At 52.6% G+C, this 115,343-nt stretch carries 96 protein-coding genes, 3 tRNA genes, 2 pseudogenes and 1 riboswitch (1 of these 102 running past the window's edge); of the genes and pseudogenes, 56 read left to right on the top strand and 45 right to left on the bottom strand.

The window, feature by feature from the left end:
• From ahpF to ABRZ28_RS03265, 3 genes are all read right to left on the bottom strand, one after another.
• Positions 1-1,402, bottom strand: partial view of an alkyl hydroperoxide reductase subunit F gene (gene ahpF / locus ABRZ28_RS03275; RefSeq protein WP_330519492.1) — the 5' portion only. 167 nt of this gene lie to the left of the window's left edge; only the first 1,402 of its 1,569 coding nucleotides appear in the window; it begins with the start codon at positions 1,400-1,402; its stop codon lies off the left edge, out of view.
• Between the two features lie 69 nt (positions 1,403-1,471).
• On the bottom strand, positions 1,472-2,035 hold the full coding sequence (gene ahpC, locus ABRZ28_RS03270; RefSeq protein WP_319604749.1) for an alkyl hydroperoxide reductase subunit C: 564 nt from the start codon (positions 2,033-2,035) through the stop codon (positions 1,472-1,474).
• A 375-nt stretch (positions 2,036-2,410) separates the two neighbouring features.
• Entirely contained in the window at positions 2,411-3,556 is a 1,146-nt protein-coding gene (locus tag ABRZ28_RS03265; RefSeq protein ID WP_330519491.1) for an MFS transporter, read from the bottom strand.
• A 342-nt stretch (positions 3,557-3,898) separates the two neighbouring features.
• Between ABRZ28_RS03265 and ABRZ28_RS03260 the strand changes: the two genes are divergently transcribed.
• Complete coding sequence (locus tag ABRZ28_RS03260) at positions 3,899-4,276, top strand: MerR family transcriptional regulator (RefSeq protein ID WP_319604751.1); 378 nt, start codon at positions 3,899-3,901, stop codon at positions 4,274-4,276.
• Between the two features lie 87 nt (positions 4,277-4,363).
• Here the strand turns inward: ABRZ28_RS03260 and ABRZ28_RS03255 are convergent, their stop codons facing one another.
• The 6 genes from ABRZ28_RS03255 to ABRZ28_RS03230 form a co-directional block, all read right to left on the bottom strand.
• Positions 4,364-4,966 (bottom strand): peroxidase-related enzyme, encoded by a 603-nt coding sequence (locus ABRZ28_RS03255; RefSeq protein WP_330519490.1) that lies wholly within the window; start codon positions 4,964-4,966, stop codon positions 4,364-4,366.
• A gap of 56 nt (positions 4,967-5,022) precedes the next feature.
• Positions 5,023-6,210 (bottom strand): mandelate racemase/muconate lactonizing enzyme family protein, encoded by a 1,188-nt coding sequence (locus ABRZ28_RS03250; protein WP_319604753.1) that lies wholly within the window; start codon positions 6,208-6,210, stop codon positions 5,023-5,025.
• Between the two features lie 81 nt (positions 6,211-6,291).
• Positions 6,292-7,368, bottom strand: coding sequence for an ABC transporter substrate-binding protein (locus ABRZ28_RS03245; RefSeq protein WP_330519489.1), 1,077 nt, complete (start codon positions 7,366-7,368; stop codon positions 6,292-6,294).
• A 20-nt stretch (positions 7,369-7,388) separates the two neighbouring features.
• Entirely contained in the window at positions 7,389-8,177 is a 789-nt protein-coding gene (locus tag ABRZ28_RS03240) for an ABC transporter permease (RefSeq protein ID WP_319604755.1), read from the bottom strand.
• A 2-nt stretch (positions 8,178-8,179) separates the two neighbouring features.
• On the bottom strand, positions 8,180-8,998 hold the full coding sequence (locus tag ABRZ28_RS03235; protein WP_330519488.1) for an ABC transporter ATP-binding protein: 819 nt from the start codon (positions 8,996-8,998) through the stop codon (positions 8,180-8,182).
• 449 nt (positions 8,999-9,447) lie between these two features.
• Positions 9,448-10,326 carry a LysR substrate-binding domain-containing protein gene (locus ABRZ28_RS03230; protein ID WP_319604757.1) on the bottom strand — a complete coding sequence of 293 codons (879 nt, stop codon included), beginning with the start codon at positions 10,324-10,326 and terminating at the stop codon, positions 9,448-9,450.
• 273 nt (positions 10,327-10,599) lie between these two features.
• On the opposite strand from ABRZ28_RS03230, the gene ABRZ28_RS03225 reads away from it, so the two are divergent.
• Entirely contained in the window at positions 10,600-11,217 is a 618-nt protein-coding gene (locus tag ABRZ28_RS03225; protein WP_330519487.1) for a LysE family translocator, read from the top strand.
• 59 nt (positions 11,218-11,276) lie between these two features.
• On the opposite strand, the gene ABRZ28_RS03220 is transcribed toward ABRZ28_RS03225, so the two are convergent.
• On the bottom strand, positions 11,277-12,692 hold the full coding sequence (locus tag ABRZ28_RS03220) for an MFS transporter (RefSeq protein ID WP_330519486.1): 1,416 nt from the start codon (positions 12,690-12,692) through the stop codon (positions 11,277-11,279).
• Positions 12,693-12,814: 122 nt separating this feature from the next.
• Between ABRZ28_RS03220 and ABRZ28_RS03215 the strand changes: the two genes are divergently transcribed.
• The gene (locus tag ABRZ28_RS03215) at positions 12,815-13,666 is read left to right on the top strand and encodes a helix-turn-helix domain-containing protein (protein ID WP_330519485.1); all 852 of its coding nucleotides are present in this window, start codon (positions 12,815-12,817) and stop codon (positions 13,664-13,666) included.
• Here ABRZ28_RS03215 and ABRZ28_RS03210 read toward each other — a convergent pair.
• Positions 13,663-14,046, bottom strand: a complete 384-nt coding sequence (locus ABRZ28_RS03210) for an MFS transporter (protein ID WP_330519483.1) — start codon at positions 14,044-14,046, stop codon at positions 13,663-13,665. The genes ABRZ28_RS03215 and ABRZ28_RS03210 overlap by 4 nt on opposite strands.
• A 179-nt stretch (positions 14,047-14,225) precedes the next feature.
• Between ABRZ28_RS03210 and ABRZ28_RS03205 the strand changes: the two genes are divergently transcribed.
• The gene (locus tag ABRZ28_RS03205; protein ID WP_319604762.1) at positions 14,226-14,765 is read left to right on the top strand and encodes a DUF2058 domain-containing protein; all 540 of its coding nucleotides are present in this window, start codon (positions 14,226-14,228) and stop codon (positions 14,763-14,765) included.
• Positions 14,766-15,194: 429 nt separating this feature from the next.
• Here ABRZ28_RS03205 and ABRZ28_RS03200 read toward each other — a convergent pair whose 3' ends face one another.
• The 3 genes and pseudogenes from ABRZ28_RS03200 to ABRZ28_RS03190 all read right to left on the bottom strand — a co-directional run bounded on the left by ABRZ28_RS03200 (position 15,195) and on the right by ABRZ28_RS03190 (position 17,046).
• Complete coding sequence (locus ABRZ28_RS03200; RefSeq protein ID WP_319604763.1) at positions 15,195-15,767, bottom strand: hypothetical protein; 573 nt, start codon at positions 15,765-15,767, stop codon at positions 15,195-15,197.
• 218 nt (positions 15,768-15,985) lie between these two features.
• On the bottom strand, positions 15,986-16,501 hold the full coding sequence (locus ABRZ28_RS03195) for a rhomboid family intramembrane serine protease (protein ID WP_330519482.1): 516 nt from the start codon (positions 16,499-16,501) through the stop codon (positions 15,986-15,988).
• A 281-nt stretch (positions 16,502-16,782) separates the two neighbouring features.
• Positions 16,783-17,046, bottom strand: a pseudogene (locus ABRZ28_RS03190) (helix-turn-helix domain-containing protein).
• A gap of 104 nt (positions 17,047-17,150) precedes the next feature.
• On the opposite strand from ABRZ28_RS03190, the gene ABRZ28_RS03185 reads away from it, so the two are divergent.
• The 5 genes from ABRZ28_RS03185 (at position 17,151) to ABRZ28_RS03165 (ending at position 20,813) form a co-directional block, all read left to right on the top strand.
• Entirely contained in the window at positions 17,151-17,405 is a 255-nt protein-coding gene (locus ABRZ28_RS03185) for a helix-turn-helix domain-containing protein (protein ID WP_319604765.1), read from the top strand.
• Between the two features lie 514 nt (positions 17,406-17,919).
• Positions 17,920-18,174 (top strand): ribbon-helix-helix domain-containing protein, encoded by a 255-nt coding sequence (locus ABRZ28_RS03180; protein WP_048637314.1) that lies wholly within the window; start codon positions 17,920-17,922, stop codon positions 18,172-18,174.
• Positions 18,175-18,178: 4 nt separating this feature from the next.
• On the top strand, positions 18,179-18,493 hold the full coding sequence (locus ABRZ28_RS03175) for a type II toxin-antitoxin system RelE/ParE family toxin (RefSeq protein WP_330519481.1): 315 nt from the start codon (positions 18,179-18,181) through the stop codon (positions 18,491-18,493).
• 614 nt (positions 18,494-19,107) lie between these two features.
• On the top strand, positions 19,108-20,169 hold the full coding sequence (locus tag ABRZ28_RS03170; protein ID WP_330519479.1) for a DUF262 domain-containing protein: 1,062 nt from the start codon (positions 19,108-19,110) through the stop codon (positions 20,167-20,169).
• Positions 20,170-20,177: 8 nt separating this feature from the next.
• Positions 20,178-20,813, top strand: coding sequence for an MAE_28990/MAE_18760 family HEPN-like nuclease (locus ABRZ28_RS03165; RefSeq protein ID WP_330519478.1), 636 nt, complete (start codon positions 20,178-20,180; stop codon positions 20,811-20,813).
• Positions 20,814-21,343: 530 nt separating this feature from the next.
• On the opposite strand, the gene ABRZ28_RS03160 is transcribed toward ABRZ28_RS03165, so the two are convergent.
• Positions 21,344-23,722 carry a DUF4238 domain-containing protein gene (locus tag ABRZ28_RS03160; RefSeq protein ID WP_330519477.1) on the bottom strand — a complete coding sequence of 793 codons (2,379 nt, stop codon included), beginning with the start codon at positions 23,720-23,722 and terminating at the stop codon, positions 21,344-21,346.
• An 812-nt stretch (positions 23,723-24,534) separates the two neighbouring features.
• Here ABRZ28_RS03160 and ABRZ28_RS03155 point away from each other — a divergent pair.
• On the top strand, positions 24,535-25,398 hold the full coding sequence (locus ABRZ28_RS03155; protein ID WP_330519476.1) for a phage integrase N-terminal domain-containing protein: 864 nt from the start codon (positions 24,535-24,537) through the stop codon (positions 25,396-25,398).
• A gap of 168 nt (positions 25,399-25,566) precedes the next feature.
• Here the strand turns inward: ABRZ28_RS03155 and ABRZ28_RS03150 are convergent, their stop codons facing one another.
• On the bottom strand, positions 25,567-25,812 hold the full coding sequence (locus ABRZ28_RS03150; protein ID WP_239782396.1) for a helix-turn-helix domain-containing protein: 246 nt from the start codon (positions 25,810-25,812) through the stop codon (positions 25,567-25,569).
• 106 nt (positions 25,813-25,918) lie between these two features.
• Between ABRZ28_RS03150 and ABRZ28_RS03145 the strand changes: the two genes are divergently transcribed.
• Both ABRZ28_RS03145 and ABRZ28_RS03140 read left to right on the top strand, forming a co-directional pair.
• Positions 25,919-26,182 carry a helix-turn-helix domain-containing protein gene (locus ABRZ28_RS03145; protein ID WP_121589836.1) on the top strand — a complete coding sequence of 88 codons (264 nt, stop codon included), beginning with the start codon at positions 25,919-25,921 and terminating at the stop codon, positions 26,180-26,182.
• 101 nt (positions 26,183-26,283) lie between these two features.
• Positions 26,284-26,553: a helix-turn-helix domain-containing protein gene (locus ABRZ28_RS03140; protein WP_048639778.1), complete on the top strand. Its 270-nt coding sequence runs from the start codon at positions 26,284-26,286 to the stop codon at positions 26,551-26,553.
• Positions 26,554-26,558: 5 nt separating this feature from the next.
• On the opposite strand, the gene ABRZ28_RS03135 is transcribed toward ABRZ28_RS03140, so the two are convergent.
• The 4 genes from ABRZ28_RS03135 to ABRZ28_RS03120 all read right to left on the bottom strand — a co-directional run bounded on the left by ABRZ28_RS03135 (position 26,559) and on the right by ABRZ28_RS03120 (position 31,299).
• Positions 26,559-27,923 carry a tyrosine-type recombinase/integrase gene (locus ABRZ28_RS03135; protein WP_442878665.1) on the bottom strand — a complete coding sequence of 455 codons (1,365 nt, stop codon included), beginning with the start codon at positions 27,921-27,923 and terminating at the stop codon, positions 26,559-26,561.
• 228 nt (positions 27,924-28,151) lie between these two features.
• Positions 28,152-28,227 (bottom strand) — tRNA-Gly (locus tag ABRZ28_RS03130).
• A gap of 223 nt (positions 28,228-28,450) precedes the next feature.
• On the bottom strand, positions 28,451-29,377 hold the full coding sequence (locus ABRZ28_RS03125; protein ID WP_319605913.1) for a D-2-hydroxyacid dehydrogenase: 927 nt from the start codon (positions 29,375-29,377) through the stop codon (positions 28,451-28,453).
• 182 nt (positions 29,378-29,559) lie between these two features.
• Entirely contained in the window at positions 29,560-31,299 is a 1,740-nt protein-coding gene (locus ABRZ28_RS03120; RefSeq protein ID WP_330519475.1) for a glycoside hydrolase family 13 protein, read from the bottom strand.
• An 817-nt stretch (positions 31,300-32,116) separates the two neighbouring features.
• Between ABRZ28_RS03120 and ABRZ28_RS03115 the strand changes: the two genes are divergently transcribed.
• From ABRZ28_RS03115 to ABRZ28_RS03070, 10 genes are all read left to right on the top strand, one after another.
• Positions 32,117-33,340, top strand: a complete 1,224-nt coding sequence (locus ABRZ28_RS03115) for a hypothetical protein (protein ID WP_319605915.1) — start codon at positions 32,117-32,119, stop codon at positions 33,338-33,340.
• 24 nt (positions 33,341-33,364) lie between these two features.
• Positions 33,365-36,760, top strand: coding sequence for a TIM-barrel domain-containing protein (locus ABRZ28_RS03110; protein ID WP_330519474.1), 3,396 nt, complete (start codon positions 33,365-33,367; stop codon positions 36,758-36,760).
• 481 nt (positions 36,761-37,241) lie between these two features.
• Positions 37,242-38,222, top strand: a complete 981-nt coding sequence (locus ABRZ28_RS03105; protein ID WP_319605917.1) for a 6-phosphofructokinase — start codon at positions 37,242-37,244, stop codon at positions 38,220-38,222.
• Positions 38,223-38,231: 9 nt separating this feature from the next.
• Positions 38,232-38,522, top strand: a complete 291-nt coding sequence (locus tag ABRZ28_RS03100; protein ID WP_319605918.1) for a PTS sugar transporter subunit IIB — start codon at positions 38,232-38,234, stop codon at positions 38,520-38,522.
• A 16-nt stretch (positions 38,523-38,538) separates the two neighbouring features.
• Complete coding sequence (locus ABRZ28_RS03095) at positions 38,539-39,876, top strand: PTS sugar transporter subunit IIC (RefSeq protein ID WP_319605919.1); 1,338 nt, start codon at positions 38,539-38,541, stop codon at positions 39,874-39,876.
• 64 nt (positions 39,877-39,940) lie between these two features.
• Positions 39,941-40,213, top strand: coding sequence for a hypothetical protein (locus ABRZ28_RS03090; RefSeq protein ID WP_319605920.1), 273 nt, complete (start codon positions 39,941-39,943; stop codon positions 40,211-40,213).
• Positions 40,214-40,219: 6 nt separating this feature from the next.
• Positions 40,220-40,657 carry a PTS sugar transporter subunit IIA gene (locus ABRZ28_RS03085; RefSeq protein WP_319605921.1) on the top strand — a complete coding sequence of 146 codons (438 nt, stop codon included), beginning with the start codon at positions 40,220-40,222 and terminating at the stop codon, positions 40,655-40,657.
• Complete coding sequence (locus ABRZ28_RS03080; RefSeq protein WP_319605922.1) at positions 40,654-41,187, top strand: P-loop nucleotide/nucleoside kinase family protein; 534 nt, start codon at positions 40,654-40,656, stop codon at positions 41,185-41,187. The genes ABRZ28_RS03085 and ABRZ28_RS03080 overlap by 4 nt, the downstream gene beginning before the upstream one ends.
• A gap of 41 nt (positions 41,188-41,228) precedes the next feature.
• A complete protein-coding gene (locus ABRZ28_RS03075) occupies positions 41,229-42,125 on the top strand; it encodes a tagatose-bisphosphate aldolase (protein WP_330519473.1) in 897 nt (298 codons plus the stop codon).
• A gap of 83 nt (positions 42,126-42,208) precedes the next feature.
• Entirely contained in the window at positions 42,209-42,895 is a 687-nt protein-coding gene (locus ABRZ28_RS03070) for an HAD family hydrolase (RefSeq protein WP_330519472.1), read from the top strand.
• 114 nt (positions 42,896-43,009) lie between these two features.
• On the opposite strand, the gene ABRZ28_RS03065 is transcribed toward ABRZ28_RS03070, so the two are convergent.
• The gene (locus ABRZ28_RS03065; protein WP_330519471.1) at positions 43,010-44,941 is read right to left on the bottom strand and encodes an oxidoreductase; all 1,932 of its coding nucleotides are present in this window, start codon (positions 44,939-44,941) and stop codon (positions 43,010-43,012) included.
• 880 nt (positions 44,942-45,821) lie between these two features.
• Here ABRZ28_RS03065 and ABRZ28_RS03060 point away from each other — a divergent pair.
• The 6 genes from ABRZ28_RS03060 (at position 45,822) to ABRZ28_RS03035 (ending at position 52,892) form a co-directional block, all read left to right on the top strand.
• A complete protein-coding gene (locus tag ABRZ28_RS03060; RefSeq protein ID WP_330519470.1) occupies positions 45,822-47,153 on the top strand; it encodes an extracellular solute-binding protein in 1,332 nt (443 codons plus the stop codon).
• A gap of 11 nt (positions 47,154-47,164) precedes the next feature.
• Positions 47,165-48,082: a carbohydrate ABC transporter permease gene (locus tag ABRZ28_RS03055; protein WP_319605927.1), complete on the top strand. Its 918-nt coding sequence runs from the start codon at positions 47,165-47,167 to the stop codon at positions 48,080-48,082.
• Positions 48,082-48,927, top strand: coding sequence for a carbohydrate ABC transporter permease (locus tag ABRZ28_RS03050; RefSeq protein WP_319605928.1), 846 nt, complete (start codon positions 48,082-48,084; stop codon positions 48,925-48,927). Before ABRZ28_RS03055 ends, ABRZ28_RS03050 begins: the two co-directional genes overlap by 1 nt.
• A 23-nt stretch (positions 48,928-48,950) precedes the next feature.
• Positions 48,951-50,030 carry an ABC transporter ATP-binding protein gene (locus ABRZ28_RS03045; protein ID WP_330519469.1) on the top strand — a complete coding sequence of 360 codons (1,080 nt, stop codon included), beginning with the start codon at positions 48,951-48,953 and terminating at the stop codon, positions 50,028-50,030.
• Positions 50,030-51,571: a sulfatase gene (locus tag ABRZ28_RS03040; protein ID WP_319605930.1), complete on the top strand. Its 1,542-nt coding sequence runs from the start codon at positions 50,030-50,032 to the stop codon at positions 51,569-51,571. The genes ABRZ28_RS03045 and ABRZ28_RS03040 overlap by 1 nt, the downstream gene beginning before the upstream one ends.
• Before the next feature lie 79 nt (positions 51,572-51,650).
• A complete protein-coding gene (locus tag ABRZ28_RS03035) occupies positions 51,651-52,892 on the top strand; it encodes an anaerobic sulfatase maturase (protein ID WP_330519468.1) in 1,242 nt (413 codons plus the stop codon).
• Between the two features lie 116 nt (positions 52,893-53,008).
• Here ABRZ28_RS03035 and ABRZ28_RS03030 read toward each other — a convergent pair whose 3' ends face one another.
• The gene (locus tag ABRZ28_RS03030) at positions 53,009-54,433 is read right to left on the bottom strand and encodes a 6-phospho-beta-glucosidase (RefSeq protein ID WP_330519467.1); all 1,425 of its coding nucleotides are present in this window, start codon (positions 54,431-54,433) and stop codon (positions 53,009-53,011) included.
• A 23-nt stretch (positions 54,434-54,456) separates the two neighbouring features.
• A complete protein-coding gene (ascF, locus tag ABRZ28_RS03025) occupies positions 54,457-55,899 on the bottom strand; it encodes a PTS cellobiose/arbutin/salicin transporter subunit IIBC (protein WP_319605933.1) in 1,443 nt (480 codons plus the stop codon).
• A gap of 264 nt (positions 55,900-56,163) precedes the next feature.
• Between ascF and ABRZ28_RS03020 the strand changes: the two genes are divergently transcribed.
• From ABRZ28_RS03020 to ABRZ28_RS02990, 7 genes are all read left to right on the top strand, one after another.
• Positions 56,164-57,177, top strand: a complete 1,014-nt coding sequence (locus ABRZ28_RS03020) for a LacI family DNA-binding transcriptional regulator (protein ID WP_330519466.1) — start codon at positions 56,164-56,166, stop codon at positions 57,175-57,177.
• 311 nt (positions 57,178-57,488) lie between these two features.
• Positions 57,489-58,469 carry a TIM barrel protein gene (locus tag ABRZ28_RS03015; RefSeq protein ID WP_330519465.1) on the top strand — a complete coding sequence of 327 codons (981 nt, stop codon included), beginning with the start codon at positions 57,489-57,491 and terminating at the stop codon, positions 58,467-58,469.
• A 70-nt stretch (positions 58,470-58,539) separates the two neighbouring features.
• Positions 58,540-59,580, top strand: a complete 1,041-nt coding sequence (locus ABRZ28_RS03010) for a sugar ABC transporter substrate-binding protein (RefSeq protein WP_319605936.1) — start codon at positions 58,540-58,542, stop codon at positions 59,578-59,580.
• A 19-nt stretch (positions 59,581-59,599) separates the two neighbouring features.
• Positions 59,600-61,093 carry a sugar ABC transporter ATP-binding protein gene (locus tag ABRZ28_RS03005; protein WP_319605937.1) on the top strand — a complete coding sequence of 498 codons (1,494 nt, stop codon included), beginning with the start codon at positions 59,600-59,602 and terminating at the stop codon, positions 61,091-61,093.
• A gap of 42 nt (positions 61,094-61,135) precedes the next feature.
• A complete protein-coding gene (locus ABRZ28_RS03000; RefSeq protein ID WP_330519464.1) occupies positions 61,136-62,107 on the top strand; it encodes an ABC transporter permease in 972 nt (323 codons plus the stop codon).
• Positions 62,107-62,964, top strand: coding sequence for a MurR/RpiR family transcriptional regulator (locus ABRZ28_RS02995; protein WP_319605939.1), 858 nt, complete (start codon positions 62,107-62,109; stop codon positions 62,962-62,964). Before ABRZ28_RS03000 ends, ABRZ28_RS02995 begins: the two co-directional genes overlap by 1 nt.
• 1 nt (position 62,965) lies before the next feature.
• Positions 62,966-63,829: a ribokinase gene (locus ABRZ28_RS02990; protein ID WP_330519463.1), complete on the top strand. Its 864-nt coding sequence runs from the start codon at positions 62,966-62,968 to the stop codon at positions 63,827-63,829.
• Between the two features lie 416 nt (positions 63,830-64,245).
• Here the strand turns inward: ABRZ28_RS02990 and ABRZ28_RS02985 are convergent, their stop codons facing one another.
• Positions 64,246-64,617 (bottom strand): hypothetical protein, encoded by a 372-nt coding sequence (locus ABRZ28_RS02985; protein WP_330519462.1) that lies wholly within the window; start codon positions 64,615-64,617, stop codon positions 64,246-64,248.
• Positions 64,618-64,752: 135 nt separating this feature from the next.
• Positions 64,753-65,529: an alpha/beta fold hydrolase gene (locus tag ABRZ28_RS02980; protein ID WP_330519461.1), complete on the bottom strand. Its 777-nt coding sequence runs from the start codon at positions 65,527-65,529 to the stop codon at positions 64,753-64,755.
• 555 nt (positions 65,530-66,084) lie between these two features.
• Between ABRZ28_RS02980 and ABRZ28_RS02975 the strand changes: the two genes are divergently transcribed.
• From ABRZ28_RS02975 to ABRZ28_RS02955, 5 genes are all read left to right on the top strand, one after another.
• Complete coding sequence (locus tag ABRZ28_RS02975) at positions 66,085-66,528, top strand: CesT family type III secretion system chaperone (RefSeq protein WP_319605943.1); 444 nt, start codon at positions 66,085-66,087, stop codon at positions 66,526-66,528.
• Positions 66,529-66,544: 16 nt separating this feature from the next.
• Complete coding sequence (locus ABRZ28_RS02970; protein WP_330519460.1) at positions 66,545-68,650, top strand: hypothetical protein; 2,106 nt, start codon at positions 66,545-66,547, stop codon at positions 68,648-68,650.
• A gap of 699 nt (positions 68,651-69,349) precedes the next feature.
• Positions 69,350-69,604, top strand: coding sequence for a ribbon-helix-helix domain-containing protein (locus ABRZ28_RS02965; protein ID WP_330519459.1), 255 nt, complete (start codon positions 69,350-69,352; stop codon positions 69,602-69,604).
• A gap of 4 nt (positions 69,605-69,608) precedes the next feature.
• The gene (locus ABRZ28_RS02960; protein ID WP_330519458.1) at positions 69,609-69,923 is read left to right on the top strand and encodes a type II toxin-antitoxin system RelE/ParE family toxin; all 315 of its coding nucleotides are present in this window, start codon (positions 69,609-69,611) and stop codon (positions 69,921-69,923) included.
• Positions 69,924-70,227: 304 nt separating this feature from the next.
• Positions 70,228-70,713 (top strand): GNAT family N-acetyltransferase, encoded by a 486-nt coding sequence (locus ABRZ28_RS02955; protein ID WP_330519457.1) that lies wholly within the window; start codon positions 70,228-70,230, stop codon positions 70,711-70,713.
• A gap of 348 nt (positions 70,714-71,061) precedes the next feature.
• Here ABRZ28_RS02955 and ABRZ28_RS02950 read toward each other — a convergent pair.
• The 7 genes from ABRZ28_RS02950 to orn form a co-directional block, all read right to left on the bottom strand.
• Positions 71,062-71,137: transfer RNA gene (locus ABRZ28_RS02950), tRNA-Gly, on the bottom strand.
• Between the two features lie 316 nt (positions 71,138-71,453).
• Positions 71,454-73,958: a PEP/pyruvate-binding domain-containing protein gene (locus tag ABRZ28_RS02945; RefSeq protein WP_330519456.1), complete on the bottom strand. Its 2,505-nt coding sequence runs from the start codon at positions 73,956-73,958 to the stop codon at positions 71,454-71,456.
• Positions 73,959-73,961: 3 nt separating this feature from the next.
• Positions 73,962-74,852 (bottom strand): phosphatase PAP2 family protein, encoded by an 891-nt coding sequence (locus ABRZ28_RS02940; protein ID WP_330519455.1) that lies wholly within the window; start codon positions 74,850-74,852, stop codon positions 73,962-73,964.
• Positions 74,836-75,972 (bottom strand): lysophospholipid acyltransferase family protein, encoded by a 1,137-nt coding sequence (locus ABRZ28_RS02935; protein WP_330519454.1) that lies wholly within the window; start codon positions 75,970-75,972, stop codon positions 74,836-74,838. Before ABRZ28_RS02935 ends, ABRZ28_RS02940 begins: the two co-directional genes overlap by 17 nt.
• A gap of 350 nt (positions 75,973-76,322) precedes the next feature.
• Positions 76,323-76,925, bottom strand: a complete 603-nt coding sequence (locus ABRZ28_RS02930) for an ATP-dependent Clp protease proteolytic subunit (protein ID WP_319605948.1) — start codon at positions 76,923-76,925, stop codon at positions 76,323-76,325.
• A 321-nt stretch (positions 76,926-77,246) separates the two neighbouring features.
• A tRNA-Gly gene (locus tag ABRZ28_RS02925) sits at positions 77,247-77,322 on the bottom strand.
• Between the two features lie 211 nt (positions 77,323-77,533).
• Positions 77,534-78,076: an oligoribonuclease gene (orn, locus tag ABRZ28_RS02920; protein WP_319605949.1), complete on the bottom strand. Its 543-nt coding sequence runs from the start codon at positions 78,074-78,076 to the stop codon at positions 77,534-77,536.
• 164 nt (positions 78,077-78,240) lie between these two features.
• On the opposite strand from orn, the gene rsgA reads away from it, so the two are divergent.
• The 3 genes from rsgA (at position 78,241) to mscM (ending at position 83,943) form a co-directional block, all read left to right on the top strand.
• Positions 78,241-79,287 (top strand): small ribosomal subunit biogenesis GTPase RsgA, encoded by a 1,047-nt coding sequence (gene rsgA / locus ABRZ28_RS02915; RefSeq protein ID WP_319605950.1) that lies wholly within the window; start codon positions 78,241-78,243, stop codon positions 79,285-79,287.
• Between the two features lie 289 nt (positions 79,288-79,576).
• The gene (gene asd, locus ABRZ28_RS02910; RefSeq protein WP_330519453.1) at positions 79,577-80,536 is read left to right on the top strand and encodes an archaetidylserine decarboxylase; all 960 of its coding nucleotides are present in this window, start codon (positions 79,577-79,579) and stop codon (positions 80,534-80,536) included.
• A gap of 80 nt (positions 80,537-80,616) precedes the next feature.
• Entirely contained in the window at positions 80,617-83,943 is a 3,327-nt protein-coding gene (gene mscM / locus ABRZ28_RS02905) for a miniconductance mechanosensitive channel MscM (protein ID WP_330519452.1), read from the top strand.
• Between the two features lie 76 nt (positions 83,944-84,019).
• Here mscM and epmA read toward each other — a convergent pair whose 3' ends face one another.
• Positions 84,020-84,997, bottom strand: coding sequence for an elongation factor P--(R)-beta-lysine ligase (gene epmA, locus ABRZ28_RS02900; protein ID WP_330519451.1), 978 nt, complete (start codon positions 84,995-84,997; stop codon positions 84,020-84,022).
• Between the two features lie 1,155 nt (positions 84,998-86,152).
• Between epmA and frdA the strand changes: the two genes are divergently transcribed.
• Genes frdA through frdD form a run of 4 tightly spaced genes read left to right on the top strand, consistent with a single transcriptional unit; the run spans position 86,153 to position 89,458 of the window.
• Positions 86,153-87,949 (top strand): fumarate reductase (quinol) flavoprotein subunit, encoded by a 1,797-nt coding sequence (gene frdA, locus ABRZ28_RS02895; RefSeq protein ID WP_319605954.1) that lies wholly within the window; start codon positions 86,153-86,155, stop codon positions 87,947-87,949.
• On the top strand, positions 87,942-88,679 hold the full coding sequence (locus ABRZ28_RS02890) for a succinate dehydrogenase/fumarate reductase iron-sulfur subunit (protein ID WP_319605955.1): 738 nt from the start codon (positions 87,942-87,944) through the stop codon (positions 88,677-88,679). The genes frdA and ABRZ28_RS02890 overlap by 8 nt, the downstream gene beginning before the upstream one ends.
• A 13-nt stretch (positions 88,680-88,692) precedes the next feature.
• Positions 88,693-89,088, top strand: a complete 396-nt coding sequence (gene frdC / locus ABRZ28_RS02885; RefSeq protein ID WP_330519450.1) for a fumarate reductase subunit FrdC — start codon at positions 88,693-88,695, stop codon at positions 89,086-89,088.
• A gap of 13 nt (positions 89,089-89,101) precedes the next feature.
• Positions 89,102-89,458, top strand: a complete 357-nt coding sequence (gene frdD, locus ABRZ28_RS02880) for a fumarate reductase subunit FrdD (RefSeq protein WP_319605957.1) — start codon at positions 89,102-89,104, stop codon at positions 89,456-89,458.
• A 247-nt stretch (positions 89,459-89,705) separates the two neighbouring features.
• On the opposite strand, the gene ABRZ28_RS02875 is transcribed toward frdD, so the two are convergent.
• The 3 genes from ABRZ28_RS02875 to efp all read right to left on the bottom strand — a co-directional run bounded on the left by ABRZ28_RS02875 (position 89,706) and on the right by efp (position 91,019).
• Positions 89,706-90,059 (bottom strand): DMT family protein, encoded by a 354-nt coding sequence (locus tag ABRZ28_RS02875; protein ID WP_330519449.1) that lies wholly within the window; start codon positions 90,057-90,059, stop codon positions 89,706-89,708.
• Between the two features lie 93 nt (positions 90,060-90,152).
• Positions 90,153-90,284 carry an entericidin A/B family lipoprotein gene (locus ABRZ28_RS02870; protein ID WP_009111250.1) on the bottom strand — a complete coding sequence of 44 codons (132 nt, stop codon included), beginning with the start codon at positions 90,282-90,284 and terminating at the stop codon, positions 90,153-90,155.
• A gap of 168 nt (positions 90,285-90,452) precedes the next feature.
• Entirely contained in the window at positions 90,453-91,019 is a 567-nt protein-coding gene (gene efp / locus ABRZ28_RS02865; RefSeq protein WP_136168237.1) for an elongation factor P, read from the bottom strand.
• Positions 91,020-91,059: 40 nt separating this feature from the next.
• On the opposite strand from efp, the gene epmB reads away from it, so the two are divergent.
• Complete coding sequence (gene epmB, locus ABRZ28_RS02860; protein ID WP_319605959.1) at positions 91,060-92,091, top strand: EF-P beta-lysylation protein EpmB; 1,032 nt, start codon at positions 91,060-91,062, stop codon at positions 92,089-92,091.
• Between the two features lie 54 nt (positions 92,092-92,145).
• Here epmB and ABRZ28_RS02855 read toward each other — a convergent pair whose 3' ends face one another.
• Positions 92,146-92,496 (bottom strand): DUF4156 domain-containing protein, encoded by a 351-nt coding sequence (locus ABRZ28_RS02855; protein WP_319605960.1) that lies wholly within the window; start codon positions 92,494-92,496, stop codon positions 92,146-92,148.
• A gap of 400 nt (positions 92,497-92,896) precedes the next feature.
• On the opposite strand from ABRZ28_RS02855, the gene ABRZ28_RS02850 reads away from it, so the two are divergent.
• Positions 92,897-94,327 carry a capsule assembly Wzi family protein gene (locus ABRZ28_RS02850; protein WP_330519448.1) on the top strand — a complete coding sequence of 477 codons (1,431 nt, stop codon included), beginning with the start codon at positions 92,897-92,899 and terminating at the stop codon, positions 94,325-94,327.
• A 51-nt stretch (positions 94,328-94,378) separates the two neighbouring features.
• On the opposite strand, the gene pgi is transcribed toward ABRZ28_RS02850, so the two are convergent.
• Positions 94,379-96,028: a glucose-6-phosphate isomerase gene (pgi, locus tag ABRZ28_RS02845; RefSeq protein WP_330519447.1), complete on the bottom strand. Its 1,650-nt coding sequence runs from the start codon at positions 96,026-96,028 to the stop codon at positions 94,379-94,381.
• 170 nt (positions 96,029-96,198) lie between these two features.
• A riboswitch (Lysine riboswitch) is annotated at positions 96,199-96,391 on the top strand.
• Positions 96,392-96,510: 119 nt separating this feature from the next.
• Between pgi and lysC the strand changes: the two genes are divergently transcribed.
• A complete protein-coding gene (gene lysC, locus ABRZ28_RS02840; protein ID WP_330519446.1) occupies positions 96,511-97,869 on the top strand; it encodes a lysine-sensitive aspartokinase 3 in 1,359 nt (452 codons plus the stop codon).
• 55 nt (positions 97,870-97,924) lie between these two features.
• Here the strand turns inward: lysC and rhaR are convergent, their stop codons facing one another.
• Positions 97,925-98,782 carry an HTH-type transcriptional activator RhaR gene (gene rhaR / locus ABRZ28_RS02835; RefSeq protein WP_330519648.1) on the bottom strand — a complete coding sequence of 286 codons (858 nt, stop codon included), beginning with the start codon at positions 98,780-98,782 and terminating at the stop codon, positions 97,925-97,927.
• A gap of 103 nt (positions 98,783-98,885) precedes the next feature.
• The gene (rhaS, locus tag ABRZ28_RS02830) at positions 98,886-99,725 is read right to left on the bottom strand and encodes an HTH-type transcriptional activator RhaS (protein ID WP_319605964.1); all 840 of its coding nucleotides are present in this window, start codon (positions 99,723-99,725) and stop codon (positions 98,886-98,888) included.
• A gap of 322 nt (positions 99,726-100,047) precedes the next feature.
• On the opposite strand from rhaS, the gene rhaB reads away from it, so the two are divergent.
• The 6 genes and pseudogenes from rhaB to ABRZ28_RS02800 all read left to right on the top strand — a co-directional run bounded on the left by rhaB (position 100,048) and on the right by ABRZ28_RS02800 (position 106,204).
• A complete protein-coding gene (gene rhaB, locus ABRZ28_RS02825; protein ID WP_330519647.1) occupies positions 100,048-101,520 on the top strand; it encodes a rhamnulokinase in 1,473 nt (490 codons plus the stop codon).
• Positions 101,517-102,776 (top strand): L-rhamnose isomerase, encoded by a 1,260-nt coding sequence (gene rhaA / locus ABRZ28_RS02820; protein WP_319605965.1) that lies wholly within the window; start codon positions 101,517-101,519, stop codon positions 102,774-102,776. Before rhaB ends, rhaA begins: the two co-directional genes overlap by 4 nt.
• 21 nt (positions 102,777-102,797) lie before the next feature.
• On the top strand, positions 102,798-103,622 hold the full coding sequence (gene rhaD, locus ABRZ28_RS02815) for a rhamnulose-1-phosphate aldolase (protein ID WP_319605966.1): 825 nt from the start codon (positions 102,798-102,800) through the stop codon (positions 103,620-103,622).
• 207 nt (positions 103,623-103,829) lie between these two features.
• Positions 103,830-103,931, top strand: a pseudogene (locus ABRZ28_RS02810) (hypothetical protein); the annotation flags it as partial.
• 74 nt (positions 103,932-104,005) lie between these two features.
• The gene (gene rhaM / locus ABRZ28_RS02805) at positions 104,006-104,320 is read left to right on the top strand and encodes an L-rhamnose mutarotase (RefSeq protein WP_330519445.1); all 315 of its coding nucleotides are present in this window, start codon (positions 104,006-104,008) and stop codon (positions 104,318-104,320) included.
• A 429-nt stretch (positions 104,321-104,749) separates the two neighbouring features.
• Positions 104,750-106,204: a DASS family sodium-coupled anion symporter gene (locus ABRZ28_RS02800; protein WP_319605968.1), complete on the top strand. Its 1,455-nt coding sequence runs from the start codon at positions 104,750-104,752 to the stop codon at positions 106,202-106,204.
• Positions 106,205-106,269: 65 nt separating this feature from the next.
• Here the strand turns inward: ABRZ28_RS02800 and foxA are convergent, their stop codons facing one another.
• From foxA to ABRZ28_RS02775, 5 genes are all read right to left on the bottom strand, one after another.
• Positions 106,270-108,375: a ferrioxamine B receptor FoxA gene (gene foxA, locus ABRZ28_RS02795; protein ID WP_319605969.1), complete on the bottom strand. Its 2,106-nt coding sequence runs from the start codon at positions 108,373-108,375 to the stop codon at positions 106,270-106,272.
• Between the two features lie 175 nt (positions 108,376-108,550).
• Positions 108,551-109,507: an AraC family transcriptional regulator gene (locus tag ABRZ28_RS02790; protein ID WP_319605970.1), complete on the bottom strand. Its 957-nt coding sequence runs from the start codon at positions 109,505-109,507 to the stop codon at positions 108,551-108,553.
• Positions 109,508-109,783: 276 nt separating this feature from the next.
• Positions 109,784-113,467, bottom strand: a complete 3,684-nt coding sequence (metH, locus tag ABRZ28_RS02785; protein WP_319605971.1) for a methionine synthase — start codon at positions 113,465-113,467, stop codon at positions 109,784-109,786.
• A gap of 228 nt (positions 113,468-113,695) precedes the next feature.
• On the bottom strand, positions 113,696-114,625 hold the full coding sequence (metA, locus tag ABRZ28_RS02780; protein WP_319605972.1) for a homoserine O-acetyltransferase MetA: 930 nt from the start codon (positions 114,623-114,625) through the stop codon (positions 113,696-113,698).
• 139 nt (positions 114,626-114,764) lie between these two features.
• Positions 114,765-115,136 (bottom strand): YjaA family stress response protein, encoded by a 372-nt coding sequence (locus tag ABRZ28_RS02775; protein ID WP_319605973.1) that lies wholly within the window; start codon positions 115,134-115,136, stop codon positions 114,765-114,767.
• Positions 115,137-115,343 lie beyond the last annotated feature (207 nt).

The raw sequence follows: 115,343 nt of genomic DNA, 5'->3' as shown, positions 1-115,343 counted from the left end.
CGATCCGGTTACGGGCGACCGTACCTTCCAGCCAGTTGGTATTAGGCAGCAGACCGATCTGCACGAAGATCCCTTCCAACGGCAGCTCATGCAACGTATCGCTGGCGCGGTCCTTATAGCTCAGACCCGTGACTTTCTGACCGTCGCCTTTCACTTCCGTGGTTTGCGCGTTCAGGATGATGTCGACGTTCGGCAAGCTGCGCAGCTTATCCTGCAATACGGAGTCGGCTTTCAGTTCCGGCGCGAATTCCAGCAGAGTAACGTGCTTCACTACCCCGGCCAGATCGATCGCCGCTTCCACGCCGGAGTTGCCGCCGCCAATCACCGCCACATGCTTGCCTTTAAACAGCGGGCCGTCGCAGTGCGGGCAGTAAGTCACGCCGCGAGTGCGGTATTGATCCTCGCCAGGCACATTCATGTTTCTCCAGCGGGCGCCGGTGGCGATGATCACGCTGCGGGATTTCAGCACCGCGCCGGAAACGGTCACGACCTGATGCGGCGCGCCCGGTTTGCTGCCTGGAATTAACGCTTCAGCGCTCTGCGCGTCGATCACATCGACATCGTAGTCATCAACATGGCTCTTCAGCGCGGTCGCCAGCTTCGCCCCTTCCGTTTTCGGCACGGAAATGTAGTTTTCAATATCCACGGTATCCAGGATCTGGCCGCCGAAACGTTCGCCCAGCAGACCGGTGCGAATACCTTTACGCGCGGAATAAACCGCCGCAGCCGCCCCTGCCGGGCCGCTGCCGATAATCAGCACATCGTAGACATCACGTTGATTCAGTTTTTCAACCTGCTTTGCGCCCGCGCCGGTATCGATTTTGGTCACGATTTCGCTTAGGCTCATACGGCCCTGGCTAAAGTGTTCGCCGTTCAGGAACACCGTCGGCACGCCCATGACGTTACGACTTTGGATCTCATCCTGAAACACGCCGCCGTCAATCGCGGTATGGGTAATGTTTGGATTCAGGACGGCCATTAAATTCAGCGCCTGCACCACGTCCGGACAGTTGTGGCAAGACAGCGAGTAATAGGTTTCGAACTGGAACTTACCGTCAAGATTGCGGATTTGGTCGAGTAATTCTTTCGCTTCTTTTGACGGATGTCCGCCGACCTGCAACAAAGCCAGGATCAGCGAGGTAAATTCATGCCCCATCGGCGCGCCGGCGAAACGCGGGCCGCTCTGCGATCCTGGATTGGTCACCAGAAAAGAGGGTTTGCGTACGGGAAGACTGTTGTCCTCAGTAAAGCTGACCTGATCAGATAAGCCAGCGATTTCAGTCAGTAATTCTCTTACTTCAGAAGATTTTGCCGAGTCATCCAGAGTCGCAATTAACTCAACAGGTTTAGTTAATTTTTCCAGATAGGCTTTCAACTGGACTTTCATTGTATTGTCGAGCATTGGTTATCCTCCGTGCAAAAAATCGGGTGCCAGGCACCCGATAAAAAACAGATCTCAGCGGGGTCTGACTTAGATCTTGCCGACCAGATCCAGCGACGGAGCCAGCGTCGCTTCGCCTTCTTTCCATTTAGCCGGGCAAACTTCGCCTGGGTGAGAGGCGACATACTGAGCGGCTTTCACTTTGCGCAGCAGGTCTGACGCATCGCGACCGATACCTTCAGCCGTGATTTCCACCGCCTGGATAATGCCTTGCGGGTCAACGATGAAGGTACCGCGGTTAGCCAGACCTTCATCTTCACGCAGGATTTCAAAGTTGCGGGACAGTTGGCCGGTCGGGTCGCCGATCATGGTATATTTGATTTTGGCAATGGTTTCAGAGCTGCTGTGCCACGCTTTGTGCGTAAAATGGGTGTCGGTGGAAACAGAGTAGATTTCCACGCCGCGCTGCTGGAATTCATCGTAATAATCGGCAACGTCGCCCAGTTCGGTCGGGCAGACGAAAGTAAAGTCGGCCGGATAGAAGAAGAACACGCTCCATTTGCCTTCGATATCTTTCTCAGTGACTTCGATGAACTTGCCATCTTTGAATGCTTGGTTTTTAAACGGTTTAACCTGGGTATTAATTACTGACATCACGGTATCCTCATGTGTGTTGGTATGGCACTAAAGTACAGAAACGTGATGAACATCACCAATCCGTTGTTATTATCGAATCGATAAGTAATACCTTACTTAGCGATAGACGCGGCATTGACTTTACCAACGCCGTGAGATCGCATCAGAGACAGCGTCACAGGCGATCGTCAGGACAACGACCGGCAACAATGGCGTGTTCATCAACCTTTTACCGCCTTAAATTTAGCAAAGATCCCATCACTATCCGTGCCGCGCCAATAAAAATCCGGAAATCTATTGTGTTGCGACAAAGACAATAGGATCAAATCTAAGCCATCAAGGCGCCTTAAAGAAAACGGTTTTTCCAGGCGTCTGACGATTTCATCATCCGCATTACAATTTCATTCGATGGCAAAGATACCCGCCCAGAATACCCGCCACGGCGCTGAGAAGAGGGACGAAAATAAAGCCGACACTGGAAAAAACCGCGCCGCCTACCGCCGCGCCTATGGATATGCCCAAGTACATAACGCTGCTATTCCAGGCCATGATAGCCCCGCTTTCATCGGGAAACTGTCCTATCAGATAACCTTGATAAGCGGGAAGGCAGGGATAGGCGACAATGGCGAACACCCCCAATAGGACAATCGTCATCATCTGTAATTCAGGGGCGAAATTCAACAATGAAGAGAGCGTAATTTCGACGAAAGAAAGAGCAACCAGGCTTAATGCGGCAACCTTTTTGGTACCGAATCTATCAGCCAGTTTCCCCCCGCTCAGGCTGCCGATAACGGCCCCGCCCCCATAAATGATCAATGCGAATGCAATCAGCGCGTTACTGAATCCCGCCGCCGATTGCAACCCTACCGAGAGATAAGTATAGGTAGCATAGACGCATCCTCCCCAGACGCCAGTAATAGAAACGGCTTTGAGTTTTTGCGCCAGGCGGGTTTTCTGTTCTTTTTTTATCGCAGATTTACTCGCCTTTTCCCAGATATTCCAATTTAACAGCGCAAGAAAGAGAGATAACACGGCAATAATGACAAACACCCTATTCCAGTTGCTCATTTCTGAAATATAAACTCCGGTCGGCGCGCCAGTCGTCAATGAAATAAGAAATCCGGCCACAGCGACCGACATCCAGCTCCCTTTATTTCCAACCGGGGCATTACTTCCGATAAGCGCATAGATAGATGGGCTGATCGCCGCGGCGGCCGCGCCCGCCAGTGCGCGTGCAATAATAAACAGGCTATAGGACGGCGATACGGCCGTGAGAAAATTGGCGATGGCAAATCCTAATAGCCCGGCGACAAGGATAATTTTTTTATCAAATTTATCCCCTAGGCTGCCAAATATCGGCGCGCCGATAACATAGGCAAGGGAGAAGATGGTGACGGACAGGCCGGTTTTTCCTATTGATATATCAAATGATTCGGCAATAGGGGCAAGCAAAGGCGATACGACAAAAAGATCGGTACCGACCACAAGCATCGTGATAAAAGCCACGAACATGGGCGCACTCGTTTTAAGCTGGGACATTATTTTTAACTTCCTGCCTTGAATAAATAATTAATGCACAAAAATAATCACGACAATGAATTAACAAAATCAGAATATAAATCTATATACGAACCATAAAAAATCGTTCCCACCAGTAATAACCGGTATTTATGGAATAATGATCACCCCCCAATTTTAATAAAAACGACATCAGAAAAACCGTCGGGACAAATAACGCCCTACCCAAGATAAATAGGCTATTGCTTACTTACAGAGCACGAAATAATCGTCACACTCGCTTTATTTTGCAGTGAAAAGCGTTAACTTAATTTTGTCTCAATGCAACAATAATTGTCGTAAAACTACAACTGGCATCATGACATGTCAATCATTGATCTAAAACTATACTCACTGTATAAAACCATCGGGTTTCTAAATACGGTGACCGCTGATATGCAAAAACTTTCAGACTCTTATCACGATTTTCTGGCTAAAGTGATTGTCGGTATCAGAGAAGTCTCTGATATTACAGGCGTTCCCGTTAGAAAACTCCGCTATTGGGAAGAGAAGGGAATCATCAAGTCGGTTGATCCGGATGCCAGCTCGCGCCAGTTCAATCTGGCGGACATCAAGAAAATCATCCTCATCAATGAGTTGCTGGAGGATGGCTACACGCTGGACGGCGCGGCGGCCAAAGTCGAAAAGCGGCTGTCGAAGATCAAATCATTAATGGATTTAATAAACCTGGGGTCATCCTGACCCCGCACGCGGGGACTGGCACCTTTACCTATCTTTCCGGCGGCCAAAACACGCATATCCGCTCATGGCCGCCAGTTAGCGCGCAGATCAGGCGGGCGCGTTCCCCCGGTGCGATGCGTGAGCCTCGCGGTTTGCCTGAATGCCGAGAGCGCTGTTGAGGCGGTTGGTCAGGTTGAAGAAGGCGGCGACGGCGACCGCCTCCAGCAGCCCCTCTTCCGGTACGCCGGCCGCGCGCACCGCATCAAGATCGTCTGGCACTACCTCGTTGGCGGCGCGCGTCACCTTCAGCGCATAGTCGGCGAGCGCCCGCTCCCTCGGCGTCAGTTCGGCGCGGCGATAATTGATCGCGATCTGCTCCGCCCACAGTTCATCGGCGCCGAGCGCGCGCAATGCCGCGGTATGCGCAATCACGCAGGCGTCGCAGCGATTTTCCGCGCTGACCACCAGCGCGATCAGTTCCCGTTCCCGCAGCGAGAGCGCGCCCTCGGGATCGCGCAGCACCGCCTCGGCGAGGGCCGCGGTGGCCGTCAGCAGCGCGGGACGATGGGCGACGACATTCTGCTGATGACGGATATAGCCTATCGACGCCACGGTCGCGCTCAGAGCCTGCCGAACGGCGGGGGTTAAGTGGGCCGCCGGCAAGCGCAGCCAGGAGATGTCGGATGCCGCAGCGATTTGAACGTCTGTCATACGGGGAAACCTCATTGATGTGGATGGCGTGTGTAATGAATGATGGCGTTCGGTCGTCATTCGGTAATATGAGAGCAGGCGCTCTCGCGCATGGCCTTTTCACTCATCTCCTGCCCGATGCCGGGCAGATTGGGAACCTCGTAGAACCCGTCCCTGGCCTGATAATCGTATTTGCACAGCTCAATGTTGTGATCGAGCAGGTTGTAGCGATGGTTCTCGTGGATGATGAAATTCGGCAATACCGCTTCCATATGCAGCGAAGCGGCGGTGATAATCGGGCTGCCGCAGGCATGGCATTGCACCTGGACGTCGTAGATGTGCGCCATATCACACACCTTCTTGCACTCGGTGATGCCGCCGACCAGACCGAGATCCGGCTGGATGACGCCCAGCGCCTGTTTCTCGAAGAATGGACGATAGCCCCAGCGACTATAAATTCGTTCGCCGGAGGCGATTGGAATGGAGGTGCTGCGGGCCACCAGCGCCATGGCGTCGACATTAAGCGGATGGATCGGCTCTTCGTAAAAGAAGATGTCGTATTCCTCGACCGCCCGGGCAAACTGGATGGCCGAATTCACGCCCAGGAAGGAATGCTGTTCAAGAATAATGTCGACATCCGGGCCGACGGCTTCGCGGATCGCCTTCACGCGATTGACGAATAGCCGGAGCTGGGCGTTGGTGAGAATGCCTTCAAGCGACTCCGCCGCATATTGCCCGGCGGAATTGAGGCAGACCACATCAACCTTGACGGCATCGTAGCCGTCGGCGACCGCGCGCAGCGCCGCTTCGGCGTATTCTGCCGGTTCGATCAGATTCCTGTTGTTGTCTTTGCCCCAGTCGAACTGGATCTGACTGGCATATGTCCGCAGTTTGTCGCGCATCTTCCCGCCGAGCAGAACGTACAGCGGCAGGCCCAGCGCCTTGCCGCGGATATCCCAGCATGCGATGTCGATGGCGCTTATACCGCCGAAAATCACGCCGCCGCCGCCCATGCCCCAGAACGTCTTGCGAAACAACTTCTCCCAGATCTGCTCGACGTTCATCGGATCCATGCCGATAACGTAGCGCGCCAGTTCTTTCACCATGCCGGCCCCGGCGGCGCTGCCTGCGCCGTAAGCCAGGCCGACTTCGCCGAAGCCGCTGATCCCCTCGTCGGTGTTCACCTTGATGATCACCGGTTTCCACCGGGTCTTCGCCATCTGCGGGCCAAGCACCTCGTAGATGTCGATACTGGTAATCTTCATCACCTTATCTCCGCTCGTTGCGTTAGTGTGCGGCCCGTTCCGGAACGCCGCCCGTCGAATTCGAAAAACAGCGCGCCGCCATCAGTCGCCGGTCGGCGCGTTGGCGGCGAGCGCGGCGATTTCCGCGTGATCGAAATCGTTAATCTCGGGCAGCAGGCTGTTGTCGATCACGTCCGTTTCGCTGATCTTGCCGCGTACCAGCCCCCAGTCGATCAACCTGGCGATATAAGCGCCATAAACCTCCGGCCGCGAGTAGCCCCAGCTCGGCAAGTTGCCGTTCAGCGGCGAAGGCGCGCCGGCATGATATTCCGTCAGCGTGATATTCGAGCGGTGAACCCCTGCGGCGACCGACGCATCCGGCACCGCTTTCGGGAACACCTCATAGAAAACTTTCTCGGCGGCGCGCGGCGCGGCAAAGGTAAAAGCGAGCCCCTTGGCATAGGCCCGGGCCAGTTTCACGGCCTCCTGGCGATGTTCCTTCAGATAATCGCCCCGGGTCACCAGCGCGATCGACGGCGCATCTTTGATCGAGGCGGCCTCCACTTCTCGCAGCGGCGTGCCGAGCGCTTCGATCTGAAGATGAGCCAGGGTGAAAATGCTGACCGCATCGATTTCTTTCTGTTGCAGGAAATAAGCGGCGCGTTGCGCATCGCCGACCGCGACCAGCGATATATCCTTGTCAGGATCCAGTCCCGCCTCTTTTGCTAACCCCTTGACGATCGTCGCGCCGAGGGCGGACAGCGAGATGACGCCGACTTTCTTGCCTTTAAGATCCTTTACGGTGCGGATGCTGCCGGCGGCGGGCGCCTGAATGCTCCAGGATGACACCTGCTGGATGGTGAAAAAGATCTTCAAATCCGCGCCGACGGCGGCCATTGCCGCGGTCGCCTCGATTGCGGGCGCGGCAAAATCCACTTCGCCGGTTGCGACATATTTCGCGCAATCGGTGCCGGATCCAACATGGATGATGTCGAGCGCGATCCCTTCCTGCTCCAGCCAGCCGAACTTCTTCGCCGCGGCGATCGGCGCCATCGAAATACCGGTCGAGGATGTACACCACGCAAAGCGCACAGGTTTCGCGTCCGCCGCCAGCGCGCCGCTTGTGGGGATCAGGAACAGCGCCGCCAGGGCGGCATGGGCAAGACTTTTGAGCGACATAGCGAACTCCAGCGTCAACGTTAATGCCGGTTTCCGAACCGGCGTGATTTACGGCCTGCATCCCAGGCCAGAAGCCGGTCGCCGAGCAGGGTGACGATCCGGTTGAGCAGAAATCCAATGGAGGCGAGGATCACCAACACCGCGAATTGCCCCGCGACGTCGAGATTGCTGCCCATGGTTTGCAACAGCACGCCGAGGCCGGCCTGCGCGCCGACGAACTCAGCGACAATGGCGCCAATCAGGGCGAAGATCATCGAGACCTCGGCGCCGGCCACGATGAACGGCAACGCGCTCGGCAGACGCAGCAGCGTGAAGATCTGGAACTGGTTGGCGCCGAGCGAGCGTAATAGATCGATCCGATCCTTCTGCGCGGACTGGAGGCCGGCGATCGCATTCACCATCAGCGGGAAGAAGCACATCAGCGCCACCGTGACGATCTTCGAGTTAATGCCCAGTCCGAACCAGATCACGATGACCGGCGCCAATGCCACCTTGGGCACCGACTGAAAGAAAACGATATAGGGATAAAGATAAAAAGACGCCCGGCGGCTAAGCGAAATCAGCGTCGCCAGAGCCAGCGCGGCGACGAAAGCGGCGGCGAACCCGGTCAGCGTTTCGGTGAGCGTAACGTAGATATGCTCAAGGTAAAGTCCGTTGCCGATACCGTTCCAGAGGGCTTGCGCCACGGCGATCGGCCCCGGCAGCACATAGCTGCGCACGCCGAAATAGACCACGCTGAAATGCCACAGGCAAAGCAGGCCGACGAACAACAGGAGACTGGATACGATTTTGAGAACGATATTTTTCATGATCAATCCAGCCGGCCGTTGGCATTGAGGTGGCCGCGTATTTCCTCGGCATAGGCGCCGAAGATCGCCGTCGCGGTGTCGGCCAGCGTGCGTGGTCGGGGAAGATCGATAGCGATATCGGCCCGGATCTGCCCGGGACGACCGCTCATCACCAGCACCCGATCCGAAAGAAAAATGGCTTCCGGCACCGAGTGGGTGACGAAGACCACGGTCTGGCGCTGCGCCATCCATAATTGCTGAATTTGATCGTTGAGGGTTTCGCGGGTCAGAGCGTCCAGCGCGCCGAAGGGTTCATCCATCAGTAGCATGCCGGGGTCGGATGCAAGCGCGCGGGCAATGCCGACGCGTTGTTGCATACCGCCGGAAAGCTCGGCGGGGTAACTCTTCTCAAATCCGGAGAGCTGTACAGCCTCAAGCAGCGCATGGGCCTTTGCCGTGGCCTGTTTGCGGTTCTGCCGTCTCACCACCGCCGGTAGAAGAACGTTTTCGAGCGCGGTACGCCAGGGAAACAGCACCGGCGTCTGGAATACCGTGCCGATTTCCCTGCGTGGTCCCCGCACTCTGACGTCATCGATCAGAATTTCGCCCGCCGATGGCAGATCCAGTCCGCCGATAAGCCGCAGCAACGTGCTTTTCCCACAGCCTGACGGCCCGACGATAGAAAGGAATTGCCCGGCCGGAATCTCGATATCCACCCCGGTCAACGCCGTAACGGAATTATTCCTGGTTGTAAATCGCTGCTGGACGCCGCGAACGCTGATGGTGCTGGATTTGGCCGGCGATTGACCTTCCCTCCCGGACCTGGCGGACAGAATTGGCATTTATTTCCCTCAAAACAATATGCGCCGATATTTTTATAGTTTTCGAATTAAATAATAAAAATGAGAATATATAACAGGCTATCATTACTGCTGAGAATTAAAAACCAATAAGCACAGCGCGCTTTTGCACTATATCGAATTAGTAATGCCGTTTTTCGCATAAAGATTCAAGGTTTGCTGTGAGTAACCGATCCGATGCCGGGCGCGCATTTTATATATGCGATTTATTATTTTTATCCATTAATTGCCGGCATGACTTAGCTTTATTCAGACGAAAATAAAAGTCGATAATAATAAAACCCTCTATTCCGCCGTATACCGGTTAGCATATTAAGCGTCATATTTAATATACCAATCTTGAAACCAGGGAAATCATCATCTATTCGCCGCTAACCGACGGCGGCTATTACTCGAAATACCGCTCGACAGGGGCAAGCGGACTGGCCGGATTATTTCCCAACGGCGGAAAGGCTGGTTGCCGCTTCCGCCATCAGCCAGCTCTTGAAACGCGCGCGCTTTTCGTCCTGCTCCAACGCTTCCGGCGACAGCAGGTAATAACCGGAGCCATCGCGGATGAAGCCATAGGGCGCATGCAGTTGCCCGCTCTCCAGTTCATCCTGCACCATCAGGAACGAAACCATCGCCATCCCCAGACCGGACGCCGCCGCCTGAACGCACAGATAAAAGTGTTCGTAGTCGACCCTGATGCTGCCTTTCGTGGAAACACCGGCTAATCGCTGCCAGGTCGACCACGCTTTAGGGCGCGTTCCGGCGTGCAACAAACGCACGCCGTCCAGTTGCTCCTGCCGCGCCCTCTGCGCGCGGCTTACCGGCCCCACCCACTCATCGCAGATTTTCTCGGCGTGAATCCCCTGTTCCCAGAGAAAATCGTCGCGACGCAGCGCCAGATCGACCCCGGTTCGTGCGAAATCGATCGGCCCCCCTGCCGCGACCAGATGCAGATTGATGTCGGGATTTTCCTGATGAAACGAGGGTAGCCGGGGGATCAGCCATTTCATGGCGATGGTCGGCTCACAGGACAACACCAGCACCTCTTCCCGCGCCGCCTGCTGCAACCGGTAAACCGCAGTTTCAAGCTGTTCGAACACCGCGAACGTGGCCGCATGCAATGAGCGCCCGGCCGCATTGAGGAAGACGGCCCGGTTGCGTCGCTCGAACAGCTCGACGCCCAACGCCTCTTCCAGCAGCCGCACCTGCCGGCTGACGGCTCCGTGCGTCACATGCAGTTGTTCGGCCGCTTTCACGAAGCTGCCGGTTTGCGCCGCCGCTTCGAAAAAGCGGAATGAAGCCAGTGATGGAAGTTTCATATTCACGATGAAATCTAACAGATTTGCCTCAAGATAAATCGCTTTTTTCCCCCGCGCAAGCACTCAATAATTAAAGCAACACCACGCAAGCACTAATGGACAACCAGAGGTTAAATATGGGGAAACCAGCACCTGATACTGCCGTAGCACAGCCGCGATTGAAGCAGATTGCAAGCCGCGACCGCATCAACAATCTGTGCAAAACCATCGCACAAAAGATGACATCATTCCGCCGTCCGATCGTCGCGCGCTTTCCAATGGAGTATTGAACTTATGAACGAACTGATAGCAGTGGCCACCATCACCATTCTGGCGGTCATCAGTCCTGGTCCCGATTTCGCGATGGTCACCCGAAACAGCTACGCCTTCGGCTCGCGCACCGGCTTGATTTCGGCGTTCGGCATCGCCTGCGGCGTGCAGGTCCATGTGATGTATACGGTGCTGGGCATCGCCGTGGTTATCGTCGACTCGCCTTTGCTGTTCCTGGCGATGAAGGTGCTTGGCGCCGCCTATCTGATCTATCTTGGATACCAATCGCTGACCAACCAGACGGTACTGAAACTGGAAGAGGCGCCCGGCGCCGCGCCGTCATCATTGGCGGCCTTTCGCATGGGCTTCCTGACTAATGCGCTTAACCCGAAAACCATGCTCTTCGTGGTGGCGACTTATACGCAGGTGGTACACGCAGGCAGCCCGATGAGCCACAACGTCGCCTATGGCCTGTTCATGTCGGTTTCACACTGGATCTGGTTCAGCATTGTCGCGCTCTTCTTTGCGGCTCCTGCTATGCGCCGTCGCTTGCTGAACCACCAGCTCACGGTCGACAAACTCATCGGTATAGCCCTGATCGCGCTGGGCGCGTCCCTGGCTTTTACCAATGTCGCTATTTAAGCGGCATTGCAGGGATAAAAAAGTGGGGCATGCCAATATCCCCCACTTATTTTATTGGCTTATGATGCGTTCAAGTTTGCTTTTAGCGCGCCGGCGGTTTTGATATAAACCGGGATGCCGACAAATAGCGCCAACAAAGACACGACGCCGATTGATATTGTTATTGCCGTTAAATATCCCTGAACTAACGCAAATGAATAGATTGCGCCGGTAAATGCCGTGCCTAACGCAGCACAGCCCTGCTGTACGGTGACTAATGCGCTACTTGCTTCACTGGCAAGGTGTTTCCCGACTTGCGATAATGCAATCCTGTAAGCCGAGGTTAGCCTGATGGCGTCACCGATCCCTACCGCGCCCGTGGCTATCCACAAGTGATAAAACCTCAGGTCAGCATTGAAGTGATAAATTAGCGAGACAGTTCCTAAAAACCCTATAACGGAAAGAATCGATCCGAGAGCAAAAGATTTGGCATCGCCAATCCGTTTGCTTAATGGTTTACTTATCAATGAGCCGATAAAAAACATGACGCCGAGCGCAATAAATGAATTTCCTGATTCAAACGACGTGAATCCTATGGCGCTTTGTAAACATAACGCCGTGACAAACAGATATCCGGGATAAGTAAATGTCACCGTCATTTCACTGACGAACCCATTTATCACCATCGGTGTTTTGAACAGCGACGGCGGCAAAATTGGCTTACGGCCTGCAATTTCATATGCCTTTTCCGCTTTCCACAATAGCATTGCGCAAGGCGGCGCGCCTAACAATAACCACCATAGTTCAGGCCAGTGTTTTCCTAAAGAGACGGGCATCATGATCAATGACAGGCACAAAATAAATAATACGATCCCCCTGACATCCATATGTTGTTGAGCTTTATCTGATTGAGTTTCAGGGATAACAAAATAACCCAATATAAATATAACCATGCAAATAGGCACGTTAATAAAAAAAGCGATTCGCCAGCCTAAATGCCATAAATTTGCAGACACCAACCAACCGCCGACCACTTGGCCAATAACGACGGAAAGGCCGGCAATAGAAGTGTAAATACCGACGGCGTTGCGGTGGCGATCGCCTTCTAATATGGTATGGATTGTCGCGAGTATTTGCGGCATTAGCAGTGCGGCAAAAAGGCCCTGAAGTACACGCCCCACCAGCATAGCGATAATATCAGCGGCAAACCCGCAAATCGCCGAGGCAATACAAAACCCGATAATACCAATCATAAACAGACGCTTTCTTCCGTACTTATCGCCGAGTCGCCCCCCGGTGGTAATTAGCGCGGCGAAACTTAATCCATATAACGCAACGATCAATACAAGTCCGGTCTCATCCGTTTTTAATGTGTTACCTATTACATCGAGTGCGACATTCACTATTGAGAAATCTAATTGAGGCAAGACCTGCCCCATCACCAGAAGCAGTACTCCAAACGCGGAAAGCGCTTTATTTCTATTCTTACTTAACATTTTTCTCATTCCATGCCGGTCATTTTTATCGCTTATTTTTAATTAAGCATGGACATTATGACCTTTGTTTTATACCGTACAAGGAACAGGTTAGACACGTATAAATTGTATAGGGTTAGTTAATGAACCAGGATAACCTAAAGTTAGTGGGCGATTTCTTACGCGCAAAACGAGAAAGTATTTCTCCTGAGATCATGGGATTATCCAAGCCCGTTCGAACCAGAACCAAAGGATTGAGAAGAGAGGATGTAGCCTATTTTTCCGGCATTAGCACAATCTGGTACAGTAAAATTGAGCGCGGCCAAGCGGCGGGTATTTCACCGCAGGTGCTTATATCAATATCAAAAGCCTTGCGGCTGACTACGTTTGAATATGAATACCTCTGCCATTTAATTTCGCCGCAAACAATAACGCACAAGGATCCTTGCCGCACCATTTCCGAACACACCTCTCAATTACTATTACAACTCAACCCGCTCCCTTCACTATTGCAAAATGATTATTTAGATATTATTACATGTAATCATGCATTCAGTCTTATGATTGGTTTTAACATTGATTCCATTCCTGTCAGCGAAAAAAACTATCTTAGCCTGACTATCAGAAACGCCGCCTGGCAAAAATTCTTATGTATTGATAATGACAAAAAAATGACGATACAAATAACCAGAATGGCGGGGTTTCTCAGGGACACATTGGCCAGATATCCTGATGATGAAATGCTGAAGCAAAAAATTGATGATTTTAAAGCGCTATCGCCTATTTTTGACAAGGCCTGGGCAGATAATACCGTATTACAACCAGAGGAACTGTCATATACCTATAGGCACGCAGAACTGGGTAAAATAGCGCTCGATAAACAATTGTGGTGGAACTTTAGCGGCGACGCCAGCAGCAGATTAAATATTTATCATCCTCAAACCGAAACGGATCGCCAACGTTTATCGGAAATAATGCCATCGCGACAGAATTAAAAAGGCTTTATTCCAGCCGCGCGCCACAACCAGTAAAGAACCAGCACAGCGGGGAATACGGCGCCAATAAGGCAAACGCCTGTCGACCCCAGCCGGGCATACCCCAGGCTGGCGAGCGCCGTTCCCAGCGACATGCCGACGAATCCCGACGTGACAAAGACCGCAGTAATGCGTGAACGCGCTTCGGGCGCAAGGCGATACAGCACCGACTGATGTGTCACCTGTAGACCCTGAGCAGCCACATCCGCCAAGAAAATGCCGATGAGCAAAACGCCAAGAGCATAGCCCAACTGGATCAGGGTCGGCCGAGTCGCCGGGCATCCGAAACTGCGGCCAATCTCCGCCAGTCGCGACTGCGCGTAATAAAGATCGGCGACCATGACCCCTATCCTATGACCATGGCGAACAGAATCATTCGACCCGGTGTCAGCACTGGTTTTATTTCATGCGTAGATCCCTATAAACTCAAGCCACGCGGTGCTCAGATCCTGCAACCTGGTACAGCCTTAAAAATTACAGGTATAATCCCCAAAATTATTCAACGGGTTTAGAAACGAAGATGGCAAAACTCACCTTACAAGAGCAGATGCTCAAAGCTGGATTAGTAACCAGCAAAAAAATGGCCAAAGTCCAGAGAACGGCTAAAAAATCACGCGTTCAGGCGCGTGAGGCAAGAGCGGCTGTGGAAGAAAATAAGAAAGCGCAACTTGAGCGTGATAAACAGCTAAGCGAACAACAAAAACAAGCGGCTTTATCCAAAGAGTATAAAGCTCAGGTGAAGCAGCTCATTGAAATGAACCGAATCGTCATTTCAAAAGGCGATATTGACTTTAACTTCACAGATAACAATTTAATTAAAAAAATAGTGGTGGATAAACTTACTCAAGCTCAGTTGATCAGTGGTCGTCTCGCCATTGCCCGTTTGGTTGTTGATAACAGCGGCAAGAGTGAATACGCGATTATCCCCGCGAGCGTAGCCGATAAAATTGCGCAGCGAGATGAGAACAGTATTGTATTAAATAGTGCGCTTAGTCAGGAAGAGCAAGATGAAGAAGATCCGTATGCGGATTTTAAAGTACCCGATGATTTGATGTGGTAATTGATGTGTTGCCGATCTTAAGAATGAAAAGTCCCACCGGGCTTTTCATTAACACTTATATTCAGCCTGCTTATGGAAAAACGCACTGTTGTTCCGGATAGTTGCCAACCTTTGCGACCAGCCCGGCTGGCATGACGCCTTTTGGCCTCCCGGCTTTTTATCATCTTGATCGGCTCCCCATTACCTGGTTCACCATGGCGCTAAGTCTGCAATTCGCTCATTGTTGACATAGTGTCATCGATCCGCAGGTAGGTGCCAAAAAGAAATCTTTCAAAGAGTTAGTAATCAAGACATGTCATCAGCTCATTGCCTAAAACATGATGTTTCATTGATGGCTCGATTACTGTAGCTGAAATACCAATACCAGCGCTCGCCTGTAACCACGAATTAAGAGGTTATGAATAAAACGATGATGCAGGTGCTTTGGTTTCAATAAGCTAATACCTGCATCCAGTCGGGGTTGTTTAGAATCCGGTAGAAGGGAAGTAGACGCTCTTTAACCTGCTCTAAAAGCTCATCTTCACTCATTTCAGATGCTCTGGAATTAAATACAGGAATTGACTCGTCATAGAGTTCCCAATAAAAATTTGATAGTGTATTTGTTATACAGGCGAAAGCTCGTGGTGGGTGGTCTAAAACATAATGTGTAAAAAATGAAAGCCTGCTTTCGATTTCGTATGCGGATGAGGCTGTAATCAACTGTTCCAGCTGCAAGCGAAGCCAAACTAAAGCACTATAACGAGGGGATGGATCTTGAATGCACTGTTCACTTTGGTAAATAAGCAGGTATTTCTCGACTTCAAAACGGTCTAGCGTTGAATCAAGTCCCAGCGATGCAATTATAAGAAGCGTTTCAGAGTCTATGCCAGTGATAACCTCTCTTTCAGCCCAGGCCACTACAGCCCGACAAAACGCTTCAGAGCTGATTACGCCAAACACTTCACTGAATACTTTCAGGCAAAGAAGTTCCTGCAAGCTGTATTTGTACTCTGGTTTTTCCATATTGAATACCGATTAGAACATTTACGATGTAGCTGAGTAAAATAACATCAATAACATAATTGAGTGCAAAACGAGCATAACGCATTGTCACCGTGATATGTAGTAGTAAAGGGAAACAGGCCACGGTTTTACGGTAAGAAGAGCGACATCTTGTCATTCCCAGAAAATTCAAGCATTTTCAATGAGTACTGGCATAGCTTATATGTAACTTACCGTTTTTAAATAATTTCATTATCAAAATATAATTTATGCTTTCTGTAATAAACTAGACTCAATACAAGACCGACCAAAATGGAAAGCACATGGCCAGGTTTTGGATGATGCGCATAAATAACATCCAAAATCATTGCTGGTAATATAGCAAAAACCACAGCAAACTTTAACATATTAGTCGTGTTTTCTTTAACCAAAACTAATAATAAAGCGAACGAAGAAACACCCAATACAGCTTGAGATGATCCTGTACCAATATTCCAAGGGTAACTTACAAAATTAGTACTATAAAGGGTTCCTAATGCACCACTAGCAAACCATAAAACGAACAGAAATCGAGAACCAATATGTTTTTCTAATAAAACGCCGAGTATAAAAAAAGACAACACATTATAAATCATATGAATCGGTTTAACATGTATGAATTGGGAGAGCAGTAGTCTCCAGATTTCAAAATCATACAGTTTACTTGGCGTTACCCCCCCAAACTTCTCTAAATCCAGAACGCTTATTTTACCCATAAAACTTCCCGTCAGGGAATATGAAACATATGTAGAATAAAAAAATGTCAGGCATATGATAAATATAGTTGTTAGGGGAAAATAGTTTTTATGCATCACCGATATCCTTTTATAATTTAAAGTCACAGTAATATGACTCATTAAAGACTCAGTTTATATGTTAGCGGATTATATAATCAATAAACCTCAAAATGCAGGATAGACCTACTGGTTCACGATGGCACAGATGTAGGCTTATGGTAAACATACCTGCAACTTTAAGTATCACAAGTATATCGATATTATTTTATCCTTTTGCCATAAATCTGTTTCACAAACCACCTGCGCCTGTCGCCCTGTCCACTCCCGATATCCTGATAGCATGAAGGCCAGATCTCTTTCGGTTGTTTTTTAAGCGCATCAGCAATTAAACGCTCGCCCCTCGGCCCAGCGCATTCGCCGACGTGGACGAGGCCAGCTCCGCCGCTTTGAAACCGCTGCAACGTTGTTCCCTATTTTCTTAGAGATGCAATGATATCAGCAGGATGCCAGTCATTTTTATTCATCTTCCTGGCTCCTCTTCATAACGAATTTCATTGATTATCCTGTTTTGGGATAACTCAATAAATGGCTGATATTCGATTTTGGGATATCAATCAAGGTTAACGAGATGGCGTCAATTTATTCAGAAGAATATCAACGTGTTATCAAGGCGCTGCGCGAGGCGCGCATAGCGAAAGGGGTCACGCAGGACAGTCTGGCTCAGGCGCTGGCTCGCCCTCAGTCGTTTATCGCCAAAGTCGAAAACGGAGAGCGCCGGTTAGACATCGTAGAATTTGTCCACCTTGCCCGTTTGCTCTCGATCGATCCCATCAGCATCATTGGCAAGATCCCGGCGAAAAATAAGCCGCTCAGCGCAAAATAACCTCGCGTAACAACGTGCGCCTTCCACAGGCCGCATCCGATTATTCAACGCCATGTTGAACGCGCGGACACATAGCTACGCTGGGGAGTTCAATGGATTTTTTAGCATGCGCAACAGAGCGACTACCCTGTTGAATCAGAGAGCTACAGACTTTGGTGGAGGTCTATAGAAAAGAAATTGGAGCGGGAAACGAGACAAGCTCTGAGTTGCTAAGTCTGAGTTTATTAACGTTAATTTGATACTGTCAGTATCTGTCGAGCCTTGAAATTAGCCTTGTTTTGGTGGCTCGTCAAACAAACGAATTAACAGCTCCTTTAGACAGCCATCAAAACTCAATCTCCCTTCCCGATTAATATTATCCCCACGCCAAAAATAATGCGCCAACATTGCATAACCTTATGATAATAGGATTCTTTATTTATCTAACCTATACCTTATGGCATACGGCCTGACGTTGTTTTTGTATTATTTTTTGCTTATATTCAATACGAGATTCATCAATGAGGAACACACCATGTCCCGAACCACGACAATGACCGTTCGCCTCAAAGGGCCACTGAGCGACTTCGTGGCCGCCAACGTAGGCGAAAACGGCGCTTACGACAACGTCAGCGAGTACATCCGGGATCTGATCCGCCGGGACAAAGAGCGGGTAGAGGCGGAAGCATTCGCACGACTCAAGGCCGAACTAACTAATGCCTTTGCTGCACCAGAATCTTCATACGTCTCCCTGACCGCCGCAGATATCATCGCACGCAACAAGGCCTGACCCTATGGCTAATGTCCGCATACAGGAGGCCGCCTCTTATCGCCTTGACGAGATCTACCGCTACACGCGCGAGCGATGGGGTACAGAGCAAGCGGATAGCTACATTACCGGCATGTTTCAGGCATTTTCCAGGATAGAAACCCACGAGGTCGTTTCACGGCCAGTGCCCGCCGAATTTGGGGTAGAAGGTTTCTTCTTTCGCTACGAGCGACATGTTGTCTACTGGCGCAGACTATCAAACGGTGACATCGGTATCGTGACGATCCTGCATGAGCGGATGCATCAGATTGATCGGTTTCGAGAAGATTTTGGCATTTGATGGCGGCTTAGGCATGGTTATTCTTAAATGAGCTAAGTTGCGTTGATTCGTACTTAATCTGACATATTACTACTCTGGGTCTATCAGATCTGACTGTCGGCTCAGTGCCATGAGCGGATGTTGTTAGTTTCAGCCTATGTTAATCAACGGAAAGCAGATCAGTCTGGCAGACGGAGCTTTATACGCTGGACTGGATAGCAGACTTTCTCTTCCTAAGGCCGCGAACGACAAAGAAATCGTTGCTGACTTCGGCTTAGGCCTTAACTGCTCCCTGTTCGACAAAACCCTTAGATGGGCATATCATACGATTCGTCATTGCTGGCCAGAGTATGACCAGTGGCTGCAAGCCTGCTATAATCGTATAGCCTTTAGTTTTCTATACCTCTTGACGATAAAGAAGTTCGGGGTATTACGCTAAGCATTGCCAAATGGACGATCAACAAATTTACTGCTGGCTCATTTCATTAGTATGTTCAAAAGACTCATGTATCAAAATTTAGGCTTTGTGAGGGAAGCGAAGCAAATGAGGGGGGAGACCATCGTTAAATGAACCATGAATTTGATTAGAAATAAGTCGTGAAACTTACTTTGGGAATAAGAAAAAGAGGCTTTAAATGAGTGACGTAGAAAATCAAATAGTAGAGCTTAAAAAAACTGTGGCTTACGACAGCAAAGATTACACGATTGAGCTGCTAGTTAGCAAATACAATAATGGCTTAGATGATGATGAGAACGAAATTTATGTCCCAGATTATCAGCGGGATTTTGTGTGGGATGATGCGAGACAATCAAAATTAATTGAGTCTATAGTATTAGGCTTGCCCGTCCCTCCTATATTTGTCGCTGAGAATAAAAATGGGAGACTTGAGATAGTCGACGGTTCTCAGAGAATAAGAACTTTGAGCGCCTTCATTGAAGGAACTCTTGAACTAACTGGATTAGAAAAGGTAACAAAGTTGAATGGTATGCACTTCGCTGATTTTGATATATCTAGGAGAAGGAAGTTCAACAATACTACAATATCCGTATTTGTCCTTTCCGAAGCAGCTAATGAAGAAGTTAAAAATGACTTATTCGAAAGGATAAACAAAGGCAGTGATATTCTAAGGAACATGGAAACAAGAAAGGGGGTGTATAGAGGTAAGTTCACTGACTTTATATATAATGAATGTGCTAAAAATGATAAATTTAAAAAAGCAGTGCATCTTTCTAAAAATGTAGAAAAAAGGCAGGAGCACGAAGAGTTGATTCTTAGGTTTTTCGCTTTGGTCGATCACTATCCTAAGTTCAATACGTTTTCAAGAAGCGTTAGTAAGGCCCTTGATAATTATATGGGGGATAAGCGTGACTCATTCACCGAGCAGGAGAAGAAAGATAAAAGGGAAAAGTTTGAAAGGATGGTCAACTTTGTAAGTGACAACTTTAAATATGGATTTTCTAAGAAACAAGGACAAGATGTATCAAGAATACTTTTTGAAGCAATCTCGGTAGGGACTCATCTTGCACTGGAAGAAAAAACACCTCTTGTTTTGAAAAAACAAATTGAGGTTCAGTACTTTTTCACCGATCGAGAGTTTAGCCGTGCAGCGACTGGACAGTATAGAACTCACTCAACGGAAAACTTAAACAAAAGAATCGAATTTGTTAAGAATAGAATCTTAGAGCTTTCAAAATGAAAAGCGTAATGGCAGACTTTCAGGAAAGAAGTGGATCGGTTAAGTCTCTATTTTCTCATATAGAGTCAGTATCTTCTGTAAATGGAAATGTGGATATAACCGTGATTCTTAAATCTGCTTTTTATGTCGCCCTGTATAATAATATAGAGGCCACGATTTATTCCATTCTTGAGAGGATTCACGAAGAGTGCAATAAATGCCACTTTGTTGATTTGTCGCCAAAGATAAAAGATAAATTCCTACACTATCACTTTGGAAATGGCGATCTTAATATAAAAAGGAAGAGAAAGTTAGCTGAGGACTTTGCCTCATCTAATCTCTCCTTTCCCTACTTAAGTGAATATCAGAAGGTTAAAACTGTTTTTTCTGGAAACTTGGATTGTTTTAAAATAAGAGAGGTGTTTAATAGTTACGGTATTACCGTAGGAAATGTCAAAGGTAATGCAGAACATATTTTATTGGTGAAGACCAAAAGAAACAAGATCGCGCATGGGGAGCTGTCCCTGTCGGAGGCTGGTTTGCAAGTCACGAATAAAAAACTAGGTGAGGTGCAAAAATCAGTAAATGAAGCGCTATATGACTTCATATCCTTTGCCGATCTTTTTTTAAGTCAGCGACGGTTCCTCGCTCAGACCTTAAAGTGAGACTAAACAACCTATATCAGATAACAGCCCACTTCAGTAGAGGGCTGTTTTTAGCAATGATCACACACTGAAATCTTTCACCGTTCTGCCTGCTTCGATGGACTTCAGGACGGCAATGATTCTGTATTCAGTAAAACGGGCTTTGCGCATAGCGAGCTCCTTCGGGGCGATCTCAGTATGCCGGAAAATATCTAAAAGTGAACGTCACCATCATGTGTGATGGTTACATGTCGACTACGGTTGATTTCACGGGATTGGGATTCGTGCTCGTGATGCTTGTTCAACGAGCTAAATTTTATCAAAGGAATCGCCGTAAAAACACCGATATTAGTCATGACATGCCCGCTTTTCGCTCATACCCACCCAAGGTACTTCCTGCGATCGACTTAGTGCCAAACGCTACCATTTATTCTAATTTTCTTTTGGGCATAAATATTTTAACTAAATTTCTGCGTATAAATTAGATTAGATGTTTCAAAATAGTTAATTTCCATATGGCACTTGCAATATCAACCAAGCAATAGCTTGTGCTATGAAAGATCTATACCATAAACTGATCTGACTTGATGAGCATATCTCAGACAGCTAGAACGAGCCAGTAATCGCTGAACATTTGCATCATAGAAACCATTATCAGGGCTGGATATCTTCAGGTGCTTAAGTATCAATGAATCAGTAACCTGACTAAGGCATTCCGCAAAGTCGAATGCCTGATCAGCTATTCGGATCAATTGAGCTGTGTCACGGTTATTATCCAAGACCATACGGTCAACCGCTTTTAGGATATTTCTCGCTGTAGCGAAGTGGCCTTGGGACTTCTGAAAAGTGTCCAGAAACAGTTCGTCAATTGGTATTGCATTTAACTGACCAAGTACTTTATTCCAAGGATAAGTAACTATGCCCAGGTTCCGGTGCTGTGCAGACATAAATTCTTTCCATCGCGAGCCGCTATCCGTAACCAGAACAGAACCCGTGACTTGAGCTATTAACAGCGCCATTTCATAGTTTGGTCCCATGCGAAACTGCATTAATTGACCACCATCGCTTGCTGGCAATTGTTGTAACATCACCAATGGAGATGCTTCAGCGCTTTGTTCCAATCCAGTAATGACCTGCGTTGCAACCGTCTGATCTAAACCAAGTTCACTTATAAGAAACTGGACTCTTATATCCTTTGGCATCATTGCTGTTGAGTTCAGAATATCTTCAGTTGTCAAACTGAAATGTAAGCGCCGATCTTGCTCACACAGAATTTTTTCTGTTCGGCTTCTGTCTTCAGCCATTTCCATCATTGCTCTCATCAACTCAATATCAAATTCGCTTGGGTCAGGAATAAGATTAACTAAACCAAGTCCAATAAATGGTTCCATGTGTAGCATAAACATAAAGTCTTTTAGCGCTTGGTACTTATATTTCTGGGGAGACTTGGTTGGGCTAAGTTCTGGCCTAATGTTATTAGGATTAGTTATAGGAGTCTCAACCAGAAATTCATCAAATAAGGATGCCATTGGCAAGGCATTCGAATCAATAGTTCGAATGTCTAACGGCCCTGAATATAACCCTCGAAACTTGCCGTCAGATTTCGGCAGCAACGAGTAAATATCGGTTTCACAGGGCCATAATGCTGAATAAAATCCGTAGATTTTCCTTATCTGCTCTTCAGATAGCTCTCTCCTGACATCCAGCCATGTTTTACCGCTATTTAGTCCAAGAACATCTCGAATACAGTTACAAAATGCTAGGTTTCGCTCTCGGATACTGGCGACATCCCAAGTAGTACGCAAATCAGCCGGAATATTGCGGCAACAGTTTTTATATTTCCGGCCACTACCGCAACCACAAAAATCGTTACGGCCTAATCGAGCTTCATCGATATTCTTATTCAGGTATTCGTTTGGAGGAGCTGTTCTACCAAATGCATCTTGATAGTGAACTGTTCCATCACCAAACTTGGCAAACATTTCTCCACCAAATCTGTATAGTTCATTTGATGGTGGCAACAGAACGTGCCGTAAGCCAGCCCAATCACAAGTTACATCATTTTCAGGATATAGCCACTCTTCTTTACCAGCAGCGACAGACGCTTTGGCCCTACTTTTAATGATGTAATTAATATGAGTAACTTCATTCGCAGTCAGCCTACGAGTGTTAATAAACTCGATGGTGTTGACCATGCTATGACGCGCACGTGTCGCATTGGTTCGCTGTTCAAGTGGGTTCGCGTTTTCAGGGTCTTGAGCGTATTCGAGATTTGTCAAAATCAGGCAACGATTCTTATCCAACGGAAATATGGTTTGCGATCCCTTTAGCGAGATATCAGGGTCATTCGGATAGCCACAAAACTCAGAATCTGGTGAACAGGCGTGGTTGTAAACGGTTACTGGATGGTCTGAAACAATAAATTTAACATCAGAATTTTCAGCTGATACCAACTCTCTGACACCTTCAGCCCATAACGTGCAGTGCATGGTTCGTAACGACTGCATCTCAAGCATGAGCTGCGTTTGTGTTAGCTCTGGGTATTTACTCTTAATCCAGTCCAAGCCTTTAGGGGTTCGTAACTTTTGAGCGTCGAGATAAGTAAAGAGATCCTCAAAGTTATGGTGCCACTGGGACTGGTCATCAGTTAGATACGCTCGGACAGATTTTGATCCATTATCATCGATTGGACCAAATAGCCTTTGCTCTATTTCGTCGTTGACCTCAGTACCGAAGAATGTCGAATACAAGTCTATCTCATAGAAGCGTTGAGCTGACGTATACCATTTCTTTGAGTGGACAATCTTCAGTTCACCATTCGGTAAGTCAATTTTTCGACGTGTTAGATGGCAGAGTTGGTTATCTCGCTCATCTACGAAGCCCGTTTGATACCATTGAGGCACGTAATGATTATCTCTGGTTTTTGTCACTTTATGCGATCACATCCATCTCAACTTTATGAGTATGGATAGCGTACATCAACAAATTACTTACCGGAACGAGAGGATCCGTACTTTGCCTGCATAAGTCGCATTAGTTAACTGAGTTAATCTGAATGACCGCTTCGCTCTTAGCCAACTGTCAGATTTAGCCGCACCTTGCCACTGTTTATTCGCTCTGCGCCAACATCAAGCCGTCACTGCCGCCGCAGTGACGGCTTGATGCAACGCTGCAACAATATGGGCTGGCGCAATGCCCTATTCATTACTGTCTGCGTGACGATGCTCCGGCATACTGCCCCTGCAACAACCTTCCGGTGGGTCTGAACACCGGAAACATGGCACAGCGTATATGCTGCGCTGGCCGTACCCATCCGGCCATCCCAAAGGCATTGGCTCCTGCGAGTGTCTGTCCGATCAGGATGGAGCCATCCAGACGCTTCCGGCTCATTCCCGGCGTCGCCCCTTAATCGGGTTGAGCCTTTTTTCTCTCAGGGTATTACTGGCCCAATTTAATCAATGTCTCTTATCCGCAGCGAGCCGCTGGCCCGCATTTTCTTTCCATCCATCTGCAACAAAGGAGGTTTTACCACGTTTTTCAGGCAGTGCCCTCCGCCCGGCTTTCCAGCAGGAAACAAGGCGGATGCCTCAATCTGAGGCAACAGACGTTCTGAGCGTCTGGCCTCTGCCCTTCGGGGATCTTGTCGCAGTGAATGCGGCGAGTTGGCAATTACACTAACCCGATTTCCTCTCAGAACAAGCGAATTAACTGTAGCAAAAAGACCGACAAAGAGGAGGCTGATTTGGATGACCTGACATGGACGCTGAACCAGCTTTGCCGACGCAACCGGGACGGCAGCCATACCACGCAGGCTGACAGAAAACGGTCTCTAACCCTGATGGCCCGCCAGTTACGTGAGGCCGCTTTCCGCCAGATGCGCGCTACTTCGCTTAAAGGTAAGCATATCTACACCCTGCTGACGCGCTGGCAATCAGAGGATTTGTCCGCCGGCACACTAAAGAACCGGCTGGCGCATCTGCGCTGGTGGGCGGAGAAGATTGGCAAACCGAGCCTGCTGCCCGCCGACAACGACCAGTTGGGCATTCCCAAACGGTGCTATGTCACCAATCAGAATAAAGCCCAAGCGCTGAACGACCGGCTCGACCGTATCCGCGACCCACAGGTAAAAATGAGCTTGCGTTTGCAGGCCGCCTTTGGGCTACGCCGAAAAGAGTGCCTGCTGTTCCAGCCCCGCTATGCCGACCGGGGCGACCATATCGCATTGAAAGGCACATGGACCAAAGGCGGTAAAGCACGTACCGTCCCCATCACTACGCCAGAACAACGGGCCGTGCTGGATGAAGCCCACGCGCTGGCGGGAGCCGGTTCGCTAATCCCGGCGCATAAAACCTATATCCAGCAGCGGCATCTGTATGACGGCCAGTGCAAAAACGCCGGACTCAGCGGCATGCACGGTTTACGCCATCGTTACGCCCAGATGCGCTATGAAACCCTGACCGGCTGGCTGGCCCCCGCCGCCGGTGGCCCCGGCTATAACCACCTGACGCCGCAGCAACGAGCCATCGACCGTGAGGTGCGGCAAATCATTAGTCGGGAACTGGGGCATGAAAGATTACAGATCGTGTCGCTCTATCTTGGACGATAAAAAGGGGTTTCTAGATCAAAAAGGCAGGAAATGGCCGAAGGGAATAGATATTAAGGGGCAACGGACCTGCCAGAAAAAGGGAAAAGGCACTCTGCCCTATTTCACGGTATCCCAGTCGCGGCTGCCAGCAGACGACGTCATAAACAGCCATCAAGCCCCTTCAGGTTTTCAATCCTGCTCCCCTTCCCCACCCTGACCACGGCTGATGCCCTGATAGCGGGAAGGCCAGATCTCTTCCGGCTGTTTGTTCAACGCTTCGGCAATCAAGCGCTCGCCCTTCGGCCAGTGTCGCGTCAGCGCATTTGCCAATGTAGATGACGCTAATCCCGCCTCTCTGGAGATCGCCGCCAGCGTTGTGCCACGTTTTCTCAAGCCAGCGATAATATCCGCCGGATGCCAGTCATTAACGTTCATTACTCTCTCCCCCCATGATTTTATCCGCCATGTTCAACATCTCTAAACAACTACGATGTTAAGTAATGCTAAACACTAAGTCAATAGCTTATCTAGGGTGTTGATCATGCTTCCCGGACGTCTTAAATCCGCACGGTTAAACGCGCATCTTACTCAGGAAAAACTGGGTACGCTGGCAGGTATTGAAGAGGAAACCGCGCGGTCACGCGTCTCGCAATATGAAAACGGGATACATCGCCCGACATTCGAAATGATGTGCGCCTTTGCGAAGGTGCTGAATGTGCCGGAGGGTTATTTCTACACCCTTGATGATAAATTTGCAGCCATGCTGCTCGACCTTTATCGCCAATATAAAGCGCATTCCCTCTGACCTTTCTCTTTCCACAAGCGACTCTGTTCAGGGACTCTAAGCAACTCACCTGTAAAGCAATGCTAAACATGACGTCAATATTGATTATTGATGGTGTCACTATGTTACCTGCTCGCCTTAAAGCTGCCCGCCTGCGTGCCCAAATGACTCAGGAAAAATTGGGGGTACTCGCTGGGATTGAAGAAGCCACCGCGCGGTCGCGTGTCTCCCAGTATGAAAGCGGCACACATCGCCCGACATTTGAGACGATGTGCGCCTTTGCCCGCGTTCTTAACGTCCCCGAAAGCTATTTTTATACCCTTGACGACGACTTTGCAGACATCATCCTGAAACTATATGACGGTGAAGTCGTTCAGTGGACAAAGGGATAACCCGCTCATTGCAAAATAAACTCACGTAAAAACAGTATGCCCTCGCCGGGCAACATCCGACCGTCTGCCATCGCTTTCAGCGTGTTTTCAAGTACGCTGTTTTTTGCAACGCCATAATTAACCTCAGCGGTTCCGTTCGTCGCCCAGCGATCCAGCTTATCCGCCCACTCCTGCATCATGCGCCGCCGCTGTTCCACATACTGCGCATGATTGTAGGCCGCTCTGACTTTGTTGGGGTCGGCGTGGGAAAGCTGCGCCTCAATCCACATTTTGGGATAGCCGATTTCGTTGAGCGCCGTCGAGATGGTGGCGCGAATACCGTGGCCGGTTAGTTGTTCCGCATACCCCATACGGCGCAGTGCGCTATTAAGCGTATTTTCACTGATGCGTTTCTTTAAATCGCTACGGTGGGTCAGCAGATATTTTTGAGCCGGTTTCATCTGCGCCAGCAGATGATGCACAATGTCGAGCGCCTGAGCGGGTAACGGCACAACGTATGGCGGAATAGCCTGACCATTCTTGCCGAGCCTGCGCATAGCGTTCTGCAACTGCTTTATATTCTCCGGCGGGATGATCCATAGCTCACGCTTCAGATCGAACTGATCCGGCGTTGCCAGCCGCAGTTCTCCGGTGCGAACCCCGGTCAATAGCAACAGCCGGATGCCAAGCTGCGTTTGCATATCGCCTGCGTAGTTGCTCAGCTTCCGGAGTAATAACGGCAGCTCGTGGATAGCGAGATAGGGATTATGCCTGACAGGTGGCTTAGGGGCCGCCACCACGTCCAGATCCGACGCCGGGTTAGTTTCCAGCCCTTCGGCTTTTACCAGCGCAAAGCGAAACAGCTGGTTAAACCACGTACGCACCTTTTCCGCGATGGTCAGCGCTTTGCGCCGTTCAATACGGGCAATCACCTCCAGCAGGTCAGAGCGACGGATCTCAAAGATCGAACGCTCGCCCAGAATGGGCAGCACATCTTTAGAAAAAATACGCTGGATTTGCGACAGGGTACTTTGCAGCCCTTCTCTGAGTTCGAGTCTGCGATGGTCAAGCCAAAGGGAATAGACGGCTTTGAAGCTGTGTCCGGCGGCCAGACGCGCGGCCTGCCGCTTTTGTTTGCGAACGGTGGAGGGGTTGATGCCTTTAGCCAACAGCTCGCGAGCGTCATCACGCAATGCGCGCGCTTTGCGTAAGCCGATTGCAGGATAACGGCCCAGAGAGAGGCGCTTCTGTTTACCCAGCCAGTAATAGCGAAAATGCCATGACTTACCGCCTACCGGCGAAACAACCAGACCGAGGCCATCGCAATCAGGAAGATGAAAGGTTTTGCCGTTGGCTTTAGCCTGCCGGATAATCAGATCGGAAAGTGCCATGACAAGAGCTCCCAAGTTGAGACTCAGGCTCTATGCTTGTCACTGCCTTTATTTGATCCCAGCAACAATCCGCAACGCGTTGCCACCCTGTTTTTTTGGCCTCAATTCTGGCCTTAAAAAGGCTGGCCGTGGGTGGTTTTCAATGGATTGCTTTGGAAACAAAAAAAGAGCTTTTCGCTCTTTTTTCATAGACCTACAGACATCAGTGGACATCTATAGAAAAGAAATTGGAGCGGGAAACGAGACTCGAACTCGCGACCCCGACCTTGGCAAGGTCGTGCTCTACCAACTGAGCTATTCCCGCATGCGGTGCGCTGTATTATCTCTCAGTTCCGCTGAAAAGCAAACTTAACGGGCCTGGAGTGATGCATTGTCCGCAAAATGCACATAACCGCATGAATGTTATCACTATAATTCATGAGGCGGGCGGCATTATGTCCCAATCTGCGCAGGCTGACAAGGGTTTTTCAGCAAAAATTCGCTTCATCGCCACGCCGGCGCAATACCGTCTCATCATCGGCAAGGATTCAATATTCCTTGGCGAAATCCACTTCCCCGCGTAGCGCGTCGCCGCGCCGGAAACGCGCCAGGTTGTCCAGAAACAGGCGGACGAGCAGCGCTGGAACCATCGGACCGGCGACATGCGCGGTGATCGTAAGGTTGGGCGCCTGCCAAAACGGATGGGACTCAGGTAAAGGCTCCTGCCGGAAAACATCCAGCACTGCGCCGGCAATCTGTTTATTGTGCAACGCCGCGAGTAAATCCTCATCAACCACCGCCGTTCCCCGCCCTACGTTAATGAACAGGGCTGATGTTTTCATCGCGGCAAACAGCGCGGCATTGTAGATGTCCGTTGTTGCGGCGGTATCAGGCAAGAGGTTGATCACGTAGTCGGCATCCTGAACGGCGGTTTGCAGTTCGTCTATCCCCGCGACGCGCTTAAAGGAAGGTAACGGCCGGGGCGTATTCACAATGCCATAGAGCGCCGCGCCGAAAGGTTGCAGGAAACCCGCCACCTCGCCGCCAATCTCGCCGGCCCCGACAATCAGCACCTTTTTGCCGGCCAGCGATCCCGGTAAACGGCGATTCCATTCCCGCTGATTCTGGCTGCGCTGCCGCTCGTCCAGCTGTAATTCATGTCTGAGCAGTTGGGCGATAACATACTCGGCAATCGGCTGACCAAATACGCCGACCGCCCGGCTCAGTCGGTAGTCGCGCGGCAATCCCGCGGCCAATAGCGGCTTGAAACCCGCCCAGGTGGATTGCAGCCACTCAGGTTTAGCGCCCCGGGCCAACAGCGCGGCGGCGACATCCGGCTCGCCGAGCCAGACGGCATAACGGTTCGCTTGTTCCGTGGTGCCGTCCGATAACGCCAGCTCAATCGGCGCGGCTTCATCATGCAACTGCGCGCGTATTTCCTCAACACGAGGATCCAGCAGAAGAACCGTGGTCATCATCTCTTCCTTACGCAAAAAACAATACATAAAAGGAGAATAACAGCGTAACCGCTAAGAAGAAAACCTCAATGCGCGGTCCGAAAAGACGGGAAAGGCGAACCCGCGTCCGCCTCTTTTTATCGGTCGATGAAACCATCAGGAAGGCCATATCCTGCCTGCGTTCGCAGGCAGGATAAAAGCTATATTTGGAAAATGACCGCCTGCCAGGGCTTCATCGTCAGGCGGCTGTCGCCCGGCGCGGCCGCCGGTTCAGCGCGGTTGCTGATTAACGTTTTGCCGATTTTTTTGCCATCAGGGATATCCCATTCGACATTATCATGGGTGAAATTGATCGCCACCAGATACTGTTGATCTTCCAGGGTGCGGGTATAAGCGAACAGTTGATTATGCTGCGGATCAAGATCGCGATATTCCCCGTAGATCAAAGCGGGCGCCTGGCGCCTTAGCGCAATCAGTTCGCGATGATAGTTATACACGGAATCCGACTGGTCAATCTGCGAAGCGGCATTAATTTGCCTGTAGTTCGGATTAACCGCCAGCCACGGAGTGCCTTCGCTAAAGCCGCTATTCACCTCTTCGCTCCATTGCATCGGCGTTCTGGCGTTATCGCGGCTGGTCTGGCTCAGGTGTTGCAGGAACTCATCCGCCGTCACTTGTCCGCTTTCCACCAGCACCTTCCACAGCCCCCGAACTTCGACGTCCTCAAAATCCGTCACCGTCCTGAAAGGATAGTTGGTCATTCCCAGTTCATCGCCTTGATACAGGAAAGGCGTGGCGCGCTGGGTTAGCATCATCGTCGCCAGCGCTTTGGCGGATAAAACGCGCCACCGATCGCTGTCGTCGCCAAAATGCGAAACTGCGCGCGGGTGGTCGTGGTTGCTCAAAAAGCTGGTATTCCATCCCAAACGTCCCGACCGATCGATTTTCTCAAACGCCGCTTTTAACTGCGGCAATGTCCAGTCCGTCTTACGCCAGTTATCCCGATCGAGACGAACGATATCGAAATGAAACAGCATATTGAGTTCATTGCGGTCGGCGTTGATAAATTTCGGCGTATCCTCAAAGGTTACGCCAAAGGCCTCGCCCACCGTCATGGTATCGTAGCGGGATAACACTTCCCGGTTCATTTCCTGCAAATATTCATGAATACGCGGCCCGTGGGCAAAGACTAATTCCGGGTGCGTTAATTTATCCGGCGGCAAATCAGGCAGGCCGTCCTGTTTGGAGATAAAGGGAATCACGTCCATACGAAAACCAGAAACGCCTTTATCCAGCCAGAAGCGCATGATGTCGTACACTTCCTCACGTACTTTTTTATTTTCCCAATTCAAATCCGGCTGTTTTTCCGCAAAATAGTGCAGGTAATATTGTCCTGTCGCGTCGTCTTTTTTCCAGGCCGAACCGCCGAAGAAAGAGGGATAATTATTCGGCGCATCGCCATTACGACCGTCCCGCCAGATATAATAATCGCGATACGGATTCTCTTTCGACTTTCTGCTTTCCTTAAACCATTGATGCTCGTCGCTGGTATGATTTACCACCAGATCGATAATTAATTTCATATTCCGACGTTTTATTTCGCTCAACATTCGATCGAAATCTTCCATCGTACCGAACTCAGCCATGACTTTTCGATAATTGCGGATGTCGTAGCCGTTATCCGCATTAGGCGAATCAAAGTGCGGACTCAGCCAAATAACATCAACCCCCAGATTCTTTAGATAATCCAGTTTCTCGGTAATGCCGTTGAGATCGCCAATACCATCGCCATTGCTGTCATTAAAAGAGCGCGGATAAATTTGATAAACGACCGCCTCTTTCCACCACTTTGCGTCTTGCGGCGGAATTGCCTGGGCGGACAGCGTGATGCCGGCTAACGATATGATCGCTGCCGGCTCACGGATATGCATGTTGGCCATCTTAATTCCTCTTTGTGAACATGTTCGTTTTCAGTGCGCTGAAGCACAAGCTGAAAGGTTCCAGCTCATTCTGGCAGCTTCTAAACAGTCTAAACTGTGAGCTGGTTAACATCTAACAGGATACATCGAATCTTTATTTAATAGGCTGATAATAATGGATAATCTTAACTTTATTTATTACATTCTTTTACCATTAGTGATAGTATTTAGAAAAATAAAACAATTAATCACAAAATAAAAAGATATTTACCGCAAAACGCCCGTTCAAACAGCGTTGGAATAAAAACAAATAAGATTATATTTTGGTGGATTAAAGGCCATTTTTGATAATATTCCGTGTAAGTTTTTGACCAGGAACAGGGAATTTCACCAACCGAAGGCTACAATGCCGACTGGAATAAGGGATAACCCAATGCTAAAGAAGCAGTAATGTCATGCTGAGTTGAAAATAACTAGGATCAGTCTTAATTAATAAGTTGTTCACTTGCTATATTATGAATCTACTTTATCCACCACCCAGCATTTACCCATAGGATTATCGCGTCCGGCGTTTAAATTCTCCATAACGCCGCCAATAATAGCGCGATAAAACAATTAGCAAGCAAATAAATCCTTATGGAAACATATCGACTTATTACGTAATTATCATTTACGGGATAAATTGCGCCATTACGGGAGTCATCTGATTGACGGATTAAATCAACCACCCCGCCGACAAGTCGCAGAATGAATAAATAAAATGGCGACAAGATTCGGCATCCGTTATTTCCCGCGCAAATAACAAGAATTGTTAACTAAGAAATAATTAGAGGCCAATATGAATACTCGATTAAAAAACCCAAAGGCGAATCTTCTTCCTTTAACGGACAAAGAGAGCATTCCCTCTTCGCTGTCCCGGCGTAAATTCATTCTTTATGGCGGATGCGTCGCGGGGACGATGGCGCTGGCCGGCGCGCCTAAAGTCATGGCCGGCAACGGCGTTAATAAGCCTAAGCCAGCGAATTGCCCGCCGGGCGTGATCGGCACATCCTGCGTCGCGACCGATAAAACGCTGGCGCCGGGCGCCAACCCGGCCGCGCCGGCGACCTTTACCATCAAACCGGCGACAGGGGAAAATATCGTTTCGGAATATCCGTTTAACGGCAGCATGCTCTACGGGGCGATGGTAAGCAGCCTGCATGAATTTGATACCAGCAGTCTGTTCGCCCATCAGGATAATGCCGATATCATATTGACCAATCTGGGGCCGCAGCCTGTGTTTGTCTCAGCCAGCGCCGAGATCAACAACGATCTCCAGAACGATACCCCGCTACGACGCCTCATTCCTTCACTGCAAAGCGTGATTATCCGGGCCGGCGCGGTGATTACCAGCGCCGACGCCGCGGCAAACGGGCTGATTTCATTGATTCAGGTACGCAGCACCCGCAATGTTGAGACGGATGTATTTTCCCAGGAAACAAACTGGGCCAAATATGCGTTCCCGGCAGGTATGCCCGCGCTGCCGCTCTGGATCTCCAACCAGCTCCATCTGGCGCATCAAATCCAGGTGAACCCGTGGCATTTGGTCGGCCTGCCGGCTCCCGCGGGCAGCAAAGCCTTACCCTATGAGCTATACGCCAACCTCTGGTGGCTGCCGGCCGGCGCGGATGCGGGGATCCACGCCGCGCATGGCAGCAATTTCCTAGAAGTGCATACGCAGTTGATTGGGTTTGGCCGCATGCAGAAATTCACCAACATGGCCAAAGCCCGTGCAGCCATTGCCGGTAAACGCGTCATCCAACCGGAAGGCGGCATGTTCTCGCCTTTCGATACCGGAAAAGCCTTCCCGGAAATGTATGAGGAATTCAGGCTGGCGCCCGGCAATTCCCATCTGCCGATGCCGCTGGTCAAGGATTATGACGGCTGGAAAGGCGAATCCGACATCTGTAAAAACGCCAGCATGGACGATCCCTGCTTCCACTACCCGCCGCATCAGTACTACGCCGACACCGATAGCGTCTGGATTGCCTTCGAATTTCACCGTTCAGCAGACAAAAGCTAATCGACAACCAAGGACAGCGTAGTCATGAATAACAGAAAACTTCCGAACGCGTGGCGGCCTTATAACACCTATGATTATGTGCCGGTTGAGGAATGGTCCGTCGGCGACGATATCGAACTGTACTCGGTCTACTGGGACGGCAAGCCGCATTCTCCCGGCGGATTCGATAGCGACTGGACTATCTATATTAACGCCAAGGCCCGATCCGGCGCCACGAACGACGAGCGCAATGTTTGTCTTATTCTACAGGTCACCTCCTGCCGGAAAGATGCCTTCAGGGTGCGTTTTTCCCCTTCCGCCGCATCAATAGAGGATTATCCGGATAAAGTTTATGGCCCGGTCGTGGCCGAACGCCTCGACCGTATCCGCCGGCACGAACAGGCGGCGGGCTATAAGCCAGTCCTGCGCTGGAACCGCAACGGCGTCAGCGTGCAATTAAGCGCGATACAAATCCAGTTTGTCAGAGCTGACGACGGCCTGCTGGCGATACGCATCAAACGCCTGTCGGACGGCGCAATCACCGATATCTCCTCCGGCCCCTTGTTCCACGCCAAACCCGGCGTCGGCACCGTAGCGAATATGAAGCGCCGGGCGGAGTCGGCCACGCACTACTTCGGTCTGGGCGAGATCCTTAATTATAATCTGACCGGCAAGCACAACCCGGAGGCCGGCGCAGCCAAAGGGGACAGCTACGGTTACTACGGCGGCTCGCGGCTCGATCATAGCGGCGAGCAGGTCACCTGCTACAATTACGATAATCTTTGGTACAACCAGCCCGAGGTTTTCCCGCGTAGCGTCCCTTATCGGGATGCCTTCAAAGCCACCTCCTGCGTCCCGCAATACCTTAACGCGCCGTTTTATATCGAACGGGCCGGCATTAACGGACGTCAGCAGTTTCTGGGCGTGTTTCTCGATAATACCGGGCAGAGTTATTTTTCCTTCAAGAACCCCGCTCGCGATAAAACGGCCGTTGAAGCGGGCGTGCAGCAGGGAGAATTCGATTGCCATTATATGTTCGCGGAACAGGCGGCCAAGGTACTGGATGCCTTTACCTACCTGATGGGACGAGGCAATCCCGGCGCGGCGTCGCCGGACGAATTGACGCTCAACGACCGTGCGACCATGCCGCCCAAATATATCTTTGGCTATTTTCAGGCCAAATACGGCTTTCCCGGTCTGCTGCGCCCGCAGGGAGAAAACGATCCGCTGAAAGTCTATGTTGAGGATATCGTCGAAGGCCATCGGCAGGCGGATATCCCGATAGAAGGACTGGGGATTGATATCGACATTCAGGAAGATAAAAAAGTCTTTACCATCAAGGATAGCTTCTGGTCCGGCGGCAAGGTCGGCGAAGGGATCTCGGTTTTCGACTGGGCGGCGCAATTCAATCTGCAATGCCAGACCAATATCACGCCGTTTATCCGGGCGGATAAGGTGGCCTACCATCCCGGCGACAGAACGAAAAAGCAGTATGAAACCGTGCAGGGTCTTATCCGCAACGGTTACTGCGTCCAGAATGAGGGGGAAGCCAACATCCCCAAATTCCGCGGCCCCAAAAATGAAAGCGATTATCCGGGGCTGACGTACACCCGGATTGGCGAGGTCAACTACCCCGATCAAAACGTGCTGGTTCTCGACTACGGCATTAACGCGCAAACGGCGGAACGGGACATGATCGGCGCGGTGGTGACCGATTACGGTAATCCGGACGCCGCCCGTTTTTGGGGCGATCAGTACGCCTATTTGCTGAAAAACGGCCTCGGGTTCGTCTGGCAGGACATGACGGTTCCCGATGCGATGCCCCACGTGGAAGACGGCAATAACTTCGCCGATACGGAGTCGCCACGCAATCAGTTCGGCTGGTCGCTGAGCGGCGAAGCGCCGGACGACGACAGAAGGCGCACCAATACCTTCAACTGGCGCAGCTACCACGGTCAATTGCATCTGACCGATCCTCGTTTCGGCGACGGGCGTAAAACGCCTTTTGTCGAGTTGCGCAATTTCCACGCCTATATGCTGGCGAAATCCACCTATGAATATGGGCTGACGGCCCATGAAGATCTGCTGAAAAGCTATAAACGCAGCTACATCATCTGTCGCAGCGGCTACCCCGGACTGCAACACTATGCGGGACATTGGGTCGGCGATAATGCCTCGACCTGGCACCACCTTCAGGCGACCCTGCCCATGCTGCTTAATCTCGGCATGTCCGGTCTGCCGATCGCCGGCACCGACGTCGGCGGTTTCGCCCCCGGCGAAGCGCCGGAGGATCCCGGCAGCATATTATTCAACGGCAACCAGAATCGGAATCACAACCCGATGGTTTACGACCGACTGGTGCTGGGCGCCGACGACGTCGATATCGGCGCGATTTGCGAGCAGGAGTTGATGACGCGCTGGGTTCAGGCCGCCTGTTTAATGCCGTGGATGCGTAACCACTACGATGCGATGAAACCCTATCAGGAGATTTATCACTATACGGGGAGGGCGGGCGAGCAGCGAACCTTCAGCGAGATCATGGCCGCCTTTATCCGCTTTCGGGTACGCTGGCATCATCTGTTGTATGACGCGATGTATCAGAACACCCGCAGCGGCGCGCCGGTCATCAAAGCCATGAGCCTGTGGGAGGGGGACGAAGCGGTATTCAGCGAGAGCAATCGCGATATTCTCGCCACGCAGTTCTTTATCGATAACTCGGTCATCGTGGCGCCGATCCTGACGCGCAGCCTTAACGGCGATGCCGCCTATGAGGTCGAAAAAACGGTCTATCTTCCCGCCGGCGGGCAGGAGACGATCCACTGGTTCAGGTATAACGTGCTGGAAGACACGGCGGATATCGACCATCCCATCGCCGGCGGCAAGCAGGTTAAGGTCATCGCCGACATTACCGACCTGCCGCTATTTATCCGTGAGGGCGCCATTATTCCCGAACGGCATAGCCAGTCGGATCTGAAGGCCGCATTCAAAAACATTCAGGTGCTGGATAAGTTTAAGCAACCGCTCGTTCTGTCGGTTTATCCGCTGGAAAAAGCGGCGACGGCCGATTACCAGTTGTATTGGGATGACGGCGGCGTCACGCGTTCGGCGGAACGAAACGGCGTCTTTTCCGTTATCGATATCCATCAGCAATATCAACAATCGGTCGCCGAGGGAGAAACGCGGGTCATCAGCGTCACGCCGCGCAAATATGACTATCCGCTGCATGAGTTTATCTACTTGCGCATCCGGTCAAACCATTCTGCCGCGCGCCGCATCACAATCGGCGCGGCGACAGTGGACGACTGGCTGGAATCGACGGATAAACTGTTTTCGCATCAGGGCGAGGCGGCGCATAGCGATCAGCGCGGCTGCATCTGGATAAAAGCCCGCACCGGTCAATTATCTTCCGATAAACCCTTGATCGTGAGTATTTCGCTGTGAGCGATTGATCGCTGAGTGGGAAAGCGGCAGGGAAACAAGGATGTTTTCCGTTCTCTTGATGGAAAAAGCAGCGCCTGCCCTTCCCCGCTTACCCTCTACTTCCCCGCCGAATTGACGCAATTCCTGTGTTTGACCAGCGAAACAAATGGGGCGATCGTGATAAAAACGCGTCCGAATCGCAAATAACCGTGAAATAAATCACAAAAACAAACACAGACGCTGAGCGAAAAACCCGCGATCAGCCGCCATTGGGCGACAAAAAAACAAAATAATTAAAAACAGCCAATTACACGACTTTGCTAAAAATCCGCACGCAAAATAAAGCGATTCACTTCACACTTTTGCGCCTAGAAAAGCGCTGTCAATACGTAACAAGGCCAACAAACGTTGCATAAATGCGACTTCCTTCAAAAAAAACAATTTTCCCATCATTAACAATCAGTCTACATTTTCGTTGATATCCAACAATCGGGGAGATGCCATGAAAATAGGTTTAGTCATTAGTGGCGGTGATGTCAGCGGTATCAATAATTTTCTGTTTCAGGTCTGTCGGATGACCGAATCTGAAATTGTGATTTTTGACGGAGGTATTAACGGGCTGATAGATAACGAGTTCAAAGAAATTTCATGGCGGGATTTGGTTGATTTTTCCATATCGCCCGTCCCCTTGATTGCCTCAGGCAGAAAAGAAGATAAATGTAGAAAGTCAGACTATGAAAAGATCGCCAAAAATATACGTCAAAGAAAGATTGACTCGCTGATCATGGCAGGGGGCGACGGTTCTTTTCAGTTTTTAAAAACGCTCAGTGGATATGGCGTTAATTGCTATGGCATTGGGATGACGATTGATAATGATATTACCGGCAACAGCTACACGATAGGATTTTCCACCGCCTGTGAACAGGTCATCAGTGAGGTGGGGAAATTAAGGAATACCGGCCGAGGATTGCCCGGACGAGTGTTTATGATAGAACTGCTTGGCGGCTACTGCGGCGAACTGACGTTGCAGGCCGCATTGAAAAGCAATGCGGATATCGCCCTTATTCCTGAATCGCCCTGGGATATTGATGTTCTGGCAGAAAAAATCAAGAGCAAGATAAAAACACAGAACAGCGTCATTATATTATGTTCGGAGGGATATACCAAAGAATACACGCCGGGTTTTCAAGGCGCGATTGATACCATGATTGGCAAAATAGAACATAAGATCGGCATCAGAATAAGAAAGACCATTCTGGGCTATGGGTTAAGAAACGGCCTTCCAACCGGAGAGGAAATTATACAAGGCGCTATCCTGGCCGAAGAAGTCGTCAGATGTATCAATACCAACCTGACGAATAAGATAATTGTTATAAATCACAATAATAAAGCTATACCGATCGACCTTGAAAGTTCCGATAAACGATTAGTCGATAAAGAGAGTAACATCTATAAGCTTGCCAAAGTAAATAACCTTATATGAGGTAATATTATGCTTAAAGTACTCTGCGTATGTGGCTGCGGCCTCGGCTCAAGCTTTGCCATTGAAATGAGCGCAAAATCCGTATTCCAAAAATTAGATATTGACGCGGATATCAGCCATACAACGGTTTCAGAAGCCTCGGCGTTAAAATATGACATTATTCTCACCCAGAAAGTGTTCGCCGACATTATTAACTCAGACGCCAGCGAGGAAGATAAAAAAAGAGTCATTATATTAAATAAACTCACCGATAAGCGTGAAATAGAAGAAAAAATCCTGGCCTATATTAACTCGATCTGAAAGATGAGGTGATGAAGTGGATACTATTATCAATTTCCTGGTGAAGGATTTATTGGGCCAAGCATCTATATTAATTGCATTAATAGCAATGATTGGCCTCATCCTGCAAAAAAAATCCGTCGGAAAAACGCTGGAAGGCACATTTAAAACGCTTCTGGGTTTTCTGATAATGATGGCTGGCATCAATATCATCGTTGATGCATTAACCTTCCTCAACAATATCTTTACCAGCGGCTTTGGTATGAAAGGATATATTACCGATGTCGCCGCAATCGCGGGTTTGGCGAACCGTGAACTGGGTTCCCAGGTCGCCCTTACGCTGCTGGTGATTTTCGTCGTTAACATTATCATTGCGCGGATTACGCCGTTCAAATACATCTTCCTGACGGGTCAGGCGCTACTGTGGATGGCGACCATCGGTACGGTTATCGGTTATAAATCAGGACTGACAGGCGCGGCGTTGATTCTTACCGGCGGGATATTCGGCGGCATCATGGCGGTATTGATGCCGGCTTTAGCCCAACCGATCGTGCGCAAAATCACGGACTCCGATGATGTGGCGCTAGGTCATTTCTGTACTATCGGCTATCTGGTTCAGGCCGCGGTCGCCCGCGCGATTGGTAAAAACTCGAAATCAACGGAAGATTTAGAATTACCTGATAATTTCAAGTTTCTCCAGGATACGTACCTGTCGATGGCGGTAATAATGATACCGATGTATCTTATCCCAGCCGTTGTCGCCGGTCCGACGTATATCGCCCAGTTTGCGGGCGGCACGAATTACCTGATGTATTCATTCATGCAATCGATGCAGTTCGTCACCGGCGTTTTTGTATTGTATAGCGGCGTACGCCTGCTGCTTAATGAGCTGGTTCCCGCTTTCCGGGGCATCGCCATGCGGTTAGTGCCGAATGCGAAACCCGCGCTTGATTGTCCGGTGTTGTTCCCCTATGCGCCTAATGCCGTCATCGTCGGTTTTCTGGCTACGACGGTAGGATCCATTCTTGGCATGATCATCTTTCCTCTCTTCGGTCTCGCCATGATCCTCCCAGGCCTGTTAACCAACTTCTTTGCCGGCGGCGCCGCCGGAGTGTTCGGCAACGCATTAGGCGGCAGAAGGGGCGCGATTATCGGGGGCGTCGTCCATGGGTTATTTATTACTTTCTTACCGGCGATCCTGGTGCCGTTACTCGAAACATTCGGCTTTATCGGCGTCACGTTCAGTGATTCAGATGTTATAAGTACCGGTCTTATATTAGGCCATGCTTTCCAGAATGACTGGCCGTTCGTCATTGGATTCATTGTCTTTGTCACTATCGTTGCCTACCTGGCAAACAGAAAGCTGACTAAATAAAAGTCATTGCCGCCGCATATAACTGAATAATGACATCACATGGGAAAAGATGTGAGGAGGCGCCATGTTCGCAAAGTTAAAAGAACTCTTCAATCCAGTTAAACAGAAAGAAGAAACTGAAAATGATGAGTCGATACAGAAAATCGAGCAGGAATTATCAGATCTGGAATTACGCTTATCACAAAACCCTGCTGATAGCGCCATTCAAAAACAGCTGATGATTAAATATAACCAGGCTATTCAGGCCTTCTCAAATAGCACGCGTCATCGGAATAAGGTTGATGATGTTTTCGTAAAAATCGATGAACTAAGGAATACCATTCGCAAAAATATATGAGGTCTTATGAGCATTAGAAAATTCCTTGCAGAAAGTAAATACATCCAGGTCGGGATAAATGTCAGCTCATGGACAGATATGATTGAGAAAGCAGCGCAACCATTAATAGAGGGCGGCTATGTTACACCGCAATATGCGACCGCCATCATTAATAACACGCTGGAATATGGGGCATATTATGTTTTTGACGAAGGTATCGCCATTCCGCATGCCAGACCGGAATGCGGAGTACTGAAAAACTGCTTTAGTATGGTGACGCTCCGTGATCCCGTCTCCATTAATGGCAGCGAACCCGTGGATATTATTATCATGTTTGGCGGAGTAAACAGTGATGAACACATTACCGACGGCATTGCATCGATTGTAAATCTACTGGAAAAGGACGATACGTTATCTCAAATCAGACGAGCCGCAACAATTGATGAAATTATTGGGTTATTATGAAAAAACTGATTTTAGTTAATGGCATACCGGCATCAGGAAAAAGCTCAATATCCAGAGTCATTTCTGCATATTTTAATTTTCCTGTCTTGGGTATCGATGACATAAAAGAACCATTTATGGTTCAGTTCTCTAAAACCATTGATAGAACATTGAACAGGAAACTGGGCTATGCGGCCTATGAATCCATGTTCAATATTGTCAAAGCATCGCCGCCGGAAAGTGTTTTTGTTATGGATGCCTGGTTTGGATTCCGTGAAAAATCCGTGTTATCGGATTATCTGGAACTGTGCGGGGTAAAAAAAACGCTGGAGGTTTGGAATAACATATCACCTGAACTCGTTGCGAAGCGCTATAAGCAGCGTTGCTCTGCGCGTGTTAAAGGCCATCCGGGTGAAGAATATATTTCCGAGTTAATTATTTTAGCTGAAAAGGCACAACCCATGGGGATCGGCGATATTTATACCGTCGACCAGGATAAGGGAGTAAATAACGAAGATCTCATTTCATGGGTTAAACACCGCTTAATTTAAATAGCCTGAAATAAATCATCTATTGCATGAGGAATTAACCAATGAACAAAATGTCAACAGCAGAGCGTCGTGGTTACCAAATGATTTGCGACGCCACAGGTTCAATGATGGTTGTTGCTTGCGATCAGCGCGGCGGAATGAGAACGCTATTGGCCGACACCGCGGAAGAACAGTCGAAGATCAGCAATGAAACGTTAGGGAAAACGAAATACGACATCGCCAGTTATCTGGCGTCGGAAGCGGGATGTGTCCTGGTGGATCCGATTTGCGCCGTGCCGGGCATTATTGATGAAGGCGTTTTGCCGCGCAATACAGGGCTGCTGGTCGGTCTGGATGCCTCCGGCTGGGAAACCTCCCCCGAAGGTTATCGCATTTCAAAAATGGTTGCAGGCGTCAACGCTCGAAAGGTCCGTGAACTGGGCGCAACCGGCGGCAAGATTATGATCTATTTACGCATGGATATTCCTGAAGCCAATACCGCCAACCTGGCGACGTTACGCGATATTATTGACGATTTCGCCCGTGAAGACCTCTTCCTGGTGGTGGAGTTTCTGACTTACAAACTGGAAAATGAAAGCCAGGAAGAATACCAGGGCAAAATTCCGCAACTGATTCAGGATGGCTGCAAGGCATGTATCGAATGCGGCGCCAAAGTGCTGAAAATTCCCTATCCGGGTTCGGAAGCGGCCTGCGCCAAAGTCACTGAAATCTGCGGTGATATTCCCTGGGCCGTTTTATCCGCCGGCGTCGATCACGCGACATTCCTAAAGCAGGTCGATATTTCACTGCGAAACGGCGCATCCGGCGTGATCGCCGGGCGTTCACTGTGGAAAGATTGCATATCCCTTGATCGACAAATTTCCAAAGAAAAATTATCATCCATAGCCGTCTCCCGTTTACGGGATATTCAGAAATTACTGGCGAAATATAAAAAATAACCGTTCGCCATGTGATGGCATATGTTGATAATCAGGCCGTTGATTGTCCAATCCGCGGCCGGCAACGCATTAAGGCAACACGAATGAATAGACCGGATTTGTTGATATTTGACTGCGATGGCGTACTTATCGACTCAGAAATAATAGGGATAAATCTGACCCGATCCCTCTTAAAACAGCACGGCGTCGATATCGGTTTGGCGGAATTCGCGGCCGAATATAGCGGGCTTTTATGGGATGATCTGATTAATAAAGTCAAAAGCGATAAGCGTATCGACATTCCAGCCAGCATTCATCAAGATTTCTATCGCGCCCTGTTAAAACAGTTCGAAGAAAAACTAACCAGAATTCCAGGTAGTTACGAGGCGATCAGCGAAATAGCCGCCAGGAAATGTATTTGCTCGAACTCAAGCACAGAGCAATTAAATTTTACGCTCGCCTTAGTGGGGCTGACGCCGTTATTTTCGCCGAATATATTCTCCGCCGTCGATCTCGGCCCGGGACGTTCGAAACCTCAGCCTGATATCTTCCTGCACGCCGCCGAGGCAATGCAAGCCACTCCGGGTAACACCATTGTGATTGAAGACTCCGTCCATGGCGTAACGGGGGCGAAAAAGGCCGGCATGTATGTGATTGGTTTTACGGGCGGCTCGCATACCTATAGCAATCATCAAGAAAAGCTCAGGGCGGCGGGGGCGGATGTCGTCATCAATTCAATGCATCAGCTATCCAATGAACTCGCGCGTTTCGGTCGTCGCGCCGTAAAGTAGGCATTGATCATTGCGCACGATCTTCGACTTTATTATCCCGCAGGCTGCCGATATCCGCGCTGCACGAATATCCCCCGCCGCATCGACGGGGGATTGAGTTCGCAACTTTCCGCCTCAGGCGATGCTCATACCGGCATCAAAGCCTTCTCTGGCCGCAACCAGCGCATTGCTGGTTTTCACCGCGCCGCCGATGACAATGGTATTGTCAATCACGCCATCCAGTTCGCTCACCAGGTCTTTGACCGGCGTATAACCCAGCGCAATCACCACGGTATCGGCATCGAGTGAAAAATGACCCTGGGCGTTTTCCAGATCCACCTGACCCTCGCGGATCTCGCACAGCTTGGTATTCAGGTATTGTTTAACCCCATACTCGTCCAGTATGGCCATCAGATGCAGCTTACTGACGCCGTCCAGCTCCTGGAGCAGGCGATCGCGCATTTCAATAATGGCGACCTCTTTTTGCTGCATAGCCAGATGCGCCGCGGTTTCGCCGCCGACCTCGCCGCCGCCGGCGATAACGACGCGCTTGCCGGTCGTCACGTTGCCCAGCAGAACGTCTTCAGCCAGCACCACATGCGATTGCTTGATCCCTTTGATCGGCGGCACCGCCGGTTTCCCGCCGGTGGCGATAATCACGCTGTCCGGACGGTCTTTTTCCACAATCGCTTTCGTCAGTTCGGTGTTATAGCGAATATCGACGTTGAGTTTATCCAACTCACGGGTCAACCAGGCAGTATAGGTCGCCAGTTCGCCTTTACCCGGCGGATAGGCCGCGGAGCGGAATTGTCCGCCCAGATGGCCGGTTTTTTCAAACAGCGTCGCCTTGTGGCCACGCACCGCCGCGATGCGCGCCGCTTCAAGTCCCGCCGGACCGCCGCCGGCGATATACACGCGTTTCGGCTCTTGCACTTTGCTGTAGTCCAGCTCCGCTTCACGCCCCAGAGACGGGTTGACCAGGCAGGTAAAGGGAACGCCGAGGGGCAGACTGGCAAGGCAGCCCTGCATGCAGCCCAGACAGTAACGAATCGACGCCGTATCGCCCGCTTTCGCTTTGTTGGGAAGATGCGGGTCGGCCAGCGAGCCGCGGCCCATGGCGATAAAATCCGCTTTTCCCATCGCCAGAACATTATCCGCCATGCGCGGGTCATTAATTCTATTGACCGCGATCACCGGAATATTCACCATTTTTTTCAGCTCTTCGCAAAAAGAGACCGCCCAGGCATGACCGACATACATCGGCGGCACGGTGCAGGATTTATTATGTTCGCCATACACGCCCATCGTCACATGCAACGCATCGATTCCCCAATCTTCGAAGATTTGCGCCAATACGCGGGTTTCGGAAATATCGCGGCCGCCGACAAATCCTTCGTCCGCGGAAATACGAATCGTGACCGGATAATCATCGCCCACTTCACGACGAACGGTTTGATAGATTTCTTTTAAAAACTGAATTCGGCCATCCAGGCTACCGCCATATTTATCCGTTCTTTTATTGGCGTAAGGCGATAAGAACTCCGCAATTAAATAACCATGCCCGGCATGAATTTCTACGCCATCAAAACCCGCTTGTTTTACCCGACGGGCGCAATTGCCGAAGTCTTTGACCAGCGATTGAATTTCCGCATCCGTTAACTCTTTGGGCATTTCCTGTAATGCCGGACAGGGAATGGCCGAAGGCGCAACGGGTTGCACGCCGCCATTTACCTTGTGGGAAGTCTGTCGACCCGCATGATAAATCTGCGCGAAAATTTTACTCTCGTATTGATGAATGGTATCCGTTAATTTTTTATGGCCGGGAATTTGCTCATCCCGCCAAAGACCGCCAATATGTTCACAGCCCATGCCATGTTCATTAACCGCATAATTCTCTGTAATAATCAGTCCCCAGCCGCCTTTTGCCTTCTCTTCATGATAGGCGATGTAGCGATCGGTCACGGTGCCGTCGCTGTTGCAGAGATCGCTCACCATCGCGGGAACCACAAGGCGATTGGGAATAATACATTGATTGATTTTTCCGGGTTGAAACAATTTCTTAAACATATTTCTCACGTATCCTAATAACGAATGTAAAATATATCATTCGAATTAAATCATTAGTGTTCCTTCCAGATAGAACATCCTCGCCAAAATTATAGTAATTATCAGGATTAATAGCGAACATCTCGCGACGAAAATACACCTATCAATGATCTCCCATAAGTTAATCCGCCAAATTAATCCTATAAACCGCCATCCATACACATTATCTTCTGGTTGTTATAACACTGTGATTACATATATATATTCTATTTTACAGCAGGCGAAATATCATTAACCCAATAAATCCGGAGCGAAGCATTTCGTCTGAATAAAATATTGTTGCAATATATTAAAAATAATCCACCAATGCGAATGAGATATATTTTCAGCGTTCTCTGTTAGTCAGCGTTTGAATAGATACAGCGGCGCCCAGACTGTCTAACCCGCCATCCGCACGTTCCCTGTCCGGCGCGACGACGATGGTTTTCCCGCCGGTGAAGCGATTTCACTCCAGTATCCTGTTCACCGCTTGGGAAAACCGGGCTTCCGCAACGCGATCCGGGCATGTCGAAGTTTTCACCCGCGCATTCGGGCGGAAGACAGCCGGCCTGCGCCGGGAATGCCGTTTCCAGAACAGGGATAGTTACCCATCAACGCGATATTAATACATTAACCTGTAAAGCCTTGCGCGAAAAAAGCATATGGAATTAATGCATAAAATTATCAATGAAAATCAATAAAGTACTCTGTGATTCCTTGTCTTATTCAGAAAACACATAAATTATTCTATTTATGTCATAGACGCTATTCATCCCAGCATATTAGTTTCCAAGAAAACACGACATTCGTCGCCATAATTTAATAAGTCAGTGTTACTTTTATAAATACCAGGGGATAATGCATGACCAAACACTCTTTTTTTTCGCTTTCCGGCGCGGCATTCATCGCGCTGCTCGCCGTCTCTCCCTTTTCTTCCGCAGCGAATGGCGATACGGTAAAAATTGTCATCAACCAGTCCCCGTGGCTGGATGGTTTCAAGAAAACCGTCGCCAAATATAATCAGGAGACGGGCAACAATGTTACCGTAGACACCGTACCCTATTCCGGATTGCTGGATAAAATCCGCACTTCCGTGCGGGCAAAGGAAGGCATCTACGATGTCACCATGATTGACGTCAACTGGCTGGGCGAGATCTATAGCGGCGGGTTTCTGACGCCGATAAAAGAGATCGAAGCCGATTACCAATTGCCGGATCAGGTATTAACGTTCGGCGATGCCCTATATTGGGATAAGGCGCGCGCGGTATTTAATAAACAGACCGGCGATTTATATACTTTCCCCGTTACCGCCAATCCGCAGCTTTTTTATTATCGTAAAGATATTTATGAAAAAGAGGGCGTCAGCGTCCCCAAAACCTGGGATGAATTAACCGCCAATATTAAAAAATTACATCAACCGCCGAAACAATACGGTTTCCTTACCGAGGCGGGGCCGCAGGATATCGTCTTTCGCATTACGCCTTTTCTGCTGTCGGCCGGGGGCGGGGTATTCAAAAATCCGCTTGAGGGTGATTTCAGCGTGATCCTGAACAGCCCGGAATCGCTGAGCGCGCTGAAATATTATATTTCCATCGCCAAAGCGGGCTATAGCAATCCCGGTTCTCTGGCGCAAGGCGAGCTGATTCAACTGTTCGCCACCGGCAAAGCCGCGCAGGCCAATATCGTCGCCGCCGCGCGCGGGCCGCTCAGCAACCCGGATAGCTCGATCGTCACCGATAAGTTCGGCGTGGCGGTGATCCCCCATCCGGCTGACAAGAGCGGCATTTATGCGGCGGGCCACTGGGTAGGCGGCATACCGCATAACATTCCGGCCGCCAACAAGAAAGCCGCGCTGGCATTCTTCAAATGGTACGAAGAGCAGGCCAGTCAGGTTTATCTGTACGAAGCCGGTGGCGTTCCCGTGCGTTCCGATCTGATCGGCGTAGCCAAAGATCCGCTGAATTTTCTGCCGGCGTTAACCGAGGCGACGTCCAGGGCGGAAATCGTCACGCCGATCAAAGAATCCGCCCAGATTAATGCGCTGATAGGGTTGCAGCTTTACAAGGCGCTAAACGGCGAGATCTCGCCGGAGCAGGCGCTGAATAACGCGGCGAAAGCGGTTTACGATCTGGTGTCGGCGGCGGGCTACAACACCCGGCAACTCCCCGAATTGTCCGGCGCATCCGCCCAGTAAGGGGAACCCCGATGCCGAGACAAGACATGCTGACCTCCGCGTCCGGCGGCGCGATACGGCGCAAGGCGCGCGATGACTGGCCCTGGCTGGCGCTGATGCCCCTGATCATCATCGTGCTCGGATTGATGGTCACGCCGATTGTTCATCTGTTCACGCTGGTCGCCCAGGAGGTTGACTGGCAGGGCGGCGAGGCGGTGACGCGCTTCGTCGGCCTGGACAACATCCGGGCCTTCATCGACAACCCCTATTACTGGATAGGACTGCGCAACACGCTGCTGTTTTCGTTCATTGCCGTGTCGCTGCAAATCGTTTTCGGCTTTGCGCTGGCGCTGGCGGTAAACGACATGAAAAAAGAGCAGAAATTGCTGACCGCCATCCTGCTGTTGCCGATCGTCATTTCCCCTATCGTGATCGGCGCGATGTGGCGCCTGATCCTCAGCAATGATTCCGGGGTGCTGAACGTGTTTCTCAGCCAGTGGGATATCCTGCCGCCCGACTGGCTAGGCACGCCGGTGCTGGCTTTCGTCTCCGTGATTGTGGTGGACGTATGGCACTGGACGCCCTTCTCGTTCCTGCTGCTGCTGGCCGGACTGAAAGCCTTGCCGCAGGAAGTGCTGGAAGCGGCGCAACTGGATGGCTGCGGCCGCTGGCAGCGTTTTCGTCATGTGATCCTGCCCATGATGTGGCCGACGCTGCTGATTACCTTAATACTGCGCGTCATCTTCTCATTCAAGGTATTCGACGAGATCTATCTGCTGACCAAAGGCGGCCCCGGCACGGCGACGGAAATGGTCAGCTACTCCATTTACCGCGCCTTTTTCATGGAAGACCGCGAGGGCGTGGGGGCGGTGATGTCGCTGTTCACCTTCTTTATCGTGGCGCTGTTGCTGGTGCTGCTGGTGAATATTCGTAAACGGAGGAAAATCTGATGCGACTATCTTTGCGCGTACGTCAGCGCGGATTCTCCGCCTGTCGCGGCCTCGCGTTGGCGTTCTATGCCGCGCTGATCCTGTTTCCCTTTCTCTGGCTGCTGAGTACCGCCTTCAAGAAACAGATCGATATTCTGCTCGCCCGCTTTGTTTTCACCCCCACGCTGGACACGCTGAAAGAGTTACTGTTCGCGCCCGGCGCCATGTTCGGCGCCTATTTCGTCAACAGCGCGGTGATTACCCTGGCCAGCACCGCCGCCATCATTGCGGTCACGCTGCTGGCGACCTACGCCTTGACGACGGTGCGTCAGATCCCGGCGTGGCTGGGGAATCTGCTGCTCGGCTGGTGCCTGCTGTTCAACCTGCTGCCGGTGATCACCTTTGTCGGCTCCTGGTTCAATCTCTTCCGGCAACTGGGGCTGTATGATACGCGTATCGCCATCATTATCGCCTGCATCGCCGCCTACCTGCCGATGGCGCTGTGGCTCAGCGTGACCTTCGCGCGTGAGATCCCGAAAGATCTGCTGGACGCGGCCTCCGTCGACGGTTGCAGCCACTGGCAGCGTTTTCGTTACGTATTCGTGCCGCTGATCAAATCGGGCATGACCGCCACCGCCATCCTGGTGTTGCTGCTGGTGTGGAATGACTTCCCGATTGCGTTGATTCTCAGTTCCGAACAGGCGCGCACCCTGCCGGTGTACATCACCGCATTTTCGCAAAACGAGCAAATTCGCTACGCGGAAATGGCCTCTTCGTCGCTATTGGTTTCCATCCCCGTGCTGTTGTTGTTGGTGTTCGGCCAACGTTTCATCGTCAAGGGGTTGCTGTCCGGCGCGGTAAAATAATGGCAATAAATAAGGATAATTCCATGAGTGTGGTCGCCATCGAAAAGATCCATAAAAACTATGGCAACGTGACGGTCTTGCAGGACATCGACCTGCACATTGAAAAAGGGGAATTCGTGGTGCTGGTGGGGCCGTCCGGCTGCGGAAAATCCACCCTGCTGCGCATGATCGCCGGTCTGGAAGAGACCGAGACCGGACAGATTCTGCTCAAAGGCGAAAATATCAACGAGACGCCGGCCAATCAGCGCGACATCGCCATGGTGTTTCAAAGCTACGCGCTTTATCCGCATATGAACGTGGCGGAAAACATGGGCTTCGCGTTGAAAATCAAAGGAGAATCCCGCCAGGCGATCGCCGAACGGGTGAACGCCGTGGCGGAGGCGTTGCAACTGGTTCCGCTGCTGGCCCGCTATCCGCGCGAACTTTCCGGCGGTCAGCGGCAGCGCGTGGCGATCGGGCGGGCGCTGGTGCGTCAGCCGCAGGTCTTTTTGTTCGACGAACCCTTGTCCAATCTGGATGCCAAGCTCCGGGTGGATATGCGGCTGGAAATTAAAAAACTGCACCAGCGGCTGGCCGCCACCATGATTTACGTCACCCACGATCAAATCGAGGCGATGACGCTGGCCGACCGTATCGCCATCATGAATCAGGGGCGCATCGAACAGGTGGCGACGCCGCTGGAACTGTATGACCGGCCAGTCAATCTGTTCGTGGCGTCCTTTATCGGTTCGCCGGAAATCAATCGGCTGCCCGGCGCCGTGTCTGACGACGGGACGCGCTTCGTCTGCGATTCCGGTCTGACCTTGCCCCTGCCCGCCCCGTTGCCGCGTCTGGCCGGCCGGCGCATCGTTTACGCCGTGCGCCCGGAGCATTTTCTGCTGAACACGCCCGATGGGCTGTCCGCCGAGGTGGACGTGACCGAACCCACCGGCGTCGAAACGCTGCTGACGGTGCGTATCGGCGAAAACGCGCTGACCTGCACGTTCCGGCAACGGCTGGATCTGTCGCCCGGCGACGGCGTGCGCATATTGCCGGACGTCCGCCATCTCCACCTGTTCGACGCCGCGACCGGCCAACGTATTTCCTATGATGAGGAGCCCTAATGCGTACTGTCTTCCTGCTGTTTGATTCATTAAATCGACTGGCGCTGTCGCCCTACGGCGGCCGGCACGTTCCCACCCCCAATTTCGACCGGCTGGCGCGCCACACCGCCACCTTTGATCGTCATTATGTCGGCAGCATGCCCTGCATCCCCGCCCGGCGCGATATGCAAACCGGACGCCTGAGCTTTCTGCATCGCAGTTGGGGGCCGCTGGAGCCTTTCGACAATTCATTCCCGGAGCTGCTGTTCGCGCGTAACGTCTACAGCCATCTGATCACCGACCATGCCCACTATTTCGAAGACGGCGGCGCGACCTACCACACGCGCTACGACTCTTTCGAGTTTATCCGCGGACAGGAAGGCGACGGCTGGAAAGCGATGGTGCAGCCCCACTGGGAGCGGCTGCGCGAAAAATACCATCCGTCGCAGTTCTCCACCGAACGCCGCAATATTAAAAGACAGGACGCCATCAACCGCGAGTATATCCGCGCAGAGCAAGATTTCCCTTCCGTGCAGTGCTTCGCGCGCGGACTGGAGTTTCTTGAAACCAATCTGCACGCCGACGACTGGTTCCTGCAAATCGAAACCTTCGATCCGCATGAACCCTTTACCGCGCCGGAGCGCTTCTACGATAAGGTCAAGACCGACTGGAACGGGCCGGTATTGGACTGGCCGCGCTACGGCCGGGTGGACGAATTGCCGGAGGAGTGCGAGGAGCTGCGCGCCAACTATTACCGGGTCATCGCGCTATGCGACGATCTGCTGGGCAAGGTGCTGGACTTCTTCGACCAGCACAATCTGTGGGAAAATACCGCGCTGGTGCTCACCACCGACCACGGTTTCCTGCTGGGCGAGCACGATTTCTGGGCCAAGAACCGGATGAACATCTACGAAGAGGTGGCGCATATCCCGCTGTTCATCCATCATCCGCATTACCCTGAGGCCGACGGCCAGCGGCGGCAGGCGCTGACGCAAACGCCCGATCTGGCCGCCACCTTCCTCGATATTCACGGCGCGGACAAACCGGCGGAGATGCAGGGAAAATCTTTATTGCCGGCGCTGGAGCGGGAACAACCGCTGCATGAAAACGTGCTGTTCGGCTATTTCGGCGGCGCGGTCAATATCACCGACGGACGCTATACCTATCATCGCTATCCGGAAAACCTGGACGAGCAGGAAATCTATCAGTACACGCTGATGCCGACACATATCCGCTCCCGCTTCAGCCCGCAGGAACTGGCCGACACCACCCTGTCCCCGCCGTTCCCCTTTACCAAGGGCGCTCCGCTGCTGCGCGTGCCGGTGACCACCACGTCGCCCATGTACCAAAATTACGGCCCCGGCTCGCTGCTGGAAAAGGAGACGCGGCTCTACGATCTGGCGAACGATCCCGGCCAACTTGCGCCGCTGCATGATCCCGACACGGAACAGCGGCTGACGAAACAGATGGTGGAACTGATGCGCCGCAACGCCGCGCCGCCGGAGGCCTATCAGCGTTTGGGACTGGCGCGGGAAACCGCGGCGCCCGCCCCTCAGGATTAACCTTTCCCGCGCCAACCGCGGGTTATGCCGGGCATCCGGCCGACCCGCTGACGCATTTCCCCGTCGATGATAAAAAACCATGACTAACGTGATCGAACATTTCCAACTGATGGCGAAACCTTCCGGTTCGGTGTGCAATATTGACTGCCGCTACTGCTACTACCTGGAGAAGCAGCGCCTCTACCCGGAACGCCAGAGCCATTGGAAAATGGACGCGCAGACGCTGGAAAATTACGTGCGCCGGAATATCGCCGGCCAGCAAACCGATGAGGTCGGTTTTTTCTGGCAGGGCGGCGAACCGACGCTGCTCGGCATCGACTTTTTCCGGGAAGCGCTGCGCCTGCAACAGCGGTGGCGCGGCCGTAAACGCATCAGCAATTTTTTCCAGACCAACGGCACCAATATCGACGACGACTGGGCGCGCTTCCTGAAACAGCATGACTTTCTCGTCGGCCTGTCCATCGACGGCGATCGCATCAGCAATGACGCCCACCGCCTTACGCGCGCCGGGAAAAGCGCCCACGATGCGATCATCAACGGCCTGAACGCGCTCAAACGCCATCAGGTTGAATTCAATACCCTGACCGTCGTGAATGCGGAGAACGTCAAACGCCCGCTGGATGTCTACCGTTACCTCAAGCGCATCGGCAGTCGCTATATGCAGTTTATTCCGCTGGTGGAGCGGCGCGCGGCGCAGGCCGACGAACACGGGCTGACGCTGATCCAGCCCGACTTTTCCGGCCAGTGCCGCGTCACCGACTGGTCGACGCCCGCCCGCGCCTACGGACGCTTTCTTAACGCCATTTTCGACGAATGGGTGCAAAACGATCTGGGCAACGTATTTGTGATGAACTTCGAGCAGACGCTGGCCAAAATAGCCGGTCGCCCCGGCTCCTGCCTGATGGGAGAAACCTGCGGCGACAACCTGATTGTGGAGGCGAACGGCGACATCTACTCCTGCGATCATTTTGTGTATCCGGAACATAAGTTGGGGAACATCAACCAGGACGATCTGCCGACGCTGGTGAATTCGCCGCAGAATATCGCCTTCGGTCAGAGCAAGCGGGAGAATATCAGCAGCGAGTGCCTGCGTTGCGCCGTCCACCCCCTGTGCAACGGCGGCTGCCCGAAGCACCGTTTTAATCTCTCCGCCGACGGTCGTCCCAATAAAAACTATTTCTGCGACGGCTATGCGCTGCATCTGCAACATACGCTGCCCGTTATGCGGCATTTACTGCTACTGCTGAGGCAGGGAAACGCGCCCGGCAAGATCAAAAAAACGCTGCGCCATCATCATTATCGGCGCCACAAAGCAGGGTGAATCGGTGATTGCGCCTGACTAATGAATTACATGATTAGGGGTAATGAGACGGGGAGTGACGCACGGCGATCGCAACAGTTCGAGCCGCGCCGGGGCGGGAAACCCCGGCGGCAAATTTAATCCAGATCCGCGCCATTGCTGGCAATCACTTTCTTATACCACCAGAACGACTTTTTACGTTTACGCGCCAGCGTCCCCTGCCCGGCGTCGTCGCGGTCAACATAGACAAAACCGTAGCGTTTGCTCATTTCGCCGGTGGACGCGGAAACCAGATCGATGCAGCCCCAACTGGTGTAACCCAGTACCGGAATGCCGTCTTCTATGGCTTCGCCCATGGCGCGGATATGTTCGCGCAGATAGCTGATGCGGTAATCATCGATAATCTCGCCGTCGGCGTTGACGTCATCACGCGCGCCGAGGCCATTTTCGACTAAAAACAGCGGCTTCTGGTAGCGGTCGTACATCATGTTCATGGTGATGCGCAGCCCCAGCGGGTCGATGCCCCAACCCCATTCGCTTGTCGCAATGTACGGATTTCGCAGCGATTTCACGATGTTGGCCGCGCTGGTGTTGTCGGCGTTCATCTCCGCCGACGCGCAGCGCGAGGCGTAATAGCTGAACGAGACAAAATCGACGGTGTTTTTCAGGATCGCCTCATCCCCCGGCAGCGTCTCAATGCGGATGTCTTTTTCGCGGAACAGGCGGGCGGCGTAGGCGGGATAAGCGCCGCGCGCCTGAACATCGATAAAGAACAGGTTTTCACGATCCTTTTCCAGCGCCGCCCACACATCTTCCGGCTTGCAGGAATAAGGATAAAAGTTTCCGCCGGCCAGCATACAGCCGACCTGGTTTTGCGGGTTTACCTGATGGGCGATTTGGGTCGCCAGCGCGCTGGCGATCAGCTCGTGATGCGCGGCCTGATATTTCACCTGCTCCTGATTTTCGCCTTCGTCAAACACCAGCCCCGCCCCGGAAAACGGGCTGTGCAGCATGATGTTGATTTCATTGAAGGTGAGCCAGTATTTCACCAGTCCGTCAAAGGCCTCAAAACAGGTGCGCGCATAGCGGGTGAAAAAATCCACCATGTTGCGATTACGCCAGGAACCGTACTCAATGACCAGATGCATCGGCACATCAAAATGGCACAGCGTCACCAGCGGTTCGATACCGTATTTCCTGCACTCTTCAAACACCGCGCGGTAAAAGGCGACGCCCTCTGCGTTGGGCGTCAGCTCGTCGCCGTTCGGATAGAGGCGGCTCCAGGCGATAGAGGTACGAAACACCGTAAAGCCCATTTCCGCCATCAGGGCGATATCCTCCTTGTAGCGATGATAAAAATCGATCGCCTGATGGCTGGGGTAAAACTCGTCGTCGCGCGGCGTAAAGCGCTTCTCCAACCCCAGTTTTACCGGCAGACGATGAGCGCCGTGCGGGATCATATCCACCGTCGCCGGGCCTTTCCCCCCCTCGCGCCAGGCCCCTTCGGACTGGTTGGCGGCCAGGGCTCCCCCCCATAAAAATCCTTGCGGAAATACAGACATGCAATACCTCGTCGTAGGCCAAATCAGGCCGTTGCCTGTTTAATCGTGTTCGCTTGCGCGTCGGTTTTCGCGCGTTCTTCTTCCACGGGAATATCTTCAAAACCAAGCAGCAGGGTCAGGATAAACGACAGCACCACCGCCAGCGCCATCACCCCGAAGACCCAGGCGATGCTCATCGGATTGGCCGGATCAAAGAACTGCACGCTGGTAAACAGACCGGGCGCGGCCATCGAATGGCTGGCCAGACCGGCGATGCCCGCGACGGCGCCGCAGATAAACCCGCTGATCAGGCTGGCGATAAGCGGGCGTTTCAGCCGCACCGCCACGCCGTAGAGCGCCGGTTCGGAGATGCCGGCCATAATGGCGGATGCCGCCGCGGCCAGCGCCGTCTGACGCAGTTCCGGGTTTTTCGTTTTCCATGCCACCGCCAGTGAAGAGCCGCCGAGCGACAGGTTGGCGCCGATTTCGGACGGCATCACCATCCCCTCTTTGCCGGTTTCGGCGATGGTCTGGATGATGGTCGGCGTAAATACGCGGTGCATGCCGGTCATCACCAACAGCGGCCACAGCGCGCCCATGATGGCGACGGACAGCCAGCCCAGATAGCCATGAATGGCGTACACCAGCGCCGAGATGGCGCTACCGATCCAGATGCCGATCGGGCCAATCAGCAGAATGGCGAGCGGGGCCGCAATCAGCACGATCAGCATCGGTTTAAGAAAGTTTTTCGTCACCGCCGGAGTGATGCGATCGACCCAGCGCTCGATATATGACAGACACCAGGTCATCACCAGCGCCGGGATAACGGTGTAGGTGTATTTCACCGCGGTGACCGGGATCAGCGCGAACTCGACATGCTCGCCCTGCGCGGCTTTGGCCATCAGGTCGATAAAGCTCGGGTGAACCAGCACGCCCGCAATGGCGATAGCCAGCGACATATTGGTTTTGAATTTCACCGCCGCCGATGCCGCCACCATCAGCGGCAGGAAGAAGAACGCGCCGTCGCCGATGACGGTGAGGATAGCCAGCGTCGAGGATCCTTTCTCCAGCACCCCGGTCATCTCCAGGATCATCGCCAGCAGTTTCAGCATCGATCCGCCGATGATCGCCGGGATCAGCGGCGACATGGTGCCGATCAGCGCGTCAAGGATGCCGGCGCCGATGCGTTTCAGCGTTATTTTCTGTTTGCCGACGGGTTCGTCCGGCCGCATGTCGCCTGGCAGCAGGCCGACCACTTCGCGAAACGCGTAGGATACCGTGTTGCCGATGATCACCTGACACTGGTTTTCATTGCGCACCACGCCGAGCACGCCGCTGATGTTTTTCAGCGCGGCGCCGTCGATTTTCGTATCGTCTTTCAGCACGAAACGCAGACGCGTCATGCAGTGGGTCACGGCAGCGATGTTATCGACGCCGCCCAGCGCGGTGACGACAGAGTGAGCCAAAGCCGTATAATTCTTTGACATCGGATTTTTATCCTTTTTATCAATAGGGTACAGATTCACCGCTCGACGTTGAGTGCGGAAACGACCGCGATGAAACGCTTCATAGGAAACCGGTTTCACAAAATTATTGTGAGTTTTACCGAATGAAACAAGATTACAAAACAACCATTTTTTATATTCGTGACAACGATCACTTAACGGAGATATCAGCGGGCGATTCCCGCTACGACAATCCCGCCGAGCTGAAGTAAACTGCGCTACATCGATAGCGAACGGATGATCAACATGACCACAATGCTGGAGGTAGCGAAGCGGGCAGGCGTGTCGAAGGCGACGGTTTCACGCGTGCTTTCGGGCAACGGCTACGTCAGTCAGGAAACCAAAGACCGTGTGTTTCAGGCCATTGAAGAGAGTGGCTACCGGCCCAATTTGCTGGCCCGCAGCCTGGCGGCTAAAAAGACGCAGACGCTGGGACTGGTGGTCACCAACACCCTGTATCAGGGGGTTTATTTTAGCGAGCTGCTGTTTCATGCCGCCCGCATGACGGAAGACCAGGGGCGTCAGCTGATCCTGGCGGATGGTAAACATAGCGCGCAAGAAGAGCGCCAGGCAATTCAATACCTGCTCGATTTACGCTGTGATGCGATTATTATTTATCCGCGCTTTCTCAGCGTTGATGAAATTGATGAGATTATCCAAAACCATTCTCAGCCGATTATGGTGCTTAATCGTCGGCTGCGTAAAAATAGCAGCCACTGCGTCTACGCCGATCATAAATTATCAAGCTTTACCGCCGTGTCGAAATTAATCGCCATGGGGCATCGCGATATTGCGTTTATTACCGGCTCCCTCGATTCCCCCACCGGCGTCGAACGCCTTTCCGGCTATAAAGACGCGCTGGCGCGACACAACATTGCGCTGCGCGATGCGTTGATTGTAAAGGGAAAATGGACGCCCGCCTGCGGTTCCGCCGGCGTCGCCGAATTATTATCGCGTGATGTGAACTTTACCGCGCTGGTTGCCAGTAACGACGATATGGCGATCGGCGCCATTAAACAATTACACGACAGCGGAATAACCGTTCCGCACCCGGTCTCGGTTATTGGTTTTGATGATGTCGCGATGGCGCCTTATATTATTCCGTCCCTCGCCAGCGTCAGAATTCCGGTGACGGAAATGATCAAAGAAACCATTGGCCGCTTAATTTTCATGCTCGACGGCGGCGAATTTAAATATCAACAAACCTTCGTCGGCGAACTGATAGCACGCGACTCGCTGACGTCCGGACCGCATGCCTGAGAATATCGCCTGCCATCGTCAGCCGTGATGATGGCGGCTCATCCCGATGGTGGATTCAGGTCACTATCCCCACTTCACCCAGTTTCAGACGCCTTCCCACGACAATGACGATCGGTCTGCGTATCCGCAGAGGAAAGGTTGCGTCTCAGGCGCACTGCGTCAAACAAAATTCGTGAATAGCCTCTCAATTTGATTAACAAAAAAGCAACTCAGCTTGTCGCCGTCAGAAGCCCGTGATATCTGTATTACAACTTTACTAAAAATAGTAAAACAGGAAAGTACATTACAGCTAATTTACGTAAGGAGACTCCATGTCGGAACTTAAATTTGCCACACGTCTGAATTCCTTTGCTTCAGGCGCCTATCGCTACTGGCCGGAACTGAAAGGTAAACCTTCCGTATTGCAAATGATTGAACGGGCCGCCACGGCCAAGGGATTGACCCATCTGGATCTAAATTATCCGCAACACATCACCGACGATGTTAAAACCATGCGCCGGAAAATCGAGGAAGTGGGTCTGGCGGTGAATGGCATGCAAATGCGTTGGGATGCGCCGGAATTTAAAATTGGCGCGTTCACTAACCCGGATCCATCGATCCGTCGTCAGGCTATCGAGTTAACCAAGCGCGGCATTGACGCGGGACGGGAGTTCGGCGCCAGTTTAATGACGCTGTGGATGGGTCAGGATGGCTATGACTACTGTTTTCAGGCGGATTACAAAAAAATCTGGGAAGATGCGGTAAGTGCGGTGAGAGAAGTGGCCGAATACGCCCCGGATATTGATATCAGTATTGAATATAAACCCAATGAACCCCGTGCCTACAGTATTTTCCCGAACGTAACCACCTGCCTGCTGGCGGTGGAAGAGGCCGGCTGCCCGAATTTAGGTCTTACTCTTGATTTCGCTCATGTTCTGTTTGCCAATGAGATCCCTGCTTATGCCGCCGCCATGGTGGCCCGCCGCTCGCGTCTGCTAGGCCTCGATCTTAACGATGGCTGGGGCAAACGCGATGACGGCCTGATGGTCGCTTCCGTTAATCCGCGGGCCACACTGGAATTTCTCTGGCAAATGCGCCGCGATGGCTATCAAGGCGCCTACTATTTCGACACTTTCCCGGACGCCAGTGGTCTGGACCCGGTTCGTGAAGCCGAGACCAATATCGCTACCGTGACTCGATTACTGAAGCTGTGCGACAAACTCAACGACAATGTTGAGTTGCTCGATGCCATCGGCCGTCAGGATGCCGTGGCATCGCAGCAAATTATTAACGACGTAATGCTTGCTAAATAGCCCTTGCCGTTTAGCTGTCGGCTCGGGCATTTGAGTAAATAACAAAAACTACAAATAGGAAGGATAGAAGATGAAAAAACAATTACTTTCTGTACTCGCCTCTACCCTGTTTTGCTCCAGCGTCTATGCCGCGGACTTACCCCCGTTGCAATCCGACACCGAACCAGACCGTACTGACTGGACGGAACTGACCGCTAAATATGGCCCGCTGCCTGCGGCGAATAACAAGCTGAAAATTGGCGGCGTATCCAAAACCCTGACCAATGAATATTGGCGTTCCCTCGGTCAGGGCTACAAAAATGTCGCCCAAAAATATGGTTTTACCCTCGCTTACCAGGCTGCGGCCAATGAAGACGATCAGTTGGGTCAGCTATCTATCGCTGAAACATTGATCGCCCAGGGATTTAACGGCCTGCTGGTTTCCCCCCAGACTGACGCCAATTTACAGCCCGCCTATGAAAGAGCCAAAAGCAAAGGCATTCCGGTCGTCAATGTAAATGATGCTGTTATGCCAAACGCCGCCTATTATGTAGGCAACGTGCAGAAAGACAACGGTGTGCGGGTTGCAAACTGGTTTATTAAAAATAAACCGGAAGGCGGTAAGGTGGCGATAATCGAAGGTCAACCTGGGGTATACGCCGCCGCCCAACGCACCAAAGGTTTCCGTGAAACCATCGAAGCCAATGGCAAATATGCCGTTGTGGCCAGCATTCCTGCTAACTGGAGTCGTGAAAACGCCTATAACTCCGCCTCGACCATTTTGCAACAACATCCCGATTTAATTGGTTTCTATGCCAATAATGACGGTATGGCCCTGGGCGTCGTGGAAGCCGTGCGTTCGCAGGGTAAAAGCAATCAGGTCGCCGTATTTGGCACCGATGGCATTTCCGATGCTTACGCCTCCGTTAGGCGAGGCGAATTGACCGGTACGGTCGACAGCTTCCCGATACTCACCGGTGAAGTGGCAATGGAAGTCATGCTGCGTCTTATTAATGGCCAGAAATTGTCACGTGTCGTCTCCACGCCTCAAGCGCTCATCACTAAAGAAAACGTGGACGAATTCTCAACCAAAGACCATGAAACGCTGCGCAAACTGCTTGCCGGGCAATAAGTAAAGCGACGGAGGGTTTATGGAACAATATTGCTTAACGATGCGTGGGATCGGCAAAACTTACGGTAATGCCGTTGCGATTCAGGACGTAGACTTTTCAGTAAAGCGTGGTGAGGTACATGCCCTAATCGGTGAAAATGGCGCGGGGAAATCGACACTGCTGAATATTCTTTCCGGCGTTCGAGCCTCCGATACCGGTGAAATAACGGTGGACGGCAAGGTTATTCAGTTGAAAAACCCGCTATCCGCTCGCCAGGCCGGCATCGCCATGATTCATCAGGAGTTGCAGCATGTTCCCGAGCTCTCCGTTGCGCAGAATATGTTTCTCGGGCGACCGTTAACCAAATACAAAGGCTGGTTTGTCGATAAAAAAGCCCAGTATGCCCGGGCAAAATTAATTCTTAGACGTCTGGATCCCAGCATCGACCCTGATGAACCAATAAAAAATCTGAAGGTTTCACAACAACAAATCGTGGAGATTGCCCGCGCTCTGCTTGATGAAGCCAAAATCATTGCTATGGATGAGCCCACATCAAGCCTGACCCCCACGGAGTTCGAGCGGCTGGCGGAATTGATTTCCGACCTGAAATCAATGCAGGTTTCGCTGATTTACGTCTCCCATAAAATGAATGAGATTTTTAAAATCTGCGATCGCGCCACCATCTTGCGTGACGGAAAACAGGTGGGCGTAGTGAACATCTGCGACGAAACAGAAGAAACCATCGTCACCAAAATGGTGGGGCGAAAAATCGAAAAAGTACGGCATCAGTCCTTTGTTACCGATAGAGAAATCCTGCGCGTGGAAGACCTTGGACGTGACAAAGCGGTATTCCCGGCCAGTTTTAGCGTACAGGCCGGCGAAGTGTTGGGAATTGCAGGGCTGGTGGGTTCTGGACGCACCGAACTGCTAAAACTGATTGCGGGTATTGATGTAAAGACCAGCGGCAGCGTGCGGGTCGGCGGCAGGCCGGTGAAAAATCTCAATGTTCGCTCCGCCATTCGGGCGGGTATTGGTCTGGTACCGGAAGATCGCAAAAAAGAGGGAATCATTAAAGAACGGGCGGTGAAAATGAATGTGGCCCTCCCCTCAATGGGGAACTTCACCCGCTATGGATTATTAAAAAAAAGGAAATTAAATCAGGTGGCGCAAGAGGTGATGACGGATCTGAAATTGCGCCCGTTAAATATCGAAAAACCTATCGGCACCTTGAGCGGCGGTAATCAGCAGAAAGTTATTATCGGTCGCTGGCTGGCAGCAGATAACACCGTATTTCTATTCGACGAGCCAACCCGAGGTATCGATATAGGCGCCAAATCCGAGATTTATAATCTGATAGAAAAATTGGCTCAACAGGGTAAGGCGATTGTGGTGGTTTCCTCCGAGATGCCTGAAATTATTCGTATTTCCGACAGAGTTATCGTGATGCGTGAAGGGAAAATCACTATCGAGCTTAAAGGTGACGATATCACTGAAGAAAATATCGCCCGTTATGCGATCAATGATCCGAATTAAATAATAACGCTGTAACCTACACTTATCATTAAGGCAATTATTATGATGACAAAAGGTAATACTCAACCCACCGTACATCCTTCAGCGCTATTTAAATTTAATCTGCGCGATGCAGGTACTTTGATTGGTTTAATGATTATTATTGTCACCTTCTCTCTATTATCTCCGGTATTTCTTACCGTACCAAATTTACTGAATATTCTTCAGCAATCGTCGATCAACGCCATTATTGCGTTAGGCATGACGTTGGTTATTATTTCCGGCGGGATTGATCTCTCCGTGGGGCCGACAGCGGCCTTATCGGCGGTGCTGGGCGCGACCTTGATGGTGGCCGGCGTACCCGTTCCCCTGGCCGTCATGGCCACATTGGGCGTCGGGGCGCTGTGTGGCGTATTCAGCGGTACTTTGGTGGCTTACGCCGGGCTACAACCCTTCATTGTCACCCTCGGGGGATTATCTCTGTTTCGCGCCATGGCATTAATCTTTACCGGCGGCAATCCGATATTCGGTATCCCTACGGAATTCCGCGATTTCATTAATAGCGAGCTGTTAGGGGTCCCAGCCCCCATCGTTATCGTGATTGTCATCGCGCTGATTCTATGGGTATTAATGAATAAAACCCCTCTGGGTGAATATATTCTGGCGGTGGGCGGCAACGAAGAGGCTGCAAGGGTTGCGGGTGTGCCGGTGAAAAAAACCAAAGTTACGGTATTTGTTATTTCCGGATTATTAGCGTCGCTGGCTTCTCTGATTCTGATTGGGCGTCTTGGAGCGGCAGAGCCAACTTTAGGAAACTTATGGGAACTGGATGCCATCGCGGCGGCAGCCATAGGCGGCGCGTCGCTGATGGGTGGTAAAGGCAGCATCATTGGAACGATTGTCGGAGCGATTATTCTCGGATCATTACGTAATGGTTTGACACTCCTTAATATTCAGGCTTTTTATCAATTGCTTGCTACCGGACTGATTATTATTATAGCGATGTTGATTGACAGAGCGACACGAGGCAAATAATGACGCAGGATCCGCGAGCAATAGGCGCTCAAATTCGCATGAGACTACCACAACTGACGCCACTGGAAAGGAAAGTGGTGGAGTCTATTACCTCGAAAACAGATTTATCCGAGCAAACCTCACTGAAAGAAATCGCTCAAGAGAATAATGTTTCTGAGGCAATGGTGGTCAAATTGGCTAAAAAACTCAATTTCTCGGGTTTTCGGGAATTCAGAAGTAGCTTGATTTATTACAACCATTCTGAGGTAGCAAGCCTGCATGCGGAAATTGAACCTAGTGACTCATCGGAACAATTACTGACCAAGGTATTCAGAACATCCATTCAGGCAATAGAAGAAACGATATCGATTCTTGATGTTTCTGAATTTAATCGTGCTGCTGATATTTTGTTCAAGGCCCGGCATATCGATTTATACGCAGTGGGCGGTTCGGCCGCCGTTGCCCGTGATATGGCTCACAAGCTGCTGAAGATCGGGATAAAGACAACGATGTACGATGACGCCCATATTATGCTGATGTCAGCGGCTATTTTATCGGACGACGATGTGGTCATCGCCATTAGTCATTCAGGCACCACGCGTGCGGTAAATGCCCCAATAAAACTCGCTGCGCGCAATGGCGCCAAAGTCATTGCCATTACCAATTATGCCGAGTCGCCCATTGCGCGTAATGCGCATGTGGTTCTCAATTCAACCTCTCAGGGCTCGCATTTGCTAGGGGAAAACGCAGCATCGCGAATCGCCCAGTTAAATATACTGGATGCATTGTTTGTAGCGATTGCGAAAAAAGATCTTAAGAAGGCAGAAAAGAATCTGATGAAAACCCAGCATGCAGTCCAGAATTCAAGAGAATATTAGCATGAGTAAAATAGTGGTCATCGGTAGTCTTCATTACGACATTATGTTGCAGGCGCACCATCGGCCGGAAAAGGGCGAAACCGTTATGGGTAGCGCCTGCTCATATAAATTTGGCGGCAAAGGCGGTAACCAGGCGGTTTCCGCGGCCAGGGCCGGCGCGCAGGTAAGTTTTGTCGGCGCGGTCGGCGAGGATGAACAGGGTAAGTTTTTACTCTCGGTACTTAAGGATAACGGGGTTGATATCCGCCATGTTGCGGTGAAGGATTGCATCCCTTCCGGTATGAGTGTCGCAATTATGGACGCAGAAAATGACTACGGCGCCGTAGTGGTATCCAATGCCAATAACCATATAGATCCGCAGCAGTTTAGCGAAGACGGCGTCTGGCAGCAGGCGGGCATGTTGTTATTGCAGAATGAGGTACCGGAAGCGATCAACATGCTGGCAGCCCGTGAAGCCCAAAAACGTGGCATTACCGTGTGCCTTAATGCTGCTCCGGCGCGTGAGCTCTGCGCATCCATGCGCTCCTCGATCGATCTGCTGGTCGTTAACGCCGTTGAAGCCCGTGATCTCACAGGAATCGAGGTCAACGATCTCTCTGGAGCCAGCGCGGCGGCGGCGGCGCTGAGCGAGGACTTTCCTTCGGTGGTGGTTACTGCCGGCGAACATGGGGTCGCATTCTGCGAAACCAAAGGTCAGTGTCACGCCTTGCCGGCGCAAAAAGTGGTACTGGTCAGCACCCATGGCGCAGGAGACTGCTTTATGGGCGCCCTATGCGCCGCGATGATGCAAGGTCAACGTCTGGCAGAAGCGGTGGTCAAGGCCAACCGTGCCGCCGCTGAGCATGTTTCCCGCAAGGCGCCCTGATTCCTGCCCTGTCGTATCCGAAGACGAATAGTCGGTGATAAAAGCATCTGACAAACCGATTTTCATGTACTGATTTATGTACTACTTCGGTGTGGTTGACGGTGGATTTCACTGGATGAGAAACAGATCGATTATACTGTTTAATCAGTGGGATACAGACTTTGCCGGATGTCTATAGAAAAGAAATCGGAGCGGGAAACGAGACAAGCGCTAAGTCGTAATTTATTAATGCTCAACCGATATTTTCTGTGTCAGTTGAGCCTTGAAATTAGCCTTGTGTTGCAGGCTCATCAAGCAATACATGGTACTCAATGCCAAAATCAATCCGAGTCGAAAACTGATACCAAATTTAATGAAATTATTGAGTCGACTCATTTAGTAATCTTTAGGTATGAAGGAATTCCTTCAACATCGGGTTACCCTGGCATTTCTCGAATATCTGAACGAAGGCTGTTTACCAAAGCCGTTGAATCCGCATTCTTTTTTTCTGATATTTCATTTGCATATACCTTTGCCAAATCAGATTGTTCTTGACTTCCATAGAGGTGAATAAGTGCTATAGCCTCTTCTACATGAATTGCTTTATTAATAACCTTTCCAGCTTCATCCTCTATTATCAAAGCGCCATCAAGACTTGAGCGTATAAATGCTTTGTAGCAAAATGATAGCGCCTCAATACGCGTGGCTCGACGATAATTATTAGTATCTCTTCTGGACGTATAGTAATGCGCAACGATCCACCCACCAACGGCAATAATAACAGTGAACAATATCTTTATATATTCCATAACTACCCTCGCTAGTTTACTCTGAGCAGTAAGGAAGCGCTGATCCAAATCAATTATTAGCCACGATTATACTTGTGCTCATCCTCCCAAATTGAATTAGAAAAAAATCGGGCGTCAGCGCCGCCCTGTCATTTTTTATGCTTTTTTTTGCAGAAACTCTAAAATAAATGATGCGATTAATTCCGGTCGTTCCTCGTGTACGCAATGATTAGAAAATGGGACAGTAAATAAAACCGATTTATCAATGATATCAGCCAAACTGATTGAATGATGACGTGGAACCAACCAATCCTCATCGCCTCGAATAATCATCGTTGAGCAAGATATATTATTGACAGATCTATATGGATATCCGGTTTCACTCGTATCTAGCCACATTTTAACTATTTCAGTTAGTAACTGTGAGAATCTGGGATCCTCATTCAATGCTTCGTAGGCCTTAACATTATCAGGGAATTTATTTATCCACTTTTCAGGCGTTATATCTTTATATACTTCTCTGGCTGGATCATCCGTTGCCAGATACCACTGCGCGCCAATAGTAATCAATTTTTCGACTCGCTCAGGCCTTGATGCCGCCAGCCTAAGCGCTACCGTACCGCCATCGCTATGACCCACGATACTACATTTGTCTAATTTCAAATGATCCATGAGCATTTCTACGTCATTTTGCAATAGCGCATAACTCAAATTACTGCCAAATGTCGATTTCCCATGACCACGGCTATCTATTCCAATACATCTATATTGTTCTGGAATGTGGCTGATCATCCCATTAAAAGACTCAATATTAAGCATCCCTCCATGAATAAAAATGATTGGATACCCCGACTCATTGCCTTTTATTTCATAATATATCTTAGCATTATCGTTTATAAAAAAATCGCCGTTTTCATGATTAAAAACATTCATAATCCATATTTCCTTTCAATAAATTATAAGATTTCAATGAGTTGACAACTATGCCAACTGTATCATGGTTGCGCTCATTATAGTTCAGGCGATGCGACGAAGTATGGCTCTAATCCGGCCGGAGCTTGCTGACCACGAGCTATGGCAATCGTCGGTATCGTTAAAGGGGTCGGCTTCGTCGGGCGACGGACGCGCCTGTGGCGTCCGTATTCCGGACGGTGAAATACGCGCCGCAATGGTCTTCGCCCGGGTTCAGCACGCTGGAGGCGGCGCGAGAACGGGGAGATAACTTTACGTGCGAGTACCTTATCCCTTTGCCGATATTCGGCCGCAAAGAAGGCGTTGTCACAAATAATTTTTATTCTGAATGGAACTCACTTTTATTTCAAAACGACATAATGATCAGCGAAAGATAAACGCTTGGCCCTTTCAGGTCTTCTCTTTTGATCGTGAACCAAGGGTTTCGGTATCTACGTCCTAAACAATTCGCACCGCCGCCTTGCTGCGACTTGCAGTAGACGGTTTCCTTGGCAATCATTACAGGAAGATATAAAGATGAGTCTGAAAGACTATCGGGCTTTGATAGATGATTTCTGCGACCTCGCAGAGATTCCTCGTAGCAGCGTGTTGTACGAACGACCTCATTTCGAGATCGATGGCATCGATTTTTCCTTACCTTATGTCGCACAGCCAGAGCCAGGCCACATAGCGATCCACGCCGATCTGGGTCCACTGCACGGTAAGTATTCGGCACAACAATCCATTGCGCTGCTAGACATGAATTTTCACCTTTTCAATGCGCCCTACGGCGCGGTGTTGGCCCGCAATCCCAAGACCGAAAACATTCTGCTCATGGGCGCAGCCGGCCTTGAGCAAGCCTCAGCAGCCACGCTGTTGTCCGTGCTTTCCGCCTGCGCCGCCTTCGCTCACCAGTGGCACAAGTCCGTCGCCACAGGTTCCGCCCTTGTGCCGGTCGCCACCACGCACGGTCAATCCTAAAGAGAGGAGCAATGACATGCGTATTAATGATATACAGCCTCATTCGCTCACCCTGGGCGACTTCCCCACTCAGCCAAAAGCGTCCGACATTGCGTCGACATCAACAGTCAGTATCCGACTATCCAGTAATCCTCCGCTGCTGAGCAAGCAGCTTGAACGCTCCGCGTCCTTCAACGCGCCGCAACATCAGCCGTTGAAATTGCCGGAGCGCCATCAGGAACTCTTTGATAATTACCGGCTGGATTTGATGGAGCGCGGCAGCACAGATACGCCCCGAATTGACGGCGCGCTTCCCCGTCTATTAGGAGGGATGCTGGAAGCCAACCCCGGTGCGCGCTTCGACGATGTGGCGGCTTATCTGCCGGGAATATCGCCGCCGCCGCGGCTGACCGATTCCAGCGTTGCCGACAGACTTAACGAAATTGCGGCGCGCAGTGAACCGCATTCTCCCCCGGATGTGCGCGAAACCGCCCAGGTTTTCGCTGAATATGCAGGAAAGTTGGGCGACTACCTGGAACATGCTCATCTACTGCACGATACCGCGTTGCGCGAACAGAACCTTAGCCAGACGGATCGCGCAGATGTCCGCCGCAGCCAGACGGCACTGGCGTCAGCGGCGCGAGAAGCGATCAAGAGCGTTCCCGACGCATTTGAAACAAGCCAGAATAAGGTTAAGGCAAATCTGGCGCTGCTTGAACATGAGCTTGCCGAGACGGCACCTTCGGATGACCGTATTAAGACGATCCAGACGGAAATGAAAGCTCATGAGCAGACTCTGGCGTTCCTGCAAGGCCTACAGACTGACTATCAGGGGCATTCCAAAGTTAAACACCTCGCGACTATACAAGCTCACCTTAATCTGGAAGATGTTCAGGCGCGCTTGTCCAAATCGCTGGAATCGACTGAAAAAGGTAAGGTTATTATGGGGTCGGCTATCGTTCAGGGCGTTCAGACATTCCTGCATCTGGGGGAAGTGCGATCCTGGATGAACGTCGCCGCGAGCACCCAGATTACCCGAAACGACGCGCCAGGTTATCTGGGGCGAGCAGCGATGGCCGGCAGCGTTACCGGGTTCGCGCACGAAGCCATCGGCGGACTGATGAAACCGATTCTGGAAAACGGTCTACAGGCGTTGGGCGTTCCTGGACTTAAACCCGTCAAGGCCGATACCATCGTCCCCAACCCCCTGCGCTCAACGGTAGGCGAGTACGGCGAGGTGGTGAAAAAATCATCACACACTCTGGCGGAGGAAACGACCCTGGCGGATCGGGAACGTTTACGGGTAAGCAACAAACAATTACGCAGCGATACCGTTTTGGCGCTAGGGGATTCGATGGCCTTTATCCCGCGCAGCGCCGTTCAGGTGCTGCGTCAAAGCCTTAACGATGCCGGCGTCGCAGATCTGAAGACGCCACATATTCTCTCAGGATTCGGCGCTCTGGGTTCCGGTGCGGCAGGCGCGATCAAATCAGTAGTGCAACTGAATACGTCTTACACCGATCCTCAGGGGCGTAAATTCGCCATCTTCGAGCCGCAGAAAACACCCCAGACGAGCATCGGCGACAAGATCAAGCAGAGCCTGGACATCAGGCAAGATAGAGTGCGCAGCAATTTCTACAGCAAAATGGCGTCGGCGGTGCAGGGGTCGCTCCTAAGTGACCTGACGCCTAAAACCAACAGTTCGACGCCGCTCAGCAGCGGGCAACGCGCCACAAACGCTTTGCTCGGGATGAGCTCGCCAATTACCTATCTTTCCTCCATTTATAGCAATCAAGCCGTTTCTACGGAAATTAAGGCGCGCAAAGGGAAAATCGAACCGGGGGATCGCCTCGCCAACGCGGCGTTCAACATAGCGGCCCAGCACCGGACTCAGCTTCCGCGTGCGACCGGCTCGGACAGCTACCTGCGGCCATTAGAGAACACTTATCACGCGCTGCGTGGGGTGTTGCAGGTCGCGCCCCAGGCCACCACCGAGATGATGAGTCTGCTGGATCGCGGAGTAACAGAAGGCGTGCGTCGAGTCGCCGCGGCTATAACAGACGACAAAGCGACGCCAAACGGAACCGGAGACGATCCGCCGGCATCGTCCGCCAATGCGGGGGAGGCAGCCCCTCGCCGATAGTTTGCAGGCCGCGCCGCGGCTTGCCCCGCAACGAAAAGCGGAAGTGCTATTTCTTCGCGCCTTTGCCGGTCACGAACAGTGACAGCCCGTCGGTATCGTTGAGAGAATAGGCTTTGCCGGTGGTGCGGGCCTGCCGGGCGACGGCATCGGTACGCCATTAAAGTATGGTTGAAGAGAGGTGTACCGCGCACAGGGAAGCGACTCAGCAAACAATCCGCATCGATAACGCACCCGATTTTCGTGTACTGACTTGTGTACTACTTCGGCGTGGTTGGCGATGGTTTTCAGTGGATTTCGCTGGAGGTTCAACAGAGCGGTTAGCCTGTTGAATCAGAGAGCTACAGACTTTGGCGGCTGTCTATAGAACAAGAATTAGAGCGGGAAACGAGATAAGCGCTGAGTTGCCAAGTCTTAGTTTATTAACGTTAACTCGATACTGTCAGTATCAGTCGAGCCTTGAAATTCGCCTTGTTTTGGGGGCTGGTCAAGCAAACGAATTAACAGCGTCTTTGAACAGCCATCAAAGCTCAATCGCCCTTTCCGATTAATATTATCCCCACAATGCGCCAATATTTCATAACCTCATGATAATTGGCTTTTTATTTATCTAATCTATACCTTATGGCATACGGCCTGACGTTGTTTTTGTATTATTTATTGCTTATATTCAATACGAGATACATCAATGAGGAACACACCATGTCCCGAACCACGACAATGACCGTTCGCCTCAAAGGGCCGCTGAGCGACTTCGTGGCCGCCAACGTAGGCGAAAACGGCGCTTACGATAACGTCAGCGAGTATATCCGGGACCTGATCCGCCGGGACAAAGAGCGGGTGGAGGCGGAAGCATTCGAGCGACTCAAGGCCGAACTGACTAATGCCTTTGCTGCACCAGAGTCATCATACGTACCCCTGACTGCCGCAGATATCATCGCACGCAACAAGGCCTGAGCGTATGGCTAATGTTCGCATACAGGAAGCCGCCTCTTATCGTCTTGACGAGATCTACCGATATACGCGCGAGCGATGGGGTATAGAGCAAGCGGATCGCTACATTACCGGCATGTTTCAGGCATTTTCCAGGATAGAAACCCATGAAGTCGTATCGCGGCCGGTACCCGCCGAATTTGGAGTAGAGGGTTTCTTCTTTCACTACGAGCGACACGTTGTCTACTGGCGCAGACTATCAAACGGCGACATCGGTATCGCGACGGTCCTGCACGAGCGGATGCATCAGATTGATCGGTTTCGAGAGAACTTTGGCATTTGATGGCGGCTTAAAGGGGGTTGTTTTTAAATGAGTTAAGGGGCGTTGATTCGTACTTAATCTGACACATTACTACTCTGGGTCTATCAGAGCTGACCGTCGGCTCAGTGCCAAAAACGGACTTCCTCAGGAGATTTTTCTTTCTCCAGATCGATTAACGCGAGCGGCTACTGACGAAGTCTTTCAACAATTTTCCTGCTATATGAATAGGTTGGATAACCTCGTTGCGTGCCGTTTCGGCGTTTCGTTGCTGGCAGGCGGCAAGAATACTCGCATGGTCTTCCTGAAACTTTCAGAAGGAAACAACATGGATATAACCATCTGCAAACCACATGAGTATGATGATTTAATTGATGTTTTTATTGAAATGGAGACTTACTACAACGAAGTTATACGGCTCTCCAGGAGTGATATGTCGGCTTATCTAAAGAACAAGGTATTTTCCGCCGACTCAGGTACTGAGGTTCACAAAGTTGTTTGCGATGGGTCTATAGCTGCTTTTTCTTGCGTGTCCGTGATGTACCCCTCACCGCGTTTCAGTGGACAAATGTTTATTAAAGAGCTGTTTGTCTCTGAGACTTTCAGGAGAAGAGGTATTGGCAGAAAGCTGATGGCATTTATAGCGCGTCGAGCTCAGGAACGGGAATGCTTACAACTGGATTGGCTGTCAGTATCAGCAGACCCAGTGGCTCAGAAATTTTATAGATCTTTGGGGGCTAATGTTATCAAGAGCGTTAACTACCATCGGATTTTTGGCGCTGCGATGGATAAACTTTCCCGCGGGGCCACCTGATACGACGTCAGTCAGAGAACGGCTGAGCATTGTTTACTGTTACGCCTGTTAGGCAAAATACAGCCGGGGATTCTGGATAGGCTTTAGGTTTGGCCATCATGCCATGAATGTGACTGCCCGCCATAGGGTATGCCTCCTTCCAGATTGAAGAGAGGTGTACCGCGCACAGGGAAGCGACTCAGCAAACAATCCGCATCGATAACGCACCCGATTTTCATGTACTGACTTGTGTACTACTTCGGCGTGGTTGGCGATGGTTTTAGTGGATTTCGCTGGAGGCTCAACAGAGCGATTAGCCTGTTGAATCAGAGAGCTACAGACATCAGCGGACATCTATAGAAAAGAAATTGGAGCGGGAAACGAGACTCGAACTCGCGACCCCGACCTTGGCAAGGTCGTGCTCTACCAACTGAGCTATTCCCGCAAAAATATTTTTTGCCGATGCAAAGGGCTTGCGCGGCTACCGATGATAATCATTGTAATACAATGAATTATATAACTATTTACTAACTCCCTCATCGGTGGCCAGCATTATGTACCAATCATTCATCGCTGACAAGCCCTTTTAACCATAAATTCCGGCCGCCCAGTGCGATTGCGCAGATAAGCAGCCGAAGGCTCAAAACATCGCCACCTCGGCGCTGATGGTCGGGCCGGGTCGATCCGACTCCGCCGCGTAGCGTCTCGCCAGCCGCAGCAACAATCCCTGACGTGCTGGCGAGCGGTTTACGTCGGCCCGGCTACAGGATGCTGATCGTACCGTTCCTGCCGTCCAGCCTGACGCGCATGCCGTTTTCCAGACGCGACATCACGCCCCGTACGCTCATGACAGCCGGCAACTGCAACTCTCTGGCCGTCACCGCGCCATGCGAAAGCGGGCCGCCGCTTTCGGTAATCACGCCGCTGGCGCGATAAAACAACGAGGTCCACGCCGGATTGGTGGTTCTTGCCACCAGAATCGCGCCTTTGGGAAACAGCGGGAAATCGTCCGGGCTGTGGATTAAAAACACCTCGCCCTCGACGGTACCCGGACTTCCCGCCAGCCCCGTCAGCTCATTGCCGGTCGGGGTATCTTCCGCGCTATCCTGCTCGCCGTGGTTCCAGGCCGGGCTGTGCTGCTTGGCCTGCCGCCAGCCCGCCTGATTGGCGTACACGACCTGCTCCAGCGTGTCGAAACGCCCTTCGCGGATGGCCTCATCCAGCACGCTGAATGGGGCGAAATAAATATCGCCGGCCTCGCGCAGTATCCCGCGCGCCGCCAGACGCTCGCCGACCGCTTTAATCCCTTTGCGGAAGGGCAGCGTCAGACGCGTCGTCTGGTAATGCTCAAGATCGTCCAGATAGGTGTAAATCCGCGCCAGACGGATCACCTCCTCGATAAAATAACGCACGCCTTCCGGAACCTGATTTAAATACTGGTGCTGCGCCGCGGAGGCGGCCAGCCGCGCTTGCAACGCCTGACCGGCCAGGTCTTCATCGGGCAGTTCAGCCAGCATATTCAACTGGTCCAGCACCGCGTGCGGCGCTTCCAGCCAGGTAGGATAGTAAGCGTCGAAATCCAGTTCGCGATGACCGTGACGTTGCAGGAACTGCGTCAGCTCCTGTTCAAAGGCCGGGTAATCCGACAGCCGTTCTACCAGTTCGCGGGAGGAATACTGTTTAAACGCCTGCATCAGCGCGGCATCCTGGCGGATCAGGCGGGAAAGCGCCCACAGCTCGCTATTCACCTGCCCGGTTTTGGTATCGGAAACCGACAGCAGAAGATCGAACGTCGTCTTCGCTTCCGCCGCCGGCATCGACATGCTCAGAAGCTGATAGAGCACGGCATACAGCGTGCGCTGCGTCAGCGAAATCGCGATATTGGGCAGGAAGTAGCGCTTGCCGGCATCGCGTACGCGCAGCACATAGCGCCAGCACTCGTCCAGTTGCCGGCTCGACAGGTCTTCGCGCAGCAGCGCGCCGATATCCAGCAGATAGGTGTCCAGATCGCGCATCCAGCGTACAGGCAGTTCCTGCACCCAGGCGTAGCGCCTCGCCAACTCGGGCAGCGCGGCCTGTAGTTCTTCGATGGAGTGGATGCCGCCTGGCATTCTTCCCGCGTACAGTTCGACCGCGTTCTGGTTGCCGTAGATATAAAAGTCTTTGATGGCGAACCATTTGCCGCCGAAGTGCGGCAGCCCCATCAGTTCGAAAGAGAAGTTGAGCGATTCATGAAATCCCTCCTCCACCAAATCCCAGGTCAGCGGCGTCACGGCGTTGGGGAAACGCTCGGCGGACTCGTCCCGCGTCCAGCGTTCCGGGACGAAGGTGACCGGGCGCGATTGCAGCAGGTAGCAGACGCCGCCGGAGAACGCCCATTCAATGTCCTGCGGGAAACCAAAGAACGCCTGCGCCTGCTGCGCCAACTGCGCGACGGTGCGGCACTGGGCATCCGTCAACGCCGGGCTGCCGGCCTGCTCGTCTGATAAAGCGACGTGCCGGACGCCCCGATCGCTCTTCAGGATAATCTCGTTCTTCTGCGCGATATTGCGTTCAGCCACCGTCAATTCCGGCAGCGCTACGCGAAACTCATCAACCGCCGCCTCGCCGCCGACTACCGATTCGCCCAGGCCGAAGCAGGCGTTGATCAGCACGCGGTTAAGATCGCCGCGCACCGGATCGATGGAAAACGCAACGCCCGCGCTGTCGGCCGCCGTCATCTCCACCATCTGCTGCACCACCACCGCCATTGAAGCGTCAAGATGGGCGAGATTGAGGCGCGCGCGATAGCGCATCGCATGTTCATTCCACAAAGAGACGTAGCAGTCACGCAGGGCGGTAAGAATTTCCACCGCGCCGCGCTGGTTAAGGAAGGTATCGTGCTGCCCGGCGAACGCCGCGCCGGGCAGATCTTCGAAAGTCGAGGATGAGCGCACCGCGACGGCCCACTGCTCGGCCTGACGAACCTGCAACTGCTCGTTTATCGCCTGCGTCAGTTCATCCCCGACAGGCTGTCGGCGGATTAAGTCCTGAATGCGCCGGCTCTGCGCGGCGACATCGTCTCCGGCCTGCAAGATCGCGTCAATCTGCGATCGCAGCGGCGCCAGGAATGCACGGTAAGCCGCGCTGGTGACGATAAAGCCGGGCGGCACCGGCAGGCCGCCGGCGGTAAGCCGCGCCAGACTGGCGCCCTTGCCGCCGCTGAGCGACAGCTCCACGGCATGGGGATCGGCAAACGGCAGGACAAAGTCATTGGCTACGTACATAGGTTAGATCCTTAGCGCGGCGTCATCGTGAAAATAGCCGCATCGATGCAACCACCCCAGCACCGCGCAGGCCAGCAATGCCCCGGCGATAAGATCAATGCCGTAGTGGTAGAGTAAATAGAGCGTCGCCAGAACAAGGCCGGCAACCACGGGAAACAGCAGAACAGCTATCAGGGTATGACGTTGCAGAAGCAAATAGCCGAGGATATACACACTGATGCCGCAGTGCAGGCTGGGAAACACGTCCATGCCGGTGCCGCCCTGGGCAACCAGCGCAACCTGAAAGGCGGTGATCGCGCCGCCCTCCGGCGGATACGGGAACTGGTCGGGAAACTGCAAATAGGGACCGCCGGCGGGAACCAGCAGATAGCCCAGAAAACCAAACAGGTACATCAGCATTAACCCGTGGAAAAAACCGCGACTGGCCAGGGTCGTGCGCCGACAGGCATAAACGATCACCGGCAGCAGTATGATGAAATAAAAAGCGATATAACACAGGCTCATCACTTCAGACAGCCAGAAAGTGTGCCACGCGGCTACCTTTTCCGTCGCGCCGCCGCCGCCGAACAGCATGCGGTCCCACATCAGCAACTGCGCGTCGAACGAGCGCGGCGTCGCAAGGTGAATCGCCCTGAACAGATAAAAAACCAGCCAGCTGCTGGCAAACTGCAACACGCCGAGCCAACTGCGCCACGTTCCGGCGCCGGCCGCCGTCGCTCTGGCCTGTAGAATAATAACCAGCAGGCTCAGCGCCCCCGGCGCGATAAAACGCGCGTCGCGCAGGCTGAGCGCGCTGACCACGCCCCAAAGCCAAATCAGGACAATCAGAGCGAGATAGCAACGATTGCTTATCTCCCCATGCCGGCTCATCGCCACACTACGGTCTGCTTTCATTCTCTTTCTCAAGGTTCATGGCGGAAAATTTGCCGCGCTGGCGCCAGCCCCACGCGGCGATGCCGTACAGCGCCAGCAGCCAGGGATAGATCGACGCGATAACCGCCAGGCAGGGCAGCCAGATCAACGCCGTCGCGAACCCGCCGGCAAGACGAAAAAAGGTGGTGGTGTTGCGGCCGTCCGCCCGGCGTCCCGCCCACCAGCCGCACAGCCAGACCGGCAGCAGCGTAAAGATAAACGCTTTCCACGCCAGCCACTGAAGGATGTTCATCGACGCGCGCGAGGTCTCCGTCCTCGTCGGCTTTGGCGCACGACCTTGCAGCGACTGCTGTTCCGCTTGTTTGAACGCCAACGCATAGGAACCGTCCACACGGCTGCGCGAGCGGGCCTGACGCTCCACGTTCTCCAGCATCGGCTCATCGCGACAGGCGACGGAAACGCGATTCAGCGAGCAGCTCAAATACTGCATGATGCGCGTTTCCCACTGCGCGACGCTGTCTTCTCCCTGTTCCGGCAGCGCGAGCGGATCGCTCACCAGCAGTTCCAGCGCGGAGCCGAAGCGGTCAGGCGCCTGATAGAAACTGCCGGCGGCGATAACCTGAAAACGACATTGATCCTGCATCAGTCGGCGGATAATTTTGACCACGCCTTCCTGATAAGGCTGCGGCCCGGCCCCCCATTCGCTGGTGCCTTCAGGAAAGATGACGACGCTGCCCCCCAGCTTCAGATGGGCTATCGCCTGTAAAATGGGATTGCCCGCCTGCGCCCGGCTATAGCCATAGCGCACGCGATCCTTGTCGCGCACCACCGGGATGCCGGCGAACATCAGGCGCAGGAAGCGCGAGCGCAGCAACTGAACCGCGATAAGAAACTGCGCGCTCGGCAGTAGTTGGTTGAAGATCCAGCCGTCCGTCGCGCCATTGCGATGACTGGCCAACAGCAGCGTCGGCGTTTCGCCGTCGAGGGGAGCCAACCGCCGTCCATCCGGCGTAAAAAAACGTAACGATGAGTAGTAGAAACGCACCAGCAGGCGGGCAATGCAGCGATGCCACAGGGAAAGGGGCCGACCCGGCGTAAATTGCAGATAGTCAGGCGTCTGCCTGGAGAAATCCGATTTCATCTTCTTCACCCTCCTTAAGTCAATTCCTGTCCCTTTGATTGCAGGCGCGCTGGCGTTGTCGCCCGACAATACCCCGGTACTGTAATCTCATCGCGCCAAATCAGCAAACCGCTATGGCTTGCAAAATACATTCCGCCAATAGCCGATAAAGGATCGCCGCGCCTGACGGAACAGCGCAGAGTAAGCGTGGATAACCCTTAGATAGAAAAGAAAAATAGCGGTAATAAAAGCATAAAAATGCAGACTATTCTGACGACGCGCCCAACACGATGAGCAACCAGAGTAAACCCCCATCTCAAAGAATAATTGTGTCGGTTCTGGCCGCCGCCAGGGTAAATCAGTCGGTTAGATTAGTCCAAATTCAAATCGTCATAGCGGGTCAATATCCGCCCGACAATACCGTAGTCAACCGCTTCCTGCGGCGTCATCCAATAGTTACGATCCGTATCCTTCTTAACTTTCTCCACCGGTTGCCCTGTCGCATCGGCAATCAATTTATTGACCCGATCCAGCATCCTGACGATTTCTTTGGCTTCAATTTCAATGTCGCTAGCCTGGCCGCGCACGCCGCCAAGCGGTTGGTGAATCATAAAACGGGTGTTGGTAAGAGAGTAGCGGCGCTCTTTTTTAGCGGCGAGAAAAATGGTGATCCCGGCGCTGGCGACCCACCCCGTGCCGATAATATGCACCTCGGGCTTGATGAATTTAATCATGTCATGGATGGTGTCCGCGGCTTCGACGTGTCCCCCCTGACTATTAATATAGATTTTTATCGGATCGTTGCTGATCCCCTGCAACAGCAGTAGCTGCGAAACCACTTTTTCCGTTAATGCCTGATTTATTTCGCCTGAAATAATAATAGAGCGGGACTGCAACATCTTTTGCTGAATAAGCGATGATGTATTGCTTTGCTCGGAATCCTGCTTCTCGTCGTCTTTCAGAATCGTCAACATGATCTGTTTCCCTTTAGCTATGAATATTAACGCTAGTATAGGCGCGTATAGCCAAAGGGATCACGCATCAGGGAGAGTTCAGGATAGCGCTGCCGATTGCCTGCGTTGGTAAGGTCACATCTTTCCCTATTGATAACCCTCCCCCACTTTTCAATATATTCCTCAGATAGGTTTATGGCATCAGTATGCTTCAACAAATTGTGTACTACTTCGGCGTGGTTGACGGTGGTTTTCAGTGGATTTCGCTGGATGCGCAACAGAGCGATTAGCCTGTTGAATCAGGAGACTACAGACTCTTGTGGATGTCTATAGAAAAGAAATTGGAGCGGGAAACGAGACTCGAACTCGCGACCCCGACCTTGGCAAGGTCGTGCTCTACCAACTGAGCTATTCCCGCTCGGGATAATGACCGCACCGGATGCGAAATTCTGCATCGGTACGGGGTGCGCATTATACGAGAAATCTTTTCGACCGCAAGCCCTCGAAAATGAAAAAACGTCTGACTGCCGATAAAAAGAGCAATGCGGTGGTAAAATGCGCATTCAAAACCGGAGTAATGCGATGCTATTTTCCTTTCCGCTTAATGCATCACCCGCGGCGCGATCGGTTTAAAGCTGAATAAAATGCTCACGATAATAAGCCAGTTCGGCCAGCGACTCGCGGATGTCGTCCATCGCCTGATGGGTACCCTGCTTTTTAAAACCAGCCAGAATTTCAGGTTTCCAGCGGCGAGCCAGTTCTTTGAGCGTACTGACATCCAGATAGCGGTAATGGAAATAGGCTTCCAGTTCCGGCATATAACGGAACAGAAAACGACGATCCTGTCCGATGCTGTTGCCGCAAATGGGCGACTTGCCCGCAGGCACCCATTTTTGCAGGAACGCCAGCGTTTCCAGTTCAGCCGCGCGCTCATCAACCTTGCTGGCTTTTACCCGGTCAATCAACCCGCTGGCGCCGTGGGTACGCACATTCCAGTCGTCCATCAACGCCAGTTGACTATCCGGCTGATGAACCGCCAAAACCGGCCCTTCGGCCAATACATTTAAATTGGCATCGGTCACAAGCGTTGCAATTTCAATAATATGGTCCCGCTCAGGATCCAATCCCGTCATTTCAAGATCGATCCAGATTAGGTTATTTTCATCTACCATCGTGGGTATTCCTGTTTAGTATTGTGCGGTTACCTGACTGTTGACGCCAATCGGGCGTCAACCCGAATACCCGACTGGTGGGCATCAGTTAATTAAAATCAAATAGGGTGTATTATAGTCGCTTCAGTCGCCATGGCGATAATCATACGGTTAAGTGAGGCTCAGTGAGCAAAAAGAAACTGTCAAAAGGTCAACAACGTCGAGTTAGCGCAAACCATCAGCGTCGTCTTAAGCATGCGGACAATAAGGTCGAATGGGAAGATGGCCAACTGGGTGAAGCCCAGGAAGGTATTATTATCAGCAGGTTCGGCATGCATGCGGATGTGGAATCCGCCGCCGGCACGTTGCATCGCTGTAATATTCGCCGCACCATTAAATCGCTGGTTACCGGCGACCGCGTGGTCTGGCGGGCGGGACATGAAGCTCTGGCCGGCATCAGCGGCATTGTTGAAGCCGTCCACCCGCGCCGCTCCGTTTTGACTCGTCCTGACTTCTATGACGGCGTAAAACCGATCGCTGCCAACATCGATCAGATCGTCATCGTTTCGGCCATTCTCCCTGAACTCTCCCTTAATATCATCGATCGCTATTTGGTCGCTTGCGAAACGCTGGAAGTCGAGCCGTTGATCGTGCTGAACAAGATCGATCTGCTGGACGAAGAAGCGCGTCAGTTCGTTGACGGCCTGATGGATATCTACCGTGCGCTCAACTATCCGGTGATTATGGTTTCCAGCCATACGCAACAGGGCATCGCCGAACTGGAACAGGCGCTGACCGGGCGTATCAGTATCTTCGCCGGGCAATCAGGGGTGGGCAAATCCAGCCTGCTCAATGCGCTGCTGGCGCTGGGCGAGGATATTCTGGTCAACGAGGTGTCGGATAATTCAGGGCTGGGGCAACATACCACCACCGCGGCCCGGCTTTATCATTTCCCTCATGGCGGAGATGTCATTGATTCGCCGGGCGTTCGCGAGTTCGGTCTCTGGCACCTGGAGCCGGAACAGGTCACCAGCGGCTTCGTTGAATTTCGTGAATATATGGGCAGTTGTAAATTCCGCGACTGTAGCCATGACAACGATCCGGGCTGCGCGATCCGCGCGGCGGTCGAACGCGGCGATATCGCCGAAGAACGTTTTGATAACTATCACCGGATTTTGGAAAGCATGGCTCAGGTAAAAACGCGTAAAACCTTTTCCGATACGGATAACTGACATTTATCTTATCCGTCGCTACAATGCGCACCCTTAATAGCGGGCTATCCCTGCCCGCTGCCCTACGGGTCGCCGCAAGCAGCGTTAAACGTCGCTCCCGGCGATTTTTTATGGCGGGCTATCCCCGCCCGCCACCCTTCGGGCCGCCGCGAGCAGCGTTAAAAATCGCTCCCGGCGATTTTTTTATGGCGGGCTATCCATGCCCGCCCCCCTATGGGCCGCCGCAGGCAGCGTTAAAAATCGCTCCCGGCGATTTTTTATGGCGCACCACAACTCCAAGAGGCTCACTGTGCTGGATAACATCAAAATCAAATTACAGTATTGGCTTCCCAAAATCTGGCTGACCCGCTTGGCTGGCTGGGGAGCCGATAAGGCGGCAGGTAAACTCACCACTCTGGTGATCGATCTGTTCGTCCGCTATTACAAGGTCAATATGCAGGAAGCGCAGCAACCTGATACCGCCGCTTACCGCACCTTTAACGAATTTTTCGTCCGTCCGCTGAGAGCGGATGCCCGCCCTATCGATCCGCACGCCCATCGGCTGGTGCAGCCCGCCGACGGCGTATTGTCGCAGTTTGGCGCCATTACCGACGACAAACTGATCCAGGCCAAAAATCATCATTACTCGCTGGAAGCGCTGCTGGCGGGAAACTACGTCATGGCCGACCTGTTCCGCAACGGCATGTTCGCCACCACCTATTTATCGCCGCGCGATTATCACCGCGTCCATATGCCGTGCGACGGCGTACTGCGGGAAATGATTTATGTCCCCGGCGATTTGTTCTCTGTGAATTTGTTGACGGCGGCGAACGTCCCGAATCTCTTCGCCCGCAACGAACGCGTTATCTGTCTGTTCGACACCGAATTCGGCCCGCTGGCGCAGATTCTGGTCGGCGCGACCATCGTCGGCAGCGTCGAAACCGTCTGGGCGGGGATCGTCACGCCGCCGCGGGAAGGCATTATTCAGCGCTGGACCTATCCTCGCGCCGGAGAGGAAGGCGCCATCGAGCTGGCGAAAGGTCAGGAAATGGGGCGCTTTAAACTGGGATCCACGGTGATCAACCTGTTCTCGTCGGATCAGGTTCAGTTCTCCGCCAACCTCAATTGCCTCAGCGTGACGCGCATGGGCGAACCGTTCGCCGAGTCTGTACAGGGTGAGCAGGCGGATGCAACGCCGCGGGAAAGCGCGGCGAGCGAGGTAGCCGAACAACCGAGACCGGCTGAGCTAAATGCGGCCGATGCCGATTAAGACGGATGAGCCGGGCTAATACCCCGCTGCGCCGTCACTCACCACCCCCGTTATCATTGCCAGTTAAAGGTAGGCTAAGCGTGCGTCTGATTGCGATTTTTCTGCTGGGATGTTTGTTATCAACCGCCTCGTTGGCGGCGTCATTGCCCAGTGAAGGGCAGTTACGCCAACAATTACAGCTCGCAGAAGCGAATAAAGGCGCCGCCGACCAGGCTTCGATTGTCGAAGAGTTGCGGCTCGCCCTGAATGCGTTGCAGGAACGTAACGAATCGCGTGAGCGCGCGGAGCAGTATCAGCGCGTCATTGATGATTTTCCCAAGCTCATACAGGATCTGCGGCGTCAGATAACGGCGGAAGACGACAAGCCGTCGGCGATCCCGGAAAGCCTGTCGGTTAACGATCTTGAGCAGCAAACTTTACAGGCCAGCAGCCAACTTCTGGAGCAGGCCCGTCAACTCCAGCAAGAGCAGGATCGCCTGCGGGAAATCAGCGATTCCCTGGGGCAACTGCCGCAACAACAAACCGAAGCCAGCCGGTCGCTCAGCGATATAGAGCGACGCATCCAGCTATTGGGTTCGCCGTCGTCGTCGCTGACGCAGGCCCAGCTCTCCGCCTTGCAGGCGGAAGCCGCGTTGCGCAAAAGCCGGGTTGATGAGTTGGAACTGGCGCAGTTATCCGCCAGCAGCCGTCAGGAGTTATCCCGTTTACGCGTCGAGCTGTATAAAAAACGCCACGATAATCTGGATATTCATCTACAGAACCTGCGCGGCAGAATTAATAACCTGCGACAAAAAGAGGCCGAACAGGCGCTTGAAAAAACCGAACTGCTGGTTGAACAAAGCGGCGACTTGCCTTCCGTCATCAGCGAACAATTGAAAATCAACCGCGAACTGTCCGTTGCCCTGAACCAACAGGCGCAGCGCATGGACCTTATCGCGTCTCAGCAACGTCAGGCCACGACGCAAACCCTTCAGGTTCGTCAGGCGCTGAGCACCATTCGCGAGCAGTCCCAGTGGCTCGGCGTGTCGCCGGTATTGGGAGAAACGTTGCGCGCCCAGATCGCCCGACTGCCGGAAATGCCCAAGCCACAGATGCTGGACAGCGACATGGCGCAACTGCGCGTACAACGTCTGCATTTTGAGGATTTGATTAATAAGCCCCACGAGATGGATAAGACCAAACAGGATGACGGCTCGCCGCTGACCAGCTCGCAACAGCGTATCCTGACCGATCAGTTGCGCACCCAGCGCAATCTGCTGACCTCGTTGATTTCCGGCTGCGATACGCAAATTCTGGAACTGACCAAACTCAAGGTGGCCAACAGCCAGTTGGTCGACGCCCTGAACGAAACCCGGGAGGCGGCGCACCGTTACCTTTTCTGGGTCGCCGATGTCGATCCCATCACCTTTTCCTACCCGCTGAAGCTGGTGCAAGACCTCACTCGCCTGCTGTCGCTGGATACCCTGACCCAGCTCGGCAGCGCCATGGTGATGATGGTCACCAGCCGTGAAACCGTGATCCCCCTGTTGGGCGCGCTGCTGCTGGTCGGATTCAGCATCAGTTCCCGCCGTCATTACCATGCGTTCCTGGAACGGGCCAGCAGCCGGGTGGGTAAGGTCACGCTCGACCAATTTTCCCTGACGCTGCGTACCGTCTTTTGGTCAATTCTGGCGGCATTGCCGCTGCCGGTGCTCTGGGCCGCCTGGGGTTATGGGTTGCAAAACGCCTGGCCCTATCCGATAGCCGTGGCGATCGGCGACAGCGTTACCGCCACCGTGCCGTTAATGTGGGTGGTGATGATCAGCGCGTCATTCTCGCATCCGCAGGGCTTGTTTATCGCCCACTTCCGCTGGTCGCCCGATCGGGTTGCCCGGGCCATGCGCTATTACCGCTTGTCGATCGCGTTTATCGTGCCGTTAATCATGGCGTTGATTACCTTTGATAAACTTAACGATCGCGAATTTTCCAGCACGCTGGGGCGCTTGTGCTTTATCCTGCTTTGCATGGCGCTGAGTCTGGTCACCACCGGCCTGAAACGGGCGGGTATTCCCCTTTATCTGGATAAAGAAGGTTCGGGGGAAAATCAGGTTAATCGGGCGATGTGGAACCTGCTGATCTGCGTGCCGCTGGTCGCCGCGCTGGCGTCCTGCATCGGCTATCTGACCACCGCACAGGCGTTGCTGGTGCGGCTGGAAACCTCGGTTTCGATCTGGTTCTTCCTGCTGATCGTTTATTACATTATTCGTCGCTGGATGCTGATCCAGCGCAGGCGTATCGCTTTCGATCGCGCCAAGCATCGGCGTTCGGAAATTCTGGCGCAGCGCGCCCGCGGCGAAGACGACTCGCCGTCCGCCTCCTCGCATGAGAGCGGCTCGGAAGCGGTTGAAGAGCCGGTGGTGGATCTGGACGCCATCAGCGCCAAATCATTGCAGTTGGTGCGTTCCATTCTGACGCTCATCGCCCTGGTTTCAGTGATCGTGCTGTGGTCTGAGATTCATTCCGCGTTTGCTTTTATGGAAAATATCAGCCTGTGGGACGTGACCAGTACGGTACAGGGCGTTGAAAGCATTCAGTCCATTACGCTGGGCTCCGTTCTGATTGCGGTGCTTATCTTCGTCATTACCGCGCAACTTGTGCGCAACCTGCCCGCGCTGCTTGAACTGGTGCTGTTGCAGCATCTGGATCTCTCCCCCGGCAGCGGCTATGCCATCACCACCATCAGTAAATATATTTTGATGCTGATTGGCTGCATGATGGGCTTCTCGCTCATCGGAATTGAGTGGTCCAAACTGCAATGGCTGGTCGCCGCGCTGGGTGTCGGCTTGGGCTTCGGCTTACAGGAAATTTTCGCCAACTTTATTTCCGGGCTGATTATCCTGTTCGAAAAACCAATACGTATCGGCGATACAGTGACCATCCGCGATCTTACCGGCAGCATTATGCGCATTAATACCCGTGCGACCACCATATCGGACTGGGACCGCAAAGAGATCATCGTGCCGAACAAAGCCTTTATCACCGAGCAGTTTATCAACTGGTCCTTGTCCGACTCGGTGACGCGCGTAGTGTTGACCATACCGGCGCCCGCGGACGCCGACAGTAAAGAAGTCACGGATTTGCTCATGGATGCGGTCAGCCGCTGTTCGCTGATTCTGGATAATCCTGCGCCGGAAGCGTTTCTGGTCGATTTACAGCAAGGTATCCAGCTGTTCGAACTGCGTATTTTCGCGGCCGAAATGGGGCATCGCATGCCATTGCGTCACGAACTTCACCAACTGATTCTGGAAAATTATCGCAAACACAATCTGGTCATGCCGTTCCCGCCATTCCAGGTGCGGATGGATAATTTATCGCGTAAAGGAAGGACGTTGTCTTCAGGCGACAGCCGAACCACCGGCGGCCTTTAAGTAAGCGCAGATGTAAAAAAAGAACGGTCGGGTGCGAGAGCGTCGCACCCGACCTGCATGCCGTGACGCCAGCCCGTCAGGAGCGGTCGACGGAGAAAGCGATGACGTCGCTCAGCTTCTCAGCCCCCAATGCCAGCATAATCAGGCGATCGACGCCCAGCGCCACCCCCGAACATTCAGGCAGACCGTGCTTTAATGCGGCCAGCAAATTTTCATCAATCGGTTGCTGCGTCAGACCCAGAGAAGCGCGTTTGCGGTTGTCCTGCTCAAAACGCTGACGCTGCTCATCACTGTCGGTTAATTCACGGAAACCATTCGCCAGTTCGATGCCTTTAAAATAGACCTCAAAACGTTCGGCGACCCGGTTATCCTCGGTACTGATTTCGGCCAGCGAAGCCTGCGTCGCCGGAAAATGATAAACAAACGTCGGCTTTTCGCCGCCGATATTCGGCTCAACGCCAAAGGTGAACAGCATCTGCACCAGGGCGTCTCTGTCTTCTTCACGACAGGCGATATCGCCCAATCCCAGTTTTTCCGCCGCTTCACGCAGTTGAGCTTTGTCGGCGCAAAGCGGGTCGAGATCCAGATGGCGCAAGAAAGCCTGCTGATACGAGAGCAGCTCCGCGCTTTCACTCTCCAGCACCTGCTGCAACAAGTCATCGACTTCATTCATCAGGCGATACATATCATAGTGCGGGCGATACCACTCCAGCATGGTGAATTCCGGGTTATGGTAGCGGCCGGATTCTTCATTGCGGAAACTGCGGCACAGTTGAAAGATCGGGCCGCTGCCATCGGCAAGCAAACGTTTCATGTGATATTCCGGGCTGGTCATCAAATACAGCGTCATGCCATCCCCGGCGCCCGGCCCGACGAAGCGGGTCTGAAACGGACACATGTAGACATCCGTTACCGTAGCCCGGCTCATCGCCGGCGTTTCAACCTCCAGTATCCCACGATCGGTGAAAAAACGCCGGATAGCGGAAACTATCGACGCGCGCTTTAACAAAGTAGCGACAGAGGCGCTGGGTTGCCAACTTGTCGTTTCGCTCATGGTTATTACTCCAAAGTCAAACAGGTGGAGCAGTCTACCCGCATCAACGCGGACAAACAAAAATTTCCAGAGGAAAAAATCGCCGGGAGCGATTTTAAACGCCGTCTGCGGCGGCCCGCAGGGTGGCGGGCAAGGATAGCCCGCCATAATAAATCGCCGGGAGCGATTTTAAACGCCGCTTGCGGCGGCCCGAAGGGTGGCGGGCAAGGATAGCCCGCCATAATAAATCGCCGGGAGCGATTTTAAACGCCGTCTGCGGCGGCCCGAAGGGTGGCGGGCAAGGATAGCCCGCCATAATAAATCGCCGGGAGCGATTTTAAACGCCGTCTGCGGCGGCCCGAAGGGCTAAGGGATCCCCAGAAATTGAAATATGTAACGCCGGAGAATATTTCGTGCGCGATAAAGCCGCCATTTTTCTGCTACGTCGTAGCACGCGCCCGACGCAGGGTGGTTCAAACGCCACCACCCTCCGAACCCGGGCTTGTGGCTGAAATCACGCCGCTAACGCGGTTCCTTCGGCGGCCGTCCCCTTTCTCGAACCACCAGTGACGCGGAATACTCGCCCCATCCATGGGGCTCGCCCTACGGGCCAGCACAAGTGCTGTTCAAAAACGCTCCAGGCGTTTTTGTCCGACGCGGCACTGGCTTGAGCCGCATCCTTGCGGCTCATTCGCGGGGTCGTCCACCTCAGCGTAATTTCTTACGCCATGGGGTGAACAGCTTAAACACTGATTTTGTATTTAATATCAGCATGTTAAATATAAAATACAAAAAAAGTATTTTTGTGGGGATTCCTCAGCCCGCCATACATTTATATTCAGTGAAAGATTTTTTTATATCTTGGGTAAAAGAGTTATTAAAGAAATAAAAGCATTATTTCCTGGCAAATAAGCCTTTCGATCACGTTTTTATAAGTAATTCCAGTACACCCTGAAAAAAACACAAAATGCTGGATCACATCAAATTTCATTTGAATCTAATTCGCTATAATCATTTCCACACAAAAAATAGAGGTTTATCTATTCTTAATATGTCCTTAAGACATTTTTTATGTGGCTTAATGCGCTAATAATTAAGCAGATATATAAAGACTGAGATGAATAGAAGTTATTTTCTTATTTTAACTTAATTAACTTAAGTAACTGGAGGAATGCAGTGCAAACCTTTAATGCCGATGTGGCCATTATCGGGGCCGGGGGCGCTGGCTTACGCGCGGCAATTGCCGCCGCCGAAGCAAATCCCCAACTGAAAATTGCGCTGATCTCAAAAGTCTACCCAATGCGTAGCCATACCGTGGCGGCAGAAGGCGGATCAGCAGCGGTCACTCAGGACCACGATAGCTTTGATTATCATTTCAACGACACCGTATCCGGTGGCGACTGGCTGTGTGAACAAGATGTTGTCGATACCTTCGTCCATCACTGTCCTGAAGAAATGATTCAGTTGGAACAATGGGGCTGCCCATGGAGCCGTAAACCTGATGGTTCTGTCAACGTTCGCCGATTCGGCGGGATGAAAATAGAACGGACCTGGTTTGCCGCGGATAAAACCGGCTTCCATATGCTGCACACCTTGTTCCAAACCTCCCTCAAATACCCACAAATCCAACGTTTTGATGAGCATTTTGTCCTGGATGTTCTGGTTGATGACGGCCATGCCCGCGGCGTCGTCGCCATCAATATGATGGAAGGCTCATTGGTTCAAATCCGGGCGAATTCAGTCATTATGGCTACGGGCGGCGCCGGCCGCGTGTATCGGTATAACACCAACGGCGGCATCGTGACCGGCGACGGCATGGGCATAGCGTTCCGCCACGGCGTGCCGCTGCGCGATATGGAATTCGTACAGTATCACCCGACCGGCCTGCCGGGTTCCGGTATTTTGATGACCGAAGGCTGCCGCGGCGAAGGCGGCATCATGGTCAACAAAGACGGCTACCGTTACCTCCAGGATTACGGCATGGGGCCGGAAACGCCGTTGGGCGAACCGAAAAACAAATACATGGAGCTGGGGCCTCGCGACAAGGTTTCTCAGGCTTTCTGGCATGAATGGCGCGCCGGCCGCACCATCTCCACCCCGCTGGGCGACGTGGTTTACCTTGACCTGCGCCATCTCGGCGAGAAAAAGCTTAAAGAACGCCTGCCGTTCATCTGTGAACTGGCAAAAGCCTACGTCGACGTCGATCCGGTTAAAGAGCCGATCCCTATTCGTCCTACCGCGCACTACACCATGGGCGGCATCGAAACCAATCAAACCTGCGAAACCCGAATCAAAGGTCTGTTTGCCGTCGGCGAATGCTCGTCCGTCGGTCTGCATGGCGCGAACCGTCTGGGATCCAACTCGCTGGCCGAGCTGGTGGTATTCGGCCGCATCGCGGGCGAACAGGCGGTTCAGCGTTCTCAGGAAGCGGCGCCGGCTAACGGCGGCGCGCTGGATGCGCAAACCCGTGATATCGAACAGAGTCTGCATGACCTGATGAAACAGGAAGGCAACGAAAACTGGTCGAAAATCCGCGACGAGATGGGCATCACGATGGAAGAAGGCTGCGGTATTTATCGCACCACGGATCTGATGCAGAAAACCGTTGATAAATTATCCGAGCTGAAAGAACGCTTCAAACGGGTGAAGATTACCGACCACTCCAGCGTATTCAACACCGACCTGCTCTACACCATTGAGCTGGGTCACAGCCTGGATGTGGCGGAATGTATGGCGCACTCGGCCATCAATCGTAAAGAGTCCCGCGGCGCCCACCAGCGTCTGGATGAAGGCTGCACCGAGCGTGATGATGTAAACTACCTGAAGCATACGCTGGCTTTTTATAGCCCTGAAGGCGCGCCACGCCTGGATTACAGCGAAGTGAAAATCACTAAACTGCCCCCGGCCAAACGTGTTTATGGCGCGGAAGGGGATGCTCAGGATAAAAGCAAGAAGGAGCAGGCGAATGGCTGATGAGATGCAAATCCTGAAAATGGAAGTCATGCGCTATAACCCTGAACAGGACAGCGCGCCGCATTTTGAGACGTATGAAGTTCCTTACAACAAACAAACGTCTTTACTGGATGCGTTGGGTTATATCAAAGATAACCTGGCTGCCGATCTCTCCTACCGCTGGTCCTGCCGTATGGCAATCTGCGGATCATGCGGCATGATGGTGAACAATGTTCCCAAGCTGGCCTGCAAAACGTTCCTGCGTGATTACACAAAAGGCATGAAGGTTGAAGCGTTGGGCAACTTCCCGATCGAACGTGATTTGGTGGTCGATATGACCCACTTCATTGAAAGTCTGGAAGCCATCAAGCCCTACATCATCGGCAACGATCGTAAACCTGCGGACGGCACGAACAAGCAAACGCCGGCTCAGATGGCGAAATACCACCAGTTCTCCGGTTGTATCAACTGCGGTCTTTGCTATGCCGCTTGCCCGCAGTTTGGCCTGAACCCTGAGTTCATCGGTCCCGCCGCCATCACCCTGGCGCACCGTTACAATCTGGATAACCGCGATCACGGTAAGAAAGAGCGTATGCCGCAGATCAACGGCGATAACGGGGTCTGGAGCTGTACGTTCGTGGGTTACTGCTCAGAGGTTTGTCCGAAGCACGTCGACCCTGCCGCCGCTATTCAGCAAGGCAAGGTTGAAAGTGCGAAAGACTTCATGATCGCTATGCTGAAACCACAATAAGGGAGGGACAACAATGACATCCAAACGTAAAGCGTATGTCCGCGACATGTCGCCATCCTGGTGGAAAAAGCTGGGTTTCTACCGCTTTTATATGCTGCGCGAAGGCACGGCGGTACCCGCCGTATGGTTCAGCATCGTCCTGATGTGCGGCGTCTTCTCGCTGAAGAATGGTCCGGAAAGCTGGGCGCATTTTGTTGGTTTCCTGCAAAACCCGCTGGTGCTGCTCATCAACATCATCGCCTTGCTGGCCGCGGTGCTGCAAACCAAAACCTGGTTTGACCTAGCGCCTAAAGCCGCCAACATCGTGGTACAAGACGAGAAAATAGGGCCGGAGCCGATTGTTAAAGGGCTGTGGGCGGTCACCATTATAGTAACGCTGGCCGTTTTGGCTATCGCCTTACTATTCTGATCAGGAGGAAAACGTGATTAATCAAATGCCAAAACGTTCCGATGAACCGCCTTTCTGGGGATTATTCGGCGCAGGTGGTATGTGGAGCGCAATTTTCTCTCCGGTAATCATTCTGCTGGTCGGTATTCTGCTGCCCCTCGGTCTGTTTCCGGATGCGCTGAGCTATGAACGCATCATCGCGTTCAGTCAGAGTTTTATCGGCCGCGTATTCCTGTTGCTGATGATTACCCTGCCCATCTGGTGTGGTTTACACCGTATTCACCACTCCATGCACGATCTGAAAATTCACATTCCTGCCGGGAAATGGGTTTTCTATGGTCTGGCGGCTATTCTGAGCGTCGTCACCATTATTGGCGTCGTCACTTTGTAAGTCGATTGCCCGTCATTAACGGCCTGCCGATGCAGGCCGTTTTTTTAACGTGAATAGGTAAGCGGCGCGAAGCGCGCAAAAAACAATTAATACGGCGAGTGAGAAACACAGCGGTATGAGTAATACGCAGCTAATTATGTCAGCTATGAATAATAACGGTCTGCAAAAAGCGATAACAAGCAGCGAATGGCGATGACGAAACAGGATTTAGCCCAGGCACCGCCGGCAGCAAAGAATACGCTGATCATCACCCCATAATTTTATCGCGAAACATAAAGAATACCGCGCCTAATAAGCATAACCCCGCCCAGATATAATCCGTTCGGAAAGGCTCTTTTAAAATAATCATTGAAAAAGGAATGAATACAGTAAGGCTGATAACTTCCTGCAATATTTTAAGCTGTCCCGCCGACGCAACCTGATAACCGATCCGGTTAGCGGGAACCTGTAATAAATACTCAAATAAAGCAATTCCCCAACTGACCAGCGCGGCAAGCAGCCAGGTGCGACCGCTGAAATAGCGTAAATGACCATACCAGGCAAACGTCATAAACACGTTACTGAGTGTCAGCATACTTACAGTGATGACTAACGGCGACATCGTTTTTCTCCCTTCGATTCATCGCCGCATTATGTCGTCGTTCAGAGGAAAACGCTATTGCAGCATTTCCCTCAATATGAAAACATTTATTACTTACTGCGCGCTACGCTGTATCGCTTCGCCACCGGCCTCAACATCCTGTCCGACACCGCGCGTCGTGTTGCAACCAACGACGGCAGACAAAATCAATACAGAGAAAATGGCAACAAGGCTTTTCTTTAACATGAGTAATTCCTTCTTAATGAGAATAATTATTTTAGTGGTAGGAAAATGTCTCTTTAAGCGTAGTCAATATGGGCCGTTCCGTGGAACTTTTCGGATTAATGGCGATATCAGGCGCGGCAAGGCGAAAAAAAACCGCCAGAGCGGCGGCGGCTTTTTCAAAAAACTTAATTACTTAACGCGAGAGACATATTCGCCGGAACGGGTGTCTACTTTAATCACTTCGCCAATCTGCACAAACAACGGCACTTTAACAACCGCGCCGGTGGTCAGGGTCGCAGGTTTACCGCCCGTACCGGCGGTATCGCCTTTCAGACCCGGATCGGTATCGACGATTTCCAGTTCCACAAAGTTCGGCGGCGTTACCGCGATAGGCTGACCGTTCCACAACGTTACGATGCACTCAGCCTGATCGAGCAGCCATTTGGCGTTATCGCCAACCGCTTTCTCGTCCGCCGCCAGCTGTTCGAACGTTTCGTTATTCATGAAATGCCAGAATTCGCCGTCGTTGTACAGGTAAGTCAGGTTCATATCCATGACATCGGCGCCTTCGGCGGAGTCGGTGGATTTGAAGGTTTTTTCAATCAGCTTGCCGGTCAGTAAACGACGCATTTTCACGCGAGCGAAAGCCTGGCCTTTACCCGGTTTGACGAACTCACTTGATTCGACAGCGTAAGGCTCACCTTCGAACATGATTTTAAGACCGGAACGGAAATCGTTGCTAAAATAAGTCGCCATAAAGGCCCTCTATAATTTAATACTGGTACTAAGCCAAAAAATGGCACACATTGTAACCCTAAATATACCTTCCAGAGAAGATTGGTTGCAGCAACTTGCGGACGTAATTACCGATCCTGATGAATTACTGCAACTTCTGGCGCTAAACCACCATGCTGAACTGCGGCAAGGAAATGATGCCCGCAGGCTTTTCCCACTGCGCGTCCCGCGGGCGTTTGCCGCACGGATGCAAAAGGGAAATCCGCGCGATCCGCTGCTATTGCAGGTTCTAACCGCACGCGAAGAATTCGTCGCCGCGCCGGGCTTCACGCATGACCCGTTGGATGAACAGCATAGCGTGGTGCCGGGATTGCTTCACAAATACCATAACCGAGCGCTGTTGCTGGTCAAAGGCGCCTGCGCGGTTAACTGCCGTTATTGTTTCCGCAGGCATTTTCCGTATCAGGAAAATCAGGGCAATAAAGCAAACTGGCGCCAGGCTTTGGACTATATCCGTCAACATCATGAGCTGGATGAAATCATTTTTTCCGGCGGCGATCCGTTGATGGCGAAAGACCAGGAGCTTGACTGGTTGATAACCGAGCTGGAAGCGATTCCCCACTTGAAGCGACTGCGTATCCACAGCCGTTTACCGGTGGTCATTCCGGCACGCATCACCGAAGCGTTATGCCAGCGCCTGGCGCAAACATCGCTTCAGGTATTGCTGGTCACGCATATTAACCATGCGCAGGAAATCGATCCTGATTTAACACAAAGTATGGTTCGTTTACGCCAGGCGGGCGTCACATTACTGAACCAAAGCGTACTGCTACGCGGCGTTAATGACAACGCGGATACGCTGGCGGACTTAAGTCGCGCCCTGTTTGACGCCGGTATTCTTCCCTATTATCTCCATGTCTTGGATAAAGTTCAGGGGGCGGCTCACTTTCTCATTGATGATGAGCAAGCGCGTACGCTGGTCAAAGCCCTGCTGACCAAGGTGTCTGGCTATCTGGTTCCCCGACTGGCGCGGGAAATTGGCGGGGAAGCCAGTAAAACGCCATTGGACCTGAACCTGAAACAGCATCTGTAAAGCGGAAACGAACAGCGCTGCCCGGGAATCGATCGCCGGGCAGTTCGTGCTGATTCAGGGCTGCGGGCATTTATAAACGCTGCCGACCATCTTGCTGTCCAGTGGAACAAAACTTGACCAGACTGTCTCACTCGGGCTGCTCACGCCATAAAGGGTATTTCCCCCCATTGCCGCCGCCTTATTGCGCAAATCATTCGCCGCGCCGCGCATTGAAGTGGCCTCATTATGATTGCCGGAGAACCAGTTACTCTGGGTGCCGCTAACCTGGCCGAGTAACTGACATTCGCTGGACGGTTGAGTCTCCGTAAACGTAACGGCTTGCCCTGCGGGACTGAGTTGATTGGTGGTACTGCATCCTGCCAACAACACGGCAGCAGAAAGACCGAGTAATACGCGGATCCGCATTTTCCCCTCCATGATATTAAAAAAATAAACTATGCCGGGATTCATCATCCTGCGATGCCATTCCCGTTGCTATTCATGCCACGACCACATTTAACATTCTATACCGTAAAAGCCAATGAAGATGATTCATCGCTCAATGAATTGATAGTAAATGAAAAAATATTGACGAGTCCTGGCACCAGCCGGTAAGCGTCTTTAGGTTTTGTCTGAAAAGGCGAAAAACCAGACAATACGCGTATTAATAACCGGATAAAAAGCGCAGCCTTATTTTCGCTCTTCCTTGTACATCTCCCCCTCGATCAATCTATCGAATTAACAGCGGGTACTCATTGTTCGTTTAACGCTTTGATAAAACGAGAAATAACAAGCCGAGGTCTTTCCCTTTAAGGAAATCGACAACATGTACACAAAAAAAATATTATTAGCGGCCAGCGGCATGTTTCTATGCGTTGCGACCAGCCAGGCCGCAGGACTCATTACAACGGACGATACCCTACGCAACGATCTCGCATGGCTTTCAGACCGCGGCGTGATTAACGTCAGCCTTTCCACCTGGCCGTTGAGTCAGGAAGAAATCGACGCGGTTCTTTCGCAGGCGAAACCCGTTACCGCGACGGAAAGGAACGTCATCAGCAGAGTTGAGCAACGCATCAACAATCTGAAATCCAATGTCCGTATTACCGGCTATGCCTCCAGCGATAAACCGGGATTACCGCAGGGCTTTGGCGGCACCCACGCCAGCGACCATGCGCTTTCTATCGGCGCCGGCGCCAGCGATGAGTTCTGGGATGTTAATCTTAAAGGGACGGTTGAAGGCAACCAGCGGATTGAAGATCAATCCCGCTGGAATATGGATGGCTCTTACGGCGCGATTAAAATTTTCAATCAATGGCTCTCATTCGGCAAAATCTCCCAATGGTGGGGGCCGGGCTATGACGGCAGTTTGATCCGTTCTGACGCCGCTCGGCCGGTAACCGGTTTTATGTTACAGCGCGCCGACCAGTCCCCGTTCGAAACGCCCTGGCTTTCGTGGATCGGCCGCTGGCAGTATCAGCTCTCCGCCGGCCAGCTCGAACAGTATTATACGGTGCCTGAAGCCAAACTTATCGGCGGACGCCTGACGCTGATGCCGACCAACTTTATTGAACTGGGCGCCTCGCGCATCATGATGTGGGGCGGCGAAGGTCGACCTCAGTCATGGGGATCGTTCTGGGATGGCGTGGCGGGGAAAGACAATACCGGGACGCAAAATGAGCCAGGCAACCAATTAGCCGGCTTTGATTTCAAACTGAAGTTACAACCGTTAACGGGTCTGCCCGTCAGCCTGTACGGTCAGTTGGTCGGTGAAGACGAGGCCGGCATGCTGCCCTCGCAAAACACCTATCTGCTCGGTCTGGAAGGTCATCCGGAATGGGGTACATCCACCATCAACTGGTACATTGAAGGCGCCACCACCCGCGCCGACGACTCCCGCTTAAATTATGTCTATGCCCACCATATCTATAAAGGGGGTTACTACCAGCAAGGCTATCCGCTGGGGCATGCTATGGGCGGCGACGGCCGCATGCTGTCCGGGAAAGTGGAACTGGCGCTGGATGACGGACAACGCTGGAGCACCCGGATAACCTATGCCAGGGTGAATCCGAACGATCAAAATATCAATCAGGCTTTCCCGCGTTCCGATACGCTGAAAGGCATAGAACTTGGCTGGGGCTATGACTTCCAGTCAAAAGTGAAATTTGATACCCGCGTGTGGTACACCGATAGCGATAACAGCACCAGCGACGATGTCGGCGCCGGTGTAGGCGTCGAAATCCCAATCAATCTCTAAGCGGCGTCAGTAAAAAAGGCGGGAATCCCGCCTTTTTTCATTACGGCTGACTTAAGCGCGCCACTGTTTGAAGCGGTTAATCAGACCGTTGGTCGAGCTATCGTGGCCGCTGACCTCTTTCGCGTCTTGCAGCTCCGGTAAAATGCGATTCGCCAGTTGTTTACCCAATTCCACTCCCCACTGGTCAAAAGTGAAGATGTTCAGGATCGCGCCCTGGGTGAAGATTTTGTGTTCGTATAGCGCGATCAGGGCGCCCAGGCTGTATGGCGTAATTTCACGCAGCAGAATGGAGTTGGTCGGGCGGTTGCCTTCAAAGACTTTGAACGGCGCGACGTGTTCGACCTCTTGCGGCTTTTTACCCGCCGCGGCGAACTCGGCTTCCACCACGTCACGGCTCTTACCAAACGCCAGCGCTTCAGTCTGGGCAAAGAAGTTGGACAGCAGCTTGCTATGGTGATCGCTTAATGGGTTGTGGCTGATCGCCGGCGCGATGAAATCGCAAGGAACCAGCTTGGTACCCTGGTGAATCAATTGATAAAACGCATGCTGACCGTTGGTTCCCGGTTCACCCCAGATAATCGGACCGGTTTGATAATCGACGGGGTTGCCGTTGCGATCGACGTATTTACCGTTGGACTCCATATTCCCCTGCTGGAAATAGGCGGCGAAACGATGCATATATTGGTCATACGGCAGAATGGCTTCCGTTTCCGCGCCGAAGAAATTGTTGTACCAGATACCGATCAACGCCAACAGCACCGGCAGGTTTTGCTCCGCCGGCGTAGAGGCGAAGTGTTTATCCATGGCATGAGCGCCGCTGAGCAACTGCTCAAAATTCTCAAAACCCAGCGAAAGGATGATGGACAGGCCAATCGCCGACCACAGGGAATAACGTCCGCCGACCCAGTCCCAGAACTCAAACATATTGTCGGTATCAATGCCAAAATCGCCGACGGCTTTGGCATTGGTAGACAGCGCGGCAAAGTGTTTTGCCACATGTTTTTCGTCTTGCGCGGTTTTCAGGAACCAGTCGCGCGCGCTGTGCGCGTTGGTCATGGTTTCCTGCGTGGTGAAGGTTTTGGAGGCAACCAGGAACAGCGTCGTTTCAGGATTAAGCGGCTTCAGCGTTTCGGCGATATGCGTACCGTCAACGTTGGAGACAAAGTGCATATTCAGATGATTTTTATACGGTTTCAACGCTTCAGTGACCATATACGGCCCCAGGTCGGAACCACCGATGCCGATATTCACCACATCGGTAATCGCCTTGCCGGTATAGCCTTTCCACTCGCCGCCGATGACGCGCTCGCTGAATTTCTTCATTTTTTCCAGAACGGCATTCACCTCCGGCATGACATCCTTGCCATCGACCAGGATCGGCGTGTTGCTGCGGTTACGCAGCGCGACGTGCAACACCGCACGGTCTTCGGTACGGTTGATTTTCTCGCCGGAAAACATGGATTTGATGGCGCCGGCCAGATCGGTTTCCCGCGCGAGGGCCTGCAATTTGTCCAGGGTTTCCGCCGTAATGCGGTTTTTGGAGTAATCCACCAGCATCTGATCGCCGAAGGTGGCGGAAAAACGCTCAAAACGCTGGCTGTCCTGCGCAAATAAATCTTTGATCCGCACATCTTTCATGACATCAAAATGTTGTTGCAATGCTTGCCACGCGGCGGTTTGGCTTGGGTTAATATTTTTCATAACAATGATCTTCTCTCCGAGAATGAAATCAAAAATCGCTCATTCGATTGTATCCCGTAAATCGCCAATTGAGATCCCTTTTCTTGATAAATGCACCTGCGCGGCGTTTGTTTATTGACAGCGGCGGGAGAACCCGCTATTTGTAACGACGTACTTGCGCTTTCAGTGCGCAAGCCAGAAGAGGAGCGTCGCCCAGGTACGATATCGGAGGATCCGCCGTCCGTTAATGATATCCGAGGGGGAGCGATGCCGAGATGAGATGAGACGCGGTATTCACTTCATCGACCGCAGGGGCTGAATCCCCTGGGTTGTCACCCGGTTCGCCCTGAAGGGCGTTCAGCAAGGTGGAGCGCTTCTGGGTGTATCGTAGTTTTGCTTTCTACGCCTGCTCCCTGCTTACCGCTCTTCCCTTGTGCCAAGGCTGATAAATAATTGCTGTTGTGAAAAATTGAGACCAATAGCCCCTGCACGAGGTTTTTTAAATGTCCGAACAAACGAACCCCATTATCGCCAAATTTGGCGGCACCAGCGTAGCGGATTTCGATGCGATGAACCACAGCGCCGATGTCGTGCTGTCCAACCCCAATGTGCGGGTTGTGGTGCTCTCCGCCTCTGCCGGCGTGACCAATTTACTGGTTGCCCTGGCGGAAGGTCAGAGTCAGGAACAACGTCTCCACCTGCTGGACCAGATTCGCAGAATCCAATACGCCATCATCGATCGCCTGGCGGAGCCCGCGGTGATCCGCGATGAAATCGACCGGATGCTGGAAAACGTTACGACGCTGTCCGAAGCCGCGGCGCTGGCGACCTCTAACGCATTGACGGATGAATTGGTCAGTCACGGCGAACTGATGTCGACCCTGCTGTTTGTTGAAGTCCTGCGCCAGCGCGATGTGGTCGCCGAATGGTTCGACGTACGTAAAATCATGCGCACCAACGACCATTTCGGCCGCGCGGAACCCGATTGCGAAGCATTGGGCGAACTGACGCGCAGCCAGTTACAGCCCCGCCTGGATAAAAGTTTAATCATTACGCAGGGCTTTATCGGCAGTGAAGCCAAAGGCCGCACCACCACCCTGGGCCGCGGCGGCAGCGATTACACCGCCGCCCTATTGGGCGAAGCCTTGAATGCCGGCCGCATTGATATCTGGACCGATGTTCCCGGCATCTATACCACCGACCCGCGCGTGGTGCCGGCGGCCAAACGCATCGACCAGATTATGTTTGAAGAAGCCGCCGAGATGGCGACCTTCGGCGCGAAAGTGCTGCACCCGGCGACATTGTTGCCGGCCGTGCGCAGCGATATTCCGGTATTCGTCGGCTCCAGCAAAGATCCCGCCGCGGGCGGAACGCTGGTGTGCAACAAAACGGAAAATCCGCCGTTATTCCGCGCGCTGGCGCTGCGCCGTAAACAGACGCTGCTCACGCTGCACAGCCTCAATATGCTGCATGCGCGCGGCTTCCTGGCCGAAGTGTTCAGCATTCTGGCTCGTCATAACATCTCGGTGGATTTGATCACCACTTCCGAAGTGAATGTGGCGCTGACGCTGGATACCACCGGCTCTACCTCAACCGGCGACGGCCTGCTGTCCAGCGCGTTGTTGACCGAGCTCTCCTCGCTGTGCCGGGTGGAAGTCGAAGAGAATCTGTCGCTGGTGGCGTTAATCGGCAACAAACTTTCTCAGGCCTGCGGCGTCGGTAAAGAGGTGTTCGGCGTTCTGGACCCGTTTAATATCCGCTTGATTTGCTACGGCGCCAGCAGCAACAACCTGTGCTTCCTGGTTCCCGGCGATGATGCGGAGCGCGTCGTGCAAACGCTGCACCGCAGCTTGTTTGAATAACGCCCCGCTAGTCCGATATCAGGCCGATGCGCCTGATATCGGCCGCGACCTCTCTCTATACGCTACGAGCAATCGCCTTCTCCTTGTCGCCGAACCGTTGGCGCCATAAGCGCGGCGTCATCCCCGTATCCTTGGTGAACACCACCGAAAAATAGTTACTGTCCTCGAAGCCGCAGCGCACCGCTATCTCGCTGATTAACATGTCATGGTGGCTGAGCAAATATTTAGCCTGACAGAGACGCAACTGCCGCAGATACTGACCGACGGTCATACCGGTTTGCTGACGGAATAGCTGGCGCAACGGGCGCTCCGCCGCCTGATGCTGATGGCAGAACGCTTGAAAATTGAATGAACTATTGAGACTGTTGCCCAATGCCGCGATCAACAGATCGAGCTTTTCCCCGCCTTCCGGACGCTCGGCATTGATCGGTTGATAGCGATGACGACACAGCGTAATGGCGAGATTCAGAAACAGACTTTCCAAAAAGCAGCGGGATAATTTGTCATGTTTCGCGCTTTCATGCGCTATCTGGCCGATTATCTGACGCGCCTGCGCCATACCGTGACTACTCAGCCGCCAGCGCGGATCGCTGCCCGCCGGCCGTTTACGTTGCAGCAACTCCTGCCAGTCAACGTTCAACTGCAATCGCTCAGGGCAGTAAATGATGTTGTGCAACGTCAGGTTGTTGACCGATTCGTAACGGTGACGATCTTCCGCGCGGATGTAGAACAGATCGCCGCAGGTTATCCGATAAGGCCGGTCATTCAACACGTGCAGACCATTGCCGCGCCATACCAGCACCAATTCGCAAAACTCATGCGTATGCTCCGCAAAGACGTTTTGCGGATAGCGATCCGCCACCGCCACCGGTTGGGAAGCGGACGCGAAGAAATCATCTTTTTTCAGGATCATCAGTTCAGCGGACACGGCGATGACTCACAACAGGCTGTCGAACAGCATTAATCAGACAGTATTCGCTTTTTTGCCGGAAAAAACGGTGATTCCTTTCTCATTATCAGTGCCGGCGGCCGGCCGTCATGCTCAGGCGCATCGCCTGCGGCGAGTGGGAAAACTCACGCTTGAATAAAGTGGAGAAGTGATTACTGTCGCCGAAACCGCACTGGTACGCAATGTCGGTGACGTTCGTATCGCTGTGACGCAACAAATGGCGAGCTTTCATCAGCCTCAGTCGATTGAGGTAACGCTGCGGCGTCAGGCCGGTTTGCTGCTTCAACTGTCGATGCAGCGTCCGCAATGAGAGACTGAACTGACCGGCGAGCTGTTCCCAGCATACCGTCTCGCTAAAGTGATCGTCCAACCAGGCGATAAGGTGATTCAGTCGCCCATTGTCGTCATGCGCGGCGTCGCCAAAACTGCTTTTACTCAGCAGAACCAGCAATTGCATAAACAGAATTTCGCGTTCGGCGATGGCATGCGTGCCGGCATCGTTCCCCAGCGCCTCCAGCCGATCGATAAACCGTTTAATCTGCTGCAATGTGCTTTGGTTAACCCGCCAGTGCGACGGATAGATGCCATCCTGCTCCTGCGGCAGCAATTTATCCAGTCCGGCCAGGAAATTGAAGGCGTCCGGCGCCCGATACAACACATTGGTCAGGCACAGATTTTCCGTATGCTCAAACAGGTGCCGATCATAATCGCGCACAAAGCAGATTGAACCGCCGCTCAGCGTATAGGGCTGACCATTAAAGACATGCGTTCCCGTGCCGTGTTCGACAATCACGATTTCGTAAAAGTCATGATGATGCTCCGGAAATTCAGGCTGCGGCAAACGCGGCTCAATCGCCACCGATGCGTTGCCTGACGGGAAAAAGTCGACGCTGCGTAAAACGGTCATTATCACCCCCAAAACCACCGTAACGTATGAAGAGATAGTAGATAACGATTCTCATCCATACCTTAAATTTTCGACGTCAAAACACGCAAATTCGGTTCGATTTTCAAGAACGGCCAGGAATTATTCGGAAATGCGGTCGCCGTCACAGGCGGAGATACGCGGCGTGAAGCCCTATTTTGTGAGCTATCGCCGGTTCACCTTTGTCCCTTTGCCAACCGCTCGCGGGAAATGTCAGTAGCATGAAGGCAGGCGCGGAAGGATATTTTTAGACTGATGGGCAATGATTCATCTCAGGAAACCCATTATGACTTTCCGCCCCAACGTGACCTTACGCCATAGCGTTGCCGTTGACCTTGGCGCCTCCAGCGGCCGCGTCATGCTCGCCAGTTACGACGGCGACAGTAAAGATCTGGCATTGCGCGAAATCCATCGCTTCGCGAACAGTCTGACGTCAAGCGACGGCCATGTCGCCTGGCAGATAGATGCGCTGGAAAGTGAAATTCGCCGCGGATTACAGAAAGCCTGCGACATCTGCCCCGCCATTGACAGCATCGGCATCGACACCTGGGGCGTCGACTATGTGCTGATCGATCGGGCCGGCAGGCGTATCGGCCAGCCCGTCGCCTACCGGGACAGCCGGACCGATGGCGTAATGGCCCGCGCGCAGCAGGAGATCGGCCGCGCTGAAATTTATCGCCGCAGCGGGATTCAGTTTCTGCCGTTCAATACGCTTTATCAGTTTCGCGCCTTAACCGAGCAACAGCCGGCACTGCGGGAAAAGGTCGCTCATGCGCTGCTCATCCCGGATTATTTCGCCTTCCGCCTGACGGGCGCGCTGAATTGGGAATACACCAACGCCACCACCACCCAGATGGTGAATATCAACACCGATAGTTGGGACGAACGCCTGCTCGACTGGGCGGGCGTCCCGCAGGAATGGTTCGGCGTTCCCACCCCGCCCGGCACCATCATCGGCCACTGGGTAAACCGCGCGGGCGATAAGATCCCGGTGATTTCCGTCGCCTCGCACGACACGGCCAGCGCGGTTGTCGCCGCGCCGTTGACCGACCACGCCGCCGCCTACCTCTCGTCCGGCACCTGGTCGCTGATGGGCTTTGAAAGCCCGACGCCGTACACCAGCGATAGGGCGCTGGCCGCCAACATCACGAATGAAGGCGGCGCGGAGCACCGCTATCGGGTGCTGAAAAATATTATGGGTCTGTGGCTGCTGCAACGGATCGGCAAAGAGCTGGCGGTATCCGATCCGGCGACGTTGATCCTGCGCGCGCAGCGGATCCCCGCCGGCCGTTCGCTGATCAATCCCAATGACGTTCGTTTTATCAATCCGGACAACATGTGTCGGGAGATCCAGACGGCATGCCGCGAAAGCCGCCAGCCAATCCCGGAAAGCGACGGCGAACTGGCGCGCTGCATTTTCGATAGTCTGGCGCTGTCGTATGCCGACGTGCTGGAAGAACTGGCCGGGCTGCGCGGCAAGCCATTCAGCGCCCTGCATATCGTCGGCGGCGGCAGCCAGAACCATTTTCTCAACCAGCTGTGCGCCGATGCCTGCGGCATTCCGGTGATTACCGGGCCGATTGAGGCCTCCACGCTGGGAAATATCGGCTGTCAGCTAATGGCGCTGGGGGACGTCGCCGATGTCGACGCATTCCGCGCCCTGATAACGAGAAATAGCGAACTCCACCACTTTTCCCCTCATTCAGATAGCGAAATTGCCCGCGTCGTCGCGCAATTTCAGCAAAACCGTCAAACACGTAAGGAGCGTTGTGCATGATCACTCATATCAATCAGGCCTGGGAACTGGCGAAGGTCCGTTTTGCCGCCGTCGGCGTCGACGCTGAGGAAGCGATGCGCCAGCTCGATCGTCTGCCCGTATCGATGCACTGCTGGCAGGGCGATGACGTCGCCGGATTCGAAAACCCGGAAGGCGACCTGAGCGGCGGTATCCAGGCCACCGGCAACTACCCCGGCAAAGCGCGCAACGCGACCGAACTGCGGGCCGACCTCGACCGGGCGCTAAGCCTGATCCCCGGACCGAAGCGTCTGAACCTGCATGCGATCTATCTGGAGGCCGACAAGCCGGTCGCACGCAATGAAATCAAACCCGAACACTTTAAAAACTGGGTGGAATGGGCCAGGGGCAACAACATGGGACTGGATTTTAACCCGACCTGTTTTTCCCACCCGCTGAGCGCGGACGGCTTTACGCTTGCGCACGGCAACGATGAAATCCGCCGATTCTGGATTGAGCACTGCCAGGCCAGTCGCAAAGTTTCCGCCTATTTCGGCGAACAGCTCGGCACGCCGTCGGTGATGAATATCTGGATCCCGGACGGCATGAAAGATATTACCGTGGATCGCCTTGCCCCGCGTCAGCGCCTGCTGGCCGCGCTGGATGAGATTATCGCCGAGAAACTCAACCCGGCGCATCACATCGATGCGGTCGAGAGCAAGCTGTTCGGCATCGGCGCGGAAAGCTACACCGTCGGCTCCAATGAGTTTTACTTTGGATACGCCGCCAGCCGTCAGACCGCGTTGTGTCTGGATGCCGGCCACTTCCACCCGACGGAAGTCATCTCCGACAAAATCTCCAGCGCCATCTTGTACGTACCGCGCCTGTTGCTGCACGTCAGCCGTCCGGTTCGCTGGGACAGCGACCACGTCGTGCTGCTGGACGACGAAACCCAGGCCATCGCCAGCGAAATTATTCGTCACGATCTGTTCGACCGCGTACACATCGGCCTCGACTTCTTCGACGCCTCCATCAATCGTATCGCCGCCTGGGTTATCGGCACCCGGAATATGAAGAAAGCCCTGCTGCGCGCCCTGCTGGAGCCGACGGCGAAATTGCGCCGACTGGAACAGGAAGGCGATTACACCGCCCGCCTGGCGCTGCTGGAAGAACAAAAATCGCTGCCATGGCAGGCGGTATGGGAAATGTATTGCAATCAACATGATACGCCGGTCGATGCCCAATGGCTGGAAAGCGTACGTCGTTACGAAAAAGACACCCTGAGTCAACGCGGCTAATGCCACAAGGAAACAGAGACTATGCAGAATATCCTCAACGCCTGGTTTGTAGAAGGCATGATTAAAGCAACATCGGACGCCTGGCTGAAAGGCTGGGATGAACGCAACGGCGGCAACATTACCCTGCGTTTAAGCGCCGACGATATCGCCCCCTACCAGGCTGATTTTCATCAACAGCCGCGTTACATCGCGCTGAGCCAACCGATGCCGGATTTGGCCGACACGCCGTTTATCGTGACCGGCTCCGGCAAGTTCTTTCGCAACGTACAGCTCGATCCCGCCGGCAATATCGGCGTCGTGCAGGTTAACGGCAGCGGCACGGGCTACCACATTTTATGGGGGCTGGAGAATGACGCGGTGCCGACGTCGGAACTGGCGTCGCACTTTCAGTCGCACTGCGTGCGGATGAAAGCCACCGACGGCAAAGATCGCGTGATCATGCATTGTCACGCCACCAACCTGATCGCCCTGACCTACGTACTGGAAAACGATCGCGATATCATCACCCGCAAACTGTGGGAAGGCAGCACCGAATGTCTGGTGGTATTCCCGGACGGCGTGGGCATTCTGCCGTGGATGGTGCCGGGTACCGATGAGATCGGCACCGCGACCGCCGGCGAGATGACAAAACACGCGCTGGTGCTGTGGCCGTTCCACGGCGTCTTCGGCAGCGGCCCGACGCTTGATGAGACATTCGGCCTGATCGATACCGCCGAAAAATCCGCCGAAGTTCTGGTGAAAGTGATTTCCATGGGCGGTATGAAACAGACCATCAGCCGGGATGAGCTGATCGCCCTCGGTAAACGTTTTGGCGTTACGCCGCTGGCAAGCGCCCTGGAGCTTTAACCGTCGGCCCGTTTACTCTCAAAAATCCTTCGCCGTTCAACAGGCGGTAGCGGAATGTCCCCCAGGCGACGGAATAACATCGCGCCTGGGGGACATGATTGCAGTGATTTTCCTGTCCATCTTCACGAGCCGACTGACGCAACGCCGAATACCGCTGGCGCTGATGCTCATCGCCGGAACGGCATTAACACGTTTAAGGAGATATCCATGAGCTTTATGTTGGCACTGCCCAAAATCAGTCTTCACGGCGCCGGCGCAATTGGCGATATGGTGCAACTGATCAAGGGGAGAAAATGGGGCAAGGCGCTGGCCGCTCCCGGCGCGCCCTGTAATCCGCGTACCGCCTCTCGTGAAGAAGTCCGCACGCTGTATCTGGAGGCATTATGATCCGCAAAGCCTTCGTCATGCAGGTAAATCCGGACGCCCATGAGGAATATCAGCGCCGCCATTCACCCATTTGGCCAGAGCTTGCAACGGTACTGAAACAACATGGCGCTCATCGCTATGCCATTTATCTCGACGCTGAACGCCATCTGCTTTTCGCCACCGTCGAGATTGAATCCGAAGCGCGCTGGCAAGCCGTCGCCCAAACAGAAGTTTGTCAGCGCTGGTGGCGATCGATGCGTGACCTTATGCCGAGCAATCCGGATAACAGCCCGATAAGCCAGACGCTGCAAGAGGTCTTTTATCTGGAATAACGCCGCCTCTGTTTCATCAGATAACCTTCGCGACGGCGGCGCATGCCTGTCACCGCCATCCCGCCGGATGCGAAGCAGCCAAGGTGCGTCGGTGAATATCCGCAACGCGGAAAGCGTGATGTCGGTAATCGATGATGCAAAAGGAATGTTAACTTTAGTTAAATAAATATAAAACTAACTATTTGCTTGCTATTAAATGTTTCCGGATGCTTCTTAACTTAACTAAATAATTCTACTTGCATTAATGCATGGCTGACATGATTCAGTTCGCATAGTTAATTAAAGATTAATATTTATAAAAACATGCCCAAATCAATAATCCTTCTGTTTTCCTCTTACTGCAACCCCAATAGCGATATGATCTTCACGCGCTATATCTGCTGTGGACTATAGGCGAAATAACTCTTAGACATGTAGTAAGGAAAGAGGATGAAGACCAAAACGTCGTATGGCCTGAGTTGGCTCCCGTTAGTCATTATTTTGATTATCGCCGGTATTCTCTGGCAACTCACCCCACCAACAGGACTCAGCCTTGCCGCCTGGCATTCCGCCGTCATTTTCGTCGCAACCATTATCTGTATTGTGGCCAATGTACTGCCGATTGGGGCTATCGGTATTATCAGCATCACCATTTTCGCCCTGACGTATGCCGCGGGCGATACCACCGCCAGCGGTTCAATACAAACGGCGCTCAGCGATCTCAACAGTTCCCTGATCTGGCTGATCGTGGTGGCATTCATGATTGCCCGCGGCTTTATTAAAACCGGGCTTGGCCGCCGTATCGCATTACAAATGATCCGCCTGCTCGGCAAACGCACGCTTGGTCTGGCTTACGGCCTGGCCTTCGCCGATTTGGTGCTCTCCCCCGCCATGCCAAGCAATACCGCGCGCTGCGGCGGCATCATCTATCCCATTGCCGATTCGCTGTCGCGCAGTTTCGACTCGAAGCCGGACGATGCATCGCGCAGTAAAATCGGTACTTTTCTGATCACCTGTATCGGCAACGTCAACGATGTCACCGCTTCCATGTTTATGACCGCCTACACCGGCAACCTGTTGGCGATAAAGCTGGCGGCCAATGCCGGCGTCACCATCACCTGGGGAAGCTGGTTCCTGGCGGCGGTGGTGCCTTGCCTCATCTCCCTGATTCTGGTTCCGCTGCTGGTTTACTGGCTGACCAAACCAGAAATTCGGCGTACGCCGGATGCCCCTAAGCTGGCGATCGAAGAATTGCAGAAAATGGGGCCGATGAGCCGCGGCGAATGGCTGATGGGTACGACCGTGATACTGCTGTTGGTTCTGTGGATTTTTGGCGATAGCTTAGGCGTTGATGCCACCACCGCATCCTTTGTCGGCCTCTCCTTTCTGCTGTTAACCGGCGTATTGCGCTGGGATGATATCAAAAGCGAGAAAGGCGCCTGGGATACGTTAATCTGGTTCGCCGCCTTGTTGATGATGGCGAATCAGTTGAAAAAACTGGGCTTTACCACCTGGTTCGGCGATCTGATCGGCAGCAATATCGGCCACCTGATGCAAGGCACCAGTTGGGTTCTGGTGCTGTTGATACTCAATGCCGCCTACTTCTACACCCACTATTTCTTCGCCAGCGGCAATGCGCAGATTGCCGCGTTGTTTGCGGTGTTTCTCGGCGTCGGGATTAACCTGAATATCCCGGCTGTTCCGATGGCTTTCATGCTGTCGTTCACCAGCAGCCTGTATTGCTCGCTAACGCAATATACGCACGCGCGCGGACCGATCCTGTTCGGCGCCGGCTACGTGCCGACGGCCGTATGGTGGCGAACCGGCTTTATCGTCAGTCTGCTTAATCAGGCGATCTTTATGAGCGCCGGTCTGCTGTGGTGGAAAGCGATCGGCCTGTACTGATTTTTAGTAACGGGAAAGGCCGGAGTTATCCGGCCTGTTTCGTTTTACCGCGGCAAAAGCAGGGATTAGAAGGAGTAGGACAAGCTGCCGACGATACTGCGTTCGGCGCCGAAGTAGCAGAACTCCAGCGAGTTACAGGCCGCCACATAACGTTTATCCGTCAGGTTATTTACGTTCAACTGCGCGCTCAGACCTTTCAATCCGACCTTCGACAGATCGTACCCGACCGCCATATCCACCAGCGTGTAGGAAGGCAGCGTATGCGTATTGGCGCGATCGCTGGTCACGCCGTTCACGTAGCGCACCCCGGCCCCCAGCGTCAGGCCGTCCAGCGGGCCGCGATTCACATCGTAGCTGGCCCAGGCGCTGGCCTGATTACGCGGTGCGTAAACGGCGCGTTTCCCCTGCTCTTCCGTACTGCTCTTCTTGTAGCGAATATCCGTATAGGTGTAGGCGGCCTGCAGGCGCAGATTATCGGTAATATGGCTGACCGCTTCCAGCTCCACGCCCTCCGATTCGATCTCCCCCACCGAGCGATAGGGATCGGTCGGCTGCACTTTGGTGGCGACATTCTTCTGATTAATACGGAATAGCGACATGCTGTACTGGTTTTGCGAACCTTCCGGCTGATATTTCAGCCCGGCCTCCCACTGACGGCCTTTCATCGGCTCCAGGACGTGACCATCCTCGCCGACAAAACTGGTTGGCGTGAATGCGGTGGAGTAGCTGACGTAAGGGGCAAAACCGGAGTCGAACAAATAGAGCAGCGCCGCTCGGGAGCTAAAATTATCCTTATCCAGTTCGCTGCGGTTACCCGTGCTCTTATCGATATTGGTCACTTTCACCCGATCGTGGCGCCCGCCCAGCGTGAAACGCCAGCGTTCCCAGCTCATCTGATCCTGAACGTAAATCCCCGTTTGTTGCAGCTTATGCTTCTCAATCGTTGACGGGTACATGGCCGTCGGCAAGGCGCCATAAACCGGATTGAAAGCATCAATATCCGGGAATGCGCCTGATGGCCAGTCCACGTCATTATGGCGCTGCTGGTAGTCGATGCCCACCAGCAGGCGGTGGTTCACCGCGCCGGTATCAAAGCTGCCGTCAAGCTGGTTATCCAACGTCAGCGCCGAAAGTTCTTCCCGCGAGCCGGAATAGTAGCGATAAAGCGAGTCGCCGCTGCTCCAGCCATAGGCATAGACCTGGTCCAACCGGACTTTGGTACGCAGATAGCGCAGTTTCTGGCGTACCGTCCAGCCGCTATCAAAACCGTGCTCGAAGTTGTACCCCACCATATTTTGCTTACGGTCGTACTTCTCGTAATTTTCTTCGCCCTCATAGAAGTTATTCGAGATTTTACGGCCGTTGTGCGCCACCACGGTGCCTTCATAGGGTAAACCCGAGTGGCTGCCGCCTTCCGGATCGCGGTGCAGATAGGCCATCAGCTCCAGCCGGGTTTTATCGGCAATCCGCCACGTCAGGCTGGGGGCGATGGCATAACGCTCCTCTTTCAGCGGCCCGAACTGGGTATCCGCTTTACGCACCATGCCGCCAAGACGGAAAGCGAAACGCTCGTCGTCATCCAGCGGCCCGGTGACGTCGAACGCCGCGCCGCGCTGGGCATTATTCCCGGCAAACAGTTTGATCTGCCCGCTGCGTTCAAACGACGGCTGGCGGGAATTCAGCGCCACAATCCCGCCCGGAGAAGCGCGGCCATACAGCACCGACGCCGGGCCTCTTACCACTTCAATGCTCTCCAGAAACCAGGGATCGACCACCAGAGAACTGTGGGAGTTGGTATCCCCCATCATCTTCAGTCCATCGAGATAGACGTTATCCAGGCTGCCGTCGGAAAAACCGCGCAGCACCATGTAATCGAAGCGGTTAGACGCGCCGATTTGATCGCTGAATACGCCCGGCGTGTAGCTCACGGCCTGCCGAACGTTGATCGCGCCCTGCTCCTGAATCTGGTTGCGCGTAACGATGGAAACCGCCTGCGGCGTTTCGATATCCGGCGTCGCCAGCTTGGTGGCGCCGCTTTGCGTTTGGGATGTCACCACTATCGTGTCTTCCTGGGAAGAGGACGAAGCCGTCGTATCCTGGGCAATCGCTGTTGCCGTCAATCCACTGACGACACAGCCGACCGCCAGCGCCAGACGAGTTATTCTAAACATGGGAATCTCCACAGAGCCTAATCGCTATTGCAAATAAGAATTATTACTGCTTTTGATCCTGCGTTAGCTATGCGCAATGACGGCTTGCGTATGCGCAACGCCAAAAAGGGAACTCTGTGGCAATAAGCCCGACGACAGTCGGGACAAAGAAACGTTGTTGGAATAAAAGAAAGGGCTAACAGGCGCTGCGCGCATCGCTCGGCGCAATGCCGTAACGCCGCCGGAAAGCGGTGGCGAAATTGGTGGCGTGCTGGTAGCCGGACATCCAGGCGGCCTGCTGAACGCTATACCCCTGCGCCAGATAGCGCCGCGCGAGATCCAGCCGACAGTCGCGCAAATAATCAAATACCGAGCGCCCATAAACCAGACGGAATTTGGCTCTCAGGCTGCTGGGGCTCATGGCGGCCAGCTGCGCCAGTTCGCCAAGCGTATAGTCTTTTTCAGGTTGCTGCGCCAATAGCCGGCGAACATTCTCCAGCCGGTGCTGCTCGCCGGGCGGCGACAGATGACGCGTTTCCCGCCCGCCGCGCTGGCCGAACGACAGGCCGTGACCCAGCAGTTGCAGCGTGGCGCCTTCCAGCATGAATTGGCGCGCCAGACCCGGCGGCGCTTCCAGCGAGTGCCGTAATCCCGACAGTAAATAACCGGGGATCTGCCATAAAAACGCCGGATAACCGTCGCGCCCCCATGCGCCCAACAGCGAAGACAATAGCGGCTGCTGCGCAGCGCTGTCGGGATGGACGCCAAGTGAAAGGGTACGAAGATGGTGGTCCGCCAGATGGCTGGCGTTCATCATCAGCTGATCGCCCAGCCGGGTGCTAAACGCCATACCGGATCGCACAATAAACTCTTTGCCGTCCAGGCGCAGCGTCACGCAGCCTTCCAGCACCACGAGCGTATACAGCGGGCAACGATGGAGAGACACGGACTCGTAAGGTTGGAGTACCTGCACGTTGGAGTTCGTCAGGCAAAAACCGGAAGACAATGTCATCTCTTCGATGTCTCCCTGTACGACAATCCGTTTTTCTTTGCCACGCTCACGGCTCGACGACAAGTGCGGGAAACGGTAATCGATGCCGTAACGTTCGCCGAAATCGAAGAAATCTTCAATGGAAAATCGCCGTTTTAGCATGAACTAAGAAGATCCCCTTACCCTGTTTAACGTCCGGAATTTGGCCTTCGGTTAACGAAAATAGCGCAGCAAAGCGGAAAAACCGATTTCAGCCTAATAATTATGCACATTATCATTGCTGCGCGATTGCATCAATAAGAGTGAATATCATTCTCGCCAGGAGGGAAGCGCGTCGCTACGCAAGTAAAAAACCATGCGCGCAACACGCCTTTACTGACATAGCGACGCTGGTGGGATCAGCGATGTTTATGTCGATGACCTTGTTGAGCAGACAACTTAATCCGCGTCATAGCCCAGATTCGGCGCCAGCCAGCGCTCCACTTCGCTGACGGACAGGCCTTTACGTTTAGCGTAGTCTTCGACCTGATCGCGCTGAATCTGCGCGACGGCGAAATACTTACTGTCGGGGTGACTGAAATACCAGCCGGATACCGACGCCCCCGGCCACATGGCATAAGAGTCCGTCAGCTTCATGCCGGCGTGCTTTTCCACGTCCAGCAGTTGCCAGATCTCCGCCTTTTCCGTATGGTCCGGACAGGCCGGATATCCCGGCGCCGGGCGAATCCCCTGGTAGTTTTCACGGATCAGTTGGTCATTGCTGAGGTTTTCATTGGCCGCATAGCCCCAGTAAACCTTGCGCACGCGCTCGTGCAAATACTCGGCGAAGGCTTCAGCTAACCGATCCGATAAAGCTTTCACCATGATTTTGTTGTAATCATCATGCTTCGCTTCCCATTGCTCGGCCAACGAATCCTCCTCCAGCCCGCCGGTGACGGCGAATGCGCCAAGATAGTCCGGCTTACCGCTGGATTTAGGCGCGACGAAATCGGCCAGGCAATAGTTGGGGAAATCCGCTTTTTCCGTTTGCTGACGCAGATGATGGCTGACCAACCGCACCTCATCCCGACGCTCATTGGTATAAACCTCCACGTCGTCCCCCACCCGGTTGGCGGGAAACAGCCCCACGACGCCGCGCGGATGAAGCGCGCCGCGCGCCGACAGATCGTCCAGCATGGCATTGGCGTCGGCAAACAGGCGCTTCGCTTCGTCGCCCACCAGCTCGTCCTCCAGAATGCGCGGATATTTGCCGGCCAGCGACCAGGTCATAAAGAACGGCGTCCAGTCGATATAGTTACGCAACGTTTCAATACTGGCGGAAACCTCCTGTACGCCCAGCCGATGCGCAACCGGCGGCGTATAATCTTCCCAGTCCAGCGGCGCGGCGTTATCGCGGGCGGCTTGCAGCGTGATGGGCGGCGTTCTGGGCTTTTTGCGCCCATGCTGAATACGCACGGTTTCATATTCTTTGCGGATACGGGCGACAAAATCGTCACGCTGACTGGCGGACAGCAACGCAGAGACAACCCCGACGGTGCGCGAAGCATTCTGTACATAGACCGTCGGGCCGCTATAGTTCTGTTCGATCTTCACGGCGGTATGCGCTTTCGATGTCGTCGCGCCGCCGATCATTAACGGCAGGGTAAAGTTCTGGCGCTCCATCTCTTTCGCCACGTTGACCATTTCATCAAGAGAAGGGGTGATCAAGCCGGACAGGCCGATGATATCCACCTTCTCTTCACGCGCGGTCTTCAGGATCCTATCCATCGGCACCATCACGCCCAGATCGATAATTTCATAGTTATTGCACTGCAATACCACGCCGACGATATTTTTACCGATGTCGTGAACGTCGCCTTTCACCGTCGCCAGCAGGATCTTGCCGGCGGTTTCGCCTTTGGCCTTGCTGGCTTCAATATAGGGTTCGAGGTAGGCGACGGCCTGTTTCATCACGCGAGCGGATTTCACCACCTGCGGCAGAAACATTTTACCGGCCCCGAACAGGTCGCCAACCACGTTCATGCCATCCATGAGCGGACCTTCAATCACTTCAATCGGGCGCGCCGATTCCAGACGTGCTTCCTCGGTGTCCAGCTCAATAAATTCCGTGATGCCTTTTACCAAAGAGTATTCCAGGCGTTTCTTCACCGGCCAGGAACGCCATTCGGCCTGGGGCTTATTGCTCTCGTCATCTGACTTGCTGCCGCGATATTTTTCCGCCAGCTCCAGCATCCGCTCGGTGGCGTCGTCACGACGGTTGAGGATCACATCCTCGACCGCATCGCGCAGTTCGGCGGGAAGATCGTCATAGATCGCCAACTGGCCGGCATTAACGATCCCCATATCCATGCCGCTGCGGATCGCATGGTAAAGGAAGACGGCATGGATCGCTTCGCGCACCATGTCATTGCCGCGGAAAGAGAATGAAACGTTAGACACGCCGCCGGAGATCATCGCATAGGGAAGCTGCCGTTTAATATCCGCGCAGGCTTCGATAAAGTCGACCGCATAATTGTTGTGCTCTTCAATCCCGGTCGCGACGGCAAAAATATTGGGGTCGAAAATAATATCTTCCGGCGGGAAACCCACTTCTTCCGTCAGAATGCGATAGGCGCGACGGCAGATCTCAATTTTACGGGCGCGGGTATCCGCCTGCCCGACCTCATCAAACGCCATCACCACCATCGCTGCGCCATAACGCCGCACCAGCTTGGCATGATGCACAAAGGCCTCAACTCCTTCCTTCATGGAAATGGAGTTAACGATCCCTTTGCCCTGGATACATTTCAGCCCTTGCTCAATGACATCCCATTTCGAGGAGTCAATCATGATCGGCACGCGGGCAATATCAGGCTCGCCGGCGATCAGATTGAGAAAACGGGCCATCACCGCTTTCGCATCCAGCATCCCTTCATCCATGTTGATATCGATGATCTGCGCGCCGTTTTCTACCTGATGGCGGGCGACGTCCAACGCTTCATTGTACTTCTCTTCTTTTATCAGCCGTTTGAAACGCGCCGATCCGGTGACGTTAGTGCGTTCGCCAACGTTAACAAATAGCGTGTCGGCATCGATGCTCAACGGCTCCAGGCCGGACAGACGGCAGGCCACCGGAATAGCCGGTAATTGACGGGGCGCCACGCCTTTGACCACCTCGGCAACGGCGGCGATATGCGCCGGCGTCGAACCGCAGCATCCTCCCACGATATTCAGAAACCCGGCGCGCGCCCATTCACCAATGTGCCGCGCCATATCATCGGCATCCAGATCGTACTCGCCAAAAGCATTCGGCAATCCCGCGTTCGGATGAGCCGACACATAGCACTCGGCAATACGGGAAAGTTCCGCTACGTATTGACGCAGTTCTTCCGGTCCCAGCGCGCAGTTCAAACCAAACGATAAAGGACGGGCATGACGCAACGAGTTGTAGAACGCTTCGGTGGTCTGCCCCGACAGCGTACGCCCGGAGGCGTCAGTGATTGTGCCGGAAATCATCACCGGCAATTCAACGCCCAATGCCTCAAACTCGGTTTCAACCGCAAAGACGGCGGCTTTGGCGTTTAAGGTATCAAAGATGGTTTCGATCATTATCAGATCGACACCACCCTCGATCAGCGCGCGGGTGGATTCCCGGTAAGCGGCGACCAGTTGATCAAAACTGATATTGCGGAAGGCGGGATCGTTCACATCCGGGGAAATAGAGGCGGTTCTATTGGTCGGGCCAAGCACGCCGGCCACATAACGCGGCTTATCCGGCGTCATCGCCGTCCACTTATCCGCGCTGGCGCGAGCCAACCGTGCCGCGGCGGTGTTAATCTCAGCCGACAACGACTCCATCCCATAATCCGCCATCGCGATAACCGTGGAGTTGAAGGTGTTGGTTTCCAGGATATCGGCCCCGGCTTCCAGATATGCGTCGTGAATAGCGGTAATGACCTGGGGTTTGGTCAGCACAAGAAGGTCGTTATTGCCTTTTACGTCGCTTGGCCAGTCGGCAAAACGCTCGCCGCGATAGTCTTCTTCCTGCAAGTGATAGCTCTGGATCATGGTTCCCATACCACCATCCAGCACCATAATGCGTTGCGCTAACTGACGGCGCAACTCGTCTACCCGATTAATCACAAATACCTCATACCAGCGGTGAATATCTCACCAATGCAAGGACCTATCCTAACATAACTTCCCCCTTCGCTAACGTCGCGCCGCATGAGGCTGCCAGGCAAACGACACATTGGCGGCGGTGAAGGAAAGCTTGCACAGCGCTCTCGCAGCACATTCGATATCGGGTCAGGATGGCCGTTAAAAATGTCAAAAACGCCGAGAACGGCGCCTTTGGCAGGAAAATTAGTCTCAATCCAATGTCGGATTCATACGACGCAAATCATAAGGCGTAATCTGGTAAACATAGTAATTCAGCCAGTTAACCAGCAGCAGATGCCCGTGACTACGCCAGGTGGCCTTGGGTACGATCTCGGGATTGTTATCAGGGAAATAATTCACTGGAATCGCCGGGTCAAGCCCACTCGACTTATCGCGAAAATATTCATTCGCCAGCGTCAATGCATCGTATTCAGGGTGGCCGGTAACAAAGGCCAGACGCTTATCCCGACTGGCAAACAGATAGGCGCCGGCCTGTTCGGACTCGACCAGAATCTCCAGGTCGGTACGACCGCGAATCACTTCGGTAGGAAAATCGGCATAACGGGAGTGCGGCGCCAGGAATGTCTCATCAAATCCCCGGGTCAATAACGCGTGAGGTTGCAGCGTATGATGAGAATAGACGCCCGACAGCTTCTCTTTGCGGGTCATTTTCGGTATGCCGTACAGAATATTCAATGCCGCCTGTACGGCCCAACAGACAAAGAGAGTGGAAGTGACGTGCTCTTTTGCCCACTCGATGACTTTTACAATCTGCGGCCAGTAAACCACGTCGCAAAAATCAACCAGCCCCAGCGGCGCGCCAGTGACGATCAAGCCATCAAAGTTTTCATCCTGGATATCATCAAAGTCGCAGTAGAAATTATTCAGATGTTCGGTCGGCGTATTCTTCGACTCACGGCTATCGATACGCAACAACTGAATATCGATCTGCAACGGGGAGTTTGATAGCAATCTCAGAAACTGGTTTTCAGTTTCAATTTTCTTCGGCATCAGGTTCAGTACCAGCACCTTCAAAGGGCGAATTTCCTGCGTTTTGGCGCGCGAGGACGTCATCACAAACACGTTCTCATTGCGCAGAAAACTTACGGCTGGTAACTCATCAGGAACCCGGATTGGCATAACCTTATATCCTCAATGCATACGTTTATACGTTTAGACTTCTAGATGCCTGAAGATAACGATTTTTAACATAAATGTCGAGCATTCACGGCCAAAGGTGAAAATGTTTCACGGTGAACAAGAGCAATGCTCACGAGATTTATCTTTTTTCTTTTGCTCTCTCAATAACCTCCGAATCGGCCAATACCCGCGGACTATCGATCACCATCAAATAAGCTTTCGGTGAACTGGCAACCGTGATTTCCTGTAGCACTCGCTCTTCTACCGGCGATAGACCGCCTTCGTTCATTTCAAGCGCATGTATAATCAGCGTATCCCGACCGAATTTGAACCAGCTCCGCTTTACCAGCCTGCGGCTTAAATCATACAGAACTTTTTGCGCGCGAAAGAAATCTGCAACCAGTAAACGCGAATTACTGAAGACCTGGCTGGCATCGCTAACCTCCTGATGGGTTTCAGGATTACGAACAATCATTTTATTTTTACGGATTTGGATATACAGGATCGACATTAATCTTCCTAATTAACTGATTTTTATGGTTTTATAAAGAAGGTGAGGAATAAAAAACGGAAAGCAGTATAGCGTAATAATCTGGATTTGACCCTATATATCCAGACGTTTTTGCTCTCTTATGGTTGCGATAACTTCCTGCGTATATATTCCCGTGGTGAGCGATATCCCAGTGCACTATGCGGATGATGTTCGTTGTAATGACTG

The organism is Brenneria sp. g21c3, from assembly GCF_040240345.1.
In the GTDB taxonomy this organism is placed as follows: domain Bacteria; phylum Pseudomonadota; class Gammaproteobacteria; order Enterobacterales; family Enterobacteriaceae; genus Brenneria.
The sequence above is the reverse complement of the archived record's forward strand: the minus strand, read 5'-3'. Positions and strand labels throughout refer to the sequence as shown.

Coding starts and splice junctions, on each gene's coding strand:
- ahpC (WP_319604749.1), bottom strand. CDS start 2,035: ATGTCAGTAATTAATACCCAGGTTAAACCGTTTAAAAACCAAGCATTC.
- ABRZ28_RS03265 (WP_330519491.1), bottom strand. CDS start 3,556: ATGTCCCAGCTTAAAACGAGTGCGCCCATGTTCGTGGCTTTTATCACG.
- ABRZ28_RS03260 (WP_319604751.1), top strand. CDS start 3,899: ATGTCAATCATTGATCTAAAACTATACTCACTGTATAAAACCATCGGG.
- ABRZ28_RS03255 (WP_330519490.1), bottom strand. CDS start 4,966: ATGACAGACGTTCAAATCGCTGCGGCATCCGACATCTCCTGGCTGCGC.
- ABRZ28_RS03250 (WP_319604753.1), bottom strand. CDS start 6,210: ATGAAGATTACCAGTATCGACATCTACGAGGTGCTTGGCCCGCAGATG.
- ABRZ28_RS03245 (WP_330519489.1), bottom strand. CDS start 7,368: ATGTCGCTCAAAAGTCTTGCCCATGCCGCCCTGGCGGCGCTGTTCCTG.
- ABRZ28_RS03240 (WP_319604755.1), bottom strand. CDS start 8,177: ATGAAAAATATCGTTCTCAAAATCGTATCCAGTCTCCTGTTGTTCGTC.
- ABRZ28_RS03235 (WP_330519488.1), bottom strand. CDS start 8,998: ATGCCAATTCTGTCCGCCAGGTCCGGGAGGGAAGGTCAATCGCCGGCC.
- ABRZ28_RS03230 (WP_319604757.1), bottom strand. CDS start 10,326: ATGAAACTTCCATCACTGGCTTCATTCCGCTTTTTCGAAGCGGCGGCG.
- ABRZ28_RS03225 (WP_330519487.1), top strand. CDS start 10,600: ATGAACGAACTGATAGCAGTGGCCACCATCACCATTCTGGCGGTCATC.
- ABRZ28_RS03220 (WP_330519486.1), bottom strand. CDS start 12,692: ATGTTAAGTAAGAATAGAAATAAAGCGCTTTCCGCGTTTGGAGTACTG.
- ABRZ28_RS03215 (WP_330519485.1), top strand. CDS start 12,815: ATGAACCAGGATAACCTAAAGTTAGTGGGCGATTTCTTACGCGCAAAA.
- ABRZ28_RS03210 (WP_330519483.1), bottom strand. CDS start 14,046: ATGGTCGCCGATCTTTATTACGCGCAGTCGCGACTGGCGGAGATTGGC.
- ABRZ28_RS03205 (WP_319604762.1), top strand. CDS start 14,226: ATGGCAAAACTCACCTTACAAGAGCAGATGCTCAAAGCTGGATTAGTA.
- ABRZ28_RS03200 (WP_319604763.1), bottom strand. CDS start 15,767: ATGGAAAAACCAGAGTACAAATACAGCTTGCAGGAACTTCTTTGCCTG.
- ABRZ28_RS03195 (WP_330519482.1), bottom strand. CDS start 16,501: ATGGGTAAAATAAGCGTTCTGGATTTAGAGAAGTTTGGGGGGGTAACG.
- ABRZ28_RS03185 (WP_319604765.1), top strand. CDS start 17,151: ATGGCGTCAATTTATTCAGAAGAATATCAACGTGTTATCAAGGCGCTG.
- ABRZ28_RS03180 (WP_048637314.1), top strand. CDS start 17,920: ATGTCCCGAACCACGACAATGACCGTTCGCCTCAAAGGGCCACTGAGC.
- ABRZ28_RS03175 (WP_330519481.1), top strand. CDS start 18,179: ATGGCTAATGTCCGCATACAGGAGGCCGCCTCTTATCGCCTTGACGAG.
- ABRZ28_RS03170 (WP_330519479.1), top strand. CDS start 19,108: ATGAGTGACGTAGAAAATCAAATAGTAGAGCTTAAAAAAACTGTGGCT.
- ABRZ28_RS03165 (WP_330519478.1), top strand. CDS start 20,178: ATGGCAGACTTTCAGGAAAGAAGTGGATCGGTTAAGTCTCTATTTTCT.
- ABRZ28_RS03150 (WP_239782396.1), bottom strand. CDS start 25,812: ATGAACGTTAATGACTGGCATCCGGCGGATATTATCGCTGGCTTGAGA.
- ABRZ28_RS03145 (WP_121589836.1), top strand. CDS start 25,919: ATGCTTCCCGGACGTCTTAAATCCGCACGGTTAAACGCGCATCTTACT.
- ABRZ28_RS03140 (WP_048639778.1), top strand. CDS start 26,284: ATGTTACCTGCTCGCCTTAAAGCTGCCCGCCTGCGTGCCCAAATGACT.
- ABRZ28_RS03135 (WP_442878665.1), bottom strand. CDS start 27,923: ATGGCACTTTCCGATCTGATTATCCGGCAGGCTAAAGCCAACGGCAAA.
- ABRZ28_RS03125 (WP_319605913.1), bottom strand. CDS start 29,377: ATGACCACGGTTCTTCTGCTGGATCCTCGTGTTGAGGAAATACGCGCG.
- ABRZ28_RS03120 (WP_330519475.1), bottom strand. CDS start 31,299: ATGGCCAACATGCATATCCGTGAGCCGGCAGCGATCATATCGTTAGCC.
- ABRZ28_RS03115 (WP_319605915.1), top strand. CDS start 32,117: ATGAATACTCGATTAAAAAACCCAAAGGCGAATCTTCTTCCTTTAACG.
- ABRZ28_RS03110 (WP_330519474.1), top strand. CDS start 33,365: ATGAATAACAGAAAACTTCCGAACGCGTGGCGGCCTTATAACACCTAT.
- ABRZ28_RS03105 (WP_319605917.1), top strand. CDS start 37,242: ATGAAAATAGGTTTAGTCATTAGTGGCGGTGATGTCAGCGGTATCAAT.
- ABRZ28_RS03100 (WP_319605918.1), top strand. CDS start 38,232: ATGCTTAAAGTACTCTGCGTATGTGGCTGCGGCCTCGGCTCAAGCTTT.
- ABRZ28_RS03090 (WP_319605920.1), top strand. CDS start 39,941: ATGTTCGCAAAGTTAAAAGAACTCTTCAATCCAGTTAAACAGAAAGAA.
- ABRZ28_RS03085 (WP_319605921.1), top strand. CDS start 40,220: ATGAGCATTAGAAAATTCCTTGCAGAAAGTAAATACATCCAGGTCGGG.
- ABRZ28_RS03080 (WP_319605922.1), top strand. CDS start 40,654: ATGAAAAAACTGATTTTAGTTAATGGCATACCGGCATCAGGAAAAAGC.
- ABRZ28_RS03075 (WP_330519473.1), top strand. CDS start 41,229: ATGAACAAAATGTCAACAGCAGAGCGTCGTGGTTACCAAATGATTTGC.
- ABRZ28_RS03070 (WP_330519472.1), top strand. CDS start 42,209: ATGAATAGACCGGATTTGTTGATATTTGACTGCGATGGCGTACTTATC.
- ABRZ28_RS03065 (WP_330519471.1), bottom strand. CDS start 44,941: ATGTTTAAGAAATTGTTTCAACCCGGAAAAATCAATCAATGTATTATT.
- ABRZ28_RS03060 (WP_330519470.1), top strand. CDS start 45,822: ATGACCAAACACTCTTTTTTTTCGCTTTCCGGCGCGGCATTCATCGCG.
- ABRZ28_RS03055 (WP_319605927.1), top strand. CDS start 47,165: ATGCCGAGACAAGACATGCTGACCTCCGCGTCCGGCGGCGCGATACGG.
- ABRZ28_RS03050 (WP_319605928.1), top strand. CDS start 48,082: ATGCGACTATCTTTGCGCGTACGTCAGCGCGGATTCTCCGCCTGTCGC.
- ABRZ28_RS03045 (WP_330519469.1), top strand. CDS start 48,951: ATGAGTGTGGTCGCCATCGAAAAGATCCATAAAAACTATGGCAACGTG.
- ABRZ28_RS03040 (WP_319605930.1), top strand. CDS start 50,030: ATGCGTACTGTCTTCCTGCTGTTTGATTCATTAAATCGACTGGCGCTG.
- ABRZ28_RS03035 (WP_330519468.1), top strand. CDS start 51,651: ATGACTAACGTGATCGAACATTTCCAACTGATGGCGAAACCTTCCGGT.
- ABRZ28_RS03030 (WP_330519467.1), bottom strand. CDS start 54,433: ATGTCTGTATTTCCGCAAGGATTTTTATGGGGGGGAGCCCTGGCCGCC.
- ascF (WP_319605933.1), bottom strand. CDS start 55,899: ATGTCAAAGAATTATACGGCTTTGGCTCACTCTGTCGTCACCGCGCTG.
- ABRZ28_RS03020 (WP_330519466.1), top strand. CDS start 56,164: ATGACCACAATGCTGGAGGTAGCGAAGCGGGCAGGCGTGTCGAAGGCG.
- ABRZ28_RS03015 (WP_330519465.1), top strand. CDS start 57,489: ATGTCGGAACTTAAATTTGCCACACGTCTGAATTCCTTTGCTTCAGGC.
- ABRZ28_RS03010 (WP_319605936.1), top strand. CDS start 58,540: ATGAAAAAACAATTACTTTCTGTACTCGCCTCTACCCTGTTTTGCTCC.
- ABRZ28_RS03005 (WP_319605937.1), top strand. CDS start 59,600: ATGGAACAATATTGCTTAACGATGCGTGGGATCGGCAAAACTTACGGT.
- ABRZ28_RS03000 (WP_330519464.1), top strand. CDS start 61,136: ATGATGACAAAAGGTAATACTCAACCCACCGTACATCCTTCAGCGCTA.
- ABRZ28_RS02995 (WP_319605939.1), top strand. CDS start 62,107: ATGACGCAGGATCCGCGAGCAATAGGCGCTCAAATTCGCATGAGACTA.
- ABRZ28_RS02990 (WP_330519463.1), top strand. CDS start 62,966: ATGAGTAAAATAGTGGTCATCGGTAGTCTTCATTACGACATTATGTTG.
- ABRZ28_RS02985 (WP_330519462.1), bottom strand. CDS start 64,617: ATGGAATATATAAAGATATTGTTCACTGTTATTATTGCCGTTGGTGGG.
- ABRZ28_RS02980 (WP_330519461.1), bottom strand. CDS start 65,529: ATGAATGTTTTTAATCATGAAAACGGCGATTTTTTTATAAACGATAAT.
- ABRZ28_RS02975 (WP_319605943.1), top strand. CDS start 66,085: ATGAGTCTGAAAGACTATCGGGCTTTGATAGATGATTTCTGCGACCTC.
- ABRZ28_RS02970 (WP_330519460.1), top strand. CDS start 66,545: ATGCGTATTAATGATATACAGCCTCATTCGCTCACCCTGGGCGACTTC.
- ABRZ28_RS02965 (WP_330519459.1), top strand. CDS start 69,350: ATGTCCCGAACCACGACAATGACCGTTCGCCTCAAAGGGCCGCTGAGC.
- ABRZ28_RS02960 (WP_330519458.1), top strand. CDS start 69,609: ATGGCTAATGTTCGCATACAGGAAGCCGCCTCTTATCGTCTTGACGAG.
- ABRZ28_RS02955 (WP_330519457.1), top strand. CDS start 70,228: ATGGATATAACCATCTGCAAACCACATGAGTATGATGATTTAATTGAT.
- ABRZ28_RS02945 (WP_330519456.1), bottom strand. CDS start 73,958: ATGTACGTAGCCAATGACTTTGTCCTGCCGTTTGCCGATCCCCATGCC.
- ABRZ28_RS02940 (WP_330519455.1), bottom strand. CDS start 74,852: ATGAAAGCAGACCGTAGTGTGGCGATGAGCCGGCATGGGGAGATAAGC.
- ABRZ28_RS02935 (WP_330519454.1), bottom strand. CDS start 75,972: ATGAAATCGGATTTCTCCAGGCAGACGCCTGACTATCTGCAATTTACG.
- ABRZ28_RS02930 (WP_319605948.1), bottom strand. CDS start 76,925: ATGTTGACGATTCTGAAAGACGACGAGAAGCAGGATTCCGAGCAAAGC.
- orn (WP_319605949.1), bottom strand. CDS start 78,076: ATGGTAGATGAAAATAACCTAATCTGGATCGATCTTGAAATGACGGGA.
- epmA (WP_330519451.1), bottom strand. CDS start 84,997: ATGAGCGAAACGACAAGTTGGCAACCCAGCGCCTCTGTCGCTACTTTG.
- ABRZ28_RS02890 (WP_319605955.1), top strand. CDS start 87,942: ATGGCTGATGAGATGCAAATCCTGAAAATGGAAGTCATGCGCTATAAC.
- frdC (WP_330519450.1), top strand. CDS start 88,693: ATGACATCCAAACGTAAAGCGTATGTCCGCGACATGTCGCCATCCTGG.
- ABRZ28_RS02875 (WP_330519449.1), bottom strand. CDS start 90,059: ATGTCGCCGTTAGTCATCACTGTAAGTATGCTGACACTCAGTAACGTG.
- ABRZ28_RS02870 (WP_009111250.1), bottom strand. CDS start 90,284: ATGTTAAAGAAAAGCCTTGTTGCCATTTTCTCTGTATTGATTTTGTCT.
- efp (WP_136168237.1), bottom strand. CDS start 91,019: ATGGCGACTTATTTTAGCAACGATTTCCGTTCCGGTCTTAAAATCATG.
- epmB (WP_319605959.1), top strand. CDS start 91,060: ATGGCACACATTGTAACCCTAAATATACCTTCCAGAGAAGATTGGTTG.
- ABRZ28_RS02855 (WP_319605960.1), bottom strand. CDS start 92,496: ATGCGGATCCGCGTATTACTCGGTCTTTCTGCTGCCGTGTTGTTGGCA.
- ABRZ28_RS02850 (WP_330519448.1), top strand. CDS start 92,897: ATGTACACAAAAAAAATATTATTAGCGGCCAGCGGCATGTTTCTATGC.
- pgi (WP_330519447.1), bottom strand. CDS start 96,028: ATGAAAAATATTAACCCAAGCCAAACCGCCGCGTGGCAAGCATTGCAA.
- lysC (WP_330519446.1), top strand. CDS start 96,511: ATGTCCGAACAAACGAACCCCATTATCGCCAAATTTGGCGGCACCAGC.
- rhaR (WP_330519648.1), bottom strand. CDS start 98,782: ATGATCCTGAAAAAAGATGATTTCTTCGCGTCCGCTTCCCAACCGGTG.
- rhaS (WP_319605964.1), bottom strand. CDS start 99,725: ATGACCGTTTTACGCAGCGTCGACTTTTTCCCGTCAGGCAACGCATCG.
- rhaA (WP_319605965.1), top strand. CDS start 101,517: ATGATCACTCATATCAATCAGGCCTGGGAACTGGCGAAGGTCCGTTTT.
- rhaD (WP_319605966.1), top strand. CDS start 102,798: ATGCAGAATATCCTCAACGCCTGGTTTGTAGAAGGCATGATTAAAGCA.
- rhaM (WP_330519445.1), top strand. CDS start 104,006: ATGATCCGCAAAGCCTTCGTCATGCAGGTAAATCCGGACGCCCATGAG.
- ABRZ28_RS02800 (WP_319605968.1), top strand. CDS start 104,750: ATGAAGACCAAAACGTCGTATGGCCTGAGTTGGCTCCCGTTAGTCATT.
- foxA (WP_319605969.1), bottom strand. CDS start 108,375: ATGTTTAGAATAACTCGTCTGGCGCTGGCGGTCGGCTGTGTCGTCAGT.
- ABRZ28_RS02790 (WP_319605970.1), bottom strand. CDS start 109,507: ATGCTAAAACGGCGATTTTCCATTGAAGATTTCTTCGATTTCGGCGAA.
- metA (WP_319605972.1), bottom strand. CDS start 114,625: ATGCCAATCCGGGTTCCTGATGAGTTACCAGCCGTAAGTTTTCTGCGC.
- ABRZ28_RS02775 (WP_319605973.1), bottom strand. CDS start 115,136: ATGTCGATCCTGTATATCCAAATCCGTAAAAATAAAATGATTGTTCGT.